Raw genomic sequence first — 112130 nt, forward strand, 5'->3', positions numbered from 1 at the left:
GTGTAGAACATCGCGAGCGAGTCCGACAGGTGCGCCTCGAGCGGGTCGGCGGCGGCTCCGTTGCGGTACAGCAGCTGCTTGGCCAGTCCGAGGGCGACGGGGGACCGGTCGACGACGAAGGAGCGGGCGAGCTCCTGGGCCGCCGGCAGCAGGTCGTCGGGCTCGTGCACCGAGCGCAGGAGTCGACCGGCCAGCGCCTGCTCCGCGGTGAGGATGTCCGCCGCGTACACCCACTCCAGGGCTTGCTGGATGCCGACGATGCGCGGCAGGAACCAGGAGGACGCGGCCTCCGGGACGATCCCGAGCCGGCCGAAGACGAAGCCGATGCGTGCCCGGGTCGAGGCGAGGCGCAGGTCCATCGCCAGGGTCATGGTGGCGCCGATGCCCACCGCGGCGCCGTTGATGGCGGCGAGGACGGGCTTGGGCAGGGCGTGGATCGCGAGGGTGACGCGGCCGCCGGTGTCGCGGACCCCGTCGTGGTACGGCGCCTCGCTCAGGTGGGCGCGCAGGTCCTCGGGCGTCGGGGCGAGGGTCTCGTCGAGACCGAACACGTTGCCCTGCGCCGACAGGTCCATGCCGGCGCAGAACGCCCGGCCCGCGCCGGTGACGACGACGGCGCGCACGGCGTCGTCGCGGGCGTCGGTGAGGAAGAAGCGCTCCAGCTCGCGGGCCATGGTCAGGTCGAACGCGTTGAGCGCGTCGGGGCGGTCCAGCGTCAGCGTCGCCACCCCGTCGTCGTCGACCTCCAGGGCGAGGGTCTCGTAGTCGGTCACCGGCGCCCCGGCAGCCCGCTCGCGGTGCACTGGGCGTCGGTGATGTCGTCGGTGCGGTCCTCGATGAAGGCCTGGAAGATCGGCTCGGCCCGGTCGCGGTCCCAGGTGTTGGCGGAGCCGTCGGTCACCGGCATGGTGCAGGTCCGACCGTCCTTGCCGCCGACCTTGGTCATGGCCAGCGCCCAGCGGCCGGCGTCGAGGGTGCTGGTGTCCTCGCCGAAGCCGAAGAACCCGGGCACCGCGTTGTTGAGCCGCCACCAGCGGACCGGGTTGACCACGGTCCACGGCGAGAGGACCTTCTTGCCGACGGCCGCCACGACCTCACGCTGGCGCTGGACCCGGTCCAGGTCGCCGAGCGCGGACTGCTTGCGCGAGCGCGAGTAGGCCAGCGCCTCGGTGCCGTCGATCTCCTGGCAGCCCTTCGCGATGTCCAGCCCCGCGAGCTTGTCCTTGATGGCCTTCTTCGGGCAGACCTCGATGCCGCCCACGGAGTCCACGACGCCCGCCACGCCGCCCAGGCCGATCTCGACGTACTCGTCGATGCGGATGCCGGTCGCGTTCTCGATCGTCTCCACCAGCAGTTTCGCCCCGCCGCGGGAGTAGGCGGAGTTGATCTTGCTCTCCCCGTGCCCCGGCATGTCGACGACCGAGTCGCGCGGGATCGACAGCAGCACGTCCGGTCCGTCGCCGGTGTGCAGGAGCATGATCGTGTCGGTGAGCTCGCTGCTGGGGTTGCCGGTGCTGAACCTCTTGCGCTCCTCCTTGGTCAGGCCCTTGCGGGAGTCGCTGCCGACCATGAGGTACGTCGTGCCGGGCTGGTCGCCCGGGCGGTCGCCATCGGGGGCGAACGCCACCTTGTCGGTGCTCCGCCACGCGAAGAACGGCACTGCCAGCGTGTAGACCAGCCACAGCGCCAGCACCAGGGGGACCAGGCGGAGCCAGAAGCGGGGTCGGCGCAACCGACTGCCGCCGCCGCCGCGCGTGGGCCGGGGGCCGGGCGCCGGGGCCGGCGCTGGGGAGCGGGGCGCGCGGCCGGGCGGGGGCTGCTGCGTGGGCATGACCCGGGTGGCGTCCTCGCGGGGGCGCTCGTGCTGGGGGCGCTGTGAGGGGCGTTGCTGTCGGGGGATGGCGCGCGTCGCGTCGGGTGGGGGCTCCTGCCCGCCCTTGGCGCCGTAGAGCCAGCCGTACTTGGTCCCATCCTCGGGACCGCCGTTCCCCGGACGATCTGCCATGGGCGCGACGCTACCGTGCGGGCGCCGACATCAGCTCTTCGAGCGACGCCGCGATGCCCTGGGTCGGCACGTCGAGGTCCTGGTGCAGCCCCGAGTAGCGTGGCCAGCGTGACGCCCGCACTCGAGCCCCGGTCACCGTCGTTCGCCCGCGTGTCCCTGGCGGTCATCACCTCCGAGCGGGAGGCCAACCTGCTCGGCAACATCCACGGCGGCGAGATCGTCAAGCTCGCCGACTCCACGGCGGGTGCGGTGGCGCAGCGCCACAGCGCCGGCCCGGCCGTGACGGCCGCGCTCGACGAGATGGCGTTCCTCGCGCCGGTGCACGTGGGCGACATCGTCCGGACCTTCAGTCAGGTCAACTGGGCCGGCAAGTCCTCGATGGAGGTCGGGGTGCGCGTGGAGGCGCAGCCCTGGGACGAGCCGTCGGCCGACAGCCTGCACGTCGCGTCGGCGTACTTCGTGTTCGTCGCGATCGACGAGGAGGGACGGCCGCGGCCGGTGCCGCCGCTCGCGCCGGAGTCGCCCGACGAGGTACGCCGCCTGCGCGAGGCGGAGATCCGCCGGGCGCACCGGCTGGCCCGCAAGCAGGAGATCGATCAGGGCCGCTCCTGAGGCTCTCGGCGCGTCGCAGCCGGCTGTGACGCGTGGGACTGGTGATACTGGGCGACAGCACTGTTCCTTCCCCCGGTGCTGGAAAGAGGCGTCCCATGTCCTCCACGGTCGAGCGTGCCTCGCGCGTCCGCTTCCGTCGAGCCATGTCGTTGATGGTGATGACACTCGTGGTCCCCGGCTCCGCGCAGCTCGTCGCCGGCAACCGCAGGGTCGGCCTCGTGGCCCTGCGGATCTGGCTGGGCATGCTCGGGCTGCTCGCGGTCACGCTGCTCGCTGTGGTCGTCGATCGCGGGCTGCTGATCTGGATGGGCACCAGCACCGGGCTGCTGCTCGTGATGCGCCTGGTGCTCACGGCGGCGGCCATCGGTTGGGCCGCCTTGCTCGTGGACGCCTGGCGGCTCGGTCAGCCGCTGACGCTGGGGATGAGCCATCGGCGCGCGATGGTCGGCGTCAACGGGCTGATGTGCTTCGCCGTCGCCGGCGTGCTGCTGTTCGGCGCCCACCTCGTGCAGGTGCAGCGCGACCTGCTCATCTCCCTCTCCGGCCACGGCGGCGACACCAGCGCCAACGATGGCCGCTACAACGTGCTGCTGATGGGCGGCGACTCCGGCGCGGGTCGCTGGGGCCTGCGCCCCGACTCCATGACCGTCGCCTCCATCGACGAGGACACGGGCCGCACCGTGCTGATCGGGCTGCCGCGCAACCTGGCGAACTTCCCGTTCGCCAAGGGCTCGGTGATGCGTGAGCAGTTCCCCGACGGCTTCGACTGCGACGGCTGCTACCTCAACGGCGTCAGCACCTGGGCCCAGGACAACCCCGAGCTGTTCCCGGACTCCGACAACCCCGGCGTGGACGCCACCGTGTCGGCCATCGAGGGCATCACCGGCCTGAAGATCAACTACTGGGCCATGGTCAACCTCGCCGGCTTCAAGGGCTTGGTCGACGCCGTCGGAGGAGTCACCCTCAACGTGCGCTCGCCGATCCCGGTCGGCGGCCTCGGTGACGATGTCACCGGCTACATCGAGCCGGGCGTGCGCAAGCTGAACGGCCACGACACCCTCTGGTACGCCCGGGCCCGCGAGGGCTCCGACGACTACTCGCGCATGGCGCGGCAGAAGTGCGTCATGAACGCGATGCTCGAGCAGGTCAGCCCCCAGTCGGTCGTCGCCAACTTCGGCGACCTCGCTCAGGCCTCGTCGGAGATGATCTCGACCAACGTCCCGACCTCGGAGTTCGACACCTTCGTCTCCCTCGCCCTCAAGGCGCGCGAGCAGAAGATGTCCACGCTCTCCCTGGTGCCCCCGATGATCGCCACCGCCCACCCCGACATCAAGCTGGTCAAGCGCAAGGTGCGCCAGGCCATCGACAAGGCCGAGGGCAAGACCGTCAACGCCCCCCAGAAGCCGAAGCGGCCGGATCCGAGCGTCGTCACCGGCGGCTCCGTCGGCTCCCTCAGCGAGGGCTACGCCGCCAACTCCGCCGACGACCTCGACGGCGCCTGCTGACCCCGCCTCCAGGTCGCGGGGGGGTCTCGAGGGAGCGCGGCGGCGGCCGTCTCGGTGGTCGAGGTGTGAGGCGCGGCGGCGGCCATCTCGGTGGTCGAGGTGTGAGGAGCGTCAGCGACGAGCCTCGAGACCCGGTGCACCCTGGGTGTCGGAGTTCGCGGTGATGGAGCTCGGCGCCGCCTTGGGGATGTCTACCGACTCCGCCAAGCGCTACGTCGGCGCCGCACTTGAGATCCGATACCGCCTCCCCAGGATCTGGGCCCGCGTCGAGGCCGGTCAGCTGGGGTTCTGGAAGGCCCGGTGGATCGCGGAGCACACCATGTGCCTACCCGCGGCGGGTGCCGCGTTCGTCGACGCCCGTCTCGGGTACTGCGCGCACAAGGTCTCCTACGCCGAGGTCGAACGACAGATCACCACCGCGATGGCCAGGTTCGACCCCGAGCAGGCCGAGAAGCTACGCCGCCAAGCCGCCGACGGACGCAAGCTCGACATCCACACCGACCACATGTCCCTCGAAGGGACCATCGACGTGTCCGGGACCCTGGACGCCCAAGACGCCCTCGACCTCGACACCGCGATCAACCGCCTCGCCGCGGACCGGAAGGCGGCCGGGTCCACCGAGTCGTTGGACGTACGACGCGCCCAGGCCGCCGGTGACCTCGCCCGCGGGCAAGACACGCTTGCCTTCGGTGATGAGGACAGCGAGGGGGGTTTCGAGACTCGCTGCGCTCGCACCTCAACCACCGAGGGCATCAAGATCACCCGAGTGATCGACCTGCACGTCCACCAGGCCGGGGTGTTCGGGGACCCGCACGCCACCGTCGGACGAGCCGGGCGCAAACCGGTGCTGGTCGAGACCATCCGCGAGTGGTGCGGGGCACCCGACACCGTCATCAACGTCAAGCCCGTGCGCGACCTCGCTGAGCACGTCCACGTCGCCGGCTACGAGCACCCGGCCCGGCTGGTCGAGCAGGACGACCTCATCGACCACACCTGCGTGTTCCCCTGGTGCACCCGACCAGCCGAGCGGTGCGACCACGACCACGTCACCCCCTACCAACGCGGCGGACCGACCTGCTCGTGCAACTCCGCACCCCTGTGCCGCGGGCACCACCGCCTGAAGACCCATGGCGGGTGGTCCTACGACGTGGTGGATCGCGGCAGCTACCTGTGGCACTCACCCCACGGCCACACCTACCGCCGCGACCACACCGGCACCGAACCCCTCCAACACCACAGACCCTGAGCGCCCCACACCCCGCCACCCGCGGGGCCACCGGCACGTCCGGTCGCCGAAACACGGCACGAGAGGCCCCGGAGCCTGGCCAGGCCGCGCGACCACCGCGGCGGAGACGCCCGAGGCCCGTCGGCAGTGCCGCGCTCCCGGCCCGGGGCGCACCGGCTGACCGGCGGCTGGGCGTTTCCTGCTCAGCGTCGCTGTGGGGACGCTCGTCGGCGTGCGCTGACGCGCCCCCTAGGGTGGTCGCCGTGACCCAGCAGCCGGACGTGAGCAGCCCCCGCGTCGTGGCGGTGGTGGTGACGTTCAACCGTCTCGGCCTGCTCCAGCGGCTCGTCGCCCGCCTGCGGGAGGTGCCCGAGCTGGCTGAGGTGCTGGTGGTCGACAACGCGTCGACCGACGGCACGGGGGAGTGGCTGGACGCCCAGCCCGACGTCGTACGGCGCACGCTCGCGGAGAACCGCGGCGGCGCCGGTGGCTTCCACGACGGGCTCGCGTGGGCGATGGAGCGTGGTGCGGACCTCGCGTGGCTCATGGACGACGACGGCCTGCCCGACCCCGACTGCCTGGGCCTGCTGCTCGAGCGCACCGACCTGGACTTCTGGGGACCGGTGGTCGTCGACGAGCAGCGCCCCGAGCGGCTGGTCTTCCCGATCCGGCTGCCCGGCGGCACCAGGACCGTGCACGAGCTGGACGACGTCCGCTCGGCGGCGGTGGACGGGCTCATCCGGGACGTGGTGATCCCCTTCAACGGCGTGCTCGTCACCCGGGCCCTGGTCGAGCGGATCGGACTGCCCCGCGCGGAGTTCTTCATCTGGGGCGACGACCACGAGTACCGCCTGCGCGCCGAGCGCGCCGGCGGGCGGATCGCCACGGTGGTGGGAGCGCGGGTGCTGCACCCCAGCGTGGGTGACCTCGGGACGCCGATGATGTTCGGCCGCACGACGTACAACCACACCCCCAGCGAGCTCAAGCACTACTGCATGGCCCGCAACAACACCGTCAACCTGCGCGCCTACCGGGGCTGGCCGCACGTGCTGATGTTCTGGACCAAGACCGTGTGGTTCTACCTGTTCACCCGCCCGCAGCCGCGCCGCATCCTGACCAGCGCCCGTGCCGCCGTCGCGGGCCTGCGCGGCGACTTCACCGGTCACCGGAGGTACCTCGCGTGACGCGCCCTCGCCCCGAGACGGTCGCGGTCGTCGTGGTGACCTACAACCGCGCCGATCTCCTGGTCGGCATGCTCGACGGCCTCGCCGCGCTCGAGCGCTGCCCGGATGCGGTCATCGTGGTCGACAACGCCAGCACCGACCACACCCCCCAGGTGCTCGCAGCCCGCACCGGCCTACCCCTGCAGGTGCTGACACCGGCCGAGAACCTCGGCGGCGCCGGCGGGTTCCACCTGGGCATGCGCACGGCGGTCGAGCAGGGCTTCGACCGGGTCTGGCTGATGGACGACGACGTCGTGCCGGCGCCCGACTGCCTCACCGTGCTGATGGCCCAGGACGAGGACTGCCTCGCCGCGGTCCGCGAGGACACCGCGGGCCGCCTGGTGGAGAAGGCCGCGACCCGCTTCGACCTGCGCAACCCGCTCGCGATCAAGCCCAAGACCGGCATGGTCGAGACCGACTACGGCTCCCGCGCGGCGATGCCGCCTCTGGTCGAGATCGAGAACGTCGCCTTCGAGGGCTTCCTCGTGCGGCGCAGCGTCGTCGAGGAGATCGGGCTGCCCGACCCGACGTTCTTCATCTTCTACGACGACGTCGACTTCGCGCTGCGCGCCCGCCGCGCCGGCCACCGCATCTGGGCGGTGCGCGACGCGGTACTGGTGCGTCAGCTCGACTTCGACCAGCAGCACGACCTGGCCGGGTGGAAGGGGTACTTCATGTACCGCAACCTCTTCGTCGTGCACCTGCGGTACGGCGAGAACCTCGCCGTCCGCCTCAAGCCGTGGCTGATCGCACTCGCGGTGCTGGTGCTCAGCCCACTGCACGGCGGCCGGGCAGAGGCCAGCAACGTCGTGCGGGCACTCCGCGACGCGCGCAGCATGCGCCGGCTGTCGCTCAGCGCGGCGCCGGGTCCGGGTCCTGGTCCTGGCTGACCCGCGGGGCCGGCGCGGCGACCAGGGAGGCGTCCCCGGGCTCCTCGCGCCTCAGGCGCGGCCGCAGCCCGACCCGGTTGCCCGTGGCCATGGCCGCCAGCCAGACGGTGGACGCGCCGAGGGCGGCGCCCGCGATCGCGTCGATGAAGAAGTGCCAGCCCAGGTAGACCGTGGAGAACACGGTGAGCACCAGGAACACCCACGACCCCACCCTCAGCCACCGCGCGAGACCGACGTACTCCACGATGAGGCAGATCGTCACCATGATCCCCACGTGCAGCGACGCGAACGCCGCGATCGTCTGCAGAGTGCCGGACCCGACCACGTCGCCGACGACGGCCAGGCGGTCGTCCCACATGCTCGCCTGGAGCTGGGAGACGTAGGTCTCGGGGAGGCCGGCGAAGGTCTTGGGGTCGGAGTAGATCGGGCCGACCGAAGGAAACAGCAGGTAGATGACCGCGCCGAGCGCCCAGTCGAAAGCGACCGCGGTGACGTACCAGGAGCCGGCGGCCGTGTGCCGGGTCCAGACCAGTGCGATCGCGATCGAGACCGGGACCAGGACGATCCAGATGATGTAGACCGCGGAGAACAGGTGCGCGGCGAAGCCGGTGCCGAGGATGTCGTGCAGCGCCTGGGCGGGGTCGTTGCCGAGCCACAGGAGCTTGTCGAGGCGGGCCATGGTGGTGTCGTAGACGTTGTCCGTCGCCGTGAAGGGCGCGCCCCCCTCCGCGTGGACGAACGGCACGAAGCTCTTCAGGTTGCGGAAGGTCGCGTAGCACAGGTACCACGCCATGACCCCACCCACGGCGAAGCGCCAGTGCGACGCCGGCCACCGCTCCCGGGTGATCTCCCGGAGCACCGTCCACAGCGACAGGGGAGCGCGGCGGGCCCGCCACAGGGCCCGCGGCACGATGTCGAGGGAGATGGCGCCCAGCACGATCGCCGGGAAGCGGATGTAGCCCGGGATCAGGCTGTCCGGATCGCGGATGGGCAGGTCCTCGAGCCAGGCGATGAGGAGCGTGGCCCCCGCCATGAGGAGCCCGGCGAGCCAGGCATAACGGAAGTCCTCGCCTAGGGACCGGGACGCCATTCGCACCTGCACCCGGACAGCCTAGAACGACCCCCGCCTCGGCGTCGCATCCGAATGTGACACACATCATGCGGGGTGCGTGGGAAGTGGGTCCTGGCCACCACCGATCCGTAGACTGACCGATCGTGCCCTCCCCTCACCCCAGCCCCGACGCCATGCCCGATCTCGTCGTCGTCGGTTCCGGCTTCTTCGGGCTGACCATCGCCGAGCGCTGCGCGAGCGAGCTGGGCCTCAAGGTGCTCGTGCTGGAGCGCCGCCACCACCTTGGGGGCAACGCCTACTCCGAGATCGACCCGGAGACCGGGATCGAGGTCCACGTCTACGGCACCCACCTGTTCCACACGTCGAACAAGAAGGTGTGGGACTACGTCAACCGCTTCACCAGCTTCACCGGGTACCAGCACCGCGTCTTCGCGAAGTACCAGGGGCAGGTCTACTCGTTCCCGATGAACCTCGCGCTGATCAACCAGTTCTTCGGCAAGTCGCACACCCCGGACGAGGCGCGCGCGCTGATCGCCGAGCAGGCCAGCGAGATCGCCACCGCCGACGCGACCAACCTCGAGGAGAAGGCGATCTCCCTCATCGGGCGGCCGCTCTACGAGGCGTTCGTCAAGGGCTACACCGCCAAGCAGTGGCAGACCGACCCCACCGAGCTGTCGGCCGACATCATCACCCGGCTGCCGGTGCGCTACACCTTCGACAACCGCTACTTCAACGACGACTTCGAGGGCCTGCCGACCGACGGCTACACCGCCTGGCTCACCCGGATGGCCGACCACCCCAACATCGAGGTCCGCCTCGAGACCGACTTCTTCGCGGTGGCCGACGACTACAAGGGCAAGGTGCCGATCGTCTACACGGGGCCGGTCGACGAGTACTTCGACAACGCCGAGGGGCGGCTGTCGTGGCGCACCGTGGACCTCGAGGCCGAGACGCTCGACGTGGACGACTTCCAGGGCACCGGCGTGGTCAACTACAACGACCAGGAGGTGCCGTGGACCCGGATCCTGGAGTTCAAGCACCTGCACCCTGAGCGGACCTACCTGCCGGGCAAGACCATCGTGGTCCACGAGTACAGCCGGTTCGCGGAGGACGACGACGAGCCGTACTACCCGATCAACACCGCCGACGACCGGGCCAAGCTGCTGAAGTACCGCGAGCGCGCCAAGCGTGAGCCTATGGTGCTCTTCGGTGGTCGGCTGGGCACCTACAAGTACCTCGACATGCACATGGCCATCGGCTCGGCGCTGTCGATGTTCGAGAACAAGCTGAAGCCGCACTTCGCCGACGGTGCGCCGTTGACGAGCGGGGGAGTGGACGAATGACCACGCGACTGCTGCAACGACAGATCTTTCCGCTCGACCGGGACTTCGACGTCCTCCCGCTGTACGTCGACCCGGAGGAGGCCCGCCTCGACGCCGACCGCTACGAGATCGGCGGCAACCGGGCGGCCAAGGACCTCAACAACGCCGCGATCCGGCAGTCGACCTCGACCGGCCGGGCGATCCACCCCGACCAGATCGAGTCGCGCACCTCGTTCCGCGTGAAGTCGGGGGAGCGGCTGTCCTTCGGCACCTACTTCAACGCCTTCCCGGCCAGCTACTGGCGCCGCTGGACCATCGTCAAGGCCGTCACGCTCACCGTCGAGGTGTCCGGGCGGGGCGCCAGCGTCATCGTCTACAAGTCGATGGCCAACGGGCGCTCGCAGCGGGTCGAGTCGGCGACCGTGGGACAGGAGGGCGCCGCGACCTTCGTCTTCGAGCTGACCCTGAAGCCGTTCGTCGACGGGGGCTGGTACTGGTACAACGTCGTCGCCGGCGACGAGGACGTGGTGGTTGCCTCGGCCGAGTGGACCGCCGAGGTGCCCGAGGACCGCGCCGAGCACGGCACCCTCGACCTGGCCATCACAACGATGAACCGCCCCGACTTCTGCGCCAAGCTCCTCCAGCAGGTCGGCGAGGACGAGCAGCTTCGCCCCTACCTCGACACCGTCCTCGTCATGGAGCAGGGCACCGACAAGGTCGTCGACTCCCCGGAGTTCGCGAAGGCCGAGGCGGCCCTCGGCGACACGCTGCGGGTCATCGAGCAGGGCAACCTCGGTGGCTCCGGCGGCTACGCGCGCGGCCAGCTCGAGTCGGTCCGCAAGGGCACCGCGACCTACGCGATGATGATGGACGACGACGTCGTCTGCGAGCCCGAGGGCATCATCCGGGCCATCACCTTCGCCGACCTCGCCCGGCGGCCCACGCTGGTCGGCGGCCACATGTTCAGCCTCTACAGCCGCTCGCGGCTGCACTCCTTCGGCGAGATCGTCCAGCCGTGGCGCTTCTGGTGGCAGTCGCCGCTCGACACCTACTCCGACTGGGACCTCGCGGCCCGCAACCTGCGCTCCAGCCGGTGGATGCACAAGCGCATCGACGTGGACTTCAACGGCTGGTTCATGTGCCTCATCCCGCGTCAGGTGCTCGAGGAGATCGGGCTGTCGCTGCCGCTCTTCATCAAGTGGGACGACTCCGAGTACGGCCTGCGCGCCAAGGAGGCCGGCTACCCGACGGTGACCCTGCCCGGCGCCGCCGTGTGGCACGTCCCGTGGACCGACAAGAACGACGCCCTGGACTGGCAGGCCTACTTCCACCACCGCAACCGGCTGATCGCGGCGCTGCTCCACTCGCCCTACCCCAAGGGCGGGCGGATGATCCGCGAGAGCCTCAACCACCAGATCGCGCACCTGGTGTCGATGCAGTACTCCACCGCCGAGCTGCGCCTGCAGGCCATGGAGGACGTCCTGGCCGGGCCGCACGTGCTGCACCGGATGCTGCCGGTGCGCCTGGGCGAGGTCAACGCCACGCGCAAGGAGTTCTCCGACGCCCAGCTCCAGCCGGACCCCGACGCGTTCCCGGACGTGCGGCGCAAGAAGCCGCCGCGCAAGGGCCGCGACCCGGTCGAGATCCCGGGCCGCCTCGCCCAGCTGGTCACCGCCGGCCTGGCGCCGCTGCGCCAGCTCAAGCCGCCGCGCGAGCTGTCCCGCGAGCACCCCGAGGCCGAGGTGCGCGCGATGGACGCCCGCTGGTACCGCCTCGCCGGCTACGACTCCGCCATCGTGTCGATGAACGACGGCACCTCGGCGGCGTTCTACCAGCGCGACCCCGCCCTCTTCCGCAGCCTCACCAAGCGGACCGTCGAGCTCCACGAGCGCTTCCGGCGCGAGTGGCCGCGCCTCGCCCGGCTGTACCGCGAGGAGCTCGACTCGATCACCGCCCCGGAAGCATGGGACGAGACGTTCAAGCCGTGGACCGAGCGGGCCGATGACTGAGGTCGCAGCTCCCCGGCGCGTCGTCGACGCCCCCCTGGTGAGCCCGTCCCCGTCGGCGGGCCTCCTGGAGGTCTTCCGGCGGCGCTACCTCCTGCGCCTGCTCGTACGGCGCGAGGTCAACGCGCGCTACCAGGCCTCGGCGCTCGGGTTCCTGTGGTCCTACATCAACCCGCTCTCGCAGCTGTTCATCTTCTGGTTCGTCATGGGCAAGATCATGGACCGCGGCACCGAGATGTTCGCCGTGCACGTGTTCTGCGGGCTGATCATCGTCCAGTTCTTCGTGGAGACGTTCAACGCCGGCACCCGCTCGATCGTGCGCAACAAGGCGCTGGTGCGCAAGATGGCGGTGCCACGGGAGATGTTCCCCGTGGCCTCGATGATGGTCTCGCTCTACCACATCGGGCCGCAGCTGATCGTGCTGCTGATCATCTGCGTCTCCTGCGGCTGGACGCCGGACCCGGTCGCCCTGCTCGGGTTCGTGCTGGCGCTGGGCATCATCTGCCTGCTCGGCACCGGGCTCGCGCTGGTCTTCAGCGTGGCCAACGTGTTCATGCGTGACGTCGGCAGCTTCGTCACCATCCTCAGCAACTTCGTGCGCTTCGGCGTCCCCATGATCTACCCCTACAGCCTGGTGGAGGATCGCTTCGGCGCCGCCGCGGGCTACTACCTGTTCAACCCCGTCGCCGACGCGGTGCTGCTGGTCCAGCAGGCGTTCTGGGTAGGGACCACCAGCGACCCCGCGGCGACCCAGGCCGAGCACATCCCGGACAACCTCTTCGCCTACTCCTTCCTCGCCCTCGGCATCGGATTCGTGATGCTGGTGATCGGCCAGCTGGTCTTCCGCCGCTTCGAGAACCGGATCCCGGAGCGCCTCTGATGACCTCCTACCCCGCCTCCACCTCGATCGTGATCGACAACGTCACGAAGGAGTTCACGCTCCGCTACCACCGCACCCTGAAGCAGATGAGCGTCGCGCTGATGAAGGGTCGCGACATCAGCGACACCTTCCGCGCCCTCGAGGACGTCAGCTTCACCGTCGAGCAGGGCGAGTCGATCGGCCTCATGGGGCTCAACGGCTCGGGCAAGAGCACGCTGCTCAAGCTGGTCCAGGGCGTCATGCGGCCCGACGCGGGCAAGGTCCTCACCCGCGGGCGGATCGCCGGGCTGATCGCCACCGGCGCCGGCTTCCACCCCCAGCTCAACGGGCGCGACAACATCTTCCTCAACGCCGCCGTGCTCGGGATGACCGAGCAGGAGACGAAGCGGAAGTTCGACGAGATCGTCGAGTTCGCCGACATAGGCCGGTTCCTGGACAGCCCGGTCGGCAACTACTCCTCGGGCATGTTCGCCCGCCTGGGGTTCTCCGTGGCCATCCACGTCGACTCCGACATCTTCCTGGCCGACGAGGCCCTGGCCGTCGGCGACCGCCCGTTCCGACGCAAGTGCATGGAGAAGATGCAGGAGGTCCGCGACAGCGGACGCACCCTCTTCTACGTCAGCCACTCGGCCGGCTCCGTCCGTCAGATGTGCGACCGGGTCATCGTCCTCGAGAAGGGCCGCGTCGGCTTCGACGGCGGCGTCAACGCCGGCATCCGCTACCTCAAGTACGACGACGGCAACGACAACGAGAGCGACCAGGTCGACGAGGCCATCGGCAACGACATCTGACCCCTCGACCTCCTCGGCGTTGTGGCACGCGCCCGCACCCACCCCCACAGCATGGACAGCTGCTCGGTCACCGCGTGCCCGAAGTGGCCGCGGTTGAGGTTGTCGGCGTAGTAGTGGGAGCCGGACAGCGAGGCGGGGGCGGGGGAGCGCCAGGTGTCGAACGGGACGGCGTCGAACGCGGTGACGATGTCCTCCCGCCGCCTCAAAGTAGGTGGGCCGGCTTGACAAATCTTCAATTCGTCGGCGTGTCGACTGGAAATTACACGATTGTAGTTACTCAGATCCTCTAGGCGGAGCCCTGTTACGCGTGTGACAGTTGCGGCTCGTGTGAATCTTCCCCTCGCACTGGAGTCGTAGAAAATGCCTTCTCACCGAGCCCGTTTCGTCACCGCGTGCCAGCAGCTGCTGACGCTCGGCCTGGTCTGTGCCGTCCTCGTGCCCGCCGCCAACGTCGTCTCCCTCGACGTGGTGCAGCGAGCGCCGGTCACCTCGGCGCCCACCGCGCTCGCGGCGTACGCCAAGACCACCGCGATGAAGTCCGTGCTGCCCGCGGGCGTCGTGGACCCGGTCGTCACCGAGGTGCCCCTCACTGCACCGTCGGGCGTGCGCGGCCGGGTCGCGGCCGGCAGCCTCCAGGCCCGGGTCGTCCCGGGCAAGGGTCGCGGCAGCGAGCTCACCAGCCTCCCGCAGAAGGTGACCGGCTACGGCGCCGTCGGCGTCACGTGGGAGCACGGCAAGCAGCTCACGGAGGAGGCGATCCAGGTCCACGTGCGCACCGAGACCGCGGACGCGTGGACCGAGTGGATGCCCGTTCAGTACGACGCCGACCACGGCCCGGACCCCCGCAGCGCGGAGGCCAGGAACGCCCGGCCGGGCACCGACGCCCTGCTCGTCGGGGATGTCGACGAGGTCCAGGTCAAGGTCACCACCACTGACGGTGCGGCGCCTCCCGACCTGCGCCTGGCCGTGATCGCACCCGGCGAGCCGGAGGCGACCACGGTCGAGGCCCCGGAGATCGACACGCGCGAGGCCGCGCCGACCGGCGTAGCCGGCGACGTGACGGTGCCGCAGGCGCCGGCCGAGGGCACCGGTGAGGCGGAGGGGGCGATCGACCTCCAGGCCGCGACGTTCACGCCGAAGCCCGTCATCTACTCGCGGGCCCAGTGGGGTGCCGACGAGCGGATGCGCGACAAGGGGTCGCTGCACTACTTCGAGGTGCACGCCGGCTTCGTGCACCACACGGTCAACGCCAACGACTACTCGCAGGCCGAGGTCCCCGGCCTCCTGCGCAGCATCTACGCCTACCACACCAGGTCCCGGGGCTGGTCCGACATCGGCTACAACTACCTCGTCGACCGGTTCGGCCGGATCTGGGAGGGGCGCGCCGGCGGCGTGGACCGCCCGGTGGTCGGGGCGCACACCCTGGGCTACAACGACTACGCGTTCGCCATGTCGGCGATCGGCAACTTCGACATCAAGCAGCCGCCGGCGGCGATGGTCCAGGCCTACGGCGCGCTGTTCGCCTGGAAGCTGTCCCTGCACGGGGTGACGGCGTCCTCGCCGTCGCAGCGCGTGGGCAAGAAGAGCTTCCGCGCCATCAACGGCCACCGCGACGCCGGGTCCACCGCGTGCCCGGGCAAGTACCTCTACGCCAAGATCCCCAGGATCCGGGAGCTGGCCACCGCCGCCCAGCGCGGCTGGACCGGTCGCGAGCTCGAGTCGAACCTCGCCTCGACGGCGCACCCCGACCTGATCGTGCGCAATGCCAGCGACAAGATGGGCTACGTGGTGCCCACCGGCGGGCTCACGACCATCGCCCCGGCCAAGACCGTCCTCACCGGCGCCGACGGTCTCGACACGGTGGTGGCCTCGCCCGACCTGACCGGGGATCGCAAGGGCGACCTGTTCGTGCGGTCGAAGGACGGGACGGCCGGGGTCCTGCCGGGCAACAACGCCGGCGCCTTCGGCTCCCTGGTCAAGCAGACCCGCGGCTTCGCCGGCCACGACGCGATCACGGCGGTGGGCGACCTCGACCGCGACGGCCGCAACGACCTCGTCGCGCGCACCGCGGCCGGCCGGCTCAACGCGTTCCTCGGCGCCGGTGGCGGCTCCTTCGCCAAGCGCGGTCTCGTCGGCACCGCCTGGGGGACCTACGACAAGATCGTCGGAGCCGGCGACGTCAACGGCGACGGGCACGTCGACCTGCTGGGCCGCGAGCGCGGCACCGGCACGATGTACCTGCACGCCGGGCTTGCCGGAGCCAAGTTCAAGAAGCGCGTGGTGGTGGCGCGGGGCTGGACGCCGTTCGACACGCTCACCGGGCTCGGCGACTACAACGCCGATGGGCGGGCCGACCTGTACGTGCGCCGCGGGGACACCAAGCTCGGCTACGTGCTGCCGGGTCTCGGCAACGGCACCTACGGGCATGCGCTCGGCCCGATCGTGCGCACCAAGACCGTCGGCGCGCTGAGCGGCGCCCCCCTGGTGGCCGGCGGCGCCCCCGACCTCATTGCGCGCCGCGGGGGGGCGGTGGTGCTCTTCGCCAACCGCAACACGTGGGAGACCGGCGCCCCCATCGCGACCGGCATCAGCCTCGCCAACGCCGACACCGTGCTCAACGCCGGCGACTGGAACCGCGACGGCCACGGCGACATGGTCACGCGCAACAAGAAGAACGGCAACCTGTACCTGCGTCTTGGCGACGGCAAGGGCCGGTTCGGGGCACTGCGGCTCCTGGCCAAGGGCTTCAAGAAGGTGCAGCTGCTGGCGGCGGTCGGCGACATGACCGGCGACGGCTGGCCGGACCTCATGGGCCAGCCCGCGGGCGGGTCGATGATGATCTACCCGGGCCTGGGCACCGGGGGACTGGCCGCCGGCTACGTCGCGGCCGGCCGGGTCGCGGCGAGCCGGCAGATCCCGGTGGGCCGATGGGACGCCGACGGCGCCCCGGACTCGCTGTTCCGCAACGGCACCCGGCTGCTGGTGCGCCCCGGCAACGGGCCCGGCGGGCTGACCGGGTCCAAGACGCTGTCGGTGGACCTCGCGCCGTACGACTGGGTGGTGGGGATCAGCGACATCGGCCTCACCGGGCACTCCGACCTGATCCTGCGCGAGCGGGCCACAGGCTACCTCTACCTGCTGCCCCTCACCGCCGCAGGCGTCGGGGCGCGCCGGTTCCTCGCCGAGGGGATGGGGGGCTACGACCTGGCGGGCTAGCGGTCCCAGAGACGTCCTGGGCTCATGCAGGGAAGCGGGCGGTGGCGTGCTCGGCGGCATACGTCGCCTCGAGCCGTTCCCGCTCGGCATGGGCCACCAGGACCAGTGAGCCGCCCTTCGCGAGCGGCTCGCTGAACGTGGCGACACCTGGTGGGGAAGCCGGGTTCGCCACCGAGAGGAGACGGCCGCCATCGGCGACGAGAGTTCCGGTGGCGGCCGTTCTCCACAGCTCCTCCTGGCTCACCTCGACTCCGCCGAAGCAGGTGGCCGGGTCGCCGGCCTGCGGCGGGTTCCAGGGCACGAACGAGTCCGGCTGCGACCAGATCTCGGCCCCCACGTCGTGCACGTGCTTCGGCACCGGCTCGGCGAACCGCACGCCGAGGGGCAGCAGCGAGCACGCCAGCACCGGCAGCTCCTCGGCCCGCGGCGCCCAGGCGTCCAGCGTGTCGGGGCCGCACACCACCGCGTCCGGGGTGTCGGTGTCGCTCACCACCAGCCCGGCCGTCCAGGCCGCCCCGAGGAAGACCGGGCCCAGCCAGTGCGCCGGCAGGTCCACGCGCAGGCGGTCGCCCCGCTCGAGGTCCAGCTCCTCGACCAGCAGCGAGGCGGCCTTCGCCACCCAGTTGGCGTACGTCGTCACGGACAGCTCGACCCGTTCGCCGGTCGCGTCGTCGTAGAAGGTGACCAGCGGCCGGCCTCCGTCCGAGTGGAGCCGCCGGGCCAGGACTGCGGGGAAGGTCGTCACCTCCTCAGTCTCCCCGAGCGGCCTCCGCACCCGGACACCAGTGGCGCCACTAGGCTCGCGCCCATGTCTGCCATCGAGGGATTCTGGGCGGTGATCCCGGCCGGTGGCGCGGGGACCCGTCTGTGGCCGCTGTCGCGCGCGTCGTCGCCCAAGTTCCTGCGGGACCTCACCGGCAGCGGGCGCTCGCTCCTCCAGGGCACCTACGACCGGCTGGCACCGCTCGCCGAGGACCGGTTCGTCGTGGTGACGGGCCGCGCCCACCGCGCGGCCGTGGTCGCGCAGCTGCCGGAGGTGACGGCGGGCTCGGTGCTCGCCGAGCCGTCGGCCCGCGACTCGATGGCCGCCATCGGCCTGGCCGCCGCGCTGCTGGAGCGCGCCGACCCCGACGCCGTCATGGGCTCCTTCGCGGCCGACCACGTGATCGCGGACGAGGAGGCCTTCCGCGACTGCGTGCGTACGGCGGTCGAGGTCGCGCGCGACGGATGGCTCGTGACGCTCGGGATCGAGCCGACCTTCGCGTCGTCGGCCTTCGGCTACGTCCACCTCGGCGACCCGCTCGCCGCCCACGTGGGCGCCTTCGAGGTGCACGAGTTCGTGGAGAAGCCGTCCGTGGAGGTGGCCCGCGGCTACCTCGCGTCGGGCGACTTCCGCTGGAACGCGGGAATGTTCGTGGTGCGGCCCACCGTGCTGCTCGACCTGCTGGCCGCCGGCGACCCCGCGTTCGCGGCGGCGCTGCGGGCACTGGCCGCCGACCCCGACACCCTGGACCAGGTCTGGGCGACCCTGCCCAGGATCGCGCTCGACCACGCGGTCGCCGAGCCGGCGGCGGCGGCGGGCCGGGTGGCCACCGTGCCGGCGTCGTTCGGCTGGGACGACATCGGCGACTTCGACTCGCTGGCGACGCTGCTGCGAGACGACGTCGCCGGCACCGCCGTCCTGGGCGACGACGCGCTGGTGCTCGCCGTCGACTCGACCGGACTGGTCGTGCCGGGCACCGGTCGGACGGTGGCGGTGGTCGGGCTCGACGAGGTGGTCGTCGTCGACACCCCGGACGCGCTGCTGGTCACCACCCGCGCGCGAGCGCAGGACGTCAAGCAGGTCGTGGCCGCGCTCAAGGAGTCGCGGCCCGACCTCACCTGACCGGCCGGCTACTCGACGTTGGGCTCGGGGGAGTCGAGGTAGGGGTACTCGACCATGAAGTCCTCGAGGGCCTCACCGCTGAACTCCGTGCAGTACTGCCACACGCCGACCTGCTTGGAGGCGTCGCTCTCGCCCTCGCCGCCGACGGACCAGTGCGTGTAGGCGATGTGCTTGTCCTCGGGGAACTTCGCGCCGTCCTTCTCGTCCGCCGAGGTCCATGGCGCGGCGATGAACTTGTAGCGGTAGTTGTCGGTGCCCGGGAACTTGCGGGAGACGGCCTTCAGCTCGGTCAGTGCCTCGTTGTCGTCCGCGATCGTCTCGTCGTACCAGACGATGGTGTAGCCGTGCTCGAGGTTGTGGACGAGCGACTCCAGAGGGGGACGGTCGTCGGCGACGTAGAACTTCTCCGAGAACGGCGCCGGCGCGACGCCGTACTCGTTCCAGTGCGCCCCGAACGCCGGCGGTGCGTCGTCGTAGGCGACCGGCGTGTTGGTGGGGACGTGGTCGTTGCTGCCCTCCGCCGGCTTGGTGGTGATCTCGTCGCACGCCGTGGCCGGCGCGCCGATCGTGGCCAGGTCCAGGTCCTGGAACTTGCGCAGGTCCCAGCTGTTCTTGATCGGTCGGTACGCCGCGGCGCCGACGATGAGCAGGGCCACGACGACGCAGACGCCCACGATCATGAAGCCGCGGCGCTTCTCGGCGCTCTTCTGCTTCTTGCGGATGTCGTCGATGACCTTCTGGCGGTCGGACTTGGCTGGCTTGGCCACGGCGGGAGGTACCTCTGTTCGGGTCAGGGTCGCGGAGAGTCTACGGAGTTGCCGGGCGCAGACGCAGTCGGCGGTGCCGGCTGCTCTCCTCGACCACCCAGCCGTGCGCGAACGCGAGCACCGCGACGAGCTGGCGGGGGGCCTCGTCGGTGATCTCCAGGCCGCCGTCGTACGCCGTCGTGCGCGCCTGCAGGCCGTGCAGGGCGGCCGCCAGCTCCTCGGCCGGGGCGGGCGTGCCGAACACCACGCGATCCGCGGGGTCGCCGGTCACGGCCCGGACGACCGCCTCGCGGGCGCCGAAGCCGAACAGGTCCGCGCCCTCCGCGCGCACGAGCGCCACGGCCCCGGGCCCGTTGTCCTCCGGGGGCAGCACCAGGTCGGCGCGGCCGCGCACCGCGGCGACCGGGCGGGCGCCGAGCTTGCCCTGGGCGAGCTCGGCCAGGCCGGCCAGCTCGTCTGCGACGGCGGGCGCGGTCACGGCCAGCTCGTTGCCGTGCGCGTCGATCCGGCCCGCGAAGTCCTCGGCGACGACGAGTCCTGCGGCGCCCACAGCGAGGTCGGTCTGGCCCTCGCGCCACGCCCGTCCGGCGGTGTCGGTCACCACGACCGCGACATTGCGGCCGGTGAGCCGGCGCAGCTCGGCGCGCAGCGCCCGCGCCGACGCGTCGGGGTCGAGGGGGAGCAGGACGACCGAGCCGCGCTCGACGTTGGAGGCGTCGATCCCGCCCGCGGCCAGGACCAGGCCGTGGTGGGTCCGCACGATCGTGGTCGGGCCGCGCCGGGCGACGACGCGCGCGGTCTCGCCGGGCAGCGCCTCCTCGCGGGTGCCGGGCACGACCCGGCCCTCGGCCTTGCTCACCACCTTGCTCGTGACCACGACGACGTCACCGTCGGCCAGGTCGGGCAGCGCGCCCGCGACCATCGCCGCGAGGTCGTCGCCCTCCCGGACCTCGGGAAGCCCGTCCGGCGCGGTGGCCGACACTGTGGGGCCGCTCATCGGACCCCCGCTCATCGGACCAGGTCGATCGCCGCGGCCGCCATCGCCGCGGTGGCGTCGTGGTCGGTCATCATCAGCGGTACGGCGCGGCAGGCCAGGCCGGCGTCCGTCAACTGCTCGACCTGGGCGGCGTCGCGCTCGTCGACCAGCCAGCCGTCGAGCACCCCGCCCTGGGAGCGGGCGCCGTAGTGCAGGCCGACCCCCGCGGCGCTGACCTGCACGCCGATCGAGGTCAGCATCTGCTCGGCCATGCCGCGCACGTGGGTGCCGCCGACGATGGGGGAGAGGCCGACCACCGGGGCGCGGGTGGCGCGCAGGGCCTCGCGCACCCGGGGCACGCCCAGGATCGTGCCGACCGACACCACCGGGTTGGAGGGGGGCAGCACCACGAGGTCGGCGTCGGTGATCGCGTCGATCACGCCGGGGCCGGGGGTGGCCTCGTCGAGCCCCACGAAGAGCACCGACTCGGCCGGCACCGAGGCCCGCAGCCGGACCCAGTACTCCTGGAAGTGGATGACGCGGCGCCCGCTCGGCGCGTCGGGGTCGGCGATCGCGACGTGGGTCTCGACCCGGTCGTCGGTCATCGGGAGCAGCCGGAGGCCGGGGTGCGCCGGGGCGAGCCAGCGGCGGCACAGCGCCTCGGTGACGGCCGAGAGCGGGTAGCCGGCGTCGAGCATCTGCGTGCGCACCAGGTGGGTGGCGACGTCGCGGTCGCCCAGGCCGAACCAGGTCGGCTCCACGCCGTAGGCGGCGAGCTCGGTCTTGACGCTCCAGGTCTCCTCCCGCCGCCCCCAGCCGCGCTCGAGGTCGATGCCGTCGCCGAGGGTGTACATCACGGTGTCGAGGTCCGGGCAGACCTTGAGGCCGTGCACCCACAGGTCGTCGGCGGTGTTGGCGACCACGCTCACCTGGGCGTCGGGAGCGACCCCGGGCAGGACGCCGACGGTGATGCCGTGCAGCAGACCCTGCAGGAACCGTGCCCCGCCCATGCCGCCGGAGAGGACCGTGATGTGCTTCAGCATGGCCGTTACCTTGCCGCACGCGGTGGGGTCAGCGGCGAGGCGGTGGCTCCATTAGCAGATCAGGGCTTGACTTCGGGGGTACGACAGGCATGTAATTCCCACAGTGTTGTTCTGGGGTGTTGCTGGGTCGAAAGGGTGAGAACCGTGAGAGAACTGTTTCTTCTCGAACCGGACGCCGAGGATGCGGGGTGGCAGGACCGTGCGCTCTGTGCACAGACCGATCCGGAGGCGTTCTTCCCTGAGAAGGGTGGATCCACGAGGGAGGCCAAGAAGGTCTGTCTCACGTGCGAGGTGCGAGACGACTGTCTCGAGGCCGCGCTGTTCAACGACGAGCGCTTCGGCATCTGGGGCGGTCTCTCCGAGCGGGAACGTCGCAAGCTGAAGAAGCGCGCCGTCTGACTCTGAAGGAATACCCCGGCCCGGGTGGCCGGGGTTCCTCCATTTTCGGGCCTCTTCGCTGCGGGACTAGGGTGGCCGATCGTGTCTGGGACCTCGGTAGCCGCGCTTCTCGTCAGCCATGACGGCGGGCGCTGGCTCCCCACGGTCATCCAGGGTCTGCGCGCCCAGACCCGCCCCGTCGATCGCGTCCTCGCGGTCGACACCGGCAGCAAGGACGGCAGCGCCGACCTCCTCGAGCAGGCCTTCGGACCCGACTCCGTGCTGCGGACCTCCGGCGCCACCCACTTCCCGGCCGCGGTCGGCCTCGCACTGGAGCGCCTGAGCGGCGAGGCCGCGGCGCCCGGCGGGCCGGTCGAGTGGGTCTGGATCCTGCACGACGACGCCAACCCCGATCCCGCCGCGCTGGCCACCCTGCTCGCCGCCGCGCAGGAGCACCCCGAGGCGGACGTGCTCGGGCCGACCCTGCGCGAGTGGCCGTCGCTGCGCCGGCTGCTCGAGGTCGGGATCACGATCTCCGGCACGGGGCGACGCGAGACCGGGCTGGAGCGGGGCGAGTTCGACCAGGGCCAGCACTCCGCCGTACGGCGCGTGCTCGCCGTCAACACCGCCGGCATGCTCGTGCGCCGCCGGGTGCTCGAGGAGCTGGAAGGCTTCGACGACCAGCTGCCGATCTTCGGCAACGACCTGGACTTCGGCTGGCGCGCCGCGGCCGCCGGCCACACCACGCTCGTGGTTCCGGAAGCGGTCGTGTTCCACGCCGAGGCCGCTCACCGCGGCGTCCGGCGCACCCCGCTCACCGGCCGGCATACCCACTACCAGGAGCGCCGGGCGGCGCTCTACACCCTGCTGGTCAACGCCCGGGGCCGGGCGCTGCCGTTCCAGGTGCTGCGACTCGGTCTCGGCACCCTGGTGCGGATGGTCGGCTTCCTGCTGGTGCGCTCGGTGGGGGAGGCGCTCGACGAGCTCGCGGCACTGGTCTCGCTCTACTCCAGCCCGCGGCGCGTCCTCGCGGCCCGTCGCGAGCGGCAGGGGCGCCAGGTGGCCGACCCCGCCGAGGTGCGGGCGCTCCTGGCGCCGCCCTGGCTGCCGTACCGGCACGGGCTCGACTTCGTCAGCGACCTAGCGGCTGCCGCCACCCACCAGGCCGCCGACGTGGCCGAGCGCCGCCGGGCCGCCGCCATCGAGCGCGACCCGTCCTCGCTCGCGGCCCGGCGCCCCGTCACCGACGACGACGAGGAGGCCTTCGAGGACTCCGGAGCCGTCGCCCGCTTCCTGACCAACCCCATCGCGGTCTTGCTGTCCCTGTTCGTCCTCGCCGCGGTGCTCAGCGCCCGCGAGGCGTTCGGCACCGTCGTGGGCGGTGGGCTGTCGCCGGTCCCGGACTCGGCCGGCGCCTGGTGGGGCCTGTACCTGGAGTCCTGGCACCCACTCGGGCAGGGCACCGCGGTGCCGGCACCGGCGTACCTGCTGCCGCTGGCGCTGGTGGCCTCGGTCCTCGGCCCCGGCCTGAGTGTCTCGGCCCTGCTGGTCCTCGCCGTGCCCGGCGGGGTCTGGGGCGCGTGGCGCTTCCTGCGGGTCGTCGGACGCCTGGTGTCGCACCGGGGCGCGCCGCGCTGGGTCCTGCTCTGGGGCGCCACGACCTACGCGCTGGTGCCGATCACGAGCGGGGCGTGGGGCGACGGGCGCCTGGGCCCGGTGGTCGCGGCCGTGCTGCTGCCCTGGCTCGCGCACGCCGCGCTGGGCTTCGCCGACCCGTCGGCGGACCGCCGCTGGCGCGCCGGCTGGCGCACCGCGCTGCTGCTGGCGCTGACGACCGCCTTCGCGCCGGTGGCCTGGCTCTTCGGCCTGGCCGTCGGCCTGGTCGTGGTCGCCGCGGCCTTCGCGATCGTGCCGTCGGCCATGCGCGACCGCTCCACCTGGGGCCCGCCGGCCACTGCCATCGCCGCGGTCCCCGTCCTTCTCGCGCCGTGGTGGGTACCGCTGCTGCTGCACGGGGCCGCGGCCGGTCTGGTGCTCGACATCGGGCGGCTGCCGGCCCCGCGCGTGGAGTCGCTGGACCTGCTCACCGGCCGCCTCGGCGAGCTCGGGGCGCCATGGTGGCTGGGCGCCATCCTGCTCGCCGCGGCCGTGCTCGCGCTGGTGCCGCGCGCCACCCGGATTCCGGTGCTGGTCTGCTGGGTCGTGGCCCTCGTGGCGGGCGCCCTCGCCGCCGTGCTCGGCAACCTCACGATCACCCTCGACGCCACCACCACGCAGCCCGGCGTCAGCTTCCTGGTCGTGGTGCTGCAGGGTGCCTTCGTCGTCGCCGCCACCCTCGGCGGGCAGGGACTGCTCCTCGGCTCGGCCCCGCGCCGGCCTGCGGGGCGGTCGCTGGTCGCGGCGGTGGCCGTCCTCGCCACCGTGGTGCCGATCGGAGGCCTGGTGTGGTTCGGGGCCGGGGGCCACGACCGCCTCGCCGACGCCGAGGACACCGACATCCCCGCCTACATGGTCCAGAGCTCGCGCACCGGCGACGCCCACGGGATCCTCGTGGTCCGCGGCTCGGTCGAGGACGGGCTGACCTACACGGTCCGCCGCGGTGACGGGGTCACCCTCGGCGAGGACGAGATCCTGGACCTCGACACCGCCGAGGCCGGGTTCACCGAGCTCGTGACCACGCTGCTCTCGCGACCGACGCCGGGCGTCGTCAGCGCGCTCGCCGAGGAGGGGATCGAGTACGTCGTGCTCCCCGCGCCCGCCGACGGGTCGGTGGCCGCGGCCCTCGACGCCACCCCGGGGCTCGTCCAGGCGAGCGCCGAGGAGCGCACCACCCGCGCGTGGCAGGTCGCTCGCCCGCTCGACCAGGACGCCGTCGACGGCCCTCGCTCGTGGGTGCGCATCGGGCTGCTGGTCCTTCAGGCGGTTGCGATCGTCGTGGTCGCGGTGCTCTGCGCCCCCAGCACGAGGAGGGGCCGACGATGAGCGCCACCGGCAACCACTCCGGCAACCACTCCGGCAACCACTCCGGCAACCACTCCGGCAACCAGTCCGGCCGCTCCCGCGGGCGGCGCCTGGACATCACGACCGTGCTGGCGGTCGTGCTGCCGCTGCTGACCGCCGGCACCCTGCTCACCGTGCACCCCGACGCGGCGGAGCCGTCGGCGCGCCCACCCGCGCAGACCTCGCTCTCGCGGACCGTGGTGGTCTGCCCGGGCGGCTCTCGCGAGGTTCGCGTGGCGAGCGGCACCGACGCCGGCGGCGCCACGGCGTACACCGTCGGGGACACCGAGGGACAGGCCGAGGTCCGACCGGGCCGGGTCACCACCCTGACCACGGGGCCCGGCCCCTTCGTCGCCAGGCCCGAGGGCGCCCTCGCGGCCGGCCTGGTCGCCGGCCGCTTCGACCGGCCGCTCGCTGCGGCCGAGTGCCGGGCCCCGGCGCCGGACCTGTGGTTCACCGGCCTGGGCGCCGGAGCCCGCCACACCTCCGTCCTCGAGCTGGTCAATCCTGACGGTGGTCCGGCGATCGTCGATGCGACGCTCTACGGGGTCTCGGGTGTCGTCGACGCGCCGGAGCTCCGGGGCGTCGCCGTCCCACCGCGCGGCGTCGTCCGGCTCGACCTGGGTGCGCTCGTGCCGCGGCGCGACGAGCTGGCCGTCCACGTCACCACCGCCCGCGGCCGCGTCGCCGCGAGCATGCGCGACCGGCAGCAGGAGCTCGGCACCGGCGGCGCTGCCGACGACTGGCTGCCCGCCCAGGCCGCCCCTGCCACCAGCAACCTGCTGCTCGGGGTCACCCCCGGCAAGGGCCTGCACAACCTGGTGCTCCTCAACCCGGGCGAGGACGAGACCCGGGCGACGGTCCGGCTGGTCTCGCCGAGCGCGGTCTTCCGGCCAGCCGGCCTCGAGGAGGTGGTGCTGCCACCGCGCAGCGTCACCCGGGTCTCCCTCGCGCAGGTGTTGACCGGCAAGGCCGCGAAGGGAGTCACCGGGCTGCTCGTCGAGGCGCCCGGCCCGATCACCGCCACGCTGCGCTCCTACGTCCGACGCGACCTGTCCCACGCCGTCGCCGGCACCCCGCTCACCTCGGCCGCCACGCTCGTGGCGCCGGCGGGCGACAAGCGCCTCGAGCTGGCCGGTGCCACGCGCGCCGGCGCCGTCGCCGTCACCGCCCGCGCCGCGAACGGGACGGTGCTCGCCGAGGAGACGATCGAGGTTCAGCCCGGTCGCGGCTTCGGCCTCGGCCTGCCCCCCGCCACCGCCCTCCTCACCGTCAGCCCCGAGCGAACCGAGGTCACCGGTGCCCTCGTCGTCACCGAGGGCGCCCGGGTCGCCGTCCTCCGGCTGCGCGAGCTCGTCACCAGCAGCCTCGTCGGCGACGTACGTCCCGGGCTGCCCTAGCGAGGTGCGGGCGGCTCAGTCGTCGTCGGCGGGGCCGTAGCGCGGGTCGACCTCGTGAGCCGGGAGGTCGAGGAGCTCGGCGACCTGCTCGACCACCAAGGTGAGGACCATGGCCTCGAGCTCGGCGCGCCCCTCGCAGCGGTGCTCGATCGGGCGACGGAAGAGGACGAGCCGGGTCGGGGTGGTGCCGCTGCCCCGCACGAGCGAGGAGAGGGGCACGGTGTCGGTCCAGTCGTCGGGGATCAGGGGGGCGTCCTCGACGGCGTACTCCACCAGGCCCAGCCGGCGCGACCAGCGCGCGTCGATGTCGGTGACGATCCGCAGGACGAGCGCGTCGAACTGCTCGCGCCTGCTGCCCCGAGGCAGCCGAGCACCGGGACGTGCCTGCACCGCCGGCCCCCGCATGCCGCGGTCGTGGCGGTCCCTGGTCCGGCGTCTGTGCTCCACAGCAGCGAGCCTAAACGGGTGCGGCGCGACGGCCGGGTAGCGTCTGGCCCGTGACCCTCAAGCGTCGTTGTTCGCGCAGCCCCTGCGGACGCCCCGCCGTCAACACCCTCACCTACGTCTACGCCGACTCGACCGCCGTCCTGGGGCCGCTGGCGACCTTCGCCGAGCCGCACGCCTACGACCTGTGCGCCGTGCACAGCGAGCGGCTCTCGGCGCCGCGCGGCTGGGAGGTCATCCGGCTCGCCGGTCAGCCCGTCGACACCGGCCCGTCCGGTGACGACCTGCTGGCCCTCGCCGACGCGGTCCGCGAGGCCGCCCGGCCGGTCCCCGTCGCGCGCGTCGCCCCGGAGGACGAGACCGGCCACGAGACCACGCGCCGCGGTCACCTGCGCGTTCTGACCACGGACTGAGGCCTCCAGCCGCGGGCACTAGGGTCTGCGTCATGGCGGCCACGACCTCGAAGACGCTCGACCCGACGAACGTGCACGCCATCTTCAAGGCCTACGACGTGCGCGGCACCGTGCCCGACCAGATCGATGAGGCGCTCGCGCACGCGACCGGCCGGGCCTACGTCGCGGTGGTGGGCGCGCGCGAGGTCGTCGTCGGCCACGACATGCGTCCCAGCTCTCCGGGCATGGCCGCGGCCTTCGCCGCAGGGGCCAGCGAGGCCGGGGCCGACGTCGTGATGATCGGCCTGGCGTCCACCGACCAGCTCTACTTCGCCTCGGGTCACCTGAGGATGCCCGGAGCGATGTTCACGGCAAGCCACAACCCGGCCGAGTACAACGGCATCAAGATGTGCCGCAGCCTCGCCACTCCGATCGGCCTGGAGACCGGTCTCGCCGAGATCCGCGACCTCGTCGCCTCGGGGGAGCCGGCCGGCGACTCGGCGCGCACCGGCAAGGTCTACGAGGCCGACGTGCTCGAGGCCTACGCCGCCCACCTGGTCTCCCTGGCACCGGTGGCCGGACGGCGGCTGCGGGTCGTCGCCGACGCCGGCAACGGGATGGCCGGCCACACCGCCCCGGCCGTGTTCGGGCTCCTGGGCGACCTGGTCGCCCTGGTGCCGCTGTACTTCGAGCTCGACGGCACGTTCCCCCACCACGAGGCCAACCCGATCGACGAGGCCAACCTCGCCGACCTCAAGGCCAAGGTCCTCGAGACCGGCGCCGATGTCGGGCTGGCCTTCGACGGGGACGCCGACCGCTGCTTCCTCGTCGACGAGAGGGGACGCGCCGTCTCGCCGTCCACGCTGACCGCCTTGATCGCGTCGCGTGAGCTGGCCAAGGAGCCGGGCGCCACGGTCATCCACAACCTGATCACCAGCCGCGCGGTGCCCGAGATCGTCCGCGAGCTCGGCGGCAAGCCGGTGCGCACCCGGGTGGGCCACTCCTTCATCAAGGCCACGATGGCCGAGACCGACGCGATCTTCGGCGGCGAGCACAGCGGCCACTTCTACTTCCGGGACTTCTGGCGCGCCGACTCGGGGATGCTCGCGGCCCTGCATGCGCTGGCCGCCCTCGCCGAGACCGGCCGGAGTCTCTCGGAGCTGATGGCCGACTACGAGCGCTACCCGGTGAGCGGGGAGATCAACAGCCAGGTCGCCGACCAGGCCGCCGTGATGAAGGCGCTCGAGGCCGCCTACGGTGGTCGCCAGGGCGTCGAGACCGACTGGCTGGACGGGCTGTCCGTCGCCCATGACGAGTGGACGTTCAACGTGCGCCCGTCCAATACCGAGCCGCTGCTGCGGCTGAACGCCGAAGGCAAGGACGAGGCGACCATGGCGCGGATCCGCGACGAGGTTCTCGCCCAGATCAGGAGTGAACGATGAGCATCGAGCTGGACCCCACACTGTTGGAGATCATCGTCTGTCCGGCGTGCCACGCCGACCTGGAGCTGGTGGACGACGATCCCGAGGCGGCGGAGCTGGTGTGCGAGGGCTGCGGCCTGGCGTACCCGATCCGCGACGGCATCCCGGTCATGCTGGTCGACGAAGCTCGCAAGCCCGGCTGAGATGTCCTGGTTCGACGAGTCCCGGCTCGACGACGAGCGGGCGCTGCAAGGTGTCGACCTGCGCCTGCGGACGCTCGCCGAGTCAGGCGCCCGCGTGCGCCGCGAGGCCGGTGACGCCGCGGAGGCCCTCGCCCAGGTCGTGGCCCTGACCCAGGACCAGGCGCGACCGCGTGCGGTCATCGCCGCCGGCCCCGACTCCCGGCTGCTGCGGGCGGTGCTGGAGCCGTGGTGCCCGGTGCCGTTCGTGGCCTGGCCAGGCCAGGCGCTGCCCGGGTGGGCCGGCAGCCTCGACCTGGTCGTGGTGCTGGCCCCCGACGGTGGCGACGTGGGCTCGGCCTCGGCGGTCGCCGAGGCGGTGCGTCGCGGCTGCCAGGTGGTGGTGGCCTGCCCGCCCTCCTCGATCGTGGCCGAGCACGCCGCGGGACGCTGGACGACGATCCTCCCGACGACGACCCGGGACCAGCTTGCGACCGCGGTGGTGATGCTGACCTACCTGCACGAGATCGGGTTGGGGCCGAGCGCGCCGCCGGAGGAGGTGGCCGAGGCGCTCGACGCGGTCGCCACCGCCTGCTCGCCGCACCGAGACCTCGCCGTCAACCCCGCCAAGATGCTGGCCATCGCGCTGGCCGACGCCAACCCCGTGGTCTGGGGAGGCTCGGTCCTGGCCGCGCGCGCCGCGCGCCGGGTCGCGGAGTCGATCCGCCGCGCCAGCGGCCGCACGGCACTGGCCGGTGACGCCGAGCACCTGCTGCCGGTCATCGAGGCGGCGCGGCCGCGCGACGTCTTCGACGACCCGTTCTCCGACGACGGCGGTGAGCTGCGGCCGATCCTGGTCGTGCTCGACGACGGCGCCGAGGACCCGGTCGTCCGCCAGCACCGCGCGCGACTGCTGGCCGCCGCCGACGAGCGAGGCGTCCGCGTCGAGCACGTCACGAGCGAGGCCGGCTGCGAGGTGGCCCGCTACGCGTCACTGCTGCTGAGCGGCATGTACGCCGCCGAGTACCTGCGGCTCGGACTCGTCGAGGTCTAAAGGCCCCGACGGTGGCGACCCGCGACGCTTGGTTCGACAACGCGAAGATGGCGCTGGTGACCCTCGTGGTGATCGGCCACGCCTGGACGCTGCTGCCCGACGAGCCGGTCGTGAACCACCTCTACGACTTCGTGTACCTGTGGCACATCCCCGCCTTCGTGTTCGTCACCGGCTACCTCTCGCGCTCCTTCGCGTGGACCCGCACCCGGCTGTGGCAGCTGGTCCGCACGGTGGCCGTGCCGTACGTGATCTTCGAGTGCGCGATCGCGCTGTTCCGGCACTACGTCGGCGGCGAGGAGATGGAGGACCTGTTCCTCGACCCGCACTGGCCGCTGTGGTACCTCTCCGCGCTCTTCTTCTGGCGCCTCGTCACCCCGGTCTTCCGGCCGCTGCCGGGCGGGGTGCTGGTGGCCGTGGCGATCAGCCTCGGTGCCGGGCTGTGGGCCGGCGACATGCTCGACATCGCCCGCATCTGCGGACTGCTGCCGTTCTTCGTCCTGGGTCTCAAGGCCACACCGCAGCGCCTGGCCGCGCTGCGCCGTACGCCGGTCCAGGTGGCAGCGGTCGCCGTGTTCGCGGGCGTCTTGGCGCTCACCTGGGTCACCGACAGCGTCGTGTCCACGGAGTGGCTCTTCTACCGCGCCCGCTACGACACCCTCGGCGAGTCCGACCTGGACTCCGTCCTGATCCGCGGTGGCCTGCTCATGGTCGGCACGCTCGCCACCCTCGCCTTCCTGGCGCTGCTACCTCGGACGCCCGGTTGGTTCGCCCGGATGGGCGCGGCCAGCCTGGTCGTCTACCTGTTCCACGGGTTCTTCGTGAAGGGCACGTTGTACGCCGGCTTCCCGGAGTGGGCGGAGGACCGACTCGTGCCGGCGCTGCTGGTCGTCACCCTCGGCTCGGTGGCGCTGGCCATGCTGCTGGCCTGGCCGCCGGTCGCGACCCGGCTGACGGTGCTGGTCGACCCGTTCGGCTACGCCGAGCGGCACGCCCGCCACGCGGTCGACCTGGGCGTCACGGTCGTGGCCCAGGAGGACCACGACGCGCCGGTCCTCGACCGGCTGGTCGAGCAGCTCGCGGAGGAGCGTCCCGAGGGCGGCCCACTGCCGACCCAGACACCGCGCACATGACGCGCCCGCGGGCTCAGTAGCATGACGGCATGATGACCGGAGCCGCGCGATGAGCGGCGGCCTCTTCGCCCTGCTCGACGACGTCGCGGCGCTGGCTCGACTCGCGGCCGCCTCGGTCGACGACGTCTCGGCTGCCGCCGGACGGGCCAGCATGAAGGCGGCCGGCGTCGTCGTCGACGACACCGCGGTCACCCCCCAGTACGTCCAAGGCGTCGCGGCCAAGCGCGAGCTCCCGATGATCAAGAAGATCGCGATCGGCTCGCTGCGCAACAAGCTGCTCATCATCCTGCCCCTGGCGCTGCTGCTGAGCCAGTTCCTGCCGTGGCTGCTCACCCCGATCCTGATGCTGGGGGGCACCTTCCTGTGCTACGAGGGCGCCGAGAAGATCTGGGAGAAGCTCTCCGGTCACCATCCGGAGGAGAAGAAGGCCACCGCGCTGGACGACGCGGCCGAGAAGACCATGGTCTCGGGAGCGATCCGCACGGACCTGATCCTCTCGGCCGAGATCATGGTGATCTCCCTCAACGAGGTCGCCGACGAGCCGTTCGTGTCCCGTGCGGTGATCCTGGTGGCGGTCGCCTTCCTGATCACCGCCGTCGTCTACGGCGTGGTCGCGCTCATCGTGAAGATGGACGACATCGGCCTCGCGCTCAGCCAGCGCTCCTCGGCCGTGGCGCAGAAGGTCGGCCACGGCTTGGTGCGCGCCATGCCGGGGCTGCTCGCCACGATCTCGGTCGTCGGCACGGTCGCGATGCTCTGGGTCGGCGGGCACATCCTGCTGGTCGGAGCCGACGACCTCGGCTGGCATGCGCCGTACGAGCTGGTCCACCACCTCGAGGAGGACGTCCACCACGCGGCGGGGGCCCTCGGCGCCGCGCTCGGCTGGCTGGTCAACACGGCCCTCTCGGCAGTCGCCGGGGTGGTCGTCGGCGCGGTGGTCGTGGCGCTCATGCACCTGCTGCCGTTCGGTCACCACAAGACTGCGGAGCCCACCGCCCACTGACTCCTGGGCCCTTTACACCCGCGCCGCCACCGTCTCCACACGGGGTCGCGAGGATTCTGCGATCGGTGGGAACCCGTTCTAGCCTTGACGTCACGCCCACCGCCTGCACCCAGGAGCATGAATGGACTACAAGGTTGCCGACCTCTCGTTGGCCGACTTCGGCCGCATGGAGATCCAACTCGCGGAGCACGAGATGCCCGGCCTCATGGCGATGCGGGAGCGCTACGGCGACAGCTTGCCCCTGGCCGGCGCCCGGATCGCCGGCTCGCTGCACATGACGATCCAGACGGCCGTCCTCATCGAAACGCTCACGGCACTCGGTGCCGAGGTCCGCTGGGCCTCCTGCAACATCTTCTCCACCCAGGACCACGCGGCCGCGGCCATCGCCGTCGGCCCCGAGGGCACCGTCGACAAGCCCGCCGGCGTCCCGGTCTTCGCCTGGAAGGGTGAGTCGCTGGAGGAGTACTGGTGGTGCACCCAGCAGATCCTGCGGTGGCCCGACGGCAAGTTCGCCAACATGATCCTCGACGACGGCGGCGACGCCACGATGCTCGTCCACCTGGGCGTCGAGGCCGAGAAGACCGGCGCCGCGCCGGATCCGGCCAGCGCCAAGAGCGTCGAGCAGCGCGTCGTCTTCGACGTCCTCAACGCCTCGCTGGCCGAGAGCAAGGACCGCTGGACCCAGATCGCGGGCGAGATCAAGGGCGTCACCGAGGAGACCACCACCGGCGTGCTGCGTCTCTACGACATGATGAGGGAGGGCTCGCTGCTCTTCCCCGCCATCAACGTCAACGACTCGGTCACGAAGTCCAAGTTCGACAACAAGTACGGCTGCCGCCACTCGCTCATCGATGGCATCAACCGCGCCACCGATGTCCTGATCGGCGGCAAGGTCGCCGTCGTGTGCGGCTACGGCGACGTCGGCAAGGGCTGCGCCGAGTCCCTGCGCGGCCAGGGTGCCCGCGTCATCGTCACCGAGATCGACCCGATCTGCGCGCTGCAGGCGGCCATGGACGGCTACCAGGTCGACACCCTCGACAACGTGCTGGACGTCGCCGACATCATCATCACCGCGACGGGCAACAAGGACGTCGTGACCGTCGACCAGATGTCGCGGATGCGCCACAACGCGATCCTCGGCAACATCGGTCACTTCGACAACGAGATCGACATGGCCGGCCTCGAGGCCGAGGGCGTCGCGGTCCGCAAGAACGTCAAGCCGCAGGTCGACGTGTGGACCTTCCCCGCGGGCAACGCGATCATCGTGCTCTCCGAGGGCCGCCTGATGAACCTCGGCAACGCGACCGGCCACCCGTCGTTCGTCATGTCGAACTCGTTCACCAACCAGGTCCTGGCGCAGATCGAGATCTTCACCAAGCCGCAGGACTACCCGGTCGGCGTCTACGTGCTGCCCAAGCACCTCGACGAGGAGGTCGCCCGCCTCCACCTCGACGCCCTCGGCGTCAAGCTGACCACGTTGAGCGACGAGCAGGCCGCCTACCTCGGCGTCGACGTCCGGGGCCCGTTCAAGTCCGACCAGTACCGCTACTGAGCTCTGCGCCCGCGAGCCCGGTGCACCGCCCCCTGATCCGTCCGGATCAGGGGGCGGTGGCGTCTTCGTGGCTCGTGCGTGGCTGATGGCACTATGGATGCCATGACACAGGTGGGGACCGCGAGTGCCATCGCGCCCAAGGGGCGAGTGCTGGTGGTCGACGACGACGCCTCGCTGGCCGAGATGCTGACGATCGTCCTGCGGCAGGAGGGCTTCGACAGCCGGATCTGCACCCGCGGCGACCTGGCCATGGACGAGTTCCGCGACTACCGGCCCGACGTGGTGCTGCTGGACCTGATGCTGCCCGGACGCGACGGGATCGACGTGTGCAAGGAGATCCGCGGCGAGTCGGGCGTACCCATCGTGATGCTCACCGCCAAGGGCGACACCGTCGACGTGGTGGTGGGCCTGGAGTCCGGCGCCGACGACTACGTCGTCAAGCCGTTCAAGCCCAAGGAGCTGGTGGCCCGGATCCGGGCCCGGGTGCGCCGGTTCGACGCCACGTCGGTGGAGAACCTGACCATCGGCGACCTCACCATCGACGTCGCCGGTCACTCCGTGCACCGCGACGGCGAGCCGATCGGCCTGACCCCGCTGGAGTTCGACCTGCTCCTGTGCCTGGCCCGCAAGCCGTGGCAGGTCTTCACGCGCGAGGTCCTGCTCGAGCAGGTGTGGGGCTACCGCCACGCCGCCGACACGCGGCTGGTCAACGTGCACGTGCAGCGACTGCGCTCCAAGGTCGAGCACGACCCCGAGCACCCCGAGATCGTGGTGACCGTCCGCGGTGTGGGCTACAAGGCCGGGAACGGGTAGCGATGATGGCCCGCCGACGGTGGCCGGGCGTCCCTCCCGGCGTACGGCGGGCCCTCACGTTCTGGCGCCGCTCGATCCAGGCGCGCGTCGTCGCCAGCACCCTGGTGCTCTCGGCCATCGTCATCAGCGGGGTCGGGTGGTTCCTGCTCGACTCGACCAAGGAGGGCCTGCTGGAGCATCGCGTCGAGTCGGTCCTGGCGGAGTCCGACGCGAGCATCGAGGAGGCGCGTGACCGGCTGGAGGCCGCCTCCGGCACGGAGGTCAACGCCAGTCGGCAGCAGCGCGAGCTGGCCGACCTGATCATCGCGCGCGGAGAGACCCGCGGCTTCCGCGTCGTGCTCGGCGTCCCCACCGGCGAGGGCGCGCGGCTCTCCGACGGCGGGCCCGAGTACACCCCCGGCCTGAGCCTGCTCAGCGTCCCCGCCTCGCTGCAGGAGCACTTCGAGCAGATCGCGCCGACGGCGTGGACCTACACCCGGATCGCGACCCGATCGGCCGCCGGAGAGGTGCGAGAGGAGCCGGGCATCGTCGTCGGCAGCCAGGTGCTGCTCCCCTCCGACGGGAAGACCTACACCTTCTACCTCCTGTTCCCCCTCGACGCCGAGCAGGAGACCCTGGGACTGGTGACGCGCGCGCTGCTGACCGCCGCCGTCGCCCTCCTGGTCCTCGTCGCGGGCATCACCTGGCTGGTGGCCCAGCAGGTCGTCAACCCCATCCGGCTGGCCCGCGAGGTGGCCGAGCGACTGGCGGCCGGCCGGCTGCAGGAGCGCCTGCGGGTCTCGGGCGAGGACGACCTCGCCCGCCTCGCGACGTCGTTCAACCAGATGGCCAGCAACCTGCAGCGCCAGATCCGCCAGCTCGAGGAGCTCAGCCGCGTGCAGCGCCGGTTCGTCTCCGACGTCTCGCACGAGCTGCGTACCCCACTCACCACCGTCCGGATGGCCGGAGACGTGCTGCACGACGCCAAGGAGTCCTTCGACCCGGCCACCCGCCGGGCGGCCGAGCTGCTGCAGATCGAGCTGGACCGGTTCGAGGTGCTGCTGGCCGACCTGCTCGAGATCAGCCGCTTCGACGCCGGCGCCGCCGTGCTGGAGGCGGAGGACGTCAACCTGCTCGACGTGGTCCACCGGGTGGTCGACTCCACCCGTGCACTCGCGGAGCAGCGAGGGGTGCGGGTGGTCGTCGAGGCGCCGGAGCAGCCGTGCCTGGCCGAGGCCGACGTGCGCCGGGTCGAGCGGATCATGCGCAACCTCATCACCAACGCGATCGACCATGCCGAGGCTCGGCGCGAGATCAAGGTCCTGCTGGGAAGCGACGACCAGGCCGCGGCGGTCGCGGTGCGCGACTACGGCGTCGGGCTGGCGCCCGGGGAGTCGGCGATGGTGTTCAACCGGTTCTGGCGCGCCGACCCGGCACGTGCGCGCACCAGCGGCGGCACCGGCCTGGGCCTGGCCATCGCCCTCGAGGACACGCACCTGCACGGGGGGTGGCTGCAGGCGTGGGGCCGGCCCGGGCGGGGGGCACAGTTCCGCCTGACCCTGCCCCGCAGGGCGGGTGCGCCGCTGCGACACAGCCCCCTCCCGCTGGTCCCGGCCGACGCCGACGACCCGGTCCGGGAGGTGGCCCGATGACCGGCCGGCGCCGGGCGCTCGCCGCGCTCTCGGCCGTCCTGCTGCTGGCCGCCCTGACGGGCTGCGTCGAGCTCCCCGAGAAGGGGCCGGTGGTCGAGACCGAGCCGTCCGCCCAGGTGGCCGAGCAGCAGGCCGCCGCCATCGACGCCATCCCTCCCCAGGAGGGCGACGCGGCCCTCGACATCGTCAACGGCTTTCTCAACGCGATGACGGCCTACCCCGTGCAGGCCAACGTCGCGCGCCAGTTCCTGGCCCGCGAGGCCCAGGCGGCGTGGAACCCCGACGACGCGACGATCATCTACGGCGACATCACCGACCCCAGCGCCGACGTCGGCGGCCGCAACGTCTCGGTGACGCTCGGCGACCCCGAGTCGCTCGACGGGCGGGGCGGGTGGCAGGGGCCGCTCCCGGCCGACCGGCACCGGCTGACGTTCCGCATGGTCGTCGAGGACGGCGAGTACCGCATCGCCGACGCCCCTGACGCCCTGATCGTCCCGGCCCAGTGGTTCTCGCAGCGGTTCCGCCAGGCCTCCCTCTACTTCTTCGACCGGACGGCCCAGATCCTGGTGCCGGAGCCGGTCTTCGTCCCTCGCGGGGAGCAGCTGGCGACGACGCTCATCGACGGGCTGCTCGCGGGCCCGGGCGAGAGGCTGTCGGGCGTGGTGCGCAGCTTCCTGCCACCGAACGTGACGGTGGGGCTGTCGGTCCCCATCTCCGAGGAGGGCGTCGCGGACATCACCCTGGTCGGCGACTCGGGCCAGCAGAATCCCGAGGTCGTCGAGAAGATGCTCGCCCAGCTCGTCTGGACGCTGCGCCAGGAGCCGTCCATCAGCGCCATCCGGTTGCAGATCGGCGACGAGAGGGTCCGGCTGCCGGACGGGGTCGGTGAGTACCGGGTCGACGCCGCCCCCGAGTACGACCCGACGGGCTACCAGGCCAGCCGGCTGCTCTACGGACTGGTCGACGGCCTGCTGGTGTCGGGGGAGCTCGACACCCTGGCCCCGGCCGAGGGCCCGTTCGGGGACACCGGCTATGGGCTGCGCTCGGTCGCGGTCAACCTGCCTGCCACGCTCGCGGCGGGGGTCACCGACAACGGCCGCTCGGTGCTCCTGGCGCCGGTGCGGGCCGAGGCGGGGGAGGAGGCGCCCCAGCGTGCCGTCCAGGTCGTCTCGGGCGCCACCCGCCTGCTGCGGCCGTCATGGGACTTCGCGGACCGGCTCTGGATGGTCGATCGGACACCCTCGGGGGCGCGCGTCATCCTCCGCGAGGGCGAGCGTCTGCGTGGGCTGCAGGTGCCGGGCGTGACCGGCCAGGACGTGCGGTCGTTCGTGGTCTCGCGCGATGCCACCCGGTTCGTGGCCGTGGTCCGTCGTGACGGGGTCGACCGGCTGCTGCTCGGCCGCGTCCAGGTGGACTTCCGCGGCCGCGTGCGGGAGGCGGTCGGAGTCCGCACGATGACCTTCGAGGACGCCGATCCGGTGCGGGTCACCGACATCGCCTGGACCTCGCCCACGTCCGTCGCGCTGCTCAGCGAGGTCGTGCCGGGAGAGCTGTTCGAGGTGCGCACCGTCGTCGTCGACGGGGCGCCGGCCGGGGTCGAGGCGTTGTCCACGACGGTCAACGAGGCGGTCCTGGGGCTGGCCGGGTCGCCGGTCCCGGGAGCGCGCCAGTACGCCGTCACCGGCGAGGGCGTCGTCGACCTGCTCACCAGCCGGATCCTCGAGCTGGAGGGCCGGCCGATCTCGCTGGGCTACGTAGGCTGATCCACAGGCGCTTCCGCGCGCCTTGTCCCGGATCGGCGCGGCTGGTGCGATGCGGGCCATGTCCTACCGCGACGCCGTCCTCGACCTGCTGCTCGGGGGCCGGTGCGTGGGTTGCGCGGCACCCGGCCGGCCCCTGTGCCCGGACTGCGCGGTGCTGCTCGAGGTGGCCGCGAGTCCCGCGTGGCCGACCCCGGTGCCGGCCGGGCTGGCGACACCGTGGGCGGCGGCCGCCTACGAGGGGCTGCCCCGGGCGATGGTCCTGGCGCTGAAGGAGCGCCGGGTGTGGGCGCTGGCTCGCCCGCTCGCGCGGGTGCTCGCGGTCGCGGTGAGCGCCGCGACCGCCGGCGCGGCGGGCCCGTTCGTGCTGGTGCCGGTCCCGTCGCGGCCCTCCTCCGTGCGCAGCCGCGGACACGACCCCACGGCGACCCTGGCCCGGCTGGCATGCGTGGTCCTGCGGGGGCAAGGCGTGGACGCGACGGCGTACCGCCTGCTGCGCTCGCGCCCCGGCGTGCTCGACCAGTCGGGGCTCGGGGCGGCGGCACGGGCCACCAACCTCGCCGGGTCGATGGCCTGTCGAACCGGGCCGCTTCGCGACCTGGCGGAGCGCACACCGCGGGCGCGGTTCGTCGTGTGCGACGACGTCCTCACCACCGGCTCCACGGCTCGCGAGGCGCAGCGGGCCCTGGAGTCGGTGGGGCTGCAGGTCCACGCGGTGGCGACCGTCGCGGCCACCCGGCGGTGGAGCGCGGAGGGGCAAGGGGCCGGCGCGCTGAAAGGTGACCCCCGCCTCTCTGGCTAGCCAGGCACGGACTAACGTTTCTCTATGGAGTCCGTCCGGGTCCGTGGTTGCGCTGTTCTGGCAGTGCCGGGACGGCTAGCCGATGCCAGTCGCAGGCGAAACGGTCCACGTAAGGCGTCGTCCGGGCTCGCCCGGGCGCGCCGATCACGGTGCGGCTTAGACGTAAGTCCTGCCTCGCCCCACGCGTCAGATGCGCGTGGCCGGCGGGAGAAGGTCAGTAGTGGCATCCAAGCTGCGAGCGCCTCAGCAGGCGACTGTGGGGTCGAAGACCAGGTCGGCCGGGCGGGCTCCATGCTCATGTGCGCACGACCAACTGTCACAACGGGAGGTTCAACATGGAAGCTGTCTTCACCGGTCGCAACTGTGAGCTGTCGGAGGGATTCCGCGCCCACGCCGAGGAGAAGCTGAGCAAGCTGGAGAAGCACGACCACCGCATCATCCGGGTGCACGTGGAGGTCGACTGCGAGCTCAACCCGCGCCAGCACGATCGCGCGGTCCATGTCGAGCTCACGGCCGTGTCGAAGGGCCCGGTGATCCGGGCCGAGGCCGCCGCAGACGACAAGATGGGCGCGCTGGACCTGGCGCTGGACAAGATGGCCGCGCAGATGCGGCGTGCCGCCGACCGACGCCGCGTCCACCGCGGCCGGCACGCGCCGGTCTCCGTGGGTCAGGCGCTCGCCGGCCTGGAGGTGGTCGAGGACGAGCAGCCGGCCGACGACGGCGTGACCCAGCGGCAGGTCGGGCCGATCGAGGTGACCGGCGACGGGCCGCTGGTCGTGCGCGAGAAGACCCACTCGGCGTCCCCCATGACGCTCGACCAAGCGCTCTACGAGATGGAGCTCGTCGGTCACGACTTCTACCTGTACGTGGACAAGGAGAGCGAGCGACCCGCGGTCGTCTACCGCCGCCGGGGCTACGACTACGGCGTGATCTCGCTGGACCTCACCCAGCCCGACGAGGCTGAGTCACCCTGAAGGACCATGCCGGGTGGCCTGTCCGGACTATCAGGACAGGCCACTAGGCCACCCGAACGTGTCATGATGCGCGGGTGGCCGACAGGGACGAACCGATCCGCGTGCTCGTGGTCGACGACCAGGAGCTCTTCCGCCGTGGGCTCACGATGCTGCTCGGGGTGGAGCCCGGCGTCGAGGTCGTGGGCGAGGCCGGAGACGGTGTGGAGGGCACGGCCCTGGCGGAGAGCGCCGCCCCGGACGTCGTGCTGCTGGACATCCGGATGCCCAAGCGCTCCGGTATCGAGGCCTGCGTGGCCATCAAGGAGGCCGTCCCGTCGGCCAAGATCATCATGCTGACGGTGTCCGACGAGGAGGCCGACCTCTACGAGGCGGTCAAGAGCGGCGCCTCCGGCTACCTGCTCAAGGACTCCTCCATCGACGAGGTCGCCCAGGCCATCCGCGTGGTCGCCGACGGACAGTCGCTCATCAGCCCGTCCATGGCCGTCAAGCTGATCGACGAGTTCAAGCAGATGACGCGCCCCGAGCGCGACCCGGTCCCCGGCCTGCGGCTCACCGAGCGGGAGCTCCAGGTGCTCGGCCACGTCGCGAAGGGCCTCAACAACCGCGACATCGCACGCAACCTCTTCATCAGCGAGAACACCGTCAAGAACCACGTCCGCAACATCCTCGAGAAGCTCCAGCTCCACTCCCGGATGGAAGCGGTGATGTACGCCGTCCGCGAGAAGCTCCTAGAGCTTCCCTGACCGCGCAGGCGGCCGCGAGGAACGAGCGGCCGCCGTGGGCGCGGGCAGGTCGAGCAGCCGCGCGAGCGAGGCACGAGCTCGCGACCGGCGTGTCGAGACCCGGTGAGACGAGCGCCGATGCTGACCACCGTCGGCGCCCCGTGGAACAGTCCTGCCTGTGACGACGCAGTCGATCTCGACCTCCCAGGCGCGCCGCATCGCGCTGGCCGCCCAGGGCTTCCTCGACCCGCCGCACACCCCGCCCACGATGCGCACCTTCCAGCGCACCCTGGACCGCACGGGGGTGCTCCAGGTCGACTCGGTCAACGTGCTCCAGCGCGCCCACTACATGCCGCTGTACTCGCGGATGGGCCCCTACGACACCGGTCTGCTGCGCCGGGCCGCTGAGCGGCGGCCGCGTCGCGTCGTCGAGTACTGGGCGCACGTCCAGGCGCTCATGCCGGTCGAGCTGTGGCCGCACATGCGCTTCCGGATGGAGAAGTACCGCGCCCGGCGCGGCAAGTGGGCGATCCTCGACGAGGATCCTGCGCTGGAGGCGTCGCTGCTGGCCGAGATCCGGACGCGAGGGGCGGCCACCGCGCGCGACCTCGACGAGGGGTTGCCCCGCAGCAAGGAGCACTGGGGCTGGAACTGGTCGACCACCCGGCGGGTCCTGGACTACCTCTACACCGTCGGCGAGCTGGCTATCGCGGGCCGCAACGCCCAGTTCGAGGTGCTCTACGACCTGCCCGAGAGGGTGATCCCGGCCGAGGTCCTGGCCCGGCCGACGCCAACCCCGGGGGAGTCCCACCTCGAGCTGGTCCGCCGCGCCGCCCGCTCCCACGGCATCGCGACGACGCGATGCCTGCAGGACTACTACCGGATGCACATCGACGAGGTCCGGCCCGCGATCGGCGCCCTGGTCGAGTCCGGGGAGCTGCTGCCGGTGGCGATCGAGGGCTGGAAGCGCCCCGGCTACCTGCACCGCGACGCCCGGCTGCCCCGCCGGGTGCCGGCCCGGGCGCTGCTCAGCCCGTTCGACCCGGTGGTCTGGGAGCGAGAGCGCGCCGAGCGGCTCTTCGGGTTCCACTACCGCATCGAGATCTACACGCCGGCCCACAAGCGGGTGCACGGCTACTACGTCCTGCCCTTCCTGCTCGGCGAGCACATCGTGGCGCGCGTCGACCTCAAGGCCGACCGCCGTACCCGCACGCTCGTGGTCAAGGGTGCCTTCGCCGAGCCGGGCGCGCCGGCGCACACCGGTGAGGAGCTCGGCGCGGAGCTGACGGGGCTGGCCGGGTGGCTGGGGCTGGACTCCGTGGTGGTCGAGCCCCGGGGCGACCTGGCCGCGCGCCTTGCGGTGTAGCGGTCTTCCGGCCGCTGGGTAGAGTGTGAGCGCCGCTCCCACGGCCCGAAGCTGTCAACCCAAGGAGTCATCCCGTCGTGCCCGTCATCATCGACAAGCTTCTCCGCATCGGCGAAGGCAAGATCCTCCGGCAGCTCGAGAACATCGCCAAGGCCGTCAACGCCATCGAGGACGACTTCGTCGCCATGAGCGACGAGGAGCTCCGGGCGATGACCGACGAGCTCAAGGCGCGCTACGAGAAGGGCGAGTCCCTCGACGACCTGATGCCCGAGGCCTTCGCCACCGTGCGCGAGGCGGCCAACCGGGTCATCGGCCAGCGGCACTACGACGTCCAGATCATGGGTGGCGCGGCGCTGCACCTGGGCAACATCGCCGAGATGAAGACCGGTGAGGGCAAGACCCTCGTCGCCACGCTCCCGGCCTATCTCAACGCGCTCTCGGGCAAGGGCGTCCACGTCGTCACCGTCAACGACTACCTCGCCAAGTACCACGCCGAGTGGATGGGTCGGATCCACCACTTCCTGGGCCTGACCACCGGGGTGATCCTCCCGGAGATGCGCCCCGCGGAGCGCCGCGAGGCCTACAACTGCGACATCACCTACGGCACCAACAACGAGCTGGGCTTCGACTACCTGCGCGACAACATGGCGGGCTCCATCGAGGAGTGCGTGCAGCGCGGCCACAGCTTCGCCATCGTCGACGAGGTCGACTCCATCCTGATCGACGAGGCGCGGACCCCGCTGATCATCAGCGGCCCGACCCAGGACGAGGTGAAGTGGTACGGCGAGTTCGCCAAGATCGCCAAGACCCTCGTGCGCGACGTCGACTACGAGGTCGACGAGAAGAAGCGCACGATCTCCGTGCTCGAGCCGGGCATCACCAAGGTCGAGGACCACCTCGGCATCGAGAACCTCTACGAGTCGGCCAACACCCCGCTGATCTCCTTCCTCAACAACTCCATCAAGGCCAAGGAGCTCTTCCGCAACGACAAGGAGTACGTCGTCATGCAGGGCGAGGTGCTCATCGTCGACGAGCACACCGGCCGCATGCTGTCGGGACGCCGCTACAACGACGGTCTGCACCAGGCCATCGAGGCCAAGGAGGGCGTGACCGTCCGCGAGGAGTACCAGACGCTCGCGACCGTCACCCTGCAGAACTACTTCCGCCTCTACGACAAGCTCTCCGGCATGACCGGTACGGCCATGACCGAGGCCTCGGAGTTCGACAAGATCTACAAGCTCGGCGTCGTCCAGATCCCGACGAACAAGCCGATGCGACGCATCGACCAGCCCGACCTCGTCTACCGCACCGAGGAGGCCAAGTACGACGCGGTCGCCGACGACATCGCGGAGCGCCACGAGAAGGGCCAGCCGATCCTGGTGGGCACCGTGTCGGTCGAGAAGTCGGAGTACCTCTCCAACCTCCTTCAGAAGCGCGGTATCCCGCACACGGTCCTCAACGCCAAGGTCCACGCCGACGAGGCCAAGATCGTCGCCATGGCCGGCCACAAGGGCGCCGTCACCGTCGCCACCAACATGGCCGGTCGAGGCACCGACATCATGCTCGGCGGCTCGGTGGAGTTCCTCGCCGACCAGGCGCTGCGCGACCAGGGCCTCGAGCCTGCCGGCGACACCGCGGCCGAGTACGAGGCCGCCTGGCCCGCCACACTGGAGCGGATCAAGGAGCAGGTCGCCCTCGAGCACGACGCGGTCCGCGACCTCGGTGGGCTCTACGTGGTCGGCACCGAGCGCCACGAGTCGCGCCGCATCGACAACCAGCTGCGCGGTCGCTCCGGCCGGCAGGGCGACCCGGGGGAGTCCCGCTTCTACCTGTCCCTCGAGGACGAGCTGATGCGGCTGTTCAAGTCCGAGTGGGTCGACCGCGTCCTGCAGATGCTGAAGATCCCCGACGACGTCCCGATCGAGAACAAGCGCGTCACCGGCGCCATCGCCAACGCCCAGGGCCAGGTGGAGTCGCAGAACTTCGAGTCGCGCAAGAACGTCCTCAAGTACGACGACGTGATGGACCGTCAGCGCCAGGTCATCTACGGCGAGCGCCGCGAGGTGCTCGAGGGCGCCGACCTGGAGGAGCAGATCCGCACCTTCATCGACGATGTCGTCACCGGCTACGTCACCGGCTCGCTCGCCGAGTTCGGCGAGGAGTGGGATCTCGAGCAGCTCCACACCGACCTCAGCCAGATCTGGCCCGTCGGCCTCGACTTCGCCCAGCTCGAGGAGGAGGCCGGTGGCCGCGCCAACCTCGACCGTGGCGAGCTGATCGAGCTGCTCAAGGCCGACGCGCACGCGGCCTACGACGCCCGCGAGGAGGAGATGGGCGAGGAGGTCATGCGCGAGCTCGAGCGGCGCGTGCTCCTCTCGGTCCTCGACCGCAAGTGGCGCGAGCACCTCTACGAGATGGACTACCTGCGCGAGGGCATCTACCTGCGGGCCTATTCCCAGCGCGACCCGCTGGTGGAGTACCAGCGCGAGGGCTTCGACATGTTCGCCGCGATGATGGACGGGATCAAGGAGGAGGCCGTCGGCTTCCTCTTCAACCTGGAGGTCCAGGTCGAGGAGGATGACCACGAGGGTCACGACCACGACCACGTCCACGAGGAGGACGAGGTCTACGAGCCGCTCCTGCAGCCGGAGGGCACCGTCCAGCAGCACGCCCCCGCGATCCGGGCCAAGGGCCTCGACCGCCCGTCGGCCCCGGCCAACCTGTCCTACTCCGCTCCGAGCGAGGACGGCGGGGCCGAGGTGAAGAGCGCGACGGCGACCGCCGCCACCGACGAGTACGCCGGAGTCGGCCGCAACGCGAAGTGCCCGTGCGGCTCGGGCAAGAAGTTCAAGCAGTGCCACGGCGCGCCGGGCGGGCCCACCGGCCTCACCGCACGCGCCTCCGGCTGACCCACCGCCGACCCGTCACCAACTTCACCGAGCCCCCCGCTGACCCGTCAGAGAGTCTCTGACGGGTCAGCGTGTCTCCCGGCTGCTCAGCTCCAGTCCAGGGCGGTGCAGAGCCAGTGCTGGCCACGGGCCTCGAAGCGGGCGGCGAGCGCGCGGGAGCGCTCGCCGTAGCGGACGTGGACGCTGGCCTCGAAGGCCGCGTCGTGCAGGAAGCAGGTGTGCACGCTGAGCACGCGGGGCCGGACCGGTTGGACCCGGCCCTGGCCGGGCGTGTGGCCGCCGGCGCGGGCGACGAGGACCGCGCGCCGGTCGAGGTCGACGTAGACCTCGCGGGAGGTCCACCGCACCAGCTGGGCCACGGGGCGGTCCCCGCCCACGATCTCCACGGTGGCCTGGGCGAACCGGCGGGCCCACTCCTCGGCCGTGCGGCGACGGCCGGCGGTGATCGGCACCACCGGCGCCACCGGAGGCTCTCGGCGGGGCAGCAGGTCCAGGGCGAGGGTGCCCTGCGTGGCGGCGAGGGGCACCGGGAGCCGGATCGGGAGGATGCGGTGGGTGCGAGCGGGCATGGCGGTCTCCTCACGAGGTGGGGTGGTCGGGTAGGACGAGGCGCTGGCCGGGCCTGATCAGGTCCGGGTCGGGGCCGATGGTGGAGCGGTTGAGCGCGTGCAGCCGCCGGCAGTACGCCGCCGTGTCGGCGTGGGTGGCGGTGGGACCGAGGCGGTGTGCCGCGATCGACCACAGGGAGTCACCCGGGGTCACGAGGATGGCCGCCGGCGGGGCAGGCGGGACGCGGGGCGGGCGCAGCCCGCCGAGGGGCCGGTCCGGCAGCGGCAGTCCCGTGAGCGCCGACCGGGTCGGCCGGTCGGCGCCGTGGAGGACGGCACCGGGCGTCGCCACCGCGGGGAGGGTGCTGGCGCCGGCCAGCGCCACCCCGCAGGCGGCGAGCAGGACCCGGATGGCGGCGCGGGGCACCCCAGGCGTGCGCTCCCGCACGCTCCCGCGCCAGACCTGCAGCACGACGGCGGTCGTGACCAGCCACCACCAGCAGCCGCAGAGGGCGAGCACGACGGCGAAGCCGCCCACCAGCAGGTCGGTGAAGTCCCGCGGCGCCGACGCCCCCGCAAGGTCCGGGGCGCACCAGCGCAGCAGCAGGGTCACGCCCAGCGTGGTCGCCGCCCAGACCGCCGTACCGCGGAGGCGACGCGCGGTCCCGAGACCGTTCATGGTCGAATCCTTGTGTTTGCTTGCGTTTGAATCAGTCAACGCCCGGTTCTCGACACCGTCAACCGGGTCTCCACAGGTACGCTCGGGCCGTGGCCTGGGAGGACGACCTCTTCGAGGTGCTCGATGACCTCGAGCAGCGCGCCGCGGCGCTCTACGACGCCGAGCGGGCCCCGGAGCTCGCCGACCGCAGCCGCGCGGAGTACCAGCAGGTCACGCTCGCCGCGCGGCTCGTGGCCTCGGTCGACCGGGAGGTCGCGCTCGAGGTGCGCGGCGTCGGGACGGTGGCGGGCGTGCTGCGGCGGGTCGCCGCCGGCTGGTGCCTGGTCCGCGGTGCGAGCCAGGACTGGCTGGTTCCACTGCCGGCTGTGACGGCGGTGTCCGGGGCCTCTGAGCGCGCGGTCCCAGAGGTCGCCTGGTCGCCGTTGTCCCGGCTGAGCCTCGCCTCACCGCTGCGGCGTCTGGCCGAGTCGGGGGAGCGGTGCGTCCTGCACGCCGTGGACGGCCGCCGCCACGAGGGCGCGGTGGCCCGCGTCGGACACGACTTCACCGAGGTCGTCGAGCCGTCCGGTCGCGTGGTGCTGGTCTCGTTCGCGGCCCTGGCAGCCGTGCAGAGCCCCTAGGGGGCGGCTACGTCGCGTCGGAGTCGTACGGCGGCAGCTCACCCTCGTCGAGGGGCCGCTTCCCGCGGGTCTGGGCCGCGGACTGCTCGGCGTCGGCGTCCTCCATGGCCTCGATGATGTGCTTGCGCACGATCGTGCGCGGGTCGAGGTCGCGTAGCTCGAGGTCGGCGTACTGGGGGCCGAGCTCGTCGCGCAGCTCGTCGCGCGCGGAGTTGGCGAAGTCGCGTGCCTTGCGCAGCATCTGCCCGGCCTGCTTGGCGAGGTCGGGCAGCCGGTCGGGGCCGAAGACGAAGATCGCGACGAGCGCGATGACCGCCAGCTCGGCCAGCCCGACGTCGAACACGGGTCAGAACTTGCTGGTGGGCGTGAGTCCCAGTTGCATGCCGGCCAGTCCGCGCCCGCGACCCGAGAGCCGCTCGGCGATGGCGCTCAGCACCAGGGCGCCGGGCGCAGTGGGGTCGGAGTCCACGATGGGCTTGCCCGCGTCGCCGCCCTCGCGCAGCGACACGTCGAGCGGGATCCGGCCGAGCACCGGCACGTCGTAGCCGAAGCGCGCGGAAAGCGTGGCCGCCACCCGATCGCCGCCGCCGGAGCCGAAGATCTCGAGGCGGTGGTCCTTGCCCTCGGCCGCGCAGTGCGGGCAGGGGAGGTAGCTCATGTTCTCGACGACGCCGACGACGCGCTGGTGCATCATCGAGGCCATCGTGCCGGCGCGCTCGGCGACCTCGGCGGCCGCCTCCTGCGGTGTGGTGACCACGACGACCTCGGCGCCGGGCAGGTGCTGCCCGAGCGAGATCGCCACGTCGCCGGTGCCGGGCGGCAGGTCCAGGAGCAGCACGTCGAGGTCGCCCCAGAAGACGTCGGCCAGCATCTGCACGAGCGCCCGGTCGAGCATCGGACCACGCCAGGCGACCACCTGGTCCCGACGGGGCTTGAGCATGCCGATCGAGATCACCGAGACCCCGCTCGGGGTCGGCACGGGCATGATCAGGTCGTCGACCTGGGTCGGCCTGTGGTCGGCCACGCCCAGCATGGCCGGGACCGAGTGCCCGTAGATGTCGGCGTCGACCACGCCCACCTTGAGCCCCTGCTTGGCCAGCGACAGCGCCAGGTTGACGGTGACCGAGGACTTGCCGACGCCCCCCTTGCCGCTGGCGATCGCGTAGACCTTCGTCAGGGAGCCGGGCTGCGCGAACGGGATCTCGCGCTCCGCCTTGCCGCCGCTGAGGACCTCCTTGAGGCCGGCGCGCTGCTCGGCGCTCATCACGCCCAGCTCGAGGTCGACACCGGTGGCGCCGGGGACGGCGGTCACCGCGGCGGTGACGTCGCGGGTGATCGTGTCCTTGAGGGGGCAGCCGGCGACGGTCAGCAGGACCTTCACGTGGACCAGGCCGTCGTCGTCGACGACGACCGTGTCCACCATGCCGATCTCGGTGATGGGGCGCTTGATCTCGGGGTCGTGGACGGTCGCCAGCGCGGCGGTGACCTGCTCGAGGGTGGGTGACGTCATGATGGCCCCACTCTAGTTGGGCGGTGGTTCGCGCCCTTCGTCAGCGCTCTCGTGAGACAGGCCACGCTCCTCCAGCTCGGCCAGCAGCGAGCGCAGCTCGGAGCGCAGGAAGTCCCGGGTCGCCACCTCGCCGACGGCCATGCGCAGCGACGCGACCTCGCGGGAGAGGAACTCCATGTCGGCGTGGCCGCGCGCGTTGGCCTGCCGGTCCTGCTCGGCGATGACCTTGTCGCGGGTCTCCTGGCGGTTCTGCGCGAGCAGGATCAACGGTGCGGCGTACGACGCCTGGAGGCTGAGCATCAGGGTCAGGAAGATGAACGGGTAGTCGTCCCAGCGGGCGTCCTTGGGAGCGAGGGCGTTCCAGCCGACCCATACGACCACGAACCCGGTCATGTAGAGCAGGAACGTCGCCGTGCCCATGAAGCGGGCGAACTGCTCGGCGAAGACCCCGAAGGTGTCGTTGTTGAACGCAGGCCGGCGCACCAGCTGGCGGCGGGTGCTGCGCGGGGTGTCGAGGCGGGGGGTGCGGGGCTCAGCCACGGCGGGCTCCCAGCGGGCCGCCGTCGCGGGGCATCCGGTCGCGCCAGTTGCTGGGCAGCATGTGGTCGAGCAGGTCGTCGACGGTGACGGCGCCGAGCAGGTGACCGTTCTCGTCGACGACGGGGGCGGCCACCAGGTTGTACGTCGCGAGGTGCGCGGCCACCTGGTCGATCGTGGCCTCCGGGCGGAGGTTCTCCATCGAGTCGTCGAGGGCGCCCGCCACGAGCGTCGACGGGGGCTCGCGCAGCAGGCGCTGGATGTGCGCGACGCCCAGGAACTTGCCGGTGGGCGTCTCCAGCGGCTGGCGGCAGACATAGACGAGCGCGGCCAGGGCGGGGGTGAGGTCGGGGTTGCGCACGTGCGCCAGCGCGTCGGCGATGGTGGCGTCGGGCGGGAGGATCACCGGCTCCGGGGTCATCATGGCGCCCGCGGTGTTCTCGACGTACGACATCAGGCGCCGCACGTCCTCGGCCTCCTCGGGCTCCATCAGGTCGAGCAGGATCTCCGCGGTCTCGGGCGGCAGGTCGGCGATCAGGTCGGCGGCGTCGTCGGGGGACATCTCCTCCAGGACGTCGGCGGCGCGCTCGGAGTCCAGCTCCTCGAGGATCTGCACCTGGTCCTCCTCGGGCAGCTCCTCGAGGACGTCGGCCAGGCGCTCGTCGTCGAGGGCGGCGACGACGGCGGCCCGGCGCTCGACCGGCAGGTCGTGGATCATGCTGGCCGCGTCGGCGGGGCGCATCTCGTTGAGGGCGGCGATCAGGTGCGTGGCGCCCTGCGCCTCCTCGCGGCCGACCAGCCCCTGCACGTCGCGCCACTCGACGACGTGGGTCTGCCCGCGCCGGCGCAGCCCCTTGGCCGGCTCCTGGACAGCGACCCGGCTGAGCACCCAGTCGCGGTTGCGCGCCTGCTCCATCGCGACGTCGTAGACCGTGCCCCGGACTCCCGCCCCGGTGCCCGCGCTGCCCGTGATGACGACGCTGCGGTCGAGCAGCTGACCGATCACCAGGGTCTCGGTGGAGCGTTGCTCGAAGCGGCGCATGTTCAGCAGTCCGGTGGTGTAGACCTGCCCGCTGTCGATGTTGGTGACCCGGGTCATCGGGACGAAGATCCGACGCCGGCCGAAGACCTCGGCGACCATGCCCAGGACGCGAGGCTGACTCTCCGCCGAGCGGATTGCCACCACCAGGTCGCGGACTTTGCCGACCTGGTCGCCCTGGGGGTCGAAGATCGGCAGCCCGACGAGGCGGGCCGCGTAGACGCGGGGAGGGGCGGTGCTCACGGCCCAACGCTAGTGCCACCTCGCCGTGGCATCGGCGCTCCGCGCCGTGGCGGCCGTACACTCCTTGGCATGAGGACCCGCCGATTCCTGGCTGCCGTGGCGCTGCCCTTGTTGCTCGCCACGGGCTGTGGCGGCGACTCCGACACCACCGCCGACGACCCGACGCCGGCCTCGTCGGAGCCCGACACCGCGTCGCCCTCGCCGTCGGAGAGTGCGGCTCCCGCCGGCCCGGCGTGCGCCGACGTGTGGGTCGAGGGCGGAATGCTCCCTGCGGCCTACGCCGGCTGTGTCGCCGACGGGGCCCTAGTGGAGCCGGAGGCCCTCTCCTGCTCGTCGGGCCAGACCATCGTCCGCTACGCCGAGCAGTACTACGGGGTGCTGGGCGGGAAGATCAAGTTCGCCGAGAATCTCGCCCAGGATCCCGACTACCGGCACTCGGTCTCCATCTGCCGCGGTTGAGCGGCGAGTCTGGCGCCCTCCGGTTCTCTTTACCTATGTACTCTTGTCGTTTCCCCTTGCTCGGTCTCGCTCCAGACGTAGCCGTGCCCGTCGCCCTCTTGGAGTTGCCCACCTCATGACCGCTCGACATGTCGCCCGCCTCGGATCCGGACTCGCCCTCGCACTCGCCCTCACGACGCTGGGAGCGCTGCCGTCCGCGACGGCCACCTCCTCGACGAGCGCCCAGGTCTCCCGGGTGCAGTCCGACGTCACGCTCTCCGGCGCGGCTGAGGGCAAGAACGCCGGCCAGAAGAACGCCGGCCAGAGGAACGCCGGCCAGAAGAACAAGGGCAAGAAGCGGGCTCGTTGGACGCCACGCTCCGGAGTGCTGTTCAACAGCCCGCTGGGCAGCGCCAAGACCCGCTACCGGCTGCTCGACCACATCACCACGGCGATCCAGCGGGCCCACAAGGGCAGCACGGTCGACGTCATGTCCTGGAACATCATGTCCCGCTCCGGTGTGAACGCCCTGATCAACGCGCAGCGCCGTGGGGTCATCGTGCGGGTGCTGATGGACCAGTCCAACGTCTCCGCAGAGGTCCCCAACCCGGGGTTCCTCCGGCTGCAGCGCGCCCTGGTCAAGGGCAACGCCAACCGGCCCAAGGGCAAGAAGAGCTACGCGAAGACCTGCCGCGGCTCCTGCCGCGGCAAGGGGGGACAGGCGCACAGCAAGTTCTACCTGTTCTCCAAGACCGGCACCGCCCGCCACGTGACCATCCAGGGGTCGGCCAACCTGACGGCCGCGGCCGCGTCGAACCAGTGGAACGACGTCTACACCTTCGTCAACCACCGCAAGGTGTGGAACTTCGGCCGCACGGTCTTCCAGCAGATGTGGCAGGACCAGCCGCGCAGGCAGACCTTCGTCCAGTCGTCGGGCAGGAACTACAAGTTCTACTTCAGCCCGCTCGGTGGGGCCAACTACAAGGGCGACCCGTATCAGAGCATCCTCAACCAGGTGAAGTGCACCGGGGCTCGCAACGCCGGAACCCGGACGGGCCGAACCATCGTGCGCGTGGCTCCCGACGTGATCCGCAACGACCGCGGCATGCGCGCCGCGGTGCAGTTCAAGCGGATGCACAAGCAGGGCTGTGACATCAAGATCGGCTACACCGTCATGGGGCAGGCCATCCACCGCTACCTGCGCTCCCACAACGTGCCGATCCGGCACCTGGTCCAGGACTTCAACGGTGACGGCGAGTTCGACAACTACTTCCACCTCAAGTCGATCTCGATCAACGGCCGCATCGGCAAAAACCGCACGGCCCACGTGGTGATCAACGGCTCCTCGAACATCTCGGGGATGGCGACGATCTCCGACGAGAACATCACCATCATGCGCAACCGCGGCCTCACCCTGAGGTACCAGGACCACATCAACTACTGGTACGAGAACTTCCCCAGGAGCGTCCCGCTCCGGGCCTCCTACCGGGGCAAGGCGATCGACCCCTACGCCAACGTCGACATGGACTGATGGAGGGCTCGAAGGTCCCGAGGTCGAAGGCCCGGGTCTCCGAGGTCGACGAGGGCGGCGTCCGGCTGTGGGGCTTCGGCGACCGCGTGCTGGACGTCCTCTTCGACGGGCGACGGGTCTGGTCGTTCTGGCTGGTGCGTGACACCGAGGGCGCGCCGACGGGGCGCCGTCACGCGGCCTGGCCGCCGGCGCTGAGCCGATTCCTGGACGGCCACACGCGGGTGAGCGTGCGCGACCACCTGACGGGGGAGACCCTGTTCGACCAGGAGCGCGCGTTCGGCACGTCGTCGGCGAGGATCGCGGTCGTCGGCAAGTCCGGGGCCCCGATGGGGCTGGACAAGTCGGGGCGCATGAGCGCCACCTTCGACACCCGTTCGCCCGAGGACGTGGCCCCGCTGCTGGACAGCATCGACCGCGTGCTCGAGGCGATCCGCACGGCGGGCATCGAGGCCTTCCTCGCCTACGGCACCCTGCTGGGCGCGATCCGCGAGCAGCGGCTGCTCGGGCACGACTCCGACGCCGACCTCGCCTACGTCAGCCACGCCTCGACGCCGGTCGACGTCATCCGGGAGTCCTTCCGCCTGCAGCGGGCGGTGACCGGCCTGGGGCTGGCCACCCACCGCTACAGCGGCGCGGCCTTCCGCATCGACGTGGTCGAGGGCGACGGCGTGGTCCGGGCGCTGGACGTCTTCGCCGGGTTCATCGACGGGGGCCGGCTGCGGCTCATGGGCGAGGTGGACTCGCCCTACGAGATGGACTGGATCTACCCGACGCGGGAGTGCACGCTCGAGGGCCGCCCCTTCCCCGCCCCGGCGGCGCCCGAGCGCCTGCTGGAGGCGATGTACGGACCGTCGTGGGCCGTCCCCGACCCTGCCTTCCGCTTCGGCACCGACCAGCACACGATCCAGGAGCTGACCGGATGGTTCCGCGGGACCTCGGTGGAGCGCCAGGCCTGGGAGCGCAGCTACAGCCGGGCGCGGATGCGGGTGCCGCGGCGCCGGCCCTCGCAGCTGGCGCGCCGGGCCCTCGGCTTCGTGGGCCAGGGCGGCACGGTGCTCGACGTCGGGGCCGGCTGGGGCGCCGACAGCCTGTGGCTCGCGCGCCAGGGAGCCCAGGTCACCGCCTACGACTACGTCCCGAAGGCGCCGCAGACCGCGCAGCGGGTGGCGGCGGCCGAGGGCCTGCGGCTCGACGTGCGGCACCTCAACCTCACCGAGTGGCGCTCGGTGCTGGGCGAGGGTGCGCTCGCGTCCCGGCGGAAGGGACGCCGGGCGGTCCTCGCGCGCCACGTCGCCGACGCCACCAACGGCTTCGGCCGCGACTCGTTGGCGCGCTTCTCCTCCATGGCCCTGCGCGACGGCGGGCGGCTGTTCGTCGACGTGTGGACCGGTGGGGGCACCGCGCCGCTCAAGCTGCGGCCCGTGTCCCTGGACGCCCTGGCGGGTCAGCTGGAGGGTCAGGGGGCAACTATCATTCGTACACGCGAGCTCGCCCCCGGCGAGGGTGGCAACAGGAGCCGCTTCAGCATCGGACGATTGGTGGCTCAATGGGACTGAAACAGATCGTGCGCCAGGTCCGCGACCAGCGCGACCTCGTGGCGCGCGTCGAGCACCTCGAGCAGGACCTGCTCGAGATGCGCCGCCACCAGCTGCGCCTGGCCGAGCTGGCCGACGTGGTCCAGGAGCTGCTGGTGCCGATGGCCAGCCGCGACCAGGACCGCATCGACGTCGCCCTCGCGAAGTTCACCGAGAGCATCTGACGCGTTGGCCGAGCGGGTCTACGTCCACCTCGGGCTGCCCAAGACCGCCACCACCTACCTCCAGACGATCCTGTGGGCCTCGCGCCCGCTGCTGCGCGAGCAGCGCGTGCTGCTGCCCGGGGAGGAGCGGCGCGACCACCTGTGGGCCTCGCGCGTGGTCCGGGAGGATCCCAACCTGGCCGGTGCCCCGGCCCGTCACCGCACCGCGTGGTCCCGGCTGGCTCAGGAGCTCGCCGGCTGGCCGGGCGCCGGGCTGGTCAGCCACGAGTTCTTCGCCGCGGCCTCCGCCGAGCAGGCGCAGCGGATGATCGCCGACCTGGCGCCCGCGGAGGTCCACCTGGTCGTCACCGCCCGCGAGCCGTTGGGCCTGTTCACCGCCAGCTGGCAGGAGAGCCTCAAGAACCGGCACACGACGCCGATCGAGGAGTACGCCCTCGAGGTGTCGCCCAGCCCCAACGCGATCTGGAACTGGCGCACCCTGGACCTGCGCCTGGTTCTGCAGCGGTGGGCCCCGTCGCTCCCGGCCTCGCACGTGCACGTCCTGCCCCTCGACACCCGGGCGCCGCGCGAGGAGATCTGGCACCGCTTCGGTGGTCTGCTGGGGCTGGACACCGAGGCCTTCGACCTCTCCGGCTCGTTCCCCAACGAGTCGATGGGTGTGGTCGAGGCCGAGGTGCTGCGCCGCGTCAACGCTCATCTGGGTGACTTCCAGCGGGCCTTCGACCGGGGCGTCTACATCCGCACGTTCCTCGCCGACGAGCGCCTCGTCCCGCGCCGCGGCGAGCGGTTCTGGCCGCCGCAGGAGCGCATCGAGGAGCAGCGTCGCCGGGGGCGGGAGTGGGTCGACTTCGTGCGCGCGGAGGGCTACGACGTCCGCGGTGACCTGGCGCACCTGCTCGTCCCCGACGAGCTCGAGCCCCGGCGGGAGCCGTCGTCGGTGACCGAGGCCGAGGTGGCCGACGTGGCGGTGTCGCTCGTCGCACAGATGCTCGGGGACGTGCGCGACCTGCGCACGAAGGCCGCCGACGAGGTCAGTCCGTCTCCCCGGGGATGGTGGCGGTGGCGCTCACGAAGTGGTGGTCGCTGACGCGCCCCAGGGTGCTGCGGTCCTCGTCGTAGTCGCTCCACTGGACGCCGGTGCCGAGGACCCAGTCGACCGCGAGGCGCCCGGCCGGGCTGCAGCCGCCGGAGGTGCTGCCGCCGATCGCGGCGGCGAGCCCGGTGGGGGGAGCCACCCGGCAGAAGAACTCCGCGCGGTCGTTCATGTCGCCCGTGAGGAACACCGGCAGCCGCTCGGACGCCAGCCGGTTGACGACGCTCACCGCGGCCAGGTGCCCGGCCCGGCGCGAGACCGCGTAGCGGCCCTCGCCGGCCGAGGCGTGCATGTTGACGAAGTACATCTCGCGACCGGTCAGCCGGTGCCGCAGCTTGACGATCGGCTGCGGGCGCACCGCGTGCATGAAGGTGATCGAGAACGAGTCGCCGGAGACGAACTCGAAGACGTCGGGGTCGTAGAGGATGTTGTTGTCGGTGTCGCGGGTGCCGAAGGCGTAGTCGGGGTAGGCCGCCATCCCGGTCATGCTCTTGAGCCCGTTGAGCTGGTCGGGCTTGAGCTCCTGGGTGCCCAGCACCTGCACCCCGTAGTTGCGGATGTACGACGCGGCCTGCGGCGTACGACGTGAGGCCGGCGGGTAGTTGCGACGGTCGCCACCGGGCGCGGTGTGGTTGCTGCCGAGCACGTTGAAGGTGCCGACCCGGATCGTGACGGGCTTGCGGGCGGCGATCGCGCGCAGTCGCTCCGCCTCGATCTCCGCGAGCTCCTCGGTGGTGTAGCGGCGCAGCGTGAGGCCGGGCACCACCGTGCGCTTGCCCGGGGGCTTGCGGGAGACCGCCGGGGTCCGCGTCGGCGCGACGGAGGGCGACGCCGCGGTGGTGCCCGGGTCGCCCGGGACGGGAGCGTCCATCCGCGCGGCCGTGCCGGCGTCCCGTGCGAGGAAGCCGCTGCCGCCGAGCAGGGTGACGGCACCCACGACCAGGATGAGGAGGCCGACCAGGAGCAGCGTGGCGAAGGTGTTGCCACGCTCCGCGCGGTGGCTCCTCGCGCGGGTCTTTGGTCGAGGCATTGCGACAGGATAGCGTCAGGCACCGGCGCTGATGGCCCGCGCCGAGGGCCCGCCGACGGTGCGGCGGCCCGCTCCGAGACCAGCCGCGAAGGAGTGCCGACGGTGGCAAGTGCCCCCTCACCCGGGATGGGGTTCCGGCCAGAGATCCAGGGCATGCGCGCACTGGCGGTCGGCCTGGTGATCGTGGCGCACGCCGGCTTCGCCGGCTTCGAGGGCGGCTTCGTCGGGGTCGATGTCTTCTTCGTGATCTCCGGCTTCCTCATCACCTCGTTGCTGGTGCGGGAGGCCGACCGGTCCGGGCGGATCTCGCTCGGTGGCTTCTACGCCCGCCGGGCCCGCCGGATCCTGCCCGCCGCCGTCGTGGTGCTCGTGGCGACCGTCGTCGCCGCCACGCTCCTCCTGCCGCTGGTGCGGGCGCTCGAGATCGGCAAGGACGCCGTCTGGTCGTCGTTCTTCGCCGCCAACATCCGCTTCGCGCAGGTCGGCACCGACTACTTCGCGCAGGGCGAGCCCACCTCGCCCCTCCAGCACTTCTGGTCCCTGGCCGTCGAGGAGCAGTTCTACCTGGTCTGGCCGCTGATCCTCATCGGCTGGCTCGCGGTGGCTCGCCGGCGCTCCGGCACCCCCCGTCACGGCGTGCTGCTGGCGCTGCTGCTGGCCCTGAGCCTGGCGTCGTTCGCGTGGTCGCTCTACGCCACCTACGAGTCCCCGGTGACGGCGTACTTCTCCACGCTGACCCGCGCGTGGGAGCTCGGTGCCGGCGCCGCCACCGCGCTGTGGCTCTCGCGCGGCGAGATCCGGCTGCCGCGACCCGTGCGGCAGGGCATGGGTGCGGCCGGACTGCTCGCGATCCTCGCCTCCGTCGTCGTCCTCGACGCGGGGACGGCGTTCCCGGGCTACGCCGCGGCCCTGCCCGTGCTCGGCACCGTGCTGCTGATCGCCTCGGGGGACGCCTCCGGGCGCGAGGGCCAGACGCTGGTGTCCCGGGTGCTCTCGCTGCCGCCGCTGCTGGTGATCGGCAACTGGTCGTACTCGCTCTACCTGTGGCACTGGCCGGTCCTGCGCATCGCCGAGGACCGGCTGGGCGTCGCGCACCTCGGCGGGCTGCGGCTGCTCCTGGCACTGGCGCTCATCGTGGCGCTGAGCGCGGCGACGTACCGCTGGGTCGAGGAGCCGTTCCGGCGCGGCAGGCGCTGGTCGCGCCCCTCCTTCGGGATCGCGCTGTACCCCGCGGGGGTGGTCCTGGTCGTGGCGGTCGTGCTCTCCGGGCGCCAGTGGGTCGTCCATGAGCTGGGCCTGGGCGGCAACGACCCGGCGATCACGACGGCGGACTTCGCCGACCGCCGGCTCAGCGACGACCCCCAGCTCGCGCTGGTCCAGGCGTCCGTCCTCGCCGCCCGCGAGGGACGGGAGGTCCCCAGCGACCTCACGCCGTCGCTGTTGGGGATCCGCAAGGCGACCGCGCCGCTGGGAGACTGCGACTACCGGACGGGCACCACGCAGCTGTGCCCGCTGGGCGACTCCGACGCCGACCTCACCGTCGCCCTGATCGGCGACTCCCACGCGCGGGCGTGGTCACCGGCGTTCGACGAGCTGGGGAGCGCCGAGGGCTTCCGCGCCTTCCAGTTCGTCTACAGCGGGTGCTCGGCGACGCAGGCCGTGCAGGCCGAGCGGGAGACCGAGCGGCCATGGGAGGAGTGCCAGGACTTCAAGGCCTGGACCCTCGAGGCGCTCGAGGACCTGCAGCCCGACCTGATCGTGGTCGCCACGTCGGCGGTCTCCCCGGTGATGTCGGAGGACGGCTCGCGGCTGGTGTTCAAGCAGGAGGACGCCGAGGAGTTCCGGGAGGTCGTGGGTGCGGGATTCGCGGAGCAGCTCCGGCTCCTCGAGCCGCTGGCCCCGCGGCTGGTGGTACTGGGCAACACGCCCCAGCTCCCGCGCGAGCCCGGCGTGTGCCTGACCTCGGGCGAGGTCGACCTCGGCGACTGTCTGTTCGAGGCCGGCCCCCAGGCCCGCGCGATCCAGATGGGCTTTCGCGACGCGGCCCGGCGAGCCGGCGCTCCGTTCGTCAACGCGGCGCCGTGGTTCTGCTTCGACAAGCAGTGCCCGTCGGTGGTGGGCAGCACCGTCACCATGCGCGACAAGGAGCACATGACCCCCGACTACGCGCGCCAGCTGGCAGTGCCTCTCGGTCGCCGGCTCGGCCTCGTCGAGGCCGCGGCGAGGTCCTAGCCCCGCCGCTACGAGGGGCCCCCAGGCGGGGCGAAGTCCTCAGCCGGTGAATTACAGGTCTGTAGTTCTCCGCAAGGGGTTCCGTGGGACTGGTGTGACTGGTGTGATTGCCAGGATCACCTCCTGCATGAGCCTCAGATTGGACCCCGTCGCGTGAACCTCAGCAGCCGCCCGCGCCCCGCCCGCCGCCTCCGCGGGTCCGCCGCCGCCGCCCTCGCCGCGGTGCTGGGACTCTCGTTGGCGGGCCTGTCCACCGGCCCCTCGGGTGCCAGCGGCGGGGTCGTCGTCGTCGACGAGGTCCCGCCCACGTCGGTCCGCATCGTGCAGGCCAACCTGCTCTCCGGCCAGCCCGACGCCAAGTTCACGGCCGACCTCGCCACGGTCTTCGCGCAGGCCCCCGACTTCATCACCTACAACGAGGTGCCGCGCCGGGCCGACGCCGCGCTCGCCCCCGCGCCGTACGCGCTGTTCCGCACCCCCGGCACCTACACGGGCGCGACGCCCATCGCCTGGCGCGCCGACCGCTGGGAGGCGCTGGCCACCGGCACCCACATGATCAGCAACCTCCGTGGCCGCGGTCCGGGCCAGGCGGTCGAGTGGGGCGTCCGCTACGCCAACTGGGTGACCGCGCGCGAGTACGCCACCGGACGCGTCGTCTCGGCCGTGTCCACGCACCTCACCCCCCGCAGCAAGCGCACGGAGAAGATCATCAAGCCCTCGGTGCGGCGCCTCGGGGCGCTGGTGGCCACGCTGGCCGCCTCGGGTCCGGTGCTGATCGGCGGCGACTTCAACTTCCACTACACGAATAAGAAGGAGTACCCCCGCGACGTGCTGACCGAGCAGGGGCTCACCCCGACGTACGACGTCACGGGGACCTACGCGCCGACGGGTGACCACCGCGGGGCGACGATCGACTACGTCTTCCTGCACAAGGCCGAGCAGTTCCGGGTCACCGGTCAGACCACGACCGAGCTCAACTCCGACCACGACGCGCTCACGGTCGACGCGGAGCTCCTGACCAGCCCGGTCGGCCAGCCGGTCTCCTTCCGGCCCGGCCCGGTCGTCAACCGGCCGTCGGGTGGGCGAGCCGGTCGACGGGTGGTGCTCGACCTGCTGGTGGATGCCATCGACGCCGCGCCGAAGGGCGCCGGGATTCACATGGACACCAGGGGCCTGGGCGACCAGCGGATCTACGGCTCGCTGCTCAAGGCCGTCGAGCGGGGCGTGAAGGTCCAGTTCCTCACCCGCCGCTACCGGCCCAACGCCATGGAGAAGGCGCTGTTCGCCCGCCTCAAGGCGAAGGTGCGGACGCGCCAGTGGGCGGTGGGCTGCTGGGCGACCTGCCGGCGCATCGAGTCGCGCCGCAACCTCCCGATGACCCGGCTGCTGGTCAGCACCGCCGGCGCCACGCGGGCCCTGCGCATCGACAGCGACCAGCCGGCGGCGTACGCGGCGTCGCGCAACCCCACGACTGCCTCGATCCGGACCAGCACCCGCGTCTACGACTGGGGCTTCCGGGAGTTCCTGGCACTGGTGGGCCGCACCTACTGACCCCTCGGTGGGGGAGGTAGGTCACACCGCCGCGGCGCCCCGAACCGTCGGCTCCTCGGTAGCGTGTGCCTGTCCCACCCACCGCCGTACAGGAGCACACATGGGTCGCCTCTGCGAGACCGACGGACTCACCGACGACCAGACCGAGATCCTCAAGGCGGTGCGTCAGTTCGTGGAGGAGAAGATCCTCCCGGTCGCCACCGAGCTCGAGCACGCCGACGAGTACCCGCAGGAGATCGTCGACGGGCTCAAGGAGCTGGGGATCTTCGGGCTGATGATCCCCGAGGAGTACGACGGCCTGGGCGAGTCGCTGCTGACCTACGCGCTGTGCGTCGAGGAGATCGCGCGCGGCTGGATGAGCGTCTCCGGCGTCATCAACACCCACTTCATCGTGGCCTACATGCTGATGAAGCACGGCACCGAGGAGCAGAAGAGGAAGTACCTGCCGAGGATGGCGACCGGCGAGGTGCGCGGCTCGTTCTCGATGTCCGAGCCCGGCCTCGGCTCGGACGTCTCGGCGATCAAGACCAAAGCCACCAAGGGCGAGGGTGGCTACACCATCGACGGCCAGAAGATGTGGCTCACCAACGGCGGCACGTCCAACCTGATCGCCGTCCTCGTCAAGACCGACGAGGGCGCCGACAGCGTCTACAAGAACATGACGACGTTCCTGGTGGAGAAGGAGCCGGGCTTCGGCGAGACCGCGCCTGGCCTGACCATCCCCGGCAAGATCGACAAGATGGGCTACAAGGGCGTCGACACCACCGAGGCGATCTTCGAGGGCCACCAGATCGCAGCCGAGCAGATCCTCGGCGGCGAGCCCGGCAAGGGCTTCTACCAGATGATGGACGGCGTCGAGGTCGGCCGCGTCAATGTCGCGGCGCGCGCCTGCGGCATCGCCAACCGGGCCTTCGAGCTCGCGATCGCCTACGCCCAGACCCGGGAGACCTTCGGCAAGCAGATCGCCGACCACCAGGCGATCCTCTTCCGCCTCGCCGAGATGGCGACCAAGGTCGAGGCCTCCCACGCGATGATGGTCAAGGCCGCCCGCCTCAAGGACAAGGGCGAGCGCAACGACGTCGAGGCCGGCATGGCCAAGATGCTCGCCGCGGAGTACTGCAACGAGGTCGTCCAGGACTCCTTCCGGATCCACGGCGGCTACGGCTACTCCAAGGAGTACGAGATCGAGCGCCTCTACCGCGAGGCCGCGTTCATGCTCATCGGCGAGGGCACCTCCGACATCCAGAAGATGATCATCGGCCGGTCGCTGCTCAAGGACTACAAGCTGCGCTGATGGACGTCGTGGAAGCGGTCCGCCGGCAGGGGCCGGCGTGCGCCGCCCTCGGCTCGCCCATGTACGCCGGGCTGTGCGAGCGACTCGCCGACGACCTGGTGGTGGGCGGGCCGACCGCGAGCGTGCTCGCCGGGCACGAGGACGACCCCGGTCCGTCGGCGCTGGCGCTGCGGCTGCTGGGCAGCGTGCACCGGCTGGTGCTGGAGCGCCGGGCCGGCGCGCTGGCGGCGTACTACCCGAGCGTGGGCGGCACCTGGGAGCCCGAGGCCGGCTGGGGAGCGCTGCGCGACCTGCTCGCCGCCGAGCCCGACGCCGTGCGCGAGTGGCTGGACCGGCCGCCGCAGACCAACGAGGTCGGACGCGCGACCGCGCTGATGGCCGGGCTGCTCGCGCTGCCCTGGGCGCACCCGGTGCGGCTGGTCGAGATCGGCTCCTCCGGTGGGCTCAACCTGCTGGCCGACCGGTTCCGCTACGTCACGCCCGCCGGTGCTCTGGGGCCTGCGGACTCCCCGGTGGTGCTGGACCCGGCGTGGACCGGGCTGCTGCCGCGGCGAGAGCCGCCGCTCATCGCGGAGCGCCTGGGCAGCGACGTGATGCCCGTCGACGTGCGGACGACCGAGGGCCGCCTGGTGCTGACCGCCTACGTCTGGCCGGACCAGGCGCACCGGCTCGAGCGGCTGCGCGGCGCCTTCGCGCTCGCCGACCGCACGCCGTACTCGGTGCGGCGAGAGTCGGCCCACGACCTGGTGTCCCGGCTCTCCCTGGCCGAGGGCGCCACGACGGTGCTCTGGCACAGCGTCATGTGGCAGTACCTCGAGCGCGACGAGCAGGGCGCCGTCCGGTCGGGCATCGACGCGCTGGGGGTGCGGGCCACCGCGGGCGCGCCGTTCGCCCATGTCTACCTGGAGCCGTCGCGCCGGACCCCGGACTCCGAGCACGAGTTCCTGGTCTGGCTCGAGACCTGGCCGACGGGGGAGCGCCGGGTCCTCGGCACCTCGGTCGGACACGGGGTGCCGACGCGCCTCGAGTGAGCCGCTAGCCTGCCGCCATGGCGAGCCGGGTCGTGCTGCACGTGGGACTGATGAAGTCCGGGACGTCGTACGTCCAGCGCCGTCTCGACGCCAACCGCGACCTGCTCGCCGAGCGCGGCGTGCTGCTGCCCGGTCGGCGCTGGCGTGACCAGATGCTGGCGGTCAGCGACGTGCTCGGCCGCGCGCAGCAGGCCGGCAAGTCGGAGGGCCGCTGGCAGGCGCTGCTGGACGAGGTGGCCGCACACGAGGGCACCGCGCTGGTGAGCATGGAGTTCCTCGGGCCGGCGAAGCCGGAGTCGATCCAGCGGGTGCTGGCCTCGCTCGCCCCGGCCCCGGTCGAGGTCGTCCTCACCCTGCGCGACCTCGGTCGCGCGATCCCGGCCATGTGGCAGGAGGGCCTGCAGAACGGCGGCACCCTCGCCTGGGCCGAGTACGTCGGGCAGTTCCCCGGCGCGCAGCAGGCGGGGCGGATGTTCTGGCTGCAGCAGGGCATGGGCCGCATCGCGGCCAACTGGACCGACGCCGTCGGCGCGGACCGGGTCGCGCTCGTGACCGTGCCGCCGCCGGGCGCGGACCCGGGGCTGCTGTGGGCGCGCTTCTGCGAGGCGACCGGCGTCCCGGCCGCGGACGGGGTCGACGTGCCGCCGGCCAACACCTCGCTCGACGCGGTGTCGGCGGTGCTGCTGCGCGAGCTCAACCTGCGCCTGCGCGGCGACCACCTGCGCACCGGCGAGTACCACCGACTGGTGAAGTTCGAGGTGGCCAAGCAGCGCCTGGCCGGCCGCGGCGGGCCGCCGATCGGCTTCGACCCAACGCCGTGGCTGCGCCAGCGGGCGCTCGAGATCGAGGACCGCCTGCGCGCCACCGGGGCGCGGGTGGTGGGCGGGCTCGGCGACCTGGAGCCGGCGCGGGTCCCGGGCATCGACCCCGGCACGGTCCCGGTCGACGCCGCGATGCTGACGCAGGTCGAGGCGCTGCGCGCCGACGTGCTGCGGCGCCGCGCCGGCTGAGAATCTCGGTCGACTCGTGCCGGGCCGACGTGGGATGGTGGAGCCATGACCGACTCCAGCAACGACGACATCAAGGCCAAGATGCGCGCGGCGCTCGATCGCAAGAACGACAAGGAGAAGGGCGTCCACCAGGACGGGCCCACGCCGGAGAAGGCGCACGGCTCCGAGGTGGTCGGCGGCGCGCCGAAGATGCACCGCCGCAAGGCCGGCGGCGGCGGGTCCTGACCGCCGTACCCGGCTGAGGGGCCGGGCTGACAGAATCCTGGCTCGATGTCGTCGAGCCCGAGGAGTCCAGGTGCAGTTCGGTCGAAGCTATGAGGAGTTCGAGGTCGGTGCGACCTACAAGCACTGGCCCGGCAAGACGGTCACCGAGTTCGACGACCACATGTTCTGCCTCCTCACCATGAACCACCACCCCCTGCACCTCGACACGAACTACGCGGGGTCCACCACGCAGTTCGGCAAGAACGTCGTGGTCGGCAACTACGTCTACTCGATCCTGCTGGGCATGTCGGTGCCCGACATCTCCGGCAAGGCCATCGCCAACCTCGAGATCGAGTCGCTGCGCCACGTCGCCCCCACCTTCCACGGCGACACCCTCTACGGCGAGACCACCGTGCTCGACAAGTGGGAGTCGAAGTCGAAGGACGACCGCGGCGTCGTCCACGTCGAGACCATCGGCTACAACCAGGACGGCAAGGTCGTCTGCATCTTCCGCCGCAAGGTCATGGTCCCCAAGGACAGCTACCTCACCGAGCGCGGCGGCGAGCAGCCCGGCCGCCCCGTCCCCCAGCCCGACAAGAATTGGCCGGGCGCCGCGGCTGAGTGACGCGGGAGGAGATTCACCGGGCACCCGGTGAATCTCACGCCTCCCGTATGAAGTTTCGTACGGGAGGCGCCAGTTTCACCGGGCACCCGGTGAAACTCGCGCGCCCCCGGCCACCGCGGCCGGCGCGAACGCGCGGGCGAGGGGGAGTAGGGCGAGGACGAGGATCATGGGTACGGCGAAGCCGAGGCGCAGGTTGTCCTGGCCGACGGCGCCGACGAGGACCGCGCCCATGAGCGCGCCGAGGTAGTTGAACTGGTTGAAGCGGCCGATCACGGCGTCCACGCGGGCCTGGCGGGTGAGGGGGTCGAGGCCCTCGCCGGCGATGCGGGCAGCGGCGGAGTAGGACAGCGGCGCGATCACCGCGACGCCGGCGCCGAGCACGGTGAACCCCAGGACCGCCACGGGCCACGACGGCGCGAACACCACGGCCGCCAGCGACGCGCACGAGACCACCGCCCCGACCCGGATCACCGCGACGGCGCCGTACGCCGCCACGAGCCGGTCTCCGCTCAGGCGCAGCGCCAGACTCGCGATCAGGTAGGGCAGGGTCGCCAGGGCGACCAGGTCCTCGGGGGTGTCGATGACGTTGTCGAGGTAGAGCGAGCCCCAGGTCTGCGCGGCGGTGTCGACCATGTAGAAGAGCACCATCCCGAGCCCCACCAGCAGGATCGGTCGCCACGGCACGGCGCCGGCGACCCCTGCCGCCGCGGCGAGCGGGTCGCCGACACGGGGGAGCAGCGGTCCGAAGAGCACCAGCAGCGGCACCACCGCCGCGACCGCCCCCACCTCCACCGGGAGCCGCGACGTAGCCAGCGTGAGCGACGCGCCGAGGATGCCGCCAAGGGTCCACGCGCCGTGGAACGACGGCAGGATCGGCCGCCCGTACTCGTGCTCCACCGCCACCGCCTGCATGTTGGTGGTCGCGTCGACGATGCCCAGAGCCACGCCGTAGACCGCCAGCCCGGCGACGAACGCGCCCACCACCGGCGCCAGCATCAGCACCGGCACCGCCACCGCCGTCACCCCCAGGCCGACCCGCAGTAGCGTCGCGGAGTCGCGGCCCTGCGCCAGCCGCTCCGCGACCACGGAGCCGACGCCCGCGAGCAGCACGATCATCAGCAGGAGCAGGGAGATCTGCAGCTCGGAGAGGTCCCACTCGTCCTGGTAGTCGGGCAGGCGGGTGGTCAGGCTGATGAAGACCAGCCCTTGGCTCAGGAAGGCGGCGGCGACGGCGAGCCGGGAAGCGCGAAGGTCCACGCGAGGATGGTGGCACGCGTACGGCCTCGAGAGGCCGCACCCGAGCTCATCCGGTACGCCGAGTCAGGGCGAGCCGCGTGGGGGTGACCAGCCAGCCGACGGCCGCCGACAGCAGCGGCACGCCCACCACCACGACCGCCAGCCCGACCCACGGCACCGGTGTCCCAGCAGTCCCGACCAGCTGCAGCAGGCTGGCCCCCACGGCCGAGCCCAGCAGCAGTCCTACCCCGGCGCCGAGGCAGCCGATCACCAACGCCTGCCCGGCGCTCATGGCCCGCCTGGTCCAGGCGGGGGCGCCTACGGCGGCGAGCGTCGCAGCGTCGGCCCGGCCCTCGGAGGCGGAGAGCGCCACGACCATCCCGACCACCATGCAGGTCGCCAGCAGCACGCCGACGGCGCCGCCGAGCACGAGGCGGGGCGAGACGGCGCCGGAGGACCGCTCGATCGAGGCGTCGATCCCGTAGTAGCGCAGACGCTCGACGTCGTCTTGGTCGATCGTGCGGTCCGCGTGCAGGAAGGCCTGCGACGGGACCGCGCGCAGCCCCAGGGCCGAGGCGGTGTCCCGCGAGAGCCACACCGACCCCGGCATCTCGGTGAAGGCCGGACGGATGCGCACGGCGGGGAGGCGTTCGTCGAGCGCACGGTCGTTGCGCGGACCGGCGACCATGCGCACCTGCCCCTGACGGATGGTCCGGGGCACGGTCACGAGCGCCTTGCCCGCGAGCAGGTCCGGTACGGCGTCCGCGAGTCCCATGACCTCCAGGAACTCCGGGTCCACGACCATGAACGAGCCGTGGCTCGGGTCGGTCACGCGGCGCGTGCCGAAGCGGACGTCGTCCACGGTGACGATCTCGCCGCTCCCGACGACGTCGACCGCCGCTGCCTCGACCCGGGCGACCGTGCTCGGGTCGCGCGGCTGACCGTCCAGATAGACGTAGGCGGTGTCGGGCGGGAGGGTCGGCTGGTCGCGCTCCTGGAGGGCGGCGTTGGCGGACACGCCGAAGCCCGCGAAGACGGCCCCGGTCACGACGATGCCGATGCCGAGCACGGCGGCGGTCGTGCGGCCGCGGTGACGGGCCACGTCGCGTACGGCGAGCCGCCAGGGCAGCCACCCGCGCCGGGCGCCGGCGCCGAGCCAGTCGACGAGGAAGGGCACCAGGAGCAGGGCGCCGGCCAGCAGCACGAGGGCGGACAGGGCGCCCAGCACCACCGGCACCAGCGAGCCGGTGGCCGGGTCCATGGTGAACGCCCGCGAGGTCCACCATCCGCACAGGACCAGCCCGGCCAGGCCGGACCCGACCAGCCAGAGCGCGGGGGTCCGCAGCCGCGCCCCCCGGATGCGACGCGTGCCGGACGCGATGTGGCCGTCGAGCGCCTCGGCCGCCGTCAGCCGACCGACGCCCCAGGCGGGGATGGCCGCGGCGGCGACCGCGGACGCCACGCCGAGCAGCGCGACCGCCAGGATCGTGCCCGCGGAGAGCGAATAGACGTGGATCTCCTGACCGGCGATCGACTCGATGAGCCCCCGGGCCGGCAGCAGCACGCCGAGGCCGGCGCCGGTGCCGAGGACCGCGGCGGCCACCCCGATCCACACGCCCTGGGCCAGCACCGTGCGGCGTACGTCGGACGGGGTGCCGCCGGAGGCCATCACCAGGCCCAGCGTGCGGGTCTGGCGGCGGGCACCGACGGCGAAGGCGGAGCCGACGAGCACCAGCACCTCGACCAGGCCGAGCCCGATGACGAGCGCAGCGGCGGCCGCCGCGGCCGGCTCGACCGGCGTCGGCAGCGGCTCCTCGAGCCCCCAGGCGTCCGGGTGTTCGGTGGCGTCGCGCATCCAGGCGGAGATCCCGTGCGCCGCCAGCTCCCGCTGCAGCGCCCGGCTCTCGTCGCTGGACAGCACTGGGAGGTCGACCAGGTAGCGGAGCGTCCCGCCCTCGTCGGGCCGGGACCCGACCCGCGCGGGCGCCACGACGACGGCCACGTCCGCGTAGTAGCGGTCGGGCCGGGGGGCCAGGACCCCGACGAGGTCGAGCTCGCCGTCGGCCAGCTCCAGGGTCGCGCCGTCCTTCAGCGCCCCGTCGTCCTCCAGGAGGCCGAGCTCGTCGGCGAGCAGCCGGCCGACGGCGGCTTCGTGGGCGGCCCGCGGGGCCCGACCGGACTCAAGCGCGGCGAGCCCGCGGGTCAGGGGGTCGTCGAGGTCGAGGACGGAGGCGGAGAGCCGCCCGCCGACCGCCAGCGACACCGGGACCTCGCCGATCCGCGACACCCTCGCGCCGGGCGGCAGGAGCGTCGTCGCCACGTCGACGGCGGCCGGGTCCCGCTTCTCGCGACGGGCCTTCGGCGCCACGTCGTACTCGACGTAGCGGCCCCGGTCGCCGGGCGTCACCCGAACCCGGGGATGCCTCGTGACCTCGAGCGAGGCGTCGGCCGTGCCGTACTCGGCGGTGACCGAGTTGGGCGAGTAGTAGTCCACCGTCGTGGTGACGGTCGACACGACGACCGCCACGGCCACCGGCAGCGCGACCAGCACGGTGACGACGACCGTGCGGAGCGGGTGCTGCAGCAGGTCGCGCCAGGCGATCCGCAGGGCGGGCCGCCACCGCGCCAGCCGGGACATCAGATCCCTGTCAGCAGCGACTCGGCCGCGGGCCGGGCGCCGGTGTCGTCCACCGCCGCGCCGTCGCGCAGGAACACGATCCGGTCCGCCCAGGCCGCGTGCGCGGCGTCGTGGGTCACCAGCAGTGCCGCGACGCCGGCGGCGCAGCGATCCCGCAGCAGCCGCATCACCTGCTCGCCGGTCTCGGAGTCGAGCGCGCCGGTCGGCTCGTCGGCGAGGATCAGCGTGCGCTCACCCACCACCGCGCGGGCGATGGCCACGCGCTGCTGCTGGCCGCCCGACATGTCCTCGGGCAGACGGTCGGCCAGGTCGGCCAGCCCGACCTCCGCGAGCGCGGCCTCGGCCGCCTTCCGCGCGGCTCGGCGCCGTACGCCGTCCAGCTCGAGCGGCAGCGAGACGTTCTCCGCGGCGGTGAGGGCGGGGATCAGGTTGAGGTCCTGGAAGACGTAGCCGACCTTGTGGCGGCGCAGCCGGGCGAGCTCCTTCGCGCTGAGCTCGCCGAGCTCGACGCCGTCCACCTTCACGCTGCCGGCCGTGGCGCGGTCCAGCCCGCCGGCGAGGTTGAGCAGGGTGGACTTGCCCGAGCCGCTGGGCCCCATCACGGCCACGAGCTCGCCGGCCGCGACGTGGATGGTCAGGCCGCGCAGCGCGTGCACCGCGGCGTTCCCGTGGCCGTGGATGCGGTCGACGGCGACCAGGTCGAGCGCGTTCACCGGACGGTCTCCTCGGCGGCCTCGGCCACGGTCGTCGGGCTGGTACGGCGGACTGGGGCGGCGCCGGCCTTGAGCAGCGCGCCCTCGCAGTGGTCGAGCCAGCGCAGCTCGGCCTCGGCGGAGAACCGCAGGCGGTCCAGGACCAGCGACCACGCCAGTGCGCCCGCGTCGTCGGGCTCCTGCTGCTGCTTGAGCCGGGTCAGATCCTGGAGTCGGCGCATGGTGGCGACCCGCTGGGTCTGCACGACCGCGCGGACGTCGAGGCCGGGCGTCGTCGAGGCGAGGGCCATCTTGATCGCCAGCTCGTCGCGCGGCCGGTCGGCGTGGGTCACCGGCTTGACGAACCACTCGGTGAGCGTGCGCATCCCGGCGGAGGTGAGGGCGTAGCGCTGGCGGCCCTCCTGGTCGGTGGCCTGGGGCTCCACCAGCCCGTCGCGCTCCAGTCGCGTGAGGGTGGAGTAGACCTGCCCGATGTTGAGCGGCCAGGTGGAGCCGGTCGCCTGCTCGAACTCGGCGCGCAGCTGGTAGCCGTACATGGGTCCCTGCCGCAGCAGGGCGAGGAGACCGTGCGGGATGCTCATGGATACGGAGTATGCATACCGAGTATCCATGTGGCAAGCGACCCGCCGAGGGTGTCGCGAAACCGCTCCGGCTCGCCGATGGACATCGACGACCTCGCGCTGAGCCGCCACACCGCGGCGCGCTCGGTGGTCCTGCTTGCCCCCGAGGGCTCCGAGGACCCCGACAGCGAGGTCATCAAGACCCTGGCCGTCGCCAAGCTCGTCGTGGAGCGCCACGACCTGGGCGCGGCGACGTACGGCGACGCGCTGCTCGCCTTCGAGAAGGCGTCGGTCATCGGCCTGATCGAGGACGGCGTCCCCACCCTCAACCCGCCGGAGCTGCCCACGCACGGCGTCCTGATCGGCTGGAACGAGCGCGCGCCGATCATCCTGCGCGAGCTCGACCACTACGCCCCCGCCGGGTCGACGCTGAGCGTCGTGACGTCGTTCGGGACGCCGGAGAGCCTCACGGTCACCGTGGTCGCCGCCTCGACGACGGACCGGGCCACACTGGAGGCACACGTCGTGGCGGAGCTCGACCAGGTGATCGTGCTCTGCTACTCCGACCACCTCGAGGTCCAGGCGGCCGACGCGCGGACCCTCGTGACACTGCTGCACGTCCGCGACATCCTGGGCAGGCTGGGGAGCCCACGCGGCGAGACCGCGATCGGCTACCGCTCGGATGCGCTCGCCGGGGACCACGTGGCAGGCTTCGGTGTCGTGGTCAACCCCGCCAAGTCGCGTACCTTCGCCGTCCAGGACGGCGACCGCGTCGTCGTGCTCGCCGAGAGCTGAGCCGATGTCGACCGAGCTGTGGCTGGTCCGCCACGGACCCACGGAGTGGAGCGAGAACGGCCGCCACACCTCGGTCACCGACCTGCCGCTGCTCCCGCACGGCGAGGAGCTCGCGCGTGGCCTCGCCGGCCCGCTGGGCGAGCAGGACTTCGCGCTCGTGCTGACCAGTCCGCGGCAACGGGCCCGACGTACGGCGGAGCTCGCGGGGTTCGCGCACGCGGAGGTCGACGAGGACCTCGTGGAGTGGGCCTACGGCGACTACGAGGGCGTGACCACCGCGGAGATCCGCGAGTCGGTGCCCGGCTGGACCGTGTGGAGCCACCCGTGCCCGGGTGGGGAGACCCCCGAGGAGGTGGGCGCGCGACTGGACCGGGTGGTGGCCCGCGCCGACGGCTGCGAGGGGCGCACCCTGGTCGTCGCCCACGGGCACTCGCTCCGGGCGCTCACGGCACGGTGGCTCGGCCTGCCGGTCCATGACGGACGGCTCTTCCGGCTGGACACCGCGACCGTGTCTGTCCTCGGCCACGAGCGGGAGAGCCCGGTCGTCCTGCGCTGGAACTCTTGACGCTGTCCGGCCCCGCCAGCACCGTGGTCGCATGTCCCTGTCCGCGGGGTGTCCCCGCTGCCCCGCACCGGTGCTGCACGCGGACGGCCGCTGGTCCTGCCCCGACCACGGCGACGTGCCGCCCCTGTGGCGACCGGCCGAGCCGTCGTACGACGCCTTCGTCGACCACCTGCGCGCCTCCGACGGTTTCCCGACGCTGACCTGCTGGCCGCTCGGGCCCGGATGGAGCGTGACCGACTTCGCGGTCGTGGGGGAGGTGCCTCAGAGCGCCCGGGCGACGATGACCTGCATCTCCGGGACCAGCGCGCACGACGGGCCGGTCGACGTGGTGGTGGTGAGCGAGGAGCCCGGCACCGGTCTGGGCGCCCGGGTCGCGGGGACCCGGCACGACGACCCCGGCGGCGAGGTCGGCGACGGCCCGCCGCTGGTGAAGATCCGCGCCGGCGGCCAGCCGGTGCCGCTCTGGCCGGTCTCGACCAGCGGCGGCGCCGCGGAGTGGGACCGCTCGGTGGTCGCGGGCGAGGCCGGCGGCCGGTGGCTGTGGCTGGTGCTGCGGCCCGCGTCGGCGGTGATGATGCTCAAACCCGACTGGGTGCTGCGCGACCTCTCGACCCTGGGACCCGCCCTGCTCGAGGTGCCGTTCGGAGGTCCCAGCCCGGCGTGGTGAGCGCGCTCACGCCCTAGGCTTCTCGGGTGCGCATCGATCTCCACACCCACTCCGTGGCGAGCGACGGGACCGACACCCCCGCCGCGCTGGTGCGAGCCGCCGCCGCGGCGGGCCTCGACGTCGTGGCGATCACCGACCACGACACCGCGTCCGGGTGGGGCGAGGCCGAGGAGGCCGCCCAGAGTGTGGGGATCGAGCTGGTGCGCGGCATGGAGATCAGCACTCGGCACGAGGGTGTCGGGGTGCACCTGCTCGCCTACCTGCCCGACCCCGGCCACCCGGCCCTCGACGAGGCGCTGAGCAAGATCCTCGCCGGGCGGAACTCCCGGGTGCCGGCGATGCTGGAGCGCCTGCGCGGCCTGGGCGTCGCGATCGAGGCGTCCGACGTACGGCGCGTGGCGCCGGGCACGGCCGCCACGGGTCGTCCCCACGTCGCGGACGCGCTGGTGGACCTGGGCGTGGTGGCCGACCGCACGGAGGCGTTCCGCCGGTTCCTCAACCCGGGCCGGCCGGCGTACGTCGACCGCTACGCCGCCTCCCTGCTCGAGACGATGGACGTGGTCGCCCAGGCCGGTGGGGTCTGCGTGATCGCGCATCCGTGGGGGCGCCACGGGCCGCACGAGCCGGACGAGGCGACGCTCGCGGAGCTGACGGAGGCGGGGCTGGCCGGCATCGAGGTCGACCACCAGGACCACGACGCCCACGACCGGGAGCGGCTGCGCGCGATCGCGGGCAACCTCGGGCTGCTGGTCACCGGCTCCAGCGACTACCACGGCACCGGCAAGCGGGACCACGACCTGGGGTGCAACACCACGGCGCCCGAGCAGTACGCGCGACTGCTCGACCTGGCGTCCGCGGCCGCGCAGCGGTCGGGCCGAGCGGTGCCCGGCGTGGTGCGTCCGTGAGCGGGGTCCTGGACACCGTCCTGTTCGTCGAGGTCTTCGTGACCCTGTTCGTGATCATGGACCCGGTCGGCACGGTGCCGATCTTCCTGTCGCTCACCGGCGGGCGCTCGCCCGCGTCGGCCCGCCGCGCCGCGTGGCAGGCCGTGGCGGTGTCGTTCCTGGTGATCACCGTGTTCGCCTTCTTCGGCCAGCAGATCCTGCAGTACCTGCACATCTCGCTGCCGGCCCTGCAGTGCGCCGGTGGCCTGCTGCTGCTCCTGGTGGCCCTCGAGCTGCTGACCGGGAACGAGAAGGAGCCCACGGCGCAGGTCGGCACCAACGTCGCGCTGGTGCCCCTCGGGACCCCGCTGCTGGCCGGCCCCGGCGCGATCGTGGCCACGATGCTCTTCGTCGAGCGGGTCGACAGCGGGCCGACGTTCGCCGCGGTCGGGCTCGGCGTGATCCTCGTGCACACCAGCCTGTGGGCGGCGATGCGCTTCTCGCTGCCGATCCTCAAGCTGATCCGCGAGAGCGGGGTCCTGCTCGTCACCCGGATCGCGGGCCTACTGCTCTCCGCCATCGCCGTCCAGCTCGTGGCCGACGCGGTCCGGGCCTTCATCGCCGGAGAAGGCTGACGGGTCAGCGGCGGCCCATGGCCTGGTAGGCCTGCAGGGCTCGGTTGGGGACGAGCTTGGTGAGGGCGACGATGGTCTGGTACTGGGCGCCGGGGATCGAGTAGATGCGGCCCTTGTCGAAGTCCTTGAGCGCCTTGGAGACCAGGAAGTCCGCGTCCAGCCACAAGAACCCGGGGGCGGAGCCGCGGCCCACCTCCATCCGCTCGTGGAACTCGGTCTTGGTGAAGCCCGGGCACAGCGTCATCACCGTGACCCCCTGGGCGCGGTACTCGTGGGCGGCCCACTCGCTGAAGCTGTTGACCCACGCCTTCGCGGCCGCGTAGGTGCCCCGGGGGAGGAACGCCGCCACGCTGGAGACGTTGATGACGCCGCCGTGGCCGCGCTCGACCATCGGGCCGAGGGCGGCGTGCGTCAGCCGCAGCACGGCCGTCACCAGGACGTCGAGCATTCCGCTCTCGGTGTCGGCGTCGTTGTCGAGGAAGCGCTGCTTGAGCCCGAAGCCGGCGTTGTTGACCAGCAGGTCGACCGGTCGCGAGCGGTCCGAGAGCCGGGCCTCGACGGTGGCCAGCTGGGCTCGGTCGCCCAGGTCGGCCGGCAGCACCTCGACCTGCACGCCGTACCTCTCGGTGACCTCGGCGGCCACGGCCGCGAGCCGCTCGGCGTCGCGTGCCACCAGGACCAGGTCGTAGCCGCGGGCGGCGAGCTGGAGGGCGAAGGTGTGGCCGATGCCGGCGGTGGGCCCGGTGACGAGCGCGGTGGAGGACATGAGGGCCAGTAAACCGCCTGGGTGCACTGCCGGGGGCGAGCGGCACCGGGCGCGGCCCAGCCCCGCCGTAGCCAACCTCACGGGGCGCGGCGCGCCGCAAGGCCGGCGCGGTCCGGCATGATGGGTGGTGATGAGCAAGAAGCGGACCACCACGCTGGCCGTCGCCAACCAGAAGGGCGGCGTCGCCAAGACCACCTCGGTCGCGTCGATCGGTGCTGCCCTGGCCGAGCTCGGACATCGGGTGCTGCTGGTCGACCTGGACCCGCAGGCCTGTCTGACGTTCTCGCTCGGTGTCGACCCAGAGGACCTCGAGCTCTCGGTCCACCAGGTCCTCACCAAGGGGCTGGACCCGGCCGAGGCGATCCTCGAGACCGAGGACGGCGTGGACCTGCTCCCCGCGACCATCGAGCTGGCCCGGGCCGAGGCCGACCTGCTCACCCGTACCGGCCGCGAGCACGTCGTGCGCGGCGTCATCGAGGACCTCGCCGCGAAGGGACGGGGCTACGACTGGATCTTGCTGGACTGCCCACCGTCGCTGGGGGTGCTCACCGTGGCCGCGCTGACGGCCGCCGACGGCGTGCTCATCCCGCTGCAGTGCGAGACGCTGTCGCACCGCGGGGTCGGGCAGCTGCTCGACACCGTCCACGACGTACGCCGCTTCACCAACAAGGGGCTGGCCGTGTGGGGCGTGCTGCCGACGCTGTACGACGGCCGGACCAACCACGCACGCACCGTGCTGGACACGATCTCCGAGACCTACGACCTCGAAGTCGTGGAGCCGCCGATCCCCAAGACGATCAAGTTCGCGGAGGCCCCGGCGGCCGGACGCTCGATCCTCGCCACCAGCCGCTCCAGCAAGGGTGCGACCGCCTACCGCGACGTGGCCGCCAACCTGGTCGAGCGCGCCAAGCGGAGGTGATCCGATGAGCAGGCACCGCGCCGAGGTCCGCCCCCGCTACGGGCGGATCGGCATCCTCGGCTCCTCGCTCGCCGTGACCCTCGTCGCCGTCCTCGGCGGCACCGGCATCCTGCCCTCCACGGCCCACGACACCGACCCCCGCGACCTGGTCGGCCGCGTGTCCGAGCGCGTCACGACTCCCGACGATCGCAGCTCCGAGGCATCCCGCTCCGACTCGCGGGCCGAGGCTGCGGCCCGCCCGGAGGCCGCCACGCCGTCCCCGGATCCGGCCAGGCTCGCACGGCCGGCGACGGCCCTGCCGAGCGACTCCGGGAAGGGCAAGCGGGTGGTCTTCAGCGAGAGCCGCCAGCGGGTGTGGCTCGTGGACGAGAGGGAGCAGGTCGTCTCGACCTACGCGGTCTCGGGCAGCGTCTACGACAACCTCGACCCCGGCACGTTCGAGGTCTACTCGCGCTCCGAGGACGCCACGGGCATCGACGACTCCGGCACCATGAAGTACTTCGTGCGCTTCACCCAGGGAGACGCGGGCGCGGCGATCGGCTTCCACGACATCCCCGTGCTCGACGGCAAGAGGGTCCAGAGCGTCGCCGAGCTCGGCACCCCGCTCTCCCACGGCTGCATCCGCCAGCGGCGCTCCGACGCCCTTCGCCTCTGGCGCTTCGCGCCGATCGGCACCACCGTCGTCGTCACCTCCTGAGCGGGCCCAGCCCGGCCCTCACCAGCATCCGCTCGACCCGCTCGCGCTCCAGGTCCCGCCTGGTCCCCGGCGGGTACGACTCGAGGCTCTGGTCGAGGTCGAGGCCCCGGCACGCGGCGACCAGCACGTCGTCGTACGCCGCCAGCCAGCCGCGCCTGCGGGCGACCGGGGTGCCGGGCGGAGCGTCTCGGAGCGCCGATCCGATCCGCCACAGGTCCGCCGCGATCTGCTCGATCGGCGCGGCGGTCGGGGTCGGCCGCGGTGCGGCCGCCCAGCCGAGCCGTCGGCCGAGCGCACGCACCTTCGCCAGGTGCGCGTCGGCCTGGGGAAGCATCCAGAGCAGGACCAGGACGGCGACCACCGCCGCCCCCTGGACCAGGACGAGCCCCATCCCTCGATGATCGCCCCGGCCCGCTGCCGGATCAAGAGCGGCCTGCCGCGGGTTGAGAGACCGCGGATCAGGGCTGACTGGTGACGACCTTGCCCAGGGCGAGCCCCTCGCCGACCCGCGCGAGCGCCTGCGGCACCTGCTCGACCGAGCGCATGAAGTCCAGCTTCCCTGCGTTGTCGACGCCCGTGACGTGCGCGCCAGCCCGCTTCGCGAGCTGGATGGCGAAGGAGCCCGAGCCGCCTCCTGCGCCAAGGCCCCCGGCCCGGGGGATGGCACGGCTGGTTTCACGCGCGCCGGCGTGGGGCACGGTGCAGCGCATGGACAACGACGGGTCACCCGGACCGGACGAGCCCGCCGAGTCGAAGCAAGCGCCAGGTCGGCGCTCCCTGTGGCGCGTCGTCGTCGTGCTGACCGTGGTGGTGCTCTCGCTCGCCGCCACGCTGGTGGCCGTCCGCGCGCAGGACTCGCGGCCGCGGGCCGCGGTGGGCGACGTCTTCGGCCACCCCTTCTCAGAGGACCCGCTGCCGCACCCTGGGGAGGTGCTGCTCCCGTGGGCACGCATCCAGGTGGCTGCGGGCCAGGTCAGCGAGGAGCTCCCGGACCTGTTGGGCGCCGAGCCCACCGTCCGTGCGCCGGAGGGCGGGAGCTTCGTGCGTGTCGAGGTGAACCTCGCGGAGGACTACAGGATCCCGCTGAGCGCGGTCTCCGCGGCGTACGTCGGCGACACCGAGATCGTCCTGCGCGCCGACGGCCGCGACTACCCCCTCTCGGTCCCGGGCGGGCTGAGTATGGAGCCCAGCGGCCCTCTCCAACAGGATGGAGGGCGCTGGGTCGCGGTCGAGGGCGAGCCGGAGGAGCTCGAGGTGCTCGTCACGGTCGCGGGGCTGACCCAGGTCGTCGACGCGGCCGACGGCTCGGTCGAGGCGGGGCGAGCGGCCGGCCTGGGGGCACTCCCCTCGCCCGAGGAACTGCGCGGCCTCCGCGGCACGCCCTGCGGCGAGCCCCGCCGCCTCGACCGCGCCCCGGTCACCGTCCACTACCTGCCGGGGCTGGAGTGCCGGGTCCAGCTCACGCTGCGGACGCCGTACGTCGACGGCCTGGGGTGGGCCGAGACGGGGCGCGAGTTCGTCGTGGTCCACGTCGTGCGACCCCGTCGGCTCTCGCTCGTCAGCGGACGAGGGGACGCGGCGCAGTACTGGGACAGCAGGCTCCGCTTCGCTGCCCGTCTCGCCGGTAGGGAGCCTGTGGCGCCCGAGGTGGACGTCAACGACCTCAGTCGAGGAGGACTCACCCTGCTGGATCCCCAGGACCCGACGCAGGTGGTCTTCGAGGTCGGCGAGGGCGAGCCGCTCGGTGACCTCACGCTCGACCTGCTCGCCGACGCCAGCCTGGGGGAGCCGTTCGTGACGCGCCGACACGAGGTGCGGTTCCGTTGGACGGTGCCGGGCGGGGAGCTCCCATGACGACGTCCTCCGTGCCGGCCGAGCGAGGTCGTTCGGTCGCGATGGTCGCGATCGCGGCGCTCGCAGTCGCCGCCCTGGTCCTCGCCGTGCTCGTATGGCGGGCGCTCGCCGGCGACGCGAGCGAGACCGCCGACGTTGGCGAGAAGGTCCCCCTGCGGGTCGAGCCCTACGGCCGCGAGATCACGGTCCGGCTGCCCGGCACCGACCTCACATTCGTCGTCGGCTCGCCGATCGACGCCGTCGACCACGAGATGCTGGACGTCGAGTACGACGACCCGCGATGGGACGAGCGTCAGGATCTCAAGGCCCCCGACGCCGGCACCCTGGTACCGCTCGGATGGAGCTTCTTTGCGCCGGCTGGGCTCGTCAGCGATGGGGACCCGGCTCCGATCGAGCTGCGTCTGGTCGCGGGCGACCGCACGGTCGAGCTCGACAGCGTCGACCTCGGTGACGACGACGTGGTCTCCTACGACCCCCGCGCACTCGCGGTCGGTGTCGACGGCGACCTGGACGTCACCGACCTGGGTCTCGAGGTGGAGTACGACGGCCTGACCCAGACCGTCGACGTCGCCACCGGGAAGGTCGATGCCGGGGTGGCGCAGGTGCTCTACGACGAGGAGCGGCGCCTCACCGCCGGCTGCACCGAGGTGGAGGACTGGTGCGCGCTCACCGCCGACCCCGCCTCGCCGCTGCGCCCCCGCTCAGCCACCTTCACGGCGTCCGACGTCTCGCTCTATCCCTACGACGCCGAGCTCGGCTGGGCCGACGACGGCACGCTCTGGGCCGCGGTCCGGCTCCAGCTCCTCGGTGTCGACTCTGTGCGCAACGCCGCCGGCGACTCCTGGACGGTCGGTCGCCACAGCCGGCCGGGGGTGTCCCTCGACGGCGCGCAGCCAGTGCTCCGGGAGGGCCTGGAGGGAGACGCGTACGACTCCTACGGCCGCGTCATCTTCCGGGTCGACGCGGACGCCGAGCCGCGTGAGCTCGCCGTCAAGCAGGTGCTCACGGTGAGCGGGCCAGGGGATCGACGACTGCCGGTGGACGCACGCCGTCCGCTCACGCCGGTCGGCTGACCCGGCCTCGCCCTACTCGCGCGGGCGCTGGGGCTCGGGCCGCTCGTAGTCGTCGGGCTCGCGATCGATCATGAAGTTCGGGTCCTCGTGGATCTTCTCGACCATGTGCTGCAACCAGGCCTCGTCCTTGGTCTCGATGTCGCGCTCCGCCAGCTGCTCGCGCAGGTAGGAGAGCAGGTCGGACTCGCCGGAGGACTTGGCGATCGAGGTCGCGTCGACCGCGGCCTGGAGGTTGGCGTCGTACGTGGCCATGCGGAACTCCCGAGGGATCGAGGGGTGAGGGTCAGACAGGCTGCTGCGTGGCGTCGCCGCCGGCCGCACCACCGCCACCGCGCGAGCGGCGGCGCCGGTTGCGGCTGCGCGGGGCGCCCGAGGTCTCCTCGGAGCCGGACTCGGGCGCGGCTGCCGGGGCCTCGGTGGACGCGGACTGCTCGTCGGCGGCGCCGCTGCGGGTGCGGGTGCGGGTCCGGTTGCGGTCGCGGTTGCGCGCGGGACGATCGCCGCTGCTGCGACGCTCGCCGCCGCGCTCACCGCGCTCACCGCGGTCCTCGCGGGGCTTGCGCTCCACCGGCGCCGGGTCGACGATGCGGCCCTTGGTGCCCGGCGGGATGCCCTGGTCGTGGTAGAGGTGCTCGGAGGTCGAGTACGTCTCCTGCGGCTCGTCGAACGGCAGGTCGAGCGTCTTGTTGATCATCTTCCAGCGGTGCAGGTCCGCCCAGTCCACGAAGGTGATCGCGATGCCCGAGGCGCCGGCGCGACCGGTGCGGCCGATCCGGTGGACGTAGGTCTTGTCGTCCTCGGGGCAGGTGTAGTTGATGACGTGCGAGACGCCGGCGACGTCGATGCCGCGAGCCGCGACGTCGGTCGCCACGAGCACCCGGATCTTGTCCTCGCGGAACTTCGCGAGCGCCTTCTCGCGTGCCACCTGCGCCATGTCGCCGTGCAGGGGGCTGGCGCTGAAGCCGCGCTCGGCCAGGTCGTCGGCGACGCGCTGGGCCTGACGCTTGGTGCGGGTGAAGACGATGATCTTGCCGGCGTCCTCGGCCTGCAGGATGCGGCCGATGATCTCGGGCTTGTCGAGGTCGTGGGCCTGGTAGATGAACTGCGCGGTCGCGGGCACCATCGTGGTGTCGTAGGACGACTCGGCGCGGATGTTCATGGGGTGGCGCATGTGGGTGCGCGCCAAGGCCACGATCGCTGCCGGCATGGTTGCCGAGAACAGCATCGTCTGCCGGGTCTCGGGGGTCATGCTCAGCAGCCGCTGCACGTCGGGAAGGAAGCCGAGGTCGAGCATCTCGTCGGCCTCGTCGAGCACGACGGCGTGGACGTGGGAGAGGTCGAGCGCCCTGCGGTTGGCCAGGTCGATCAGCCGCCCGGGAGTGCCGACGACGATGTCGACGCCGGACTCGAGGGTGTCGAGCTGGGTGTCGTAGCCGACGCCGCCGTAGACCGTCAGGACCCGCAGGCCCAGGTCCTTGGAGGCCAGGTGCAGGTCGTTGGAGACCTGGAGCGCGAGCTCGCGGGTCGGGGCGACGATCAGCGCCTGGGGCTTGCCCTGCGGCAGGTCGGCGTAGGCCGGGTCGGTCGACACGACGCTGCGCTGCAGCACCGGGATGCCGAACGCGAGGGTCTTGCCCGTGCCCGTGCGGGCCTGTCCGATCAGGTCGGTGCCCATGAGCGCCACCGAGAGGGTCATCTCCTGGATGGCGAAGGGGGTAGTGATGCCGGCGCGCTCGAGGGCGTCGCAGATCTCGGGCAGGACGCCGAGCTCGCGGAAGGTGGTGGTGGTCAGTGTCTTTCGCTTTCGTGTGGGATCAGCCGGTAGCCGAGTCGATGTCGGTTGCGGCCAATTCACACTCAGCCGCGCACATACGGGGCGCCGTCAGGCGGGCGCTGCCGTGTCAACTCTATCGGTAGGGTGCGGCCATGCCCGCATCTCCGGTCGAGCCGACCGACTCCGCCCTGTCGGTCGCGTTCGACGACCCCGTCTACCGCGAGGCGGTCGTCGACCTGCTGGGCGTGGTGTCCTACGGCGAGATCTCGGCCTTCGAGCGCCTGGCCGAGGACTCCAAGCTCGCCCCCACCCTCGAGGACAAGCTGGCGCTGGCCGAGATGGCCTCGACCGAGCTGGGCAAGGTCGCGCTGCTCCACGGCCGCATCGCCGAGCTGGGCGGCGACCCGTTCGCTGCCATGGCGCCGTTCCGAGTGCCACTCGATCTCTTCCACGCCCACACCGCGCCGTCGGACTGGTACGAGGGCCTGGTCAAGGCCTACGTCGGCGACGGACTGGCCAACGACTTCTACCGCGAGATCGCGGCGTACCTCGACCCGGCCACGCGCGACCTCGTCGTCTCCTCGGTCGACACCGCCGGCAACGCCGCGTTCGTGGTGGACCGGGTCCGCGAGGCGATCGCGGCCGACCACCGCCTCGGCGGCCGGCTGGCCCTGTGGGGTCGGCGGCTGATGGGGGAGGCGCTGATCCAGGCCCAGGGGGTCGCCGCCGAGCGGGATGCGCTGACCGCCCTGCTCGCCGGCGGCGTCGACCGGCCCGGCCTCGACCTGGCCAGCATCGGGCGGATGTTCACCCGCCTCACCGAGCGCCACGCCGAGCGCATGGCCGACCTGGGGCTCGCCAGCTGAGCCTTCAGCGGCGCGCGGGCGTCCCGCTGCGGCCCGTGACCGCGGCGGCGATCATCACCAGGAGCGCGGCGACGCCGATCTGCCAGACGTGGCGCCACCAGTCGACGCCGTTGGTGCAGTTGTTCATGTCGCTGCAGTCGAACAGCGCGGCGTACAGGTAGCTGCCGATCAGGCAGCCCGCGATGCCGCACAGGATCGTGAGCCAGAGCGGGATGTTGTCGCGGTCGCCGGGCGCGACCAGCTTCCCGAGCAGACCGATGATGGTGCCGGCCACGAGCGTGATGATGATCGTCCAGAGCATGACGGAGCCTTCCGCTAGGAGTCACTAACGGAGTGCGGTACCCGGTCGGGGCCGAGTGCAGTCGTCGCTGCGCTCGGTCGGCTCAGCTCCGGAACCCCACGTGGCCGGTGGTGGACCGTCCGATCTCGACGTAGGCGAGCTTGGCGCCGGGGACGATGATGCGGCGGCCCTTCGTGTCGTTCAGCGCGAAGACCCCGTCGCCCGAGATCGCGTCGGCGACGAGCTTCTCGACCGCCTCGGTGCTCTCGTCGGTCTCCACGACCAGCTCACGGGATGCGTACTGGACGCCGATCTTGACCTCCACAGGTCGTCTCCTTCTGCTCGTGCTTCTCAGTGCTCGTCGGTCTTGGGGTAGCCGCGGATGCCGCGCCAGGCGAGGGCGGACACGAGGGCGGCGGCCTCGCTGCGGCCGATGTCGCCGGCCTCGCTCAGCCAGAACCGCGCGCTGACCTGGGCCATTCCCACCAGGGACACGGCCAGCAGGCGCGACGCGGGGTCGGGTAGGCCGGTGTCGTCGTGGATGACGTGGGCGATCAGCGCGGCGCACTCGGAGGTGACCCGGTCGACGTGCTCGCGCACCGCCAGCTCGTTGGTCAGGTCGGACTCGAACACCAGCCGGAACGCGCCGCTGTCGTTGGCGACGTACTCGAAGAACGCGTCGACGGCCGCGCCGACGCGCAGCTTGTTGTCCTGCGTGGACTCCAGCGCCACCCGGCAGTTGTCGATGATCTGGTCGCAGGACACGTCGAGCAGCGCGAGGTAGAGGTCGAGCTTGCCCGGGAAGTGCTGGTAGAGCACCGGCTTGGAGACCCCCGCCCGCTCGGCGATGTCGTCCATCGCGGCCGCGTGGTAGCCCTGCGCGACGAAGACCTCGAGCGCGGAGGACAGCAGCTGGGCGCGGCGTTCGCGCCGCGGCATCCGGGCACCCCGGGGGCGCGGTCCCGCGACGTCGTACTGCCCTGAGCTCACCGCGTGCTCCCTCTTGCCGCCTGGTGCCGAGACGTCGAGTTCATCGACGAGGCGAGCGTACCCGCCGGTCCCCGCGGTCCGGATGACGGGACGCGGTGGGGGCGGCTCAGGACGGCCGGGAACATGGCAGGAGGCCCCGGCGTTGGGCCGAGAGCACCCCCACCCTGCACCGAGGAGTACGCCGTGAGTTTTCCCGCGCTGGTCGAGCCTGCCGACGAGCTGAGCATCGACGAGGTCCGTCGCTACAGCCGGCACCTGATCATCCCGGACGTGGGCATGACGGGGCAGAAGCGGCTCAAGAACGCCAAGGTCCTCGTGATCGGCGCCGGCGGTCTCGGCAGCCCGGCCCTGCTCTACCTCGCCGCAGCTGGTGTCGGCACCCTCGGCATCGCCGAGTTCGACACCGTCGACGAGTCCAACCTGCAGCGCCAGGTGATCCACGGCGTCAGCGACATCGACAAGCCCAAGGGACAGTCGGCCAAGGAGTCGATCGCCGAGATCAACCCCTACGTCAACGTGGTCCTGCACGAGGAGCGCCTCGACAACGACAACGTGATGCAGGTCTTCGAGGGCTACGACCTGATCGTCGACGGCACCGACAACTTCGCGACGCGCTACATGGTCAACGACGCGGCGTACTTCCTGAAGATCCCCTACGTGTGGGGCTCGATCTACCGCTTCGACGGCCAGGCGTCGGTCTTCTGGCCGCACGCCACCGACGAGAGCGGCGAGAGCGTCGAGGCGCCGTGCTACCGCTGCCTCTACCCCGAGCCCCCGCCGCCGGGCATGGTCCCGAGCTGCGCGGAGGGCGGCGTGCTCGGCGTGCTCTGCGCCCAGATCGGCTCGATCCAGGTCAACGAGGCGATCAAGGTCCTGACCGGCATCGGCGACCCGGCCGTCGGCAAGCTCGTGATCTACGACGCCCTGGAGCTGGAGTGGCGCAAGCTCAAGGTGCGCCGCGACCCCAACTGCGCGCTCTGCGGCGAGCACGCGACGGTCAGCGAGCTGATCGACTACGACGCCTTCTGCGGCGCCATCTCGGACGAGGCCGCCGACGCGGCCGTCGGCTCGACGATCTCGGTCGTCCAGCTCGAGCACATGCTCAAGGAGCGCGAGGAGGGCACCCGCGACTTCGTGCTGGTGGACGTGCGCGAGCCCAACGAGTACGAGATCAACCGGATCCCCGGCTCCGTGCTCATCCCCAAGGGCGACTTCCTCAACGGCAGCGCGCTCGAGCAGCTCCCCCCGGTCGACGCCGGCAAGCAGGTCGTCATGCACTGCAAGTCCGGGGTGCGCTCGGCGGAGACGCTGGCCGTCGTGAAGGGCGCCGGGTACGCCGACGCCGTGCACGTCGGCGGCGGCGTCGTGGCCTGGGTCGACCAGATCGACCCGAGCCAGCCCTCGTACTGAGTCCTCCGCTGCGGGATCTGCGCCCGGGTAGTCAGAAATGACTACCCGGGCGTAACCCGTTCGGGGGGTCCGACGTTGGACCGGGTACACCAGCTCTCGGCGCCGTCGCCGAACGCCCAGGAGGACCCGATGGAGATCGTCACCCGGACCACGCGGCTCACGGCGCTGGGCGCCGCCGTGGCCAGCGCCGCACTGGCCGCCGCGATGACCACCGCCCCCACCGCTCAGGCCGCTCCCGAGGGCCCTGATGGCTCCGTCGCCGTGGCCTGGGCCCCGGCCGACACCGCGGCCATCACCCCCGGCGTCCAGACCAACACCGCCGGCAGCGGTCAGTGCACGGCCAACTTCGTCTTCACCGACGCTGCCGGCAGCGTCTACGTCGGCCAGGCGGCGCACTGCGCCAGCACCGGCGAGGCCACCGACACCGACGGCTGCCTGGCGCAGTCGCTGCCCTTGGGCACCCGGGTCACCTTCAACCGAGGAGGCTCCCTCGTGGGCGCCGGTGAGCAGGTCGGTGCCGGCACCCTGGTCTACAGCAGCTGGCTGACGATGCAGGCCCGCAGGGAGTCCGACCCCGACACCTGCGCCTACAACGACTTCGCCCTGGTGAAGGTCGACGCCGAGGACGTCGCCAAGGTCAACCCGTCCATCCCCTTCTGGGGCGGGCCGAACGGCGTCAACACCGCCGGCACCGCGACCGGGGACCACGTCTACAGCTTCGGCAACTCCGGCATCCGCGCCGGCATCGAGCAGCTCGGACCCAAGGCCGGCGTCAGCCTCGGCGCCGACGGGGGCGGCTGGACCCACGCGGTCTACACGCTGACCCCGGGCGTCCCCGGCGACTCCGGGTCGGCGTTCCTCGACGCGGAGGGCAAGGCGCTCGGCACGCTCTCGACGCTCGCGCTCGCCCCGCTGCCGGCATCGAACGGCGTCGGCGACCTGGGCCGCGAGCTGGCCTACGCCCAGCAGCACGGCTCCCTCTCCGGCCTCGCGCTGGCCCACGGCACCGAGCCGTTCTCTCCGATCCTCTGACGAGGATCCACTGACGGGGGTGACACTGAGTGGCCCCGTCCGCCTCGGCGGACGGGGCCACTGCCCTTCCACCCACCGATAGGTTGCCGTCCATGCCGGACGCCGAGGAGTATGCCGAGGCGGTGCTGCGCGTCGTCGAGCGGATCCCGCGCGGCCGGGTGACGACGTACGGCGCGATCGCCGACGTGGTGGGCGGCGGGCCGCGCCAGGTAGGCGCCGTCATGTCGCGCCACGGTGGGCCCGTGCCGTGGTGGCGGGTGGTGCGCGCCGACGGGTCCCTACCGCCGAGCCACGAGGACGAGGCCCGGCAGTGCTACCTGGAGGAGGGCACCCCGATACGCCGCTCCGGCAGCGTCGACATCGTGGCGGCCTTCTGGTCGCCGAAGGCTCAGCGCAGGCGCTCGAGGTAGGCCGAGGCCTGGCGCAGCTCGACCAGGCGACGCTCCCACGTCACGCCCACGACCGTGAGCAGCGCGCCGGCGACGCCGAGCACCACCCACTGCGGCGTCTCGGCGACGTACGGCGCGAGCTCACGGGCGGCCAGGACGGCGCCGGCCGTGGCGCCGACGACGAGCGGGGCGCTCCAGCGCAGCCGGGTGCCGGCGAGGACCAGGGTCAGGCAGCCGGCGCCCAGCAGCACCGCGCGGGGCGACACGGGGTCGCCGGCCAGGACCCACAGCAGCGTGGGGAGCGTGCCGAGCACCAGCCCGGGCGTGAGCGAGGCACCGGTCGACGCGTCCGGGTCGCGCCGCACCCGGCGCAGGCCGACGAGCATGAGGACCACCGCGAGCGGCAGCGTGTAGGCCTCGGGCGCCTCGACGCCGAGGTCGGCGAGGCGCACCCAGGTGGCGAGCAGCAGCAGGGCGCCACCGGGGACGGCCAGGGGCCGGCGCCGCTCGTGCACCAGGCTGGTCGCGGTCACCAGCACGCCCGCGACGGTGAGGTGCAGGCTCGCGGCCGTGGCGGTGTCATGAGCGGCCACGAGGCTCGCGCCGGCGGCCGTGGCCGCCGCGACGGCAGCGGAGGCCTCGAGCTCCACGTGCGGGCGAGCGATCGCGAGCAGGCCCACCACGACGAGGATCGGGACGGCCCGGTCAAGGACCTCGATGCCGGCCAGTCCGGCGGCCGACCACATCAGCGCCGCGAGGGCGCTCGGCAGCAGCAGGTCACCGAGGGGTTGGGACTCCGGTGCCCAGCCCAGCGCCAGGAGGGCGACGGCGGCCGCCGTGAGCAGACCGAGGTCCACGGTCACCAGCACCTCGCTGCCTCGCGCCGCCACCAGCGACACGGCCAGGCCTCCTAGACCGACGAGGGTCTCGGGCGCTCCGGTCTCACGCCGCAGCGAGTCGGCGACGAGCCCCGCGCCGGCCAGGGCGAGCGCCGTCACGACCGTCCACAGCGGGACCGGGTACAGCGCGAGCGTGCCCACGCTCGCGGCGGCCAGCGCGGCGGCGCCGGTCACGAGACCTGCGGTGCCCCGGGTGCGCGGGAGCCAGGCCGCGACGAGGACGAGGAGGGCGGCGACCGACGGCACCAGGAGGGCCGGGTTGGCCCACGGAGCGGCGTCGCTGAGGAGGACGGCGGCGCCGTCGACCTGACCGGCTTCGAGGACCCGCAGCGCCGCCTCGGTGGCGAGGGTGGCCGCGACGACCGCGACCGGGACGGCCGCGAGCGTTGCCGGGACGCGCGCGACGACCGACCACGCGCGCGGGAGCGCGAGGGAGAGACAGATCCAGGTCACCAGGAGACCGAGCGCGACCACGGCCACCGTGGTGACGCCATCGTCGACGAACGGCACGGCGAGGGTCAGCGACAGCATCGACGCGGCCGATGCGACGGCGGCGACGGCGGTCTCGCGGGCCCGATGCAGGACCAGCGGCAGCAGCACGAGCGCGGAGGCGGCCAGCAGCGCCCAGCCGGGACCGGCCCAGACGGAGGCGAACGTGATGACGCCGGTGTCCGTGGCGGACAACGCCGACGAGGTGAGGACGATCCACGAGACGGTGGCGCCCACGACAGCCGACCACATCAGCGGGGTCAGGGTCGTGCGCTGGCCGAGACCGGCCAGCCCGGCGAAGACCAGCACGACGGCCGTGGCCAGCCACAGCGACCCGTCGGTGAGGTCGAACGCCGCCATCGCGGTCACGCCGACGCCCGCCACCGTGGCGAGCTGCGGGGCGACCAGGCGGGTGGGGAGGAGCGCCAGGCCGAGCGACACGGTCGCCACGGTGGCTCCGACGGCCAGCGCCAGGCCGGGTGCGGAGCGCTCGCCGAGCCAGCCCGCGTTGTCGGCACCGACCACGTCGAGCACCAGCAGGCCGAGCGAGACGGCCGTGAGCGCCTCCCCGGCCACCCTCAGCCGGCGGCGGGCGAACCACGTGCCGGCGGCGCCGGCCGCGGCGGTCAGCGTCACCAGGACCGCCGTACGGCCACCGACGCCCAGCCACGACCAGGCCACGGCCAGGAAGATCACGGCCGCGACGAGCAGGCAGAAGGCCCCCAGGCCGAGCAGGATCTTGGGCACTGACGCCGCCCGGACGCCGGTACGGCGAGCGGCCGCGCGCGGCATCGGGCCGACGGGCGGCACGAAGGACGCCGCGGCCGGGGCCGCGCCGACGGCGCGCAGCCGGGCGAGCAGGTGGTCGGCGTAGGTCAGCGTGGCGAGCAGCTCGGCGGCGACCGGATGGGTCAGCGGGAGGTCGCACGAGGGGCAACGCTCGGCGCCCGTGGGCAGGCTGGCGCGGCAGTCAGGGCAGGCGGAGGGGTCGCCGTAACGGGTCATGCCCCCAGTCAGCCCGCTCGGGCACTCGCGTCGCGCGTGGCGACGGACTCAGCCGTCCTGAGCCCGGGTACTCAGCTCGGCCAGCCGGGCCAGGGCCTGGGGAAAGATCTCGGCCGGCGGCGTGACCAGGCCGGCGCCGACCTGCCCAACACCGGCGAGCCTGCCGGCCATGCCGGTGTTGATCTGCGGCAGGATCCCGGTGCGACACACACGGCTCACGTCGATGCCCGTGGGCGTCCCCTGGAACTCCAGCACCGGCACCGACCAGCGGGGGTTCTCGGCGAGCGTGATCTCGTGCATGCGGCGGGTCGTGGCGAGGGCGTCGGGCACGCTGCCGCCGACCAGGCGCACGATCGCAGGGGCGGTCGCCATCGCGAAGCCGCCGAGCCCGGCGGTCTCGGTGATGGCGGAGTCGCCGATGTCGGGGTTGGCGTCGCCGGGGCCGTAGTCGCCGAGGTAGAGGCCGTCGGCGACCTGCGCCGGGCCGGTGAACCATTCGCCCCCCGTGCCCGAGACCTGGATGCCGAAGTCGGTGCCGTTGCGCGCCATCGCGACCACCATCGTCGAGCCCGGTACGTCGCGGGCCGCGTCGAGCGCGAGCTTGCAGGCCGGCATCGCGAGGTTGAGGAAGAAGTGGTCGTTGCCGCCCACGAACCGCAGCACCTCGGCGACGTCGCCCGCGTCGCTGCCGCTGGTCGCGAGCGCCGGGGCGAGGTCGCGCAGCAGCATGAGGGTGCCGGCGCGGTTGCGGTTGTGGGCCTCGTCGCCCATCTGCAGCATCTGCGTGAGGATGCCGGTGACGTCGACGGGCCCCGTGTCGTCCGATGTGGCCCGGACCGCCGTACGCAGCGCGGGGCCGAGGACGTCGCCCATCCAGCGCAGGCGGGTGAGGACGTCGGGGGAGTAGGCGCCGTAGCGCAGCACCTTGCCGAGGCCCTCGTTGAGCGAGCAGTGGGTACGCCGTCCGGTGGCCCGGTCCTCGAGCGCGAACATCCACATGCTCGGCGTGACCACGCCGGCCATCGGGCCGACCGCGCCCCGGTGGTGACAGGGCTCGAGGGAGACGGTGTCGCCGGACTCGAACAGCGCGACCGCGTCCTCCGGGTCGTCGACCAGTCCCTCGAGCGCGGCGCCCGCCATGAGCCCGCCGCGCAGCGGACCGGAGGCGCGGTCCCAGGTGATCGGTGGTCCGGCGTGCAGGAACTCGCCGCGCTGCAGCCCCAGCACCTCGGAGGCCGGGCCGACGTCGACGAGGTGGGCGGTGACGGCGAGCATCGCCGCGACGGCGCGCGCGTTGGCCTCGGAGCGCCGAGGGTCCAGGGCGACCGCCGCCAGGTCGGCCTCGGTGCCGGGCATGGGAGGGCGCCAGTCGACGCGGGTGACGTCGACGGCCTGTGCCTCGACCGCGCCGGCCAGTAGGTCGGCTCCGGTGCTCACGACCCTCATCGGCCGGCTCCCAGGATCTCGAGGGCGCGCCGGGTCGCGCGCGCGTTGGAGAGGTGGACCTCGGCGTCCGCCTCCACGAGCAACCGGACCTGGCGGTCCAGGTCCTGCGGGTCCTGGGCGGTGCCGACCACGCAGGCGACGACCGGCTGGCTCACGTCGGCCAGGGCAGTGTTCAGGAGCGCCGCGGGGTCGGGCTCGGCGCCGTGGCCGAGCACGACGTCGAGCAGGATGACACCCGTGTGCGGGTCCTCGGCGGCTCGGGCCAGGTGCTCCAACCGCAGGGTGGGGTCGATCATCGGGTGTGCGCGCCCTGAGGTGTAGGCGTCGTCGCCGAAGTCCACGACGCCGTGTCCGTCGCCGTGCAGGTCCGCGAGTGCGCTCCCCACCACGCCGAGCGTCTCGGCGGCGATCTGTCGCGCCTCGCCGGCGAGGGTGCCGCCCACGAACAGCCCGCGCAGCAGCTCCCCGCCGACCGGTCGCGAGGTTGCTGACGGGTCAGCGGGGGACAGGTCCGGGAGGGGGCGGGAGAGGCGTCGCAGGACCCGCTCGGCGGCGGCGGTCAGATCGGGCTGGCCGGGCCCGAGGAGCGCGAGCTCGACGGGGGTGGCCAGGTCGGCGGCGTACTCCTCGATCGCGGCGGCGACGTCGGGCGCGGGCGGCTTGGAGACCACGACGATGAGCTCGACGCGGTCGTCGGCGTCGAGGCGACGCAGGGCCTCGCGGGTGGCGAGTCCACCGACCTCGGCGCCGAGGTCGCGGCCGCCGACACCGAGCGCCGAGGTGACGCCGACGCCGGCGTGGTCGAGGAGCGCGAGCAGCTGCTGGCAGCCGGTGCCGGACGCGGCGACGATGCCGACCGGGCCGGGGGACACCACGTTGGCGAAGCCGAGGCCCACGCCGTGCACGATCGCCGTGCCGCAGTCGGGGCCCATGACCAGGACGCCGGCTGCCTCGGCCGCGCGCTTGAGGACCACCTCGTGCTCGAGCGGGACGTGGTCGCTGAAGACCATCACGTCGCGGCCGGCCTCGACCGCGTCCATCGCCTCGACGACGGCGCTGGGCCCGGGCACGGACACCAGGACGACGGCGTCGCCGGCGTCACGCAGCGCGGTGGCGGTGGTGCGGTGCGGCGCCACCTCGGCGGCGCCCGCGGGGCGGCGGGTGTCGTCGTCGAGCGCCCGGTCGACCCCGGCGAGAATGGCGTCGAGGGCCGCCGGGTCCTCGAGACGTACGGCGACGACCAGGTCGTTGACCCCTGCCTCGGCCGGGACGGCGAAGCCCATGCCCTCGAGCACCTCGATGTTGAGCGGGGTCGCCATCGCCACCTGGGCCGCGGCCACACCGGGCAGCCGGGCCACGGTGCGGCTCACCTGGAGCAGCGTCACCGAGTCGGCGTACGCGCCCGGGCGAAGCTCGACGTGGGTGCTCATGCGGCCAGCGCCCGACGGGCGCCCTCGAGCAGCCCGGCGCCCGACGAGCCGCCGACGCGCAGCAGGGCCGCCTCGGCGGCCGCCGCCGCAGGAGTCCCCCAGGCGGCCAGGAGGGCCGCGACCTCGGGCAGCACCTCGCCGCGCAGCGCGCACTCCAACAGCGTGGCCGAGAAGACGGTGGTCCGGGGCAGCAGCCGGATCACCTCGGCGTCGAGGCTCTCGGTGCTGTGGTCCGCGGCCCGGTGGGCGGCGAGGTAGCCGCAGATGACGTCGTCACCGTACGGCGTGAGCCCGCCGCCGCGGCCCAGCAGGGCCCCAGGGTCGACCGGGTCCGCGGTGAGCCGCCGCGTCCGCACGGCGACGCTGGTCTGGACCAGTCGCCCCACCACGACCGGCACCCCGTCGAGGTGCAGGACCCCCGCGAGGGCCGAGGCGGACCGGACGTCGGGCAGCGCCGGGAGTCTTGTGCGCAACGCGCAGGGCACCTGCCACGCGTGCCGCCCGACCACGCCCAGCGCGCGCTCGCCGAGCACGACGTACACGGCGTGCCGCCCGGTGTGGAGCAGTGGCAGTGGGCCGTCAGGCGCCTCCCGGAGCCGCGCTGCCACGCGGGCCGGGGCGGCGGCCGGGATCGGTCGGGGCCGGGTCACGGGCCAGACGCTACTCCGCAACTTTGCGGCGTAGGTCCTGTCCGTCAGGGCCCGGAGGGTGTGTCATAGGGGCTCTCGTGGATCGCGGACCGCCGAGGAGGGCTCAGATGTCGTTGTTCACCTGGGAGAAGATCGACCCCGCTCCCGGCGAGGCGGTCGGCCCGCACCAGCGCCTCGGCTGGGGCAAGACCGCCGGGCTCGGCGCCCAGCACGTGGTCGCGATGTTCGGGGCGACGTTCGTGTTCCCGCTGGTCATGGGGCTCGACCCGAACCTGGCCATCATGTTCTCCGGCATCTGCACGATCCTGTTCCTGCTGATCTGCAACAACAAGGTGCCGAGCTACCTGGGCACGAGCGCGTCGTTCGTGGCCGGCGTCGCCGCGATCCGGGGTCAGGGCGGTGACTCCGCGGACGTCACCGGCGCCATCATGGTCGCGGGCGTCGTACTGCTGCTCGTGGGGGTGCTGGTCCACTTCGCCGGCTCCTCGGTGATCCACCGCATCCTGCCGCCGGCCGTGACCGGCGCGGTCGTGATGCTCATCGGCTTCAACCTCGCGCCCGTCGTCGCGGGGGTCTACTGGCCGCAGGACCAGTGGGTGGCCCTGCTGACGGCCACCTTCCTGGTCGCCGCCGCGGTGCTGTTCCCCGGTTTCTGGTCCCGGGTGGCGGTCTTCCTGGCCCTGATCTTCGGCTACCTCGTCTCGTGGGCCGCCGACAAGCTGTTCGGCACCATCAGCTCGGTGCTGCCCGGCACCAACCTCCTGGACCAGAACGGCGAGCCGTGCACGACGGAGGGGACCTACTGCGTCGCCACGGCGTTCGACCACGACCGCGTCACGTGGGCCGGCGTCGAGGCGGCCGACTGGGTCGGGGTGCCCAGCGGCACGCTCGGCGACGGCGTCAGCGTCGTGCACGGGCCGAGCTTCTCCCTGACCTTCATCCTGCTCGTGCTGCCGGGCGTCATCGCGCTGATCGCGGAGAACACCGGGCACGTCAAGGCGGTCGCGGAGATGACCGGCGAGAACCTCGACCCCTACATGGGCCGCGCAATCGGTGCCGACGGGTTCGCCACCGCCCTGGCCAGCGCGTTCGGCGGCTCGCCGACCACGACGTACGCCGAGAACATCGGCGTCATGGGGGCGACGCGGGTCTACTCCACGGCCGCCTACTACGTCGCCGCGCTCGTGGCGATCCTGCTGGGGCTGTGCCCGAAGTTCGGCGCCATCGTCAGCGCGACCCCAGGCGGGGTCCTCGGCGGGATCACGGTCGTGCTCTACGGGATGATCGGCCTGGTCGGCGCCAAGATCTGGGTCGAGAACCGGGTCGACTTCGGCAATCCGGTCAACCTGGTGGGCCTGGCCGCCGGCATCATCGCCGGCATCGGCGGCGTCACGCTGGCCATCACCGACGACTTCGAGCTCAGCGGCATCGCGCTCGGCACGATCCTGGTCATCGTCTACTTCCACCTCGTCGGCCGTGGGCACCGCCCGAGCGTCCATCGAGGGGCCGACGAGGTCAGCCGCGCGCGGTGAAGCCCGCCTCCTTCGACTACGTCCGCCCGGGCTCGCTGGACGATGCGCTCGCCGCGCTGGCCGGCGACCCGGGCGCGAAGGTGCTCGCCGGGGGTCAGTCGCTGGTCCCGCTGCTGTCGATGCGCCTCGCGGCGCCCTCGAGGCTGGTCGACATCAACGGCCTGCCTGGGCTGGACGAGGTGACGGTGAGCCCCGACGGCGTTCGCGTCGGCGCGCTCGCGCGGCACGCCGACGTGCTGGCGCACGAGGAGGTGGCGCGGGTGCAGCCGCTGCTGCGGCTCGCGCTGTCGCACGTCGCCCATGCGACCATCCGCAACCGCGGCACGACGGTGGGCTCGATCGTGCACGCCGACTCGGCCGCGGAGCTGCCGATGGTGCTGAGCCTGCTCGCAGGCTCGCTCGAGGTCGTCGGGCCGTCCGGCGCGCGCACCATCCCCGCCTCGAAGCTGTACGTCGGTCCGCTCGAGTCGAGCCTGGCGCACGACGAGATCGCCACGTCGGCGAGCTTCCCGGCCCTCGCACCGGGTGGGCGAGTGGCCTTCGCCGAGATCGCGCGTCGCCACGGCGACTACGCCCTGGTCGGCGCGGCCGCACTGGTGGAGGGTGGCAGCGTGAAGGTCGGCTACGTGTCCGTGAGCGACGTACCCGTCGTGGTGGACCTGTCCGGAGTGCCGGTCGAGGACCTGGGCGAGGCCGCGCTCGAGCGGCTCGAGCCGGCCGGCGACATCCACGCCACGGCGGCCTACCGGGCCCACCTCGTCCGGGTGCTGACCGAGCGGGTCGTGCGGGAGGCGACGGGCGATGAGTGAGCCCCTGATCGAGCTCCGGCTGAGCGTCAACGGCGTCGTCCACGACCTGCGGGTGCCGGCACGGCGGCTGCTGTCCGACGCACTGCGCCACGACCTGGGTCTCACCGGCACCCACGTCGGCTGCGAGCACGGCGTCTGCGGGGCATGCACGGTGCTGGCCGACGGGCGGCCCGTCCGGGCCTGCCTGATGTTCGCGGTGTCGGCCGTCGGGCTGGAGCTCACGACGGTCGAGGGGCTCGCCGGCGGGGACGGGTCGCTGAGCAACGTGCAGCAGGCGTTCGCGGAGTGCCACGGCCTGCAGTGCGGCTTCTGCACGCCCGGCTTCCTCACGACGATCACCGCCGGGCTGCGCGACAATCCCCAGCCCACGCACGAGGAGGCCCGGGACATGATCGCCGGCAACCTATGCCGCTGTACCGGCTACCAGAACATCGTCAAGGCCGTCGAGCGCGCCGCGGAGCTGGGCACATGACCACCAGGCTGATGGGCACGGGCGTCCAGCGCGTCGAGGACCAGCGGTTCCTACGCGGGCTGGGCCGCTACGCCGACGACATCGCGGTCGACCCGGCCACGCTGCACGCCGCCGTGCTCCGCTCGCCGCACGCGCACGCGCGAATCGTCGACATCGACGTGGCCGACGTACTCGACGTCGAAGGGGTCCACGCGGTGTGGACCTACGACGACCTGACCGGGGCGATGGCCGACCCGCTGCCGCTGCTGATCCCGCACCCGGCGCTCACCCACGGCCGCACGCAGTACGCGCTGGCCAAGGACGAGGTCAACTACGTCGGCGAGGCCGTCGCCTTCGTCGTGGCCGACGACCGCTACGTCGCCGAGGACGCGGTCGGGCGGATCAGGGTCACCTACGACGTCCTGGCGCCCGTGGTCGGCGTCGAGGCCGCGCGCGCCGCCGACCGGCTGGTGCACGAGGACGTGCCGGGCAACGTCGGCGCCCGGATGGAGCAGAGCACCGGCGACGTCGAGGCGGCGCTCGCCGCGGCCCCGCGCCGGCTCACCCTCGACCTCGACGTCGAGCGCAGCGCCAGCATGCCGCTGGAGGGGCGCGGCACGGTCGCCCGATGGGACCCCGACAGCGACCGGCTGCAGATGTGGACCTCCACCCAGACCTCGACCGGCGTGCGCGCGGTCGTGGCCGTCAAGCTGGGGCTCGACCTGCGCCAGGTCGACGTGATCACCCCCGACGTCGGCGGGGGGTTCGGCGTCAAGATCAACCACCCCTGGCCCGAGGAGCTGCTGGTCCCGCTCGCGGCGCGCACCCTGCGCCGTCCGGTGAAGTTCATCGAGGACCGCCGCGAGCACTTCATCTCCTCGGCGCACGAGCGCGGGCAGATCCAGCACATCGAGGTGGGCTTCGACGACGACGGGCGGCTGCTGGCCCTCGACGTGACGTTCTGGCACGACCACGGCGCCTACACGCCCTACGGGCTGATCGTCCCGATCATCACCTCCACCCAGCTGCTCGGGCCCTACAAGCCGGCCGTCTACCGCGTGGTGTTCGAGTCGCTCTACACCAACACGGTGATGGTCACGCCCTACCGCGGCGCCGGGCGGCCGCAGGGCTGCTTCGCGATGGAGCGGACGATGGACGCGATCGCGGCCGAGCTCGGCCGGGACCGCACCGAGGTGCGGGCGGTCAACTTCATCCAGCCCGACGAGTTCCCCTTCGACCAGGGCCTGATCTTCCAGGACGGCCGCGAGCTGGAGTACGACAGCGGCGACTACCCGGCCCTGCTGGAGAGGATCAAGACGCTGGTCGGGTGGGACGAGTTCCCGGCCTTCCGCGCGGAGATGGCCGGGCAGGGACGGCGGGTCGGCATCGGCCTGGCCTGCTACGTCGAGGGCACCGGCGTCGGCCCCTACGAGGGCGCGCACGTGCACATCGAGACCTCCGGCAAGGTCAAGGTCGCGACCGGCCTCACCACGCAGGGACAGGGGCACGCAACGGTCTTCGCGCAGCTGGTCGCCGACGAGATCGGCTGCCGCTTCGAGGACGTCGAGGTGGTCACCGGCGACACCCGCCGGATGCCGTACGCCGTCGGCACCTTCGCCTCGCGGGCCGCGGTGATGAGCGGCTCGGCGATCCACCTGGCGGCCAGGAGGACCAAGGAGAAGGTCCTCCGGATCGCCGCCGACGCGCTCGAGGCCTCGCCCGACGACCTGCAGATCGTGGACGGCGTCGTGTCGGTCAAAGGCTCGCCCGGCGCGGCGATCGACCTGGGCACGGTGGCGGTGCTGTCCAACCCGCTGCGCTACGCCTTCGACGAGGCGTCCAGGGCGGCCACCCAGTTCACGGTCGGCGACCCCGGGAAGCCGCCGGTGCCCGAGGACGAGGAGCCGGGGCTCGAGGGCACCGACTTCTACTCGCCCGAGCGCTCGACCTTCGCCTCGGGCATGCACGCGGTGATCGTCGAGACCGACCCGCTGACCGCGGAGATCACGATCCTGAAGTACGCCGTCGTCCACGACTGCGGCAAGCTGATCAACCCGATGATCGTGGAGGGACAGATCCACGGCGGCGTCGCGCAGGGAGTCGCGGGGGCACTCTACGAGCGGATGGTCTACGACGAGTCCGGTCAGCTGCTCAACGCGTCGTTCATGGACTTCCTGATGCCCTACGTCACCGAGATCCCCGACGGCATCGACATCGACCATCTCGAGACGCCCTCGCCGCTCAACCCGCTCGGCATCAAGGGCGCGGGCGAGGCCGGGGTAATCCCGTCAGCGGCGGTGTTCGCCTCGGCGATCGAGGATGCCGAGGGGCTTAGCTCACCTGGTCTGGCGATCACGGCGATGCCGATCTCGCCCTCCGAGCTCTTCCACCTCCGACTCGCGCACGCCGAGGAGACCTCGTGAAGATCAGTGGCTCGAACGTCATCCCCTTGCCCGTCGACGCGGTCTGGGACGCCGTCCTGGACCCGGCCGTCCTCGTGCAGAGCATCCCTGGCTGCTCCCGGCTGGAGACCACGGGCGAGCACGTCTACGCCATGACGGTCACGGCCGGGGTGGCGGCGATCAAGGGCACCTACGAGGGGTCGTGCGCGCTGTCGGAGCTCGCCGAGCACGAGTCGCTGACGATGCGCCTGCAGGGCGCGGGCGCTCCCGGGACGGTCGACGCGACCGTCGCGGTGCGCTTCGAGGAGGTGCCCGAGGGCACCCAGGTGACGTGGGACGCCGACGCCGTCGTCGGCGGGATGGTGGGCGGCGTCGGCCAGCGGATGCTCGGCTCGGTCTCCAAGCGCATGGCTGGCGACTTCTTCAGCAACGTGGGCGACGCGCTGACGCGTCAGAGACTTTCTGACGGGTCAGCGGGGGCGACTGGGGCGGCTGGGGTGCCGGGTGAGGTGTTCAGCGCGCCGCCGAGGGCGGGCGCGGCGGCGTCGCAGGAGGACTTCCTCAGGGGCGTCGCGGTGGGCGCCGGGCTGGTGCTGCTGGGGGTCCTCGCGCAGGGTCTGGTCGGGGGCCTCTTCGGCCGTCGGCGATCATGACCGCATGAGCGAGCTGTCGGTCGAGTCCACCGCGCGGGAGCAGGTCGAAGCGATCCGGGAGCGGCGGATCTCGGCACGCGAGCTGCTCGAGCTGCACCTGGAGCGCATCGGGAGCCGCAACGGCGAGCTCAACGCGATCGTCTCGCTCGACGCCGAGCGGGCCATGGCCGGAGCGGCCGCGGCCGACCAGCACCTCGCCTCGGGCGGACCGGTCGGCGCGCTCCACGGACTGCCGTTCGCGGTGAAGGACACCCACGCCGTCGCGGGCTGGCGCACCACCTACGGCTCGCCGCTGTTCGCCGACCACGTGCCGGATGCCGACGACCTGATCGTCGAGCGGATCCGCCGAGCCGGCGTCGTACTGCTCGGCAAGACCAACGTGCCCGAGTTCGCCGCCGGCTCCCACACCTTCAACACGGTCTTCGGCACCACCCTCAACCCGGTCGACCCGAGCCGGTCGGCCGGCGGCTCGAGCGGGGGAGCGGCCGCCGCGCTCGCGTCGGGCATGGTGCCGCTCGCCGACGGCTCCGACATGGGCGGCTCGCTGCGGAACCCCGCGTCGTTTTGCGGCGTCGTAGGCCTGCGCCCGTCGCTGGGGCGGGTGCCGGGGTGGCCGCTGGCCAACCAGTGGGAGACGACCTCGGTCAGTGGTCCGCTCGCGCGCAACGTCGGCGATGTGGCGCTCCTGCTGTCGGTGCTCGCGGGCCCGGACCCGCGCGCACCGCTCGCGCTCGGTGCGCCCGGCGCCGCGTTCGCACCACCCGTCTCCGGCACGCTGCAGGATCTTCGAGTCGCCTGGACGCGAGACCTGGGCGCGGCCTTCGAGGTCGACGACGAGGTCGCGACGGTGGTCGAGGACGCCGGCCGACTGATGGCGCGCTCGGGCGCCCGCGTCTTCAGCGACCACCCCGACCTCCACGAGGCCGACGAGACGTTCCGGACCCTGCGCGCGTGGCACTTCCAGGCCCGGTTCGGCGAGCTCCTGGCGAAGCATCCGACCTCCTTCAAGCAGTCGCTGGCCGACAACATCCGCGCCGGGGAGTCGCTCACCGGGGCCGACGTCGCGACCGCCTACGCGCGCCGCACGGCGCTGGCCGAGCGGATGCGGCTGTTCTTCCAGCGCTACGACGTGCTGGTGCTGCCGGTCTCGCAGGTGCCGCCGTTCCCTGCCGACCAGGAGTTCCCGACGGCGATCAACGGCGTCGAGATGGAGTCGTACCTCGACTGGATGCGCTCGGCCTACTACATCACCGTCACCGGCTGCCCCGCGATCTCGGTGCCCGCCGGCGTGACGCCGTCCGGACTGCCCGTCGGCGTACAGATCGTGGCGCCGCACGGCGCCGAGCGCCGGCTGCTCGAGGTCGCCGCGGCGTTCGAGGCGGCACGTGACGCATGAGATGCCGATGAGTCCGGTGGCGCCGATCAGTCGAACCGGCATGGAGGGCGCTTCGATCGACGTCGCGGTGGGTGCCGAGCGCCTCGCCCTCGCGGACCTGGTCGCCCACCTGGACGACGCGCAGTGGGCCACGCCCTCCCTGTGCGGCGCGTGGACGGTCCGCGACGTCGTCGCCCACCTGACCGGCACCACGCGCGACGGCCTGGGGACGATCCTGGTCGCGGCGGTGCGGGCCAGGGGCAGCTTCGACCGGATGGAGGTGGACCGGGCGGCGCGGCGCGCGACCCGGCACTCGACCGAGGAGCTCGTGCAGATGCTGCGCGAGAGCGCGGCCTCCAGTCGTCGTACGCCCGGGAGCAGCCGGATGGACCCGCTCATGGACCTGGTCATCCACGCCCAGGACATCGCCCGCCCGCTCGGTCTCGTCCACACCTCACCACCGGAGGTCGTGGCGGCGTCGCTGGCCTACGTCGCGACCAACAGGTTCATGGGGGCGCCGAGGCGGCTCAGGGGCCTGCGGATCGTGTCCACGGACACCGGGTGGTCCTACGGCCACGGGGCGGCGGTCCGCGGCGCCGACGTCGACCTGCTGCTCGCGATCTCCGGCCGACCCGCCGGACTGGTGGCCCTCTCCGGCCCCGGTCTCGCCCGGCTGACCGCTCAGCTCTGATTCGGGTGGTGCAGGACCTCCGGATCGAGATCGACTCCTTCGCTGCGGCCTCAGGGAGTCGGCGTCTCCGCCGGCGAGGTCGCGTTGGTCGGGCAGTCGGGGTTCGTGCAGATCCGCAGGTCGACGGTGCCGTCCGGGTTCTTGCCGTGGCGCACCTCGGACGCGTCGTGCGCCCGGAGGTCGACCTCGGATCCACAGACGCGGCACGGCGAGTTGTCGAAGTACATAGCGGGTCCCGTCCCTAGTGCGAGACCCCCACGCTAGCTGGGTCGGCTCGTCGACTGCTCTGCCGACATGCCGGTGGCCCCGCCGGTGGCGGGGTGTGGGGCGCTCAGGGTCTGTGGTGTTGGAGTGGTTCGGTGCCGGTGTGGTCGCGGCGGTAGGTGTGGCCGTGGGGTGAGTGCCAGACATAGGTGCCGCGGTCGAGCACGTCGTAGGTCCAGCGGCCGTGGGTCTTCAAGCGATGGTGCCCGCGGCACAGGGGTGCGGAGTTGCACGAGCAGGTCGGTCCGCCGCGTTGGTAGGGGGTGACGTGGTCGTGGTCGCACCTCTCGGCCGCTCTGGTGCACCAGGGGAACACGCAGGTGTGGTCGATGAGGTCGTCCTGCTCGACCAGCCGGGCCGGGTGCTCGTAGCCGGCGACGTGGACGTGCTCGGCGAGGTCTCTGACGGGTTTGAGGTTGATGACGGTGTCGGGTGCGCCGCACCACTCGCGGATGGTCTCGAGCAGCACCGGTTTGCGGCCGCATCTGCCGACGGTGGCGTTCGGGTCTCCGAACACCCCGGCCTGGTGGATGTGCAGGTCGATGACTCGGGTGATCTTGATGCTCTCGGTGGTTGAGGAAGGACGAAGTCCTGTCTCGAAACCACCCTCGCTGTCCTCATCACCGAAGGCAAGCGTGTCTTGGCCGCGGGCGAGGTCACCGGCGGCCTGGGCGCGTCGTACGTCCAACGACTCGGTGGACCCGGCGGCCTTCCGGTCCGCGGCGAGGCGGTTGATCGCGGTGTCGAGGTCGAGGGCGTCTTGGGCGTCCAGGGTCCCGGACACGTCGATGGTGCCTTCGAGGGACATGGCGTGGGTGTGGATGTCGAGCTTGCGTCCGTCGGCGGCTTGGCGGCGTAGCTTCTCGGCCTGCTCGGGGTCGAACCTGGCCATCGCGGTGGTGATCTGTCGTTCGACCTCGGCGTAGGAGACCTTGTGCGCGCAGTACCCGAGACGGGCGTCGACGAACGCGGCACCCGCCGCGGGTAGGCACATGGTGTGCTCCGCGATCCACCGGGCCTTCCAGAACCCCAGCTGACCGGCCTCGACGCGGGCCCAGATCCTGGGGAGGCGGTATCGGATCTCAAGTGCGGCGCCGACGTAGCGCTTGGCGGAGTCGGTGGACATCCCCAAGGCGGCGCCGAGCTCCATCACCGCGAACTCGCTGACCATGGGTGCCCCGGGCCCGGCGAGCGGGATGCCGTGGTCACCGACCGCGGCGTCGTCTTCGTCGTGGGTCTCATGCAGCGAGCACCAGTCATGGACGAGGTGGACGCGGCCGAGCTCGGCCTCGATCGCGGCCTGGGTGTGCGCGCGGACACCGTCGAGCAGCTGCCTGCTCTGGTTGGGTCCGGGGGTGTTCATGGGATTTCTCAAGCACCCGCCACCGACAGTCGAAGGCGCCGAGAATGCCTTTATCCACAAGGGGTCTTGGAACTTTCTCGCATCTCGGTGGTCGAGGTACGAAGGCGTGCAACGCCTGAGCCTCGAGACCCCGCCACCCGACCGCCGTACCTCGACCGACGGGGTCTCGAGGCTCGTCGCTGGCGCTCCTCGCACCTCGACCACCGAAAGTGGGCTGCCGCCGCTCCTTGCACCTCGACCAGCGGCGGACGAGGTCTGGACCAGTGGGCGACTTCTCCACAGGGACGGTGGACAAGGCTGTGGAAACGGGGCGGGTGTGGTGGAGAGAGGGGGGTCGGACTGTGGAGGGAGGGGGAGTTCCGGTGGAACCGGAGGTTTGTGGCGTGAAGGTCTTGCGCGGGGGTTTCGGCGGGGCATAGAACTGACCCACGCACTCCCCCCGGGGAGAGCGGGGCAGCTCGGAGACGAGGGTCCAGATGACGGGGGACCAGCTTGCTGGGAACTTGTCGCGGCAGCCGGATGGTGAGGCTACTGGGACCGGAGGAGAAGAGCTGTCGATCGGGATACACCATCGGATCGGTCAAGCCGAAGGGCCCTTGTGACTCATACTCACAAGGGCCCTTCACCTATTTTCCACCAGGCACCGCGATGACCGACCCCCGTGGTCGTCTCCGCCGGGCGGCTGGAGGTCGTGCCAGGCACCTGCGCGCGGTGACCACCACGACGCCGTACGCGTGGCGCGGCTGAGCTGCCCCTACGATCAGGCCATGCTCTACCGGGTGCTCCACACCGTCGTCCCGCCACTCGCCAAGGCGATCTGGCGACCGACGGTCAACGGCGTGGACAACATCCCGCGCACCGGTGGGGTGATCCTGGCCAGCAACCACCTGAGCTTCGCCGACTCCATGGTCATCCCGATCGTGGCGCCGCGGCGGGTGGCGTTCCTGGCGAAGTCGGACTACTTCACCGGGACCGGCGTCAGGGGCGCCCTCTCCCGGATGTGGTTCGAGGGCATGGGCATGCTGCCGGTGGACCGCGACGACAGCAAGGCCGCGCTCGCCAGCCTCGACACCGCGCTCTCGGTGCTGCGCCGGGGCGAGGCGTTCGGGATCTACCCCGAGGGCACCCGTTCGCGCGACGGCCGGCTCTACCGCGGGCGCACCGGCGTCGCCCACCTCGCCCTCACCGCCGGCGTCCCGGTCGTGCCCGTCGGCCTCATCGGCACCGACAAGCTGCAGCCGGTCGGCTCGTCGCGACCCAAGGTGGTGCCGGTGACGGTGTCGTTCGGCAGGCCGATCCAGGTCGTCGGACGCTACGACGGCGTCCCGCTGGGGCGGGCCCGCCGCGAGGTCACCGACCAGATCATGACGGCCATCCAGGAGCTGTCCGGCCAGGAGCCCGCAGGCGTCTACAACGAGCGCTCCCCGGAGGCCTGATCTCTGCTTGGATCGACGCATGGGTCGGATCAGGATCGGGATCGACACCGGCGGCACCTTCACGGACGTCGTCGCCTTCGACGAGGAGTCCGGAGCGCTGGTCACGACCAAGACCCCGTCGACGCCGGGCAACCCCGCCGACGGCTTCCTCGCGGGCATCGAGAAGGTGCTCGCCCTGGCCGGGGCGAAGGGCGCCGACGTCGCGTCGGTCAGCCACGGTACGACGGTCGCCACCAACCAGCTGCTCGAGGGCAAGGTCGACCGGCTCGGCTTCGTGACCAACGCCGGCTACGAGGCGATGCTGGAGATCGCCCGGCAGTCGGTGCCCGACGGCTACGGCAACTCCTACTTCTGGGTCAAGCCCGACCGGATCGTGCCGCGCGACCTGGTGAAGGGGGTCGAGGGCCGCCTCGACGTCACCGGCGACGAGGTGCGGCCCTTTGACGAGGCCGGCGCGCGTGAGGTGGCCCGGTGGTTCCGCGACCACGACGTCAACTCGCTCGGCGTCTGCTTCCTGCACTCCTACGCCAACGCCGACCATGAGGAGCGCATGCGCGCCGTCCTCGCCGAGGAGCACCCCGACTGCGTGGTGTCGGTGAGCAGCCAGGTGCTGCGCGAGTACCGCGAGTACGAGCGCGCCATGACCACCCTCGTCGACGCGGCCGTCAAGCCCCGCCTGTCGGCGTACGTCACGAACATCAAGAGCCGCCTGACGGACTACGGCGACCTGCCGTTCTACGTGATGAAGTCCAACGGCGGCGTGCTCTCGGCCGACGAGGTCGTGCACCAGCCGATCACGACCGTGCTCTCCGGCCCCGCGGCCGGCGCGCTGGGCGCCGCGATGATCGCGAAGGTGGCCGGCTTCGACCACGTGCTCACCAGCGACGGCGGCGGTACGTCGACCGACGTCTCGGTCGTCATCCACGGCGAGCCGACGCTGACCACCGAGGGCTCGGTCGGCGCGTTCCCCTCCAAGATCCCGATGATCGACGTGGTGACCGTCGGCGCCGGCGGCGGCTCCATCGCCTGGCTCTCGCCGGAGGGGACGCTGAAGGTGGGGCCGCAGTCGGCGGGCGCCGACCCCGGGCCGATCTGCTACGGCAAGGGCGGGCGCGAGGTCACGATCACCGACGCCCACGTCTTCCTCGGCCGGATCCCCCCGCACCTGCTCGGCGGGGAGATCCCGCTCGACGTCGACGCGGCGGCGAGCGGCGTACGCGGGCTGGCCGCGGAGCTCGGGCTGAGCCCGGAGGCGTGCGCGGCCGGAGTGCTGGAGATCTCCGCGTGGAACCAGGCCAACGCGCTGCGCCAGGTCACGGTCAAGCGCGGCCTGGACGTGCGCGACTTCACGCTGACGACCTTCGGCGGCTCGGGCTCGCTGCTGCTCTGCCGACTGATGGACGTGCTCGGCATCCCGACCGTCCTGGTGCCGCCGAACCCGGGCAACGTGTCGGCGTTCGGGCTGCTGACCGTGGACGTGAAGAACGACTACGTGCAGACCCACGTCGCGCTGGCCGACCAGCTCGAGGCGGCCACGGTCGCCGGGATCTACGACGACCTGACCGAGCAGGCCGCGCGGGCGCTGAGGACCGAGGGGTTCGCGCCCGCGCAGCACCGCTTCGTCCGCACCGCCGACCTGCGCTACTTCGGCCAGGCGTTCGAGGTGCGGGTGCCGGTGCCCGACGGGGTCGTCGACGTCGCCGTGCTCGCCGACGTGGCGGATGCCTTCCACGCCGCGCACCGGGCCCTCTACGGCTACGACTTCTCCACGGACCCCACCCAGCAGGTCGAGTGGGTCAACCTGCGGGTCTCCGGCGTCGGCCCCATCCGGCGGCCGGAGATCGTGCGCCACCAGGTGGAGGCGGTGGTTGAGGTGCGAGGAGCGCCAGCGACGAGCCTCGAAACCGCCACTCGGCAGGTGTGCTTCGACGCGGGGGACGGGTACGTCGCCACGCCGGTCGTGCAGCGCACGGACCTGCCGCCCGGGGCGAGCGTGGCCGGACCGATGGTCATCGAGGAGTTCGGCTCGACGGTGCCGGTCCATCCGGGGTTCGTCGCGCGGGTGGACGAGTACCTCAACCTCATCGTGACCCGGGAGGCGACGGCATGAGCAGGCGTGCGCCCACGCAGTTCCCGTTCGCCCACCTCACCGACGACGCGGGGGCGCGCGCCGACCCGGTCCTGGTCGAGATCGTGCAGGGGTCCCTGGCCAGCGTGGAGCTGGAGGTGGAGACCGCGATCGGGCGCACCAGCCGCAGCCCCATGATCCGCGACGCCCACGACTTCCGCGCCGGCATCCACGACCGGCTGCTGCGCAAGCTGACCGGGCGCTCGTACTCCGCCCTGGTGCACCCGGTCGCCCGTGACTTCCCGATCGAGCAGATGCGACCCGGCGACGTGTTCTTCCACAACGACGTCTACCGCTCGGAGGGCGGCATCGGTCACCTGCCCGACCTGTGCGTGACGGTGCCCGTCTTCAGCGAGGGTCGGGTGGTCGCGTTCGTGCAGGCGTTCGGCCACCACGACGACATCGGGGGCGCCGTGCCCGGCTCGATGCCGAGCAACGCCACCAGCGTCTTCTCCGAGGGCCTGATGGTGCCGCCGATCAAGCTCTGGGACGCCGGCGTGCCCAACCGGGCGGCGCTCGCGATCATGACCCGCAACTCCCGGATGCCGGAGTCGCTGGCCGCCGACCTCGACGCCGAGTGCTCGGCCTGCCTGATGGGCGCGCGGCGGCTCGGGGAGCTGTTCGACCGGTACGGCGTCGAGGTCGTGGAGTCCTGCTTCGACGCGATCATCGACCGCACGACCACGACGTACCGCCGCGAGATCCTCAGCCAGATCCCCGTCGGCAGCTGGGCGTGGGAGGACTACGCCGAGCACGACGGCGTCGACGCCCCGCGGCTGCACACCCAGCGGATCACGCTCACCCGCACGCCCGCGGACGACCCGGACGGGGAGCGGATCATCCTCGACTTCGACGGCACCTCGCCGCAGGCCAAGGGTCCGATCAACCACTGCGGCGACTACAGCGACGGCGTGTTCCTCAAGAAGTGGCTGGCGCCGATCCTGCGCAACCTCGCGGAGTCGCCGGAGCGCATGGCCGAGCTCGACGTCAACGAGGGCGTCGTGCCGCTGATCGAGATGCGCTTCCCGGAGCCGGGCACCCTGTTGACGCCGGTGTTCCCGGCGCCCACCAACGCCCGCACGTTCGTCATCCTGCGGCTCCTCGGCGTGCTGGCCGGCGTGCTCGCGAAGGCGGTCGACGGGCGGATGCCGGCCGACCAGGAGACGATCCGCTACACCGGCGTCTACGGCGAGGACCTGAACGGGCTGCCCTACCTGATGCGCGAGGTGCTCGGCGGCGGCTCCGGCGGCCGCCACTACGCCGACGGCGAGGACACCATCCACGTGGTGCCGGACTCGCGCAACCTGCCCAGCGAGTTCACCGAGGCGCGCTTCCCGTTCCGCGTCGAGTCGCTGTCGCTGGCCGTCGACAGCGGCGGCGCCGGGCAGTACCGCGGCGGCCTCGGCTACGAGAAGCACATCCGGATGCTCAAGGACGGCCATTTCATGTCCATCGCCGACCGCTCGATCCTGGCCTGCTGGGGCGTTCGCGGTGGACTGGCGGGGCAGCCGTTCTCCGTGGTCATCGACCCGGGTGGCCCGGCCGAGCGGGAGGCCGACGCACTGGCCGACGCCGAGCCGGTCCGTGCCGGTGAGGTCATCCGGATCCGCACCACCGGGGGCGGTGGGTGGGGCGACCCGCTGGCGCGCGACCCAGAGCTGGTCGTGCGCGACGTGCGGTGGCACAAGGTCTCGCCCGAGGCCGCGCTGGCCGCGTACGGCGTCGTGCTGACCGGCGAGGACGACGGCCCGGGCTTCGACGCCGGGGCGACGAGAGCCGAGCGGGCGTCGCGACCCGCGGCCAGCGAGGCCTTCTTCGACCGCGGCCCGGGCTACGCGGCGCTGGCGGACGGGGCGGCCTACGCGGCGCTCGACGTTCGCTAGGCCGGGACCGGCCGGGGAACCGCGGCCAGCGAGGACCGGCCGAGCCAGCGGGGGAGCTCGCGGCGTACCTCGGAGGGGCCCTCGACCGTGCACTCGCCGCTGGCGAGCAGCTGCGGCCAGTCGAGGTCGCCGCGCCACAGGCGAGTGAGCGCACGCAGGCCGGTGCGTAGGGTGGCGGTCACGTCGAAGCCGGGGTCGTAGTCGCACACGTCGACCTCGTCGCCGGAGACCACGATCCACCAGTGCGCGGCGCGCGCGTCGACGTCGTCGAACTCGATCGCCAGCACCGTGCGCGAGCGCGGCCATGCGTCGAGCGGGACCGTGCGCTTCATGTCCCACAGCAGCAGGTGCGGGTCGAGGTCCTCCGCGCCCAGCTGCCCGATCCAGCGGACACCCCACACCCCGAGCGCCTCGACGATCCCGTGCAGCTCGCGCCCGCTCTCGGTGAGCGTGTAGGAGGTGCGCCCGCCTTGGTCCGAGCGCCGTACGACGCCGGCTCGCTCCAGGGTGCGCAGCCGCTTGGACAGCAGCGCAGGCGACATCCGGGGCACCCCGCGCCGCAGCTCGTTGAAGTGGCTGCTCCCGGCGAGCAGCTCGCGTACGACGAGCAGCGTCCATCGCTCGTCGAGCACCTCCATGGCCTTGGCCACGGGGCAGAACTGACCGTAGGTCGACATGGGACCAGTAGACCCCCCTCCGGCCGCGGTGGCCAGTACAGAACGTGAACCGCATCCGGTGCAGATCCGGCACTGGAGGTGAGTGCGGGCCAGGGCAAGCCTGGAGTCCGACCGAGCGAAGGAGCTCCCATGACCGACACCGCAGCCCCCGACCTGAAGGCCAAGCACCGCGCCCTGTGGGCCCTCGGCGACTACCCCGACGTGGCCGCGACCGTGATCCCCGACCTGGGCCAGGCCCTGGTGGAGGCCTGCGCGGTCTCCGCCGGCGACCGGGTCCTCGACGTCGCGGCCGGCTCCGGCAACGCGAGCGTCCCCGCCGCGCTCGCCGGCGCGGTCGTGACCGCCAGCGACCTGACGCCCGAGCTGCTCGAGGCCGGCCGCGCCCGCGCCGAGGCCGACGACGTCTTGCTCTCCTGGGAGGTCGGCGACGCCGAGGCGCTGCCGTACGGCGACGCGTCGTTCGACGTCGTCATGTCCTGCGTAGGCGTGATGTTCGCGCCGTTCCACCGGGTGGCGGCCGCAGAGCTGCTGCGGGTGGCACGCTCGGGAGCGCGGATCGGGCTGATCGCCTGGACGCCTGAGGGGTTCATCGGGCGGATGTTCGCCACCATGAGGCCGTACGCCCCCGCGCCGCCTCCCGGCGCCCAGCCGCCACCTCTCTGGGGCGACGAGGCCCATGTACGCGACCTGCTCGCCGACGAGGTGGTCGACCTCACCGCCGTACGGCGCACGGTCACCGTCGACGGCTTCGCGACGGCCGAGGCGTTCCGCGACTACTTCAAGGCCTGCTACGGCCCCACCATCGCGGTCTACCGCGGCCTGGACGAGGCGCGGGCCGCAGCGCTGGACGAGGACCTCGCCGCCCTGGCCCGGGGCTTCGACGAGGGCGACGGGCTGATGCGCTGGGAGTACCTGCTCGTCACCGCCCGCCGCGCCGGCGGTCAGGGCTCGATCAGGCCGGCGCGGATGGCGTAGCGGGTGAGCTGGGTGCGGTCGCGCATGCCGAGCTTGGCGAGGATGTTGGCGCGGTGGCGCTCGACGGTCTTGATGCTGATCGTGAGCGCGCGCGCGATCTCCTTGGACGATTGACCCTCGGCGATCAGCTTGAGCACCTCGTCCTCGCGCTCGGTCAGCACGGTCGCGGGGACGCTCTCGCCGCGGCGCAGCCGGTCGAGGTAGTCGCGGGCCAGGGCCCCCATCGCGCCGGGGTAGACGAACGCCTCGCCGCGCGTGGCGGCGCGGACGGCGCCGACCAGGTCCTCGTCGGCGGCGGACTTGAGCACGTAGCCGCTGGCGCCGACCTTGAGCGACTCGAAGAAGTACTGCTCGTTGTCGTGCATCGACAGCATCAGGATCTTGGGCGGCCTGCGGAGACGGGTCATCTCGCGCGCCGCCTGCAGGCCGGTCATGCGCGGCATCGCGATGTCGAGCACCACCAGGTCCACCTCGAGGTCGCGCAGCGCGGCGACCGCCTCGGCGCCGTCCCCGGCCTCGCCGACGACGGTCAGGTCCGGCTCCTGCTCCAGGATCAGCCGGACCCCGCGCCGCACCAGCGCGTGGTCGTCGACGAGCAGGATCCTGATCACGAGGGCACCGGTACGGCGAGCCGGACGGTCGTGCCGAGCCCGGGGCCCCCGGTGACGGTGACCTCGCCCCCGACGAGCAGGGCCCGCTCCCGCATCCCGAGCAGCCCGGTGCCGGGGTGGCTGCCGTCGGTGCCCCGGCCGTCGTCGCGCACCTCCAGCACCACCCGGTCGCCGAGCCGGGTCAGCGACAGCGTCACCTGGCCGGCATGGGCGTGGCGGGCCACATTCGTCAGTGCCTCCTGGGCGACCCGGTAGACGACCAGCTCGGCCTGCGGCGACAGCGCCGGCAGGCCGCGGGCGACCGTGCGCCGTACGTGGGTGCCGGTGTGGGCCGCGAAGTCGGAGGCGAGGGCGGCGAGAGCGCTGTGCAGCCCGAGGTCCTCGAGTACGCCGGGGCGCAGCTCTCGGGCCACCCGGCGGATGTCGTCGAGGCCGGCGCGCACGCTCTCGCGGACCAGCCCCAGCTCCTCGGCCAGCTCGGGGGGCGCCTGCGCCTGCACCTGCTTGAGCCCCAGCAGGACGACGGTGAGGCTCTGCCCGACCTGGTCGTGCAGCTCCTGGGCGATCCGGTGCCGCTCGGCCTCCTGGGCGGCGAGCGCCTGGGCGTTGCTGGCGCTGCGCTCGGCCTCGAGGCGGTCGAGCATGGCGTTGTAGCCGCGCACCAGCTGGGCGCCGGGTCCGCTGGAGGGCTCGGCGAGCCGGTGGCCCGGCTTGAGCAGCTCGACGGTCGCCATCTGGGCGACGACGCGGTCGACCGGGGTCAGGCTGCGGCGCAGGAACAACGCGTCGGCGAACAGCATGAGGCCGAGCCCGACGGTGAGCACCAGCACCTCGGAGAGCAGCGGCTGCCGCGAGACGCTGGCGGGCGAGACGACCAGCGCGAGGGTGCCCACGGCGAAGACGACCCCGTTGGTGAGGAACACCTTCCAGAAGAGCGACGGTTGCCAGGCCACGCCCTCACCCTTCCGGACTCGGCGCACGGAGTCCACGCGGGCGCCCACCGTCACGTGGAGATGGGTGGTAGCACCCATGGTCCGCGGCGTGCTCGCAGCCGAGACTGGAGGTGTCGACGAGCAGAGCGAGGAGGGTCACGTGGATGAGTACCAGGTCCCCATGGTGGCTCTCCTGGGAGTGCCGCTCCTCGCTCTCCTCGCGACGGTCTCGGTCCGGTGGGTGCCCGAAGGGCACGTGCTCGTGGTGACCCGGCGGGGGATCGTCTCGCGGGTCACCGGGGCTGGGCTGCGCCTGCGGTGGCCGGGAGTCGACCGGGCAGAGGTCGTCCCCGTCGCCCCTCAGGAGCTCCCGTTGGCCGTGCGTGCTGACACGGCCGACGGACGCGACGTACGCCTGCTCGTGCTGGCCCACGTCACGCTGGTGCCGCCGAGCCCTCTCGAGCGCTTCGTCGAGCCGCTCGCCTCCGCGGAGGTGGCGGCCCAGCGGGTGCTCGCCGAGGCGGTACGGCGTCGTGCGGTCGCCGACCTGGCTGAAGGGCTCACGCAGTCCTGGCCGTCCCTGGTCGCGGCCGCCGACGCCGTCACCCGTCCACGCGGAGTCCGCGTGGTCGACCTGGAGCTCGTCGAGCTCGACGTCCTGCTCGTGCCCTCTACGAGCGTCACGGCGGCCCGTGGATCCGGCTGACCTGAACCTCGCCCTCCTCGTGGGGGCGGGTGTTCTCCTGGCGGCCGTGGCCGCCGTCCGCATCTCCACCCGGGCCGGCCTGCCCAGCCTGCTCGTGTACCTCGCCCTGGGACTGATGCTGGGCGAGTCCGGCCTCGGCCTGCAGTTCGAGGACGCCGACCTCACCCAGATCCTCGGCACCGCCGCGCTGGCGGTGATCCTGGCCGAGGGCGGCTTCACCACCGACTGGAAGGTGGTGCGACCCGTCGCGCCCCTGGCCGGGGTGCTGGCCACCGTCGGGGTTGCGATCTCGGTCGCGGTGACGTCGGGCCTGGTCTACCTCGTGCTCGACGTCGACCTGCGTACGGCCATCCTGCTCGGCGCGGTCGCCTCCTCCACCGACGCGGCCGCGGTGTTCGCGGTGCTCCGCTCGATGCCGATCCGCGGCCGGCTCCGGGCGACCGTGGAGGCGGAGTCCGGCTTCAACGACCCGCCGGTCATCATCCTGGTCACCGTCGTCACCTCGAGCGCCTGGGCCGACTCGAGTGGGCTCGGCATCCTCGGCCAGGTCATCTACCAGCTGGTGCTCGGCGTGGTCCTCGGGTACGTCGTCGCCCGCCTCGGGCTGTGGGTGCTCGTGCGCAGCGCCTTGCCGGCCTCGGGGCTGTACCCCATCGCCACCCTTGCCATCGCCTTCCTCGGCTTCGCGGTGGCCGGAGTCGCAGGAGCCAGCGCGCTCATGGCGATCTACGTCGCCGGGCTGACGCTGGGCAATGCCGACCTGCCGCACCGCACGGCCACGGGCAGCTTCGTGGAGGGACTGGCCTGGCTCTCGCAGATCGGGCTGTTCGTGCTGCTGGGGCTGCTGGCCAGCCCGGCCCGGCTCTGGGACGCGCTGCCCTACGCGCTGCTGGTCGGCGGGGTGCTGACGCTGGTGGCCAGGCCGCTCTCGGTGGTGCTCTGCGCGACGCCGTTCCGGGTGCCCTGGCGCGACCAGGCGTTCATCAGCTGGGCGGGCCTGCGCGGCGCCGTGCCGATCGTGCTGGCCACCATCCCGATGAGCGTCGGGCTGCCCTCGGCGGAGCGGGTCTTCGACGTGGTGTTCCTGCTGGTGGTGGTCTTCACGCTCGTGCAGGGCCCCACGCTGCCCTGGGTGGCGCGGCGGCTGGGCGCCGCGACGGGGGAGCAGCCCCGTGACCTCCCGATCGAGTCCGCGCCGCTGGAGGAGCTGGGGGCGACGCTGCTGCAGTTCACGGTGCCGCCCGGCTCCCGGCTGGCGGGCGTGGAGGTCGCCGAGCTGCGGCTGCCGCCGGGCTCGGCGGTCTCCCTGCTGCTGCGCGACGGCACCATCACCGCACCCGGTCCCACCGCCGTCCTGCGGGTCGGCGACCACGTCCTGGTCGCCGCCGCGCGCGACGACCACCCCGCCATCGAACGACGCCTCCGCGCGGTCAGCGACCACGGTCGCCTGGCGGGCTGGTACGTCGACCTCCCCGAACGGAGCTCCGCTTGATCGTCAGCGCCGCGGTCGCCATCTTCCTGGTGGCCTACGCCTTCATCGCCACCGAGAGAATCGACCGCGTCGCCGCCGCGCTGGGGGGTGTCGCGGCCATGACCGTCCTCGGGCTGGTGGACGCCGACAGCGCGTTCTTCGACCACGAGACCGGCGTCGACTGGAACGTCATCTTCCTGCTCTTCGGGATGATGGTGATCGTCAGCATCCTCAAGCAGACGGGGCTGTTCGAGTACCTCGCGCTGTGGTCGGCCAGGGCGTCGCGCGGGCGCCCGGCCCGGCTGCTGACGCTGCTGATCATCGTCACCGCCACGGCGTCCGCGCTGCTGGACAACGTCACCACGGTGCTGCTCGTCGCGCCGGTGACGTTGTCGGTGTGCCGGCGGCTCGGGCTGCCCTCCGCGCCGTACCTGATCTCGCTGGTCTTCGCCTCCAACATCGGCGGCACCGCCACGCTGATCGGCGACCCGCCCAACATCATCATCGCCAGCCGCGCCGGGCTGTCCTTCAACGACTTCCTGGTGCACACCCTGCCCGTGACGGTGCTGCTCGTCGCCGGGCTGGTCCTGCTGTGCCGCGTGCTGTTCCGCCGCCAGCTGGGCGAGGTCGGCGAGCTTGCCGCCGCGGCCATGGAGGCGGTCGACCCGGGGGCGGCCATCACCGACCGCCGCAGGCTCACGTGGTGCCTGGTGGTGCTGAGCATCGTGATGCTCGCCTTCGGTCTGCACACGGTGCTGCACCTGGATCCGTCGGTCGTCGCGATGCTCGGCGCCGGCGCGATGGTGCTGGTGAGCCGCACCTCGTCGCAGGAGTTCCTCGAGGAGGTCGAGTGGGGCACGCTGGTGTTCTTCATGGCGCTCTTCGTCCTCGTCGGCGGGCTGGTCGAGGTCGGCGTGATCGGCGAGCTGGGCGAGCAGGCCGCGGCGGCCTTCGGTGGTCAGGACCTGCTCGCGGCCAGCAGCCTGCTGTTCGGGTCCGCCATCGTCGGCGGGTTCGTCGACAACATCCCCTACACCGCGGCGATGGTGCCGATCGTGCAGGACCTGGTAGCCGGCTCTGGCAACCCCGGGTCGGGCAACCCGCTGTGGTGGGCCTTCGCCCTCGGCGCGGATCTCGGGGGCAACACCACCGCGGTCGCGGCCGGCGCCAACGTCGTCGTGCTCGGCATCGCCCACAAGGCCGGCGAGCCGATCAGCTTCTGGCGCTTCACCAAGTACGGCCTCGTCGTCACGTTCGCGTCGCTGTGCGTCGCGTGGCTCTATGTGTGGCTGCGGTACTTCGTGATCTGACGCGCGCCGTCGCCTGACCCGTGCGCCACTCGCTCGAGCGCACCGGGCGGCGCGCCGTGATCACGAGCCTGGACAACATCGGCAAGGCCGTGGACGGTGGGTCCGGCACGGTCGTCGTACCCGCGCAGGTCTCGAAAGGACACCCTCATGCCCTCCGCCATCGAAGTGCGCAAGGTCCCGATCCACTCCGTCGCCGACGCGAGCGAGCTGGCCAGGCTCATCGACGACGGGGTCATGGCGGCCGACCGGGTCATCGCGATCATCGGCAAGACCGAGGGCAACGGCGGGGTCAACGACTACACCCGCATCATCAGCGACCGGGCCTTCCGCGAGGTGCTCGTCGAGAAGGGTGCCCCGGCCGAGCAGGTCAAGCAGATCCCGATCGTGTGGTCCGGCGGCACCGACGGCGTCATCAGCCCGCACGCCACGATCTTCGCCACCGTCCCCGACGAGGACGTCGAGCCCACGGACGAGCCG

General features: G+C 72.3%; 106 protein-coding genes (2 of these 106 running past the window's edge). 70 read left to right on the forward strand and 36 right to left on the reverse strand.

Translation table 11 applies throughout. The features are described 5' to 3' along the window. Both LRP67_RS08505 and LRP67_RS08510 read right to left on the reverse strand, forming a co-directional pair. Window positions 1-773, reverse strand: the 5' portion of a protein-coding gene (locus LRP67_RS08505; protein ID WP_231269733.1) for a crotonase/enoyl-CoA hydratase family protein. The gene continues 97 nt to the left of window position 1, outside the view; 773 of the gene's 870 nt are visible here — the first part of the coding sequence; the start codon lies at window positions 771-773; the stop codon falls past the left edge of the window. Then, window positions 770-2005 carry an LCP family protein gene (locus LRP67_RS08510; RefSeq protein WP_231269734.1) on the reverse strand — a complete coding sequence of 412 codons (1236 nt, stop codon included), beginning with the start codon at window positions 2003-2005 and terminating at the stop codon, window positions 770-772. The genes LRP67_RS08505 and LRP67_RS08510 overlap by 4 nt, the downstream gene beginning before the upstream one ends. A 108-nt stretch (window positions 2006-2113) precedes the next feature. Between LRP67_RS08510 and LRP67_RS08515 the strand changes: the two genes are divergently transcribed. From LRP67_RS08515 to LRP67_RS08535, 5 genes are all read left to right on the forward strand, one after another. Continuing rightward, window positions 2114-2617, forward strand: a complete 504-nt coding sequence (locus LRP67_RS08515) for an acyl-CoA thioesterase (protein ID WP_231269735.1) — start codon at window positions 2114-2116, stop codon at window positions 2615-2617. Between the two features lie 95 nt (window positions 2618-2712). Further along, window positions 2713-4122 (forward strand): LCP family protein, encoded by a 1410-nt coding sequence (locus LRP67_RS08520; protein WP_231269736.1) that lies wholly within the window; start codon window positions 2713-2715, stop codon window positions 4120-4122. A gap of 163 nt (window positions 4123-4285) precedes the next feature. Next, the gene (locus LRP67_RS08525; protein WP_269211352.1) at window positions 4286-5368 is read left to right on the forward strand and encodes an HNH endonuclease signature motif containing protein; all 1083 of its coding nucleotides are present in this window, start codon (window positions 4286-4288) and stop codon (window positions 5366-5368) included. Between the two features lie 242 nt (window positions 5369-5610). Further along, window positions 5611-6531, forward strand: a complete 921-nt coding sequence (locus LRP67_RS08530; RefSeq protein WP_231269738.1) for a glycosyltransferase family 2 protein — start codon at window positions 5611-5613, stop codon at window positions 6529-6531. Next, on the forward strand, window positions 6528-7460 hold the full coding sequence (locus LRP67_RS08535) for a glycosyltransferase family 2 protein (RefSeq protein WP_231269739.1): 933 nt from the start codon (window positions 6528-6530) through the stop codon (window positions 7458-7460). The genes LRP67_RS08530 and LRP67_RS08535 overlap by 4 nt, the downstream gene beginning before the upstream one ends. Here the strand turns inward: LRP67_RS08535 and LRP67_RS21825 are convergent. Then, on the reverse strand, window positions 7423-8562 hold the full coding sequence (locus LRP67_RS21825) for a phosphatase PAP2 family protein (protein ID WP_231269740.1): 1140 nt from the start codon (window positions 8560-8562) through the stop codon (window positions 7423-7425). The two genes, LRP67_RS08535 and LRP67_RS21825, sit on opposite strands and share 38 nt — an antisense overlap. 143 nt (window positions 8563-8705) lie before the next feature. Between LRP67_RS21825 and glf the strand changes: the two genes are divergently transcribed. From glf to LRP67_RS08565, 5 genes are all read left to right on the forward strand, one after another. Next, a complete protein-coding gene (glf, locus tag LRP67_RS08545) occupies window positions 8706-9875 on the forward strand; it encodes a UDP-galactopyranose mutase (RefSeq protein ID WP_231270017.1) in 1170 nt (389 codons plus the stop codon). Next, window positions 9872-11863, forward strand: a complete 1992-nt coding sequence (locus LRP67_RS08550) for a glycosyltransferase (protein WP_231269741.1) — start codon at window positions 9872-9874, stop codon at window positions 11861-11863. Before glf ends, LRP67_RS08550 begins: the two co-directional genes overlap by 4 nt. Beyond that, window positions 11856-12740, forward strand: coding sequence for an ABC transporter permease (locus LRP67_RS08555; RefSeq protein ID WP_231269742.1), 885 nt, complete (start codon window positions 11856-11858; stop codon window positions 12738-12740). Before LRP67_RS08550 ends, LRP67_RS08555 begins: the two co-directional genes overlap by 8 nt. Beyond that, window positions 12740-13531 carry an ABC transporter ATP-binding protein gene (locus tag LRP67_RS08560; RefSeq protein WP_231269743.1) on the forward strand — a complete coding sequence of 264 codons (792 nt, stop codon included), beginning with the start codon at window positions 12740-12742 and terminating at the stop codon, window positions 13529-13531. Before LRP67_RS08555 ends, LRP67_RS08560 begins: the two co-directional genes overlap by 1 nt. A 360-nt stretch (window positions 13532-13891) precedes the next feature. After that, window positions 13892-16747: an FG-GAP-like repeat-containing protein gene (locus LRP67_RS08565; RefSeq protein ID WP_231269744.1), complete on the forward strand. Its 2856-nt coding sequence runs from the start codon at window positions 13892-13894 to the stop codon at window positions 16745-16747. A 22-nt stretch (window positions 16748-16769) separates the two neighbouring features. On the opposite strand, the gene LRP67_RS08570 is transcribed toward LRP67_RS08565, so the two are convergent. Next, window positions 16770-17492 carry a TIGR03089 family protein gene (locus LRP67_RS08570; protein ID WP_231269745.1) on the reverse strand — a complete coding sequence of 241 codons (723 nt, stop codon included), beginning with the start codon at window positions 17490-17492 and terminating at the stop codon, window positions 16770-16772. A gap of 63 nt (window positions 17493-17555) precedes the next feature. Between LRP67_RS08570 and LRP67_RS08575 the strand changes: the two genes are divergently transcribed. Next, complete coding sequence (locus LRP67_RS08575; RefSeq protein ID WP_231269746.1) at window positions 17556-18632, forward strand: mannose-1-phosphate guanylyltransferase; 1077 nt, start codon at window positions 17556-17558, stop codon at window positions 18630-18632. An 8-nt stretch (window positions 18633-18640) separates the two neighbouring features. On the opposite strand, the gene LRP67_RS08580 is transcribed toward LRP67_RS08575, so the two are convergent. Genes LRP67_RS08580 through cofD form a run of 3 tightly spaced genes read right to left on the reverse strand, consistent with a single transcriptional unit; the run spans window position 18641 to window position 21418 of the window. Further along, window positions 18641-19399 (reverse strand): DUF3105 domain-containing protein, encoded by a 759-nt coding sequence (locus LRP67_RS08580; protein ID WP_231269747.1) that lies wholly within the window; start codon window positions 19397-19399, stop codon window positions 18641-18643. A gap of 40 nt (window positions 19400-19439) precedes the next feature. Further along, window positions 19440-20396, reverse strand: coding sequence for a coenzyme F420-0:L-glutamate ligase (locus tag LRP67_RS08585; protein ID WP_231269748.1), 957 nt, complete (start codon window positions 20394-20396; stop codon window positions 19440-19442). A gap of 11 nt (window positions 20397-20407) precedes the next feature. Beyond that, window positions 20408-21418, reverse strand: coding sequence for a 2-phospho-L-lactate transferase (cofD, locus tag LRP67_RS08590; RefSeq protein WP_231269749.1), 1011 nt, complete (start codon window positions 21416-21418; stop codon window positions 20408-20410). Window positions 21419-21562: 144 nt separating this feature from the next. Here cofD and LRP67_RS08595 point away from each other — a divergent pair, with 144 nt between their 5' ends. The 3 genes from LRP67_RS08595 (at window position 21563) to LRP67_RS08605 (ending at window position 26196) form a co-directional block, all read left to right on the forward strand. Further along, window positions 21563-21817, forward strand: coding sequence for a WhiB family transcriptional regulator (locus LRP67_RS08595; RefSeq protein ID WP_091026910.1), 255 nt, complete (start codon window positions 21563-21565; stop codon window positions 21815-21817). 81 nt (window positions 21818-21898) lie between these two features. After that, window positions 21899-24778, forward strand: a complete 2880-nt coding sequence (locus LRP67_RS08600; protein ID WP_231269750.1) for a glycosyltransferase family 2 protein — start codon at window positions 21899-21901, stop codon at window positions 24776-24778. After that, complete coding sequence (locus LRP67_RS08605) at window positions 24775-26196, forward strand: DUF5719 family protein (protein WP_231269751.1); 1422 nt, start codon at window positions 24775-24777, stop codon at window positions 26194-26196. Before LRP67_RS08600 ends, LRP67_RS08605 begins: the two co-directional genes overlap by 4 nt. 15 nt (window positions 26197-26211) lie before the next feature. Here the strand turns inward: LRP67_RS08605 and LRP67_RS08610 are convergent, their stop codons facing one another. Continuing rightward, window positions 26212-26643 carry a metallopeptidase family protein gene (locus tag LRP67_RS08610; RefSeq protein ID WP_231269752.1) on the reverse strand — a complete coding sequence of 144 codons (432 nt, stop codon included), beginning with the start codon at window positions 26641-26643 and terminating at the stop codon, window positions 26212-26214. 50 nt (window positions 26644-26693) lie between these two features. On the opposite strand from LRP67_RS08610, the gene LRP67_RS08615 reads away from it, so the two are divergent. The 15 genes from LRP67_RS08615 (at window position 26694) to secA (ending at window position 44348) form a co-directional block, all read left to right on the forward strand. Continuing rightward, window positions 26694-27053 (forward strand): DUF3499 domain-containing protein, encoded by a 360-nt coding sequence (locus tag LRP67_RS08615; protein ID WP_231243057.1) that lies wholly within the window; start codon window positions 26694-26696, stop codon window positions 27051-27053. 32 nt (window positions 27054-27085) lie between these two features. Continuing rightward, window positions 27086-28474 (forward strand): phosphomannomutase/phosphoglucomutase, encoded by a 1389-nt coding sequence (locus LRP67_RS08620; protein WP_231269753.1) that lies wholly within the window; start codon window positions 27086-27088, stop codon window positions 28472-28474. A gap of 8 nt (window positions 28475-28482) precedes the next feature. Continuing rightward, window positions 28483-28656, forward strand: coding sequence for a Trm112 family protein (locus tag LRP67_RS08625; protein WP_231270018.1), 174 nt, complete (start codon window positions 28483-28485; stop codon window positions 28654-28656). A 1-nt stretch (window position 28657) separates the two neighbouring features. After that, complete coding sequence (locus tag LRP67_RS08630) at window positions 28658-29686, forward strand: SIS domain-containing protein (protein WP_231269754.1); 1029 nt, start codon at window positions 28658-28660, stop codon at window positions 29684-29686. Window positions 29687-29697: 11 nt separating this feature from the next. Further along, window positions 29698-30816, forward strand: coding sequence for an acyltransferase family protein (locus tag LRP67_RS08635; RefSeq protein ID WP_231269755.1), 1119 nt, complete (start codon window positions 29698-29700; stop codon window positions 30814-30816). 49 nt (window positions 30817-30865) lie between these two features. Beyond that, window positions 30866-31819 carry a DUF808 domain-containing protein gene (locus tag LRP67_RS08640; protein WP_231269756.1) on the forward strand — a complete coding sequence of 318 codons (954 nt, stop codon included), beginning with the start codon at window positions 30866-30868 and terminating at the stop codon, window positions 31817-31819. A gap of 121 nt (window positions 31820-31940) precedes the next feature. Further along, complete coding sequence (gene ahcY, locus LRP67_RS08645) at window positions 31941-33371, forward strand: adenosylhomocysteinase (protein ID WP_231269757.1); 1431 nt, start codon at window positions 31941-31943, stop codon at window positions 33369-33371. Between the two features lie 102 nt (window positions 33372-33473). After that, window positions 33474-34184, forward strand: coding sequence for an MtrAB system response regulator MtrA (gene mtrA / locus LRP67_RS08650; RefSeq protein ID WP_231269758.1), 711 nt, complete (start codon window positions 33474-33476; stop codon window positions 34182-34184). Window positions 34185-34186: 2 nt separating this feature from the next. Next, complete coding sequence (mtrB, locus tag LRP67_RS08655; protein WP_231269759.1) at window positions 34187-35815, forward strand: MtrAB system histidine kinase MtrB; 1629 nt, start codon at window positions 34187-34189, stop codon at window positions 35813-35815. Beyond that, window positions 35812-37578: an LpqB family beta-propeller domain-containing protein gene (locus LRP67_RS08660; RefSeq protein ID WP_231269760.1), complete on the forward strand. Its 1767-nt coding sequence runs from the start codon at window positions 35812-35814 to the stop codon at window positions 37576-37578. The genes mtrB and LRP67_RS08660 overlap by 4 nt, the downstream gene beginning before the upstream one ends. Before the next feature lie 58 nt (window positions 37579-37636). Next, entirely contained in the window at window positions 37637-38377 is a 741-nt protein-coding gene (locus LRP67_RS08665; RefSeq protein WP_231269761.1) for a ComF family protein, read from the forward strand. A gap of 335 nt (window positions 38378-38712) precedes the next feature. Continuing rightward, window positions 38713-39351 carry a ribosome hibernation-promoting factor, HPF/YfiA family gene (hpf, locus tag LRP67_RS08670; RefSeq protein WP_231269762.1) on the forward strand — a complete coding sequence of 213 codons (639 nt, stop codon included), beginning with the start codon at window positions 38713-38715 and terminating at the stop codon, window positions 39349-39351. Between the two features lie 74 nt (window positions 39352-39425). Beyond that, window positions 39426-40094: a response regulator transcription factor gene (locus tag LRP67_RS21830; RefSeq protein WP_231269763.1), complete on the forward strand. Its 669-nt coding sequence runs from the start codon at window positions 39426-39428 to the stop codon at window positions 40092-40094. 157 nt (window positions 40095-40251) lie between these two features. Further along, complete coding sequence (locus LRP67_RS08680) at window positions 40252-41439, forward strand: DNA glycosylase AlkZ-like family protein (RefSeq protein ID WP_308189719.1); 1188 nt, start codon at window positions 40252-40254, stop codon at window positions 41437-41439. Between the two features lie 77 nt (window positions 41440-41516). After that, window positions 41517-44348: a preprotein translocase subunit SecA gene (gene secA, locus LRP67_RS08685; RefSeq protein WP_231269764.1), complete on the forward strand. Its 2832-nt coding sequence runs from the start codon at window positions 41517-41519 to the stop codon at window positions 44346-44348. 86 nt (window positions 44349-44434) lie between these two features. Here the strand turns inward: secA and LRP67_RS08690 are convergent, their stop codons facing one another. Next, window positions 44435-44917, reverse strand: coding sequence for an Rv3235 family protein (locus tag LRP67_RS08690; protein ID WP_231269765.1), 483 nt, complete (start codon window positions 44915-44917; stop codon window positions 44435-44437). Between the two features lie 10 nt (window positions 44918-44927). Then, the gene (locus LRP67_RS08695) at window positions 44928-45575 is read right to left on the reverse strand and encodes a LysM peptidoglycan-binding domain-containing protein (protein ID WP_231269766.1); all 648 of its coding nucleotides are present in this window, start codon (window positions 45573-45575) and stop codon (window positions 44928-44930) included. Window positions 45576-45664: 89 nt separating this feature from the next. On the opposite strand from LRP67_RS08695, the gene LRP67_RS08700 reads away from it, so the two are divergent. After that, window positions 45665-46195: a hypothetical protein gene (locus LRP67_RS08700; protein ID WP_231269767.1), complete on the forward strand. Its 531-nt coding sequence runs from the start codon at window positions 45665-45667 to the stop codon at window positions 46193-46195. 7 nt (window positions 46196-46202) lie between these two features. Here the strand turns inward: LRP67_RS08700 and LRP67_RS08705 are convergent, their stop codons facing one another. Genes LRP67_RS08705 through LRP67_RS08720 form a run of 4 tightly spaced genes read right to left on the reverse strand, consistent with a single transcriptional unit; the run spans window position 46203 to window position 49524 of the window. Beyond that, on the reverse strand, window positions 46203-46538 hold the full coding sequence (locus tag LRP67_RS08705) for a sec-independent translocase (RefSeq protein WP_231269768.1): 336 nt from the start codon (window positions 46536-46538) through the stop codon (window positions 46203-46205). 3 nt (window positions 46539-46541) lie between these two features. Beyond that, entirely contained in the window at window positions 46542-47705 is a 1164-nt protein-coding gene (locus LRP67_RS08710; RefSeq protein WP_231269769.1) for a P-loop NTPase, read from the reverse strand. A 12-nt stretch (window positions 47706-47717) separates the two neighbouring features. After that, window positions 47718-48245 carry a DUF1003 domain-containing protein gene (locus LRP67_RS08715; protein WP_231269770.1) on the reverse strand — a complete coding sequence of 176 codons (528 nt, stop codon included), beginning with the start codon at window positions 48243-48245 and terminating at the stop codon, window positions 47718-47720. Continuing rightward, a complete protein-coding gene (locus tag LRP67_RS08720; RefSeq protein ID WP_231269771.1) occupies window positions 48238-49524 on the reverse strand; it encodes a magnesium transporter MgtE N-terminal domain-containing protein in 1287 nt (428 codons plus the stop codon). Before LRP67_RS08720 ends, LRP67_RS08715 begins: the two co-directional genes overlap by 8 nt. A gap of 69 nt (window positions 49525-49593) precedes the next feature. Between LRP67_RS08720 and LRP67_RS08725 the strand changes: the two genes are divergently transcribed. The 5 genes from LRP67_RS08725 to LRP67_RS08745 all read left to right on the forward strand — a co-directional run bounded on the left by LRP67_RS08725 (window position 49594) and on the right by LRP67_RS08745 (window position 54339). Then, window positions 49594-49983: a hypothetical protein gene (locus LRP67_RS08725; RefSeq protein ID WP_231269772.1), complete on the forward strand. Its 390-nt coding sequence runs from the start codon at window positions 49594-49596 to the stop codon at window positions 49981-49983. A 115-nt stretch (window positions 49984-50098) separates the two neighbouring features. Next, window positions 50099-51493, forward strand: a complete 1395-nt coding sequence (locus LRP67_RS08730) for a phosphatidylserine/phosphatidylglycerophosphate/cardiolipin synthase family protein (protein ID WP_231269773.1) — start codon at window positions 50099-50101, stop codon at window positions 51491-51493. Then, a complete protein-coding gene (locus tag LRP67_RS08735) occupies window positions 51493-53049 on the forward strand; it encodes a class I SAM-dependent methyltransferase (protein ID WP_231269774.1) in 1557 nt (518 codons plus the stop codon). The genes LRP67_RS08730 and LRP67_RS08735 overlap by 1 nt, the downstream gene beginning before the upstream one ends. Then, window positions 53040-53252, forward strand: a complete 213-nt coding sequence (locus LRP67_RS08740; RefSeq protein WP_231243094.1) for a DUF6752 domain-containing protein — start codon at window positions 53040-53042, stop codon at window positions 53250-53252. Before LRP67_RS08735 ends, LRP67_RS08740 begins: the two co-directional genes overlap by 10 nt. A gap of 4 nt (window positions 53253-53256) precedes the next feature. After that, window positions 53257-54339, forward strand: coding sequence for a hypothetical protein (locus LRP67_RS08745; protein ID WP_231269775.1), 1083 nt, complete (start codon window positions 53257-53259; stop codon window positions 54337-54339). Here the strand turns inward: LRP67_RS08745 and LRP67_RS08750 are convergent. Then, a complete protein-coding gene (locus LRP67_RS08750; RefSeq protein ID WP_231269776.1) occupies window positions 54284-55375 on the reverse strand; it encodes an endonuclease/exonuclease/phosphatase family protein in 1092 nt (363 codons plus the stop codon). The genes LRP67_RS08745 and LRP67_RS08750 overlap by 56 nt on opposite strands. 102 nt (window positions 55376-55477) lie before the next feature. On the opposite strand from LRP67_RS08750, the gene LRP67_RS08755 reads away from it, so the two are divergent. The 7 genes from LRP67_RS08755 to LRP67_RS08785 all read left to right on the forward strand — a co-directional run bounded on the left by LRP67_RS08755 (window position 55478) and on the right by LRP67_RS08785 (window position 63322). Then, on the forward strand, window positions 55478-57607 hold the full coding sequence (locus tag LRP67_RS08755) for an acyltransferase family protein (RefSeq protein ID WP_231269777.1): 2130 nt from the start codon (window positions 55478-55480) through the stop codon (window positions 57605-57607). Window positions 57608-57760: 153 nt separating this feature from the next. Beyond that, the gene (locus tag LRP67_RS08760) at window positions 57761-59158 is read left to right on the forward strand and encodes a hypothetical protein (RefSeq protein ID WP_231269778.1); all 1398 of its coding nucleotides are present in this window, start codon (window positions 57761-57763) and stop codon (window positions 59156-59158) included. A 100-nt stretch (window positions 59159-59258) separates the two neighbouring features. Further along, window positions 59259-60452 (forward strand): acyl-CoA dehydrogenase family protein, encoded by a 1194-nt coding sequence (locus LRP67_RS08765; RefSeq protein ID WP_231269779.1) that lies wholly within the window; start codon window positions 59259-59261, stop codon window positions 60450-60452. Then, entirely contained in the window at window positions 60452-61483 is a 1032-nt protein-coding gene (locus tag LRP67_RS08770) for a DUF2332 domain-containing protein (protein WP_231269780.1), read from the forward strand. The genes LRP67_RS08765 and LRP67_RS08770 overlap by 1 nt, the downstream gene beginning before the upstream one ends. Window positions 61484-61500: 17 nt before the next feature. Next, window positions 61501-62493: a hypothetical protein gene (locus tag LRP67_RS08775; RefSeq protein ID WP_231269781.1), complete on the forward strand. Its 993-nt coding sequence runs from the start codon at window positions 61501-61503 to the stop codon at window positions 62491-62493. A gap of 45 nt (window positions 62494-62538) precedes the next feature. Next, window positions 62539-62718: a DUF5302 domain-containing protein gene (locus LRP67_RS08780; protein WP_231269782.1), complete on the forward strand. Its 180-nt coding sequence runs from the start codon at window positions 62539-62541 to the stop codon at window positions 62716-62718. A 70-nt stretch (window positions 62719-62788) separates the two neighbouring features. Next, window positions 62789-63322, forward strand: coding sequence for a MaoC family dehydratase (locus tag LRP67_RS08785; RefSeq protein WP_231269783.1), 534 nt, complete (start codon window positions 62789-62791; stop codon window positions 63320-63322). A 75-nt stretch (window positions 63323-63397) separates the two neighbouring features. Here the strand turns inward: LRP67_RS08785 and LRP67_RS08790 are convergent, their stop codons facing one another. Genes LRP67_RS08790 through LRP67_RS08805 form a run of 4 tightly spaced genes read right to left on the reverse strand, consistent with a single transcriptional unit; the run spans window position 63398 to window position 68490 of the window. Continuing rightward, complete coding sequence (locus LRP67_RS08790) at window positions 63398-64579, reverse strand: MFS transporter (protein ID WP_231269784.1); 1182 nt, start codon at window positions 64577-64579, stop codon at window positions 63398-63400. A 46-nt stretch (window positions 64580-64625) separates the two neighbouring features. Beyond that, window positions 64626-67196: an FtsX-like permease family protein gene (locus tag LRP67_RS08795; RefSeq protein WP_231269785.1), complete on the reverse strand. Its 2571-nt coding sequence runs from the start codon at window positions 67194-67196 to the stop codon at window positions 64626-64628. Beyond that, window positions 67196-67909 carry an ABC transporter ATP-binding protein gene (locus LRP67_RS08800; protein WP_231269786.1) on the reverse strand — a complete coding sequence of 238 codons (714 nt, stop codon included), beginning with the start codon at window positions 67907-67909 and terminating at the stop codon, window positions 67196-67198. The genes LRP67_RS08795 and LRP67_RS08800 overlap by 1 nt, the downstream gene beginning before the upstream one ends. After that, a complete protein-coding gene (locus LRP67_RS08805; RefSeq protein ID WP_231269787.1) occupies window positions 67906-68490 on the reverse strand; it encodes a PadR family transcriptional regulator in 585 nt (194 codons plus the stop codon). Before LRP67_RS08805 ends, LRP67_RS08800 begins: the two co-directional genes overlap by 4 nt. A 78-nt stretch (window positions 68491-68568) precedes the next feature. On the opposite strand from LRP67_RS08805, the gene LRP67_RS08810 reads away from it, so the two are divergent. Genes LRP67_RS08810 through LRP67_RS08830 form a run of 5 tightly spaced genes read left to right on the forward strand, consistent with a single transcriptional unit; the run spans window position 68569 to window position 72015 of the window. Further along, a complete protein-coding gene (locus LRP67_RS08810; RefSeq protein WP_231269788.1) occupies window positions 68569-69264 on the forward strand; it encodes a hypothetical protein in 696 nt (231 codons plus the stop codon). Window positions 69265-69268: 4 nt separating this feature from the next. After that, the gene (locus LRP67_RS08815; RefSeq protein ID WP_231269789.1) at window positions 69269-69829 is read left to right on the forward strand and encodes a histidine phosphatase family protein; all 561 of its coding nucleotides are present in this window, start codon (window positions 69269-69271) and stop codon (window positions 69827-69829) included. A gap of 31 nt (window positions 69830-69860) precedes the next feature. Continuing rightward, a complete protein-coding gene (locus LRP67_RS08820; protein WP_231269790.1) occupies window positions 69861-70496 on the forward strand; it encodes a DUF6758 family protein in 636 nt (211 codons plus the stop codon). 26 nt (window positions 70497-70522) lie between these two features. After that, on the forward strand, window positions 70523-71401 hold the full coding sequence (locus tag LRP67_RS08825; RefSeq protein WP_231269791.1) for a PHP domain-containing protein: 879 nt from the start codon (window positions 70523-70525) through the stop codon (window positions 71399-71401). Then, window positions 71398-72015 (forward strand): MarC family protein, encoded by a 618-nt coding sequence (locus LRP67_RS08830; protein ID WP_231269792.1) that lies wholly within the window; start codon window positions 71398-71400, stop codon window positions 72013-72015. Before LRP67_RS08825 ends, LRP67_RS08830 begins: the two co-directional genes overlap by 4 nt. Before the next feature lie 4 nt (window positions 72016-72019). Here the strand turns inward: LRP67_RS08830 and LRP67_RS08835 are convergent, their stop codons facing one another. Then, on the reverse strand, window positions 72020-72781 hold the full coding sequence (locus LRP67_RS08835; protein ID WP_231269793.1) for an SDR family oxidoreductase: 762 nt from the start codon (window positions 72779-72781) through the stop codon (window positions 72020-72022). 130 nt (window positions 72782-72911) lie between these two features. On the opposite strand from LRP67_RS08835, the gene LRP67_RS08840 reads away from it, so the two are divergent. Then, window positions 72912-73700 (forward strand): ParA family protein, encoded by a 789-nt coding sequence (locus LRP67_RS08840; RefSeq protein WP_231269794.1) that lies wholly within the window; start codon window positions 72912-72914, stop codon window positions 73698-73700. A 4-nt stretch (window positions 73701-73704) separates the two neighbouring features. Continuing rightward, window positions 73705-74397: a L,D-transpeptidase gene (locus LRP67_RS08845; RefSeq protein ID WP_231269795.1), complete on the forward strand. Its 693-nt coding sequence runs from the start codon at window positions 73705-73707 to the stop codon at window positions 74395-74397. Here the strand turns inward: LRP67_RS08845 and LRP67_RS08850 are convergent. Both LRP67_RS08850 and LRP67_RS08855 read right to left on the reverse strand, forming a co-directional pair. Next, complete coding sequence (locus LRP67_RS08850; RefSeq protein ID WP_231269796.1) at window positions 74387-74788, reverse strand: hypothetical protein; 402 nt, start codon at window positions 74786-74788, stop codon at window positions 74387-74389. The genes LRP67_RS08845 and LRP67_RS08850 overlap by 11 nt on opposite strands. Window positions 74789-74855: 67 nt before the next feature. After that, window positions 74856-75095 carry a hypothetical protein gene (locus LRP67_RS08855; RefSeq protein WP_231269797.1) on the reverse strand — a complete coding sequence of 80 codons (240 nt, stop codon included), beginning with the start codon at window positions 75093-75095 and terminating at the stop codon, window positions 74856-74858. Between the two features lie 10 nt (window positions 75096-75105). Between LRP67_RS08855 and LRP67_RS08860 the strand changes: the two genes are divergently transcribed. Beyond that, window positions 75106-76251, forward strand: coding sequence for a hypothetical protein (locus LRP67_RS08860; RefSeq protein ID WP_231269798.1), 1146 nt, complete (start codon window positions 75106-75108; stop codon window positions 76249-76251). Then, window positions 76248-77324, forward strand: a complete 1077-nt coding sequence (locus tag LRP67_RS08865) for a hypothetical protein (RefSeq protein ID WP_231269799.1) — start codon at window positions 76248-76250, stop codon at window positions 77322-77324. Before LRP67_RS08860 ends, LRP67_RS08865 begins: the two co-directional genes overlap by 4 nt. Window positions 77325-77336: 12 nt before the next feature. Here the strand turns inward: LRP67_RS08865 and LRP67_RS08870 are convergent, their stop codons facing one another. Both LRP67_RS08870 and LRP67_RS08875 read right to left on the reverse strand, forming a co-directional pair. Next, window positions 77337-77576 carry a hypothetical protein gene (locus LRP67_RS08870; protein WP_231269800.1) on the reverse strand — a complete coding sequence of 80 codons (240 nt, stop codon included), beginning with the start codon at window positions 77574-77576 and terminating at the stop codon, window positions 77337-77339. A 31-nt stretch (window positions 77577-77607) separates the two neighbouring features. Then, window positions 77608-79020, reverse strand: coding sequence for a DEAD/DEAH box helicase (locus tag LRP67_RS08875; RefSeq protein WP_374107402.1), 1413 nt, complete (start codon window positions 79018-79020; stop codon window positions 77608-77610). Window positions 79021-79250: 230 nt separating this feature from the next. Between LRP67_RS08875 and LRP67_RS08880 the strand changes: the two genes are divergently transcribed. Further along, window positions 79251-79964: a ferritin-like fold-containing protein gene (locus LRP67_RS08880; RefSeq protein ID WP_231269801.1), complete on the forward strand. Its 714-nt coding sequence runs from the start codon at window positions 79251-79253 to the stop codon at window positions 79962-79964. A 4-nt stretch (window positions 79965-79968) separates the two neighbouring features. On the opposite strand, the gene LRP67_RS08885 is transcribed toward LRP67_RS08880, so the two are convergent. The 3 genes from LRP67_RS08885 to LRP67_RS08895 form a co-directional block, all read right to left on the reverse strand. Further along, window positions 79969-80265: a GlsB/YeaQ/YmgE family stress response membrane protein gene (locus tag LRP67_RS08885; RefSeq protein WP_231269802.1), complete on the reverse strand. Its 297-nt coding sequence runs from the start codon at window positions 80263-80265 to the stop codon at window positions 79969-79971. 82 nt (window positions 80266-80347) lie between these two features. After that, window positions 80348-80569 (reverse strand): DUF3107 domain-containing protein, encoded by a 222-nt coding sequence (locus LRP67_RS08890; protein ID WP_231269803.1) that lies wholly within the window; start codon window positions 80567-80569, stop codon window positions 80348-80350. 26 nt (window positions 80570-80595) lie between these two features. Then, window positions 80596-81183 carry a TetR/AcrR family transcriptional regulator gene (locus LRP67_RS08895; protein ID WP_231270020.1) on the reverse strand — a complete coding sequence of 196 codons (588 nt, stop codon included), beginning with the start codon at window positions 81181-81183 and terminating at the stop codon, window positions 80596-80598. Between the two features lie 234 nt (window positions 81184-81417). Between LRP67_RS08895 and moeZ the strand changes: the two genes are divergently transcribed. From moeZ to LRP67_RS08910, 3 genes are all read left to right on the forward strand, one after another. Beyond that, window positions 81418-82644, forward strand: coding sequence for an adenylyltransferase/sulfurtransferase MoeZ (gene moeZ, locus LRP67_RS08900; protein ID WP_231269804.1), 1227 nt, complete (start codon window positions 81418-81420; stop codon window positions 82642-82644). A 129-nt stretch (window positions 82645-82773) separates the two neighbouring features. After that, on the forward strand, window positions 82774-83676 hold the full coding sequence (locus LRP67_RS08905; RefSeq protein WP_231269805.1) for a hypothetical protein: 903 nt from the start codon (window positions 82774-82776) through the stop codon (window positions 83674-83676). Window positions 83677-83768: 92 nt separating this feature from the next. Next, window positions 83769-84086, forward strand: coding sequence for an MGMT family protein (locus LRP67_RS08910; RefSeq protein ID WP_231269806.1), 318 nt, complete (start codon window positions 83769-83771; stop codon window positions 84084-84086). On the opposite strand, the gene LRP67_RS08915 is transcribed toward LRP67_RS08910, so the two are convergent. The 4 genes from LRP67_RS08915 to LRP67_RS08930 are packed head-to-tail and all read right to left on the reverse strand — an operon-like array spanning window position 84065 to window position 89984. Further along, on the reverse strand, window positions 84065-86458 hold the full coding sequence (locus LRP67_RS08915; RefSeq protein WP_231269807.1) for an SCO7613 C-terminal domain-containing membrane protein: 2394 nt from the start codon (window positions 86456-86458) through the stop codon (window positions 84065-84067). The genes LRP67_RS08910 and LRP67_RS08915 overlap by 22 nt on opposite strands. 48 nt (window positions 86459-86506) lie before the next feature. After that, window positions 86507-87904, reverse strand: coding sequence for a DUF1116 domain-containing protein (locus LRP67_RS08920; RefSeq protein WP_231269808.1), 1398 nt, complete (start codon window positions 87902-87904; stop codon window positions 86507-86509). Continuing rightward, a complete protein-coding gene (locus LRP67_RS08925) occupies window positions 87901-89334 on the reverse strand; it encodes an FdrA family protein (RefSeq protein WP_231269809.1) in 1434 nt (477 codons plus the stop codon). Before LRP67_RS08925 ends, LRP67_RS08920 begins: the two co-directional genes overlap by 4 nt. After that, complete coding sequence (locus tag LRP67_RS08930) at window positions 89331-89984, reverse strand: DUF2877 domain-containing protein (protein WP_231269810.1); 654 nt, start codon at window positions 89982-89984, stop codon at window positions 89331-89333. Before LRP67_RS08930 ends, LRP67_RS08925 begins: the two co-directional genes overlap by 4 nt. Window positions 89985-90091: 107 nt before the next feature. On the opposite strand from LRP67_RS08930, the gene LRP67_RS08935 reads away from it, so the two are divergent. The 7 genes from LRP67_RS08935 to LRP67_RS08965 are packed head-to-tail and all read left to right on the forward strand — an operon-like array spanning window position 90092 to window position 97897. After that, on the forward strand, window positions 90092-91516 hold the full coding sequence (locus tag LRP67_RS08935; protein ID WP_231269811.1) for a uracil-xanthine permease family protein: 1425 nt from the start codon (window positions 90092-90094) through the stop codon (window positions 91514-91516). After that, window positions 91513-92325 (forward strand): xanthine dehydrogenase family protein subunit M, encoded by an 813-nt coding sequence (locus LRP67_RS08940; RefSeq protein ID WP_231269812.1) that lies wholly within the window; start codon window positions 91513-91515, stop codon window positions 92323-92325. The genes LRP67_RS08935 and LRP67_RS08940 overlap by 4 nt, the downstream gene beginning before the upstream one ends. Next, window positions 92318-92797 (forward strand): (2Fe-2S)-binding protein, encoded by a 480-nt coding sequence (locus LRP67_RS08945; RefSeq protein ID WP_231269813.1) that lies wholly within the window; start codon window positions 92318-92320, stop codon window positions 92795-92797. Before LRP67_RS08940 ends, LRP67_RS08945 begins: the two co-directional genes overlap by 8 nt. Continuing rightward, window positions 92794-95199, forward strand: coding sequence for an aerobic carbon-monoxide dehydrogenase large subunit (gene cutA, locus LRP67_RS08950; RefSeq protein WP_231269814.1), 2406 nt, complete (start codon window positions 92794-92796; stop codon window positions 95197-95199). The genes LRP67_RS08945 and cutA overlap by 4 nt, the downstream gene beginning before the upstream one ends. Continuing rightward, window positions 95196-95831, forward strand: a complete 636-nt coding sequence (locus tag LRP67_RS08955; RefSeq protein WP_231269815.1) for a carbon monoxide dehydrogenase subunit G — start codon at window positions 95196-95198, stop codon at window positions 95829-95831. The genes cutA and LRP67_RS08955 overlap by 4 nt, the downstream gene beginning before the upstream one ends. A gap of 4 nt (window positions 95832-95835) precedes the next feature. Further along, complete coding sequence (locus tag LRP67_RS08960; protein ID WP_231269816.1) at window positions 95836-97227, forward strand: amidase; 1392 nt, start codon at window positions 95836-95838, stop codon at window positions 97225-97227. 40 nt (window positions 97228-97267) lie between these two features. Then, on the forward strand, window positions 97268-97897 hold the full coding sequence (locus LRP67_RS08965; RefSeq protein WP_231269817.1) for a maleylpyruvate isomerase family mycothiol-dependent enzyme: 630 nt from the start codon (window positions 97268-97270) through the stop codon (window positions 97895-97897). 50 nt (window positions 97898-97947) lie between these two features. Here the strand turns inward: LRP67_RS08965 and LRP67_RS08970 are convergent, their stop codons facing one another. Continuing rightward, on the reverse strand, window positions 97948-98124 hold the full coding sequence (locus tag LRP67_RS08970; protein ID WP_231269818.1) for a hypothetical protein: 177 nt from the start codon (window positions 98122-98124) through the stop codon (window positions 97948-97950). A 104-nt stretch (window positions 98125-98228) separates the two neighbouring features. Next, a complete protein-coding gene (locus LRP67_RS08975) occupies window positions 98229-99524 on the reverse strand; it encodes an HNH endonuclease signature motif containing protein (protein ID WP_231269819.1) in 1296 nt (431 codons plus the stop codon). A 767-nt stretch (window positions 99525-100291) separates the two neighbouring features. Here LRP67_RS08975 and LRP67_RS08980 point away from each other — a divergent pair. From LRP67_RS08980 to LRP67_RS08990, 3 genes are read left to right on the forward strand one after another with little or no spacing between them, the layout of a single operon-like run. Continuing rightward, window positions 100292-100960 (forward strand): 1-acyl-sn-glycerol-3-phosphate acyltransferase, encoded by a 669-nt coding sequence (locus LRP67_RS08980; RefSeq protein ID WP_231269820.1) that lies wholly within the window; start codon window positions 100292-100294, stop codon window positions 100958-100960. 19 nt (window positions 100961-100979) lie between these two features. After that, window positions 100980-103070, forward strand: coding sequence for a hydantoinase/oxoprolinase family protein (locus LRP67_RS08985; RefSeq protein WP_231269821.1), 2091 nt, complete (start codon window positions 100980-100982; stop codon window positions 103068-103070). Continuing rightward, on the forward strand, window positions 103067-104971 hold the full coding sequence (locus LRP67_RS08990) for a hydantoinase B/oxoprolinase family protein (RefSeq protein WP_231269822.1): 1905 nt from the start codon (window positions 103067-103069) through the stop codon (window positions 104969-104971). Before LRP67_RS08985 ends, LRP67_RS08990 begins: the two co-directional genes overlap by 4 nt. Here the strand turns inward: LRP67_RS08990 and LRP67_RS08995 are convergent. After that, the gene (locus LRP67_RS08995; protein ID WP_231269823.1) at window positions 104968-105648 is read right to left on the reverse strand and encodes a helix-turn-helix domain-containing protein; all 681 of its coding nucleotides are present in this window, start codon (window positions 105646-105648) and stop codon (window positions 104968-104970) included. The two genes, LRP67_RS08990 and LRP67_RS08995, sit on opposite strands and share 4 nt — an antisense overlap. Before the next feature lie 129 nt (window positions 105649-105777). On the opposite strand from LRP67_RS08995, the gene LRP67_RS09000 reads away from it, so the two are divergent. Then, window positions 105778-106623, forward strand: coding sequence for a class I SAM-dependent methyltransferase (locus LRP67_RS09000; protein ID WP_231269824.1), 846 nt, complete (start codon window positions 105778-105780; stop codon window positions 106621-106623). Here LRP67_RS09000 and LRP67_RS09005 read toward each other — a convergent pair. Both LRP67_RS09005 and LRP67_RS09010 read right to left on the reverse strand, forming a co-directional pair. Continuing rightward, window positions 106590-107234, reverse strand: a complete 645-nt coding sequence (locus tag LRP67_RS09005) for a response regulator transcription factor (protein WP_231269825.1) — start codon at window positions 107232-107234, stop codon at window positions 106590-106592. The genes LRP67_RS09000 and LRP67_RS09005 overlap by 34 nt on opposite strands. Next, a complete protein-coding gene (locus tag LRP67_RS09010) occupies window positions 107231-108187 on the reverse strand; it encodes a sensor histidine kinase (RefSeq protein WP_231269826.1) in 957 nt (318 codons plus the stop codon). The genes LRP67_RS09005 and LRP67_RS09010 overlap by 4 nt, the downstream gene beginning before the upstream one ends. 139 nt (window positions 108188-108326) lie before the next feature. On the opposite strand from LRP67_RS09010, the gene LRP67_RS09015 reads away from it, so the two are divergent. The 4 genes from LRP67_RS09015 to LRP67_RS09030 form a co-directional block, all read left to right on the forward strand. Further along, complete coding sequence (locus LRP67_RS09015) at window positions 108327-108872, forward strand: SPFH domain-containing protein (protein ID WP_231269827.1); 546 nt, start codon at window positions 108327-108329, stop codon at window positions 108870-108872. Beyond that, on the forward strand, window positions 108859-110364 hold the full coding sequence (locus LRP67_RS09020) for a potassium/proton antiporter (protein WP_231269828.1): 1506 nt from the start codon (window positions 108859-108861) through the stop codon (window positions 110362-110364). The genes LRP67_RS09015 and LRP67_RS09020 overlap by 14 nt, the downstream gene beginning before the upstream one ends. After that, complete coding sequence (locus tag LRP67_RS09025) at window positions 110361-111653, forward strand: SLC13 family permease (RefSeq protein ID WP_231269829.1); 1293 nt, start codon at window positions 110361-110363, stop codon at window positions 111651-111653. Before LRP67_RS09020 ends, LRP67_RS09025 begins: the two co-directional genes overlap by 4 nt. A 147-nt stretch (window positions 111654-111800) precedes the next feature. After that, window positions 111801-112130: the start of a ring-opening amidohydrolase gene (locus tag LRP67_RS09030; RefSeq protein WP_231269830.1), read on the forward strand. It continues 774 nt past the right edge of the window; the window shows 330 of its 1104 coding nt (coding positions 1-330); its start codon is at window positions 111801-111803; its stop codon lies beyond the right edge, outside the window.

The sequence above is a fragment of the Nocardioides sp. cx-169 genome, assembly GCF_021083605.1.
GTDB lineage: Bacteria > Actinomycetota > Actinomycetes > Propionibacteriales > Nocardioidaceae > Nocardioides.

What these genes read in the sequence shown, in the direction of transcription:
- LRP67_RS08620 (WP_231269753.1), top strand. Translation starts at nt 27,086, where the DNA reads ATGGCGGCCACGACCTCGAAGACGCTCGACCCGACGAACGTGCACGCC.
- LRP67_RS08925 (WP_231269809.1), bottom strand. Translation starts at nt 89,334, where the DNA reads ATGAGCACCCACGTCGAGCTTCGCCCGGGCGCGTACGCCGACTCGGTG.
- LRP67_RS08775 (WP_231269781.1), top strand. Translation starts at nt 61,501, where the DNA reads ATGGCGAGCCGGGTCGTGCTGCACGTGGGACTGATGAAGTCCGGGACG.
- cofD (WP_231269749.1), bottom strand. Translation starts at nt 21,418, where the DNA reads ATGCTGAAGCACATCACGGTCCTCTCCGGCGGCATGGGCGGGGCACGG.
- LRP67_RS08690 (WP_231269765.1), bottom strand. Translation starts at nt 44,917, where the DNA reads ATGCCCGCTCGCACCCACCGCATCCTCCCGATCCGGCTCCCGGTGCCC.
- LRP67_RS08920 (WP_231269808.1), bottom strand. Translation starts at nt 87,904, where the DNA reads ATGAGGGTCGTGAGCACCGGAGCCGACCTACTGGCCGGCGCGGTCGAG.
- LRP67_RS08910 (WP_231269806.1), top strand. Translation starts at nt 83,769, where the DNA reads ATGCCGGACGCCGAGGAGTATGCCGAGGCGGTGCTGCGCGTCGTCGAG.
- LRP67_RS08845 (WP_231269795.1), top strand. Translation starts at nt 73,705, where the DNA reads ATGAGCAGGCACCGCGCCGAGGTCCGCCCCCGCTACGGGCGGATCGGC.
- LRP67_RS08740 (WP_231243094.1), top strand. Translation starts at nt 53,040, where the DNA reads ATGGGACTGAAACAGATCGTGCGCCAGGTCCGCGACCAGCGCGACCTC.
- ahcY (WP_231269757.1), top strand. Translation starts at nt 31,941, where the DNA reads ATGGACTACAAGGTTGCCGACCTCTCGTTGGCCGACTTCGGCCGCATG.
- LRP67_RS08975 (WP_231269819.1), bottom strand. Translation starts at nt 99,524, where the DNA reads ATGAACACCCCCGGACCCAACCAGAGCAGGCAGCTGCTCGACGGTGTC.
- LRP67_RS08750 (WP_231269776.1), bottom strand. Translation starts at nt 55,375, where the DNA reads ATGCCTCGACCAAAGACCCGCGCGAGGAGCCACCGCGCGGAGCGTGGC.
- LRP67_RS08565 (WP_231269744.1), top strand. Translation starts at nt 13,892, where the DNA reads ATGCCTTCTCACCGAGCCCGTTTCGTCACCGCGTGCCAGCAGCTGCTG.
- LRP67_RS08970 (WP_231269818.1), bottom strand. Translation starts at nt 98,124, where the DNA reads ATGTACTTCGACAACTCGCCGTGCCGCGTCTGTGGATCCGAGGTCGAC.
- LRP67_RS08695 (WP_231269766.1), bottom strand. Translation starts at nt 45,575, where the DNA reads ATGAACGGTCTCGGGACCGCGCGTCGCCTCCGCGGTACGGCGGTCTGG.
- LRP67_RS08995 (WP_231269823.1), bottom strand. Translation starts at nt 105,648, where the DNA reads ATGTCGACCTACGGTCAGTTCTGCCCCGTGGCCAAGGCCATGGAGGTG.
- LRP67_RS08575 (WP_231269746.1), top strand. Translation starts at nt 17,556, where the DNA reads ATGTCTGCCATCGAGGGATTCTGGGCGGTGATCCCGGCCGGTGGCGCG.
- LRP67_RS08880 (WP_231269801.1), top strand. Translation starts at nt 79,251, where the DNA reads ATGCCCGCATCTCCGGTCGAGCCGACCGACTCCGCCCTGTCGGTCGCG.
- LRP67_RS08665 (WP_231269761.1), top strand. Translation starts at nt 37,637, where the DNA reads ATGTCCTACCGCGACGCCGTCCTCGACCTGCTGCTCGGGGGCCGGTGC.
- LRP67_RS09000 (WP_231269824.1), top strand. Translation starts at nt 105,778, where the DNA reads ATGACCGACACCGCAGCCCCCGACCTGAAGGCCAAGCACCGCGCCCTG.
- cutA (WP_231269814.1), top strand. Translation starts at nt 92,794, where the DNA reads ATGACCACCAGGCTGATGGGCACGGGCGTCCAGCGCGTCGAGGACCAG.
- LRP67_RS08640 (WP_231269756.1), top strand. Translation starts at nt 30,866, where the DNA reads ATGAGCGGCGGCCTCTTCGCCCTGCTCGACGACGTCGCGGCGCTGGCT.
- glf (WP_231270017.1), top strand. Translation starts at nt 8,706, where the DNA reads ATGCCCGATCTCGTCGTCGTCGGTTCCGGCTTCTTCGGGCTGACCATC.
- LRP67_RS08510 (WP_231269734.1), bottom strand. Translation starts at nt 2,005, where the DNA reads ATGGCAGATCGTCCGGGGAACGGCGGTCCCGAGGATGGGACCAAGTAC.
- LRP67_RS08560 (WP_231269743.1), top strand. Translation starts at nt 12,740, where the DNA reads ATGACCTCCTACCCCGCCTCCACCTCGATCGTGATCGACAACGTCACG.
- LRP67_RS08550 (WP_231269741.1), top strand. Translation starts at nt 9,872, where the DNA reads ATGACCACGCGACTGCTGCAACGACAGATCTTTCCGCTCGACCGGGAC.
- LRP67_RS08885 (WP_231269802.1), bottom strand. Translation starts at nt 80,265, where the DNA reads ATGCTCTGGACGATCATCATCACGCTCGTGGCCGGCACCATCATCGGT.
- LRP67_RS08730 (WP_231269773.1), top strand. Translation starts at nt 50,099, where the DNA reads ATGACCGCTCGACATGTCGCCCGCCTCGGATCCGGACTCGCCCTCGCA.
- LRP67_RS08870 (WP_231269800.1), bottom strand. Translation starts at nt 77,576, where the DNA reads ATGGCCACGTACGACGCCAACCTCCAGGCCGCGGTCGACGCGACCTCG.
- LRP67_RS08935 (WP_231269811.1), top strand. Translation starts at nt 90,092, where the DNA reads ATGTCGTTGTTCACCTGGGAGAAGATCGACCCCGCTCCCGGCGAGGCG.
- LRP67_RS08630 (WP_231269754.1), top strand. Translation starts at nt 28,658, where the DNA reads ATGTCCTGGTTCGACGAGTCCCGGCTCGACGACGAGCGGGCGCTGCAA.
- LRP67_RS08605 (WP_231269751.1), top strand. Translation starts at nt 24,775, where the DNA reads ATGAGCGCCACCGGCAACCACTCCGGCAACCACTCCGGCAACCACTCC.
- LRP67_RS08810 (WP_231269788.1), top strand. Translation starts at nt 68,569, where the DNA reads ATGGACATCGACGACCTCGCGCTGAGCCGCCACACCGCGGCGCGCTCG.
- LRP67_RS08815 (WP_231269789.1), top strand. Translation starts at nt 69,269, where the DNA reads ATGTCGACCGAGCTGTGGCTGGTCCGCCACGGACCCACGGAGTGGAGC.
- LRP67_RS08860 (WP_231269798.1), top strand. Translation starts at nt 75,106, where the DNA reads ATGGACAACGACGGGTCACCCGGACCGGACGAGCCCGCCGAGTCGAAG.
- LRP67_RS08960 (WP_231269816.1), top strand. Translation starts at nt 95,836, where the DNA reads ATGAGCGAGCTGTCGGTCGAGTCCACCGCGCGGGAGCAGGTCGAAGCG.
- LRP67_RS08795 (WP_231269785.1), bottom strand. Translation starts at nt 67,196, where the DNA reads ATGTCCCGGCTGGCGCGGTGGCGGCCCGCCCTGCGGATCGCCTGGCGC.
- LRP67_RS08820 (WP_231269790.1), top strand. Translation starts at nt 69,861, where the DNA reads ATGTCCCTGTCCGCGGGGTGTCCCCGCTGCCCCGCACCGGTGCTGCAC.
- LRP67_RS08660 (WP_231269760.1), top strand. Translation starts at nt 35,812, where the DNA reads ATGACCGGCCGGCGCCGGGCGCTCGCCGCGCTCTCGGCCGTCCTGCTG.
- LRP67_RS08805 (WP_231269787.1), bottom strand. Translation starts at nt 68,490, where the DNA reads ATGAGCATCCCGCACGGTCTCCTCGCCCTGCTGCGGCAGGGACCCATG.
- LRP67_RS08980 (WP_231269820.1), top strand. Translation starts at nt 100,292, where the DNA reads ATGCTCTACCGGGTGCTCCACACCGTCGTCCCGCCACTCGCCAAGGCG.
- LRP67_RS08905 (WP_231269805.1), top strand. Translation starts at nt 82,774, where the DNA reads ATGGAGATCGTCACCCGGACCACGCGGCTCACGGCGCTGGGCGCCGCC.
- LRP67_RS08585 (WP_231269748.1), bottom strand. Translation starts at nt 20,396, where the DNA reads ATGAGCGGCCCCACAGTGTCGGCCACCGCGCCGGACGGGCTTCCCGAG.
- LRP67_RS08915 (WP_231269807.1), bottom strand. Translation starts at nt 86,458, where the DNA reads ATGACCCGTTACGGCGACCCCTCCGCCTGCCCTGACTGCCGCGCCAGC.
- LRP67_RS08850 (WP_231269796.1), bottom strand. Translation starts at nt 74,788, where the DNA reads ATGGGGCTCGTCCTGGTCCAGGGGGCGGCGGTGGTCGCCGTCCTGGTC.
- LRP67_RS08735 (WP_231269774.1), top strand. Translation starts at nt 51,493, where the DNA reads ATGGAGGGCTCGAAGGTCCCGAGGTCGAAGGCCCGGGTCTCCGAGGTC.
- LRP67_RS08985 (WP_231269821.1), top strand. Translation starts at nt 100,980, where the DNA reads ATGGGTCGGATCAGGATCGGGATCGACACCGGCGGCACCTTCACGGAC.
- LRP67_RS08765 (WP_231269779.1), top strand. Translation starts at nt 59,259, where the DNA reads ATGGGTCGCCTCTGCGAGACCGACGGACTCACCGACGACCAGACCGAG.
- LRP67_RS08770 (WP_231269780.1), top strand. Translation starts at nt 60,452, where the DNA reads ATGGACGTCGTGGAAGCGGTCCGCCGGCAGGGGCCGGCGTGCGCCGCC.
- hpf (WP_231269762.1), top strand. Translation starts at nt 38,713, where the DNA reads ATGGAAGCTGTCTTCACCGGTCGCAACTGTGAGCTGTCGGAGGGATTC.
- LRP67_RS08990 (WP_231269822.1), top strand. Translation starts at nt 103,067, where the DNA reads ATGAGCAGGCGTGCGCCCACGCAGTTCCCGTTCGCCCACCTCACCGAC.
- mtrA (WP_231269758.1), top strand. Translation starts at nt 33,474, where the DNA reads ATGACACAGGTGGGGACCGCGAGTGCCATCGCGCCCAAGGGGCGAGTG.
- LRP67_RS08875 (WP_374107402.1), bottom strand. Translation starts at nt 79,020, where the DNA reads ATGACCCTCTCGGTGGCGCTCATGGGCACCGACCTGATCGGACAGGCC.
- LRP67_RS08725 (WP_231269772.1), top strand. Translation starts at nt 49,594, where the DNA reads ATGAGGACCCGCCGATTCCTGGCTGCCGTGGCGCTGCCCTTGTTGCTC.
- LRP67_RS08945 (WP_231269813.1), top strand. Translation starts at nt 92,318, where the DNA reads ATGAGTGAGCCCCTGATCGAGCTCCGGCTGAGCGTCAACGGCGTCGTC.
- LRP67_RS08525 (WP_269211352.1), top strand. Translation starts at nt 4,286, where the DNA reads ATGGAGCTCGGCGCCGCCTTGGGGATGTCTACCGACTCCGCCAAGCGC.
- LRP67_RS08865 (WP_231269799.1), top strand. Translation starts at nt 76,248, where the DNA reads ATGACGACGTCCTCCGTGCCGGCCGAGCGAGGTCGTTCGGTCGCGATG.
- LRP67_RS08780 (WP_231269782.1), top strand. Translation starts at nt 62,539, where the DNA reads ATGACCGACTCCAGCAACGACGACATCAAGGCCAAGATGCGCGCGGCG.
- LRP67_RS08965 (WP_231269817.1), top strand. Translation starts at nt 97,268, where the DNA reads ATGGAGGGCGCTTCGATCGACGTCGCGGTGGGTGCCGAGCGCCTCGCC.
- mtrB (WP_231269759.1), top strand. Translation starts at nt 34,187, where the DNA reads ATGATGGCCCGCCGACGGTGGCCGGGCGTCCCTCCCGGCGTACGGCGG.
- LRP67_RS08555 (WP_231269742.1), top strand. Translation starts at nt 11,856, where the DNA reads ATGACTGAGGTCGCAGCTCCCCGGCGCGTCGTCGACGCCCCCCTGGTG.
- LRP67_RS08840 (WP_231269794.1), top strand. Translation starts at nt 72,912, where the DNA reads ATGAGCAAGAAGCGGACCACCACGCTGGCCGTCGCCAACCAGAAGGGC.
- LRP67_RS08710 (WP_231269769.1), bottom strand. Translation starts at nt 47,705, where the DNA reads ATGACGTCACCCACCCTCGAGCAGGTCACCGCCGCGCTGGCGACCGTC.
- LRP67_RS08520 (WP_231269736.1), top strand. Translation starts at nt 2,713, where the DNA reads ATGTCCTCCACGGTCGAGCGTGCCTCGCGCGTCCGCTTCCGTCGAGCC.
- LRP67_RS08835 (WP_231269793.1), bottom strand. Translation starts at nt 72,781, where the DNA reads ATGTCCTCCACCGCGCTCGTCACCGGGCCCACCGCCGGCATCGGCCAC.
- LRP67_RS08895 (WP_231270020.1), bottom strand. Translation starts at nt 81,183, where the DNA reads ATGCCGCGGCGCGAACGCCGCGCCCAGCTGCTGTCCTCCGCGCTCGAG.